General features: G+C 71.2%; 86 protein-coding genes. 57 read left to right on the top strand and 29 right to left on the bottom strand.

What is annotated here, in order from left to right; genetic code table 11:
• Positions 1 to 47: 47 nt before the first annotated feature.
• Together serA and ABD327_RS13745 are read right to left on the bottom strand one after the other, a co-directional pair.
• Positions 48 to 1637: a phosphoglycerate dehydrogenase gene (serA, locus tag ABD327_RS13750; RefSeq protein ID WP_344450733.1), complete on the bottom strand. Its 1590-nt coding sequence runs from the start codon at positions 1635 to 1637 to the stop codon at positions 48 to 50.
• Positions 1638 to 1728: 91 nt separating this feature from the next.
• Positions 1729 to 2499 carry a hypothetical protein gene (locus ABD327_RS13745; protein ID WP_344450732.1) on the bottom strand — a complete coding sequence of 257 codons (771 nt, stop codon included), beginning with the start codon at positions 2497 to 2499 and terminating at the stop codon, positions 1729 to 1731.
• Between the two features lie 131 nt (positions 2500 to 2630).
• Between ABD327_RS13745 and ABD327_RS13740 the strand changes: the two genes are divergently transcribed.
• The 5 genes from ABD327_RS13740 to ABD327_RS13720 all read left to right on the top strand — a co-directional run bounded on the left by ABD327_RS13740 (position 2631) and on the right by ABD327_RS13720 (position 8391).
• Complete coding sequence (locus ABD327_RS13740) at positions 2631 to 3206, top strand: PadR family transcriptional regulator (RefSeq protein ID WP_344450731.1); 576 nt, start codon at positions 2631 to 2633, stop codon at positions 3204 to 3206.
• Entirely contained in the window at positions 3184 to 3897 is a 714-nt protein-coding gene (locus ABD327_RS13735; protein WP_344450730.1) for an ABC transporter ATP-binding protein, read from the top strand. The genes ABD327_RS13740 and ABD327_RS13735 overlap by 23 nt, the downstream gene beginning before the upstream one ends.
• On the top strand, positions 3894 to 5867 hold the full coding sequence (locus ABD327_RS13730; RefSeq protein ID WP_344450729.1) for an FtsX-like permease family protein: 1974 nt from the start codon (positions 3894 to 3896) through the stop codon (positions 5865 to 5867). Before ABD327_RS13735 ends, ABD327_RS13730 begins: the two co-directional genes overlap by 4 nt.
• A 246-nt stretch (positions 5868 to 6113) precedes the next feature.
• Entirely contained in the window at positions 6114 to 7517 is a 1404-nt protein-coding gene (locus ABD327_RS13725) for a hypothetical protein (RefSeq protein ID WP_344450728.1), read from the top strand.
• 136 nt (positions 7518 to 7653) lie between these two features.
• Positions 7654 to 8391 carry a hypothetical protein gene (locus tag ABD327_RS13720; RefSeq protein WP_344450727.1) on the top strand — a complete coding sequence of 246 codons (738 nt, stop codon included), beginning with the start codon at positions 7654 to 7656 and terminating at the stop codon, positions 8389 to 8391.
• A 64-nt stretch (positions 8392 to 8455) separates the two neighbouring features.
• Here ABD327_RS13720 and ilvC read toward each other — a convergent pair whose 3' ends face one another.
• The 10 genes from ilvC to ABD327_RS13670 all read right to left on the bottom strand — a co-directional run bounded on the left by ilvC (position 8456) and on the right by ABD327_RS13670 (position 24200).
• Complete coding sequence (gene ilvC, locus ABD327_RS13715) at positions 8456 to 9439, bottom strand: ketol-acid reductoisomerase (protein WP_344450726.1); 984 nt, start codon at positions 9437 to 9439, stop codon at positions 8456 to 8458.
• A 35-nt stretch (positions 9440 to 9474) separates the two neighbouring features.
• Positions 9475 to 10005, bottom strand: a complete 531-nt coding sequence (gene ilvN, locus ABD327_RS13710) for an acetolactate synthase small subunit (protein WP_344450725.1) — start codon at positions 10003 to 10005, stop codon at positions 9475 to 9477.
• Positions 10005 to 11819, bottom strand: coding sequence for an acetolactate synthase large subunit (locus ABD327_RS13705; protein ID WP_344450724.1), 1815 nt, complete (start codon positions 11817 to 11819; stop codon positions 10005 to 10007). The genes ilvN and ABD327_RS13705 overlap by 1 nt, the downstream gene beginning before the upstream one ends.
• Positions 11820 to 11999: 180 nt before the next feature.
• The gene (locus tag ABD327_RS13700) at positions 12000 to 14666 is read right to left on the bottom strand and encodes a putative bifunctional diguanylate cyclase/phosphodiesterase (RefSeq protein ID WP_344450723.1); all 2667 of its coding nucleotides are present in this window, start codon (positions 14664 to 14666) and stop codon (positions 12000 to 12002) included.
• Positions 14667 to 15191: 525 nt separating this feature from the next.
• On the bottom strand, positions 15192 to 16724 hold the full coding sequence (gatB, locus tag ABD327_RS13695) for an Asp-tRNA(Asn)/Glu-tRNA(Gln) amidotransferase subunit GatB (RefSeq protein WP_344450977.1): 1533 nt from the start codon (positions 16722 to 16724) through the stop codon (positions 15192 to 15194).
• Positions 16685 to 18169 carry an Asp-tRNA(Asn)/Glu-tRNA(Gln) amidotransferase subunit GatA gene (gene gatA, locus ABD327_RS13690; RefSeq protein WP_344450722.1) on the bottom strand — a complete coding sequence of 495 codons (1485 nt, stop codon included), beginning with the start codon at positions 18167 to 18169 and terminating at the stop codon, positions 16685 to 16687. The genes gatB and gatA overlap by 40 nt, the downstream gene beginning before the upstream one ends.
• Positions 18169 to 18465, bottom strand: coding sequence for an Asp-tRNA(Asn)/Glu-tRNA(Gln) amidotransferase subunit GatC (gene gatC / locus ABD327_RS13685; protein ID WP_425547109.1), 297 nt, complete (start codon positions 18463 to 18465; stop codon positions 18169 to 18171). The genes gatA and gatC overlap by 1 nt, the downstream gene beginning before the upstream one ends.
• A gap of 200 nt (positions 18466 to 18665) precedes the next feature.
• Positions 18666 to 20729: a putative bifunctional diguanylate cyclase/phosphodiesterase gene (locus ABD327_RS13680; RefSeq protein WP_344450721.1), complete on the bottom strand. Its 2064-nt coding sequence runs from the start codon at positions 20727 to 20729 to the stop codon at positions 18666 to 18668.
• A gap of 177 nt (positions 20730 to 20906) precedes the next feature.
• Positions 20907 to 23063: an NAD-dependent DNA ligase LigA gene (gene ligA / locus ABD327_RS13675; protein WP_344450720.1), complete on the bottom strand. Its 2157-nt coding sequence runs from the start codon at positions 23061 to 23063 to the stop codon at positions 20907 to 20909.
• Between the two features lie 147 nt (positions 23064 to 23210).
• Positions 23211 to 24200: a methionine synthase gene (locus tag ABD327_RS13670; protein ID WP_344450719.1), complete on the bottom strand. Its 990-nt coding sequence runs from the start codon at positions 24198 to 24200 to the stop codon at positions 23211 to 23213.
• 44 nt (positions 24201 to 24244) lie between these two features.
• Between ABD327_RS13670 and ABD327_RS13665 the strand changes: the two genes are divergently transcribed.
• On the top strand, positions 24245 to 24811 hold the full coding sequence (locus ABD327_RS13665) for a hypothetical protein (RefSeq protein WP_344450718.1): 567 nt from the start codon (positions 24245 to 24247) through the stop codon (positions 24809 to 24811).
• 103 nt (positions 24812 to 24914) lie between these two features.
• A complete protein-coding gene (locus tag ABD327_RS13660) occupies positions 24915 to 25244 on the top strand; it encodes a SemiSWEET family sugar transporter (RefSeq protein WP_344450717.1) in 330 nt (109 codons plus the stop codon).
• On the opposite strand, the gene mnmA is transcribed toward ABD327_RS13660, so the two are convergent.
• A complete protein-coding gene (mnmA, locus tag ABD327_RS13655) occupies positions 25184 to 26251 on the bottom strand; it encodes a tRNA 2-thiouridine(34) synthase MnmA (RefSeq protein WP_344450716.1) in 1068 nt (355 codons plus the stop codon). The genes ABD327_RS13660 and mnmA overlap by 61 nt on opposite strands.
• Positions 26252 to 26319: 68 nt before the next feature.
• On the opposite strand from mnmA, the gene ABD327_RS13650 reads away from it, so the two are divergent.
• From ABD327_RS13650 to ABD327_RS13615, 8 genes are all read left to right on the top strand, one after another.
• On the top strand, positions 26320 to 27360 hold the full coding sequence (locus ABD327_RS13650; RefSeq protein WP_344450715.1) for a DUF695 domain-containing protein: 1041 nt from the start codon (positions 26320 to 26322) through the stop codon (positions 27358 to 27360).
• Positions 27361 to 27693: 333 nt separating this feature from the next.
• Positions 27694 to 28464, top strand: a complete 771-nt coding sequence (locus ABD327_RS13645) for an SCO2525 family SAM-dependent methyltransferase (RefSeq protein WP_344450714.1) — start codon at positions 27694 to 27696, stop codon at positions 28462 to 28464.
• A 3-nt stretch (positions 28465 to 28467) separates the two neighbouring features.
• The gene (locus ABD327_RS13640) at positions 28468 to 30330 is read left to right on the top strand and encodes an SCO2524 family protein (RefSeq protein ID WP_344450713.1); all 1863 of its coding nucleotides are present in this window, start codon (positions 28468 to 28470) and stop codon (positions 30328 to 30330) included.
• 1 nt (position 30331) lies between these two features.
• Positions 30332 to 31246 (top strand): SCO2523 family variant P-loop protein, encoded by a 915-nt coding sequence (locus tag ABD327_RS13635; RefSeq protein WP_344450712.1) that lies wholly within the window; start codon positions 30332 to 30334, stop codon positions 31244 to 31246.
• On the top strand, positions 31243 to 32211 hold the full coding sequence (locus ABD327_RS13630; protein ID WP_344450711.1) for an SCO2522 family protein: 969 nt from the start codon (positions 31243 to 31245) through the stop codon (positions 32209 to 32211). Before ABD327_RS13635 ends, ABD327_RS13630 begins: the two co-directional genes overlap by 4 nt.
• Complete coding sequence (locus ABD327_RS13625) at positions 32189 to 33226, top strand: SCO2521 family protein (RefSeq protein ID WP_344450710.1); 1038 nt, start codon at positions 32189 to 32191, stop codon at positions 33224 to 33226. Before ABD327_RS13630 ends, ABD327_RS13625 begins: the two co-directional genes overlap by 23 nt.
• The gene (locus tag ABD327_RS13620) at positions 33171 to 34205 is read left to right on the top strand and encodes a DUF6879 family protein (protein ID WP_344450709.1); all 1035 of its coding nucleotides are present in this window, start codon (positions 33171 to 33173) and stop codon (positions 34203 to 34205) included. Before ABD327_RS13625 ends, ABD327_RS13620 begins: the two co-directional genes overlap by 56 nt.
• A gap of 43 nt (positions 34206 to 34248) precedes the next feature.
• Positions 34249 to 35232, top strand: coding sequence for a hypothetical protein (locus tag ABD327_RS13615; RefSeq protein ID WP_344450708.1), 984 nt, complete (start codon positions 34249 to 34251; stop codon positions 35230 to 35232).
• Positions 35233 to 35278: 46 nt separating this feature from the next.
• Here ABD327_RS13615 and ABD327_RS13610 read toward each other — a convergent pair whose 3' ends face one another.
• Positions 35279 to 36436 (bottom strand): cysteine desulfurase family protein, encoded by a 1158-nt coding sequence (locus tag ABD327_RS13610; protein WP_344450707.1) that lies wholly within the window; start codon positions 36434 to 36436, stop codon positions 35279 to 35281.
• 91 nt (positions 36437 to 36527) lie between these two features.
• On the opposite strand from ABD327_RS13610, the gene ABD327_RS13605 reads away from it, so the two are divergent.
• Both ABD327_RS13605 and ABD327_RS13600 read left to right on the top strand, forming a co-directional pair.
• Positions 36528 to 37052, top strand: a complete 525-nt coding sequence (locus ABD327_RS13605; RefSeq protein ID WP_344450706.1) for a TetR/AcrR family transcriptional regulator — start codon at positions 36528 to 36530, stop codon at positions 37050 to 37052.
• Between the two features lie 78 nt (positions 37053 to 37130).
• Positions 37131 to 38327, top strand: coding sequence for an MFS transporter (locus tag ABD327_RS13600; protein ID WP_344450705.1), 1197 nt, complete (start codon positions 37131 to 37133; stop codon positions 38325 to 38327).
• 78 nt (positions 38328 to 38405) lie between these two features.
• Here the strand turns inward: ABD327_RS13600 and ABD327_RS13595 are convergent, their stop codons facing one another.
• From ABD327_RS13595 to ABD327_RS13575, 5 genes are all read right to left on the bottom strand, one after another.
• Positions 38406 to 39353, bottom strand: a complete 948-nt coding sequence (locus ABD327_RS13595; RefSeq protein WP_344450704.1) for an electron transfer flavoprotein subunit alpha/FixB family protein — start codon at positions 39351 to 39353, stop codon at positions 38406 to 38408.
• Between the two features lie 13 nt (positions 39354 to 39366).
• Positions 39367 to 40146, bottom strand: coding sequence for an electron transfer flavoprotein subunit beta/FixA family protein (locus tag ABD327_RS13590; RefSeq protein WP_344450703.1), 780 nt, complete (start codon positions 40144 to 40146; stop codon positions 39367 to 39369).
• Positions 40147 to 40348: 202 nt separating this feature from the next.
• On the bottom strand, positions 40349 to 42289 hold the full coding sequence (locus tag ABD327_RS13585; RefSeq protein ID WP_344450702.1) for a serine/threonine-protein kinase: 1941 nt from the start codon (positions 42287 to 42289) through the stop codon (positions 40349 to 40351).
• Between the two features lie 98 nt (positions 42290 to 42387).
• Entirely contained in the window at positions 42388 to 43320 is a 933-nt protein-coding gene (locus ABD327_RS13580; RefSeq protein ID WP_344450701.1) for an acyl-ACP desaturase, read from the bottom strand.
• A 184-nt stretch (positions 43321 to 43504) separates the two neighbouring features.
• The gene (locus ABD327_RS13575) at positions 43505 to 44272 is read right to left on the bottom strand and encodes an SDR family NAD(P)-dependent oxidoreductase (RefSeq protein WP_344450700.1); all 768 of its coding nucleotides are present in this window, start codon (positions 44270 to 44272) and stop codon (positions 43505 to 43507) included.
• Between the two features lie 90 nt (positions 44273 to 44362).
• On the opposite strand from ABD327_RS13575, the gene ABD327_RS13570 reads away from it, so the two are divergent.
• The 16 genes from ABD327_RS13570 (at position 44363) to ABD327_RS13495 (ending at position 62654) form a co-directional block, all read left to right on the top strand.
• Complete coding sequence (locus tag ABD327_RS13570) at positions 44363 to 47407, top strand: DEAD/DEAH box helicase (protein ID WP_344450699.1); 3045 nt, start codon at positions 44363 to 44365, stop codon at positions 47405 to 47407.
• Complete coding sequence (locus tag ABD327_RS13565; RefSeq protein ID WP_344450698.1) at positions 47404 to 48222, top strand: SWIM zinc finger family protein; 819 nt, start codon at positions 47404 to 47406, stop codon at positions 48220 to 48222. Before ABD327_RS13570 ends, ABD327_RS13565 begins: the two co-directional genes overlap by 4 nt.
• Before the next feature lie 103 nt (positions 48223 to 48325).
• Positions 48326 to 48868, top strand: a complete 543-nt coding sequence (locus ABD327_RS13560; RefSeq protein ID WP_344450697.1) for a SigE family RNA polymerase sigma factor — start codon at positions 48326 to 48328, stop codon at positions 48866 to 48868.
• A gap of 2 nt (positions 48869 to 48870) precedes the next feature.
• Positions 48871 to 49947 (top strand): hypothetical protein, encoded by a 1077-nt coding sequence (locus ABD327_RS13555; protein ID WP_344450696.1) that lies wholly within the window; start codon positions 48871 to 48873, stop codon positions 49945 to 49947.
• Positions 49948 to 50026: 79 nt separating this feature from the next.
• Positions 50027 to 50842: a hypothetical protein gene (locus ABD327_RS13550; protein WP_344450695.1), complete on the top strand. Its 816-nt coding sequence runs from the start codon at positions 50027 to 50029 to the stop codon at positions 50840 to 50842.
• A 103-nt stretch (positions 50843 to 50945) separates the two neighbouring features.
• Positions 50946 to 51722 carry a class I SAM-dependent methyltransferase gene (locus ABD327_RS13545; protein WP_344450694.1) on the top strand — a complete coding sequence of 259 codons (777 nt, stop codon included), beginning with the start codon at positions 50946 to 50948 and terminating at the stop codon, positions 51720 to 51722.
• A 26-nt stretch (positions 51723 to 51748) separates the two neighbouring features.
• Positions 51749 to 53041, top strand: a complete 1293-nt coding sequence (locus ABD327_RS13540; RefSeq protein ID WP_344450693.1) for a hypothetical protein — start codon at positions 51749 to 51751, stop codon at positions 53039 to 53041.
• A 281-nt stretch (positions 53042 to 53322) separates the two neighbouring features.
• The gene (locus tag ABD327_RS13535; RefSeq protein ID WP_344450692.1) at positions 53323 to 54207 is read left to right on the top strand and encodes a glycosyltransferase family 2 protein; all 885 of its coding nucleotides are present in this window, start codon (positions 53323 to 53325) and stop codon (positions 54205 to 54207) included.
• Positions 54208 to 54233: 26 nt separating this feature from the next.
• Positions 54234 to 55274 carry a GNAT family N-acetyltransferase gene (locus ABD327_RS13530; RefSeq protein ID WP_344450691.1) on the top strand — a complete coding sequence of 347 codons (1041 nt, stop codon included), beginning with the start codon at positions 54234 to 54236 and terminating at the stop codon, positions 55272 to 55274.
• Entirely contained in the window at positions 55271 to 56320 is a 1050-nt protein-coding gene (locus ABD327_RS13525) for a glycosyltransferase family 2 protein (RefSeq protein WP_344450690.1), read from the top strand. The genes ABD327_RS13530 and ABD327_RS13525 overlap by 4 nt, the downstream gene beginning before the upstream one ends.
• On the top strand, positions 56320 to 57084 hold the full coding sequence (locus ABD327_RS13520; protein WP_344450689.1) for a polysaccharide deacetylase family protein: 765 nt from the start codon (positions 56320 to 56322) through the stop codon (positions 57082 to 57084). Before ABD327_RS13525 ends, ABD327_RS13520 begins: the two co-directional genes overlap by 1 nt.
• A complete protein-coding gene (locus ABD327_RS13515) occupies positions 57077 to 58492 on the top strand; it encodes a lipopolysaccharide biosynthesis protein (protein WP_344450688.1) in 1416 nt (471 codons plus the stop codon). Before ABD327_RS13520 ends, ABD327_RS13515 begins: the two co-directional genes overlap by 8 nt.
• Positions 58489 to 60702, top strand: coding sequence for a hypothetical protein (locus tag ABD327_RS13510; RefSeq protein ID WP_344450687.1), 2214 nt, complete (start codon positions 58489 to 58491; stop codon positions 60700 to 60702). Before ABD327_RS13515 ends, ABD327_RS13510 begins: the two co-directional genes overlap by 4 nt.
• Positions 60699 to 61601: a glycosyltransferase family 2 protein gene (locus ABD327_RS13505; RefSeq protein WP_344450686.1), complete on the top strand. Its 903-nt coding sequence runs from the start codon at positions 60699 to 60701 to the stop codon at positions 61599 to 61601. Before ABD327_RS13510 ends, ABD327_RS13505 begins: the two co-directional genes overlap by 4 nt.
• Entirely contained in the window at positions 61598 to 61900 is a 303-nt protein-coding gene (locus ABD327_RS13500) for a hypothetical protein (protein WP_344450685.1), read from the top strand. Before ABD327_RS13505 ends, ABD327_RS13500 begins: the two co-directional genes overlap by 4 nt.
• A 118-nt stretch (positions 61901 to 62018) precedes the next feature.
• Positions 62019 to 62654: a hypothetical protein gene (locus ABD327_RS13495; protein WP_344450684.1), complete on the top strand. Its 636-nt coding sequence runs from the start codon at positions 62019 to 62021 to the stop codon at positions 62652 to 62654.
• An 86-nt stretch (positions 62655 to 62740) separates the two neighbouring features.
• Here ABD327_RS13495 and ABD327_RS13490 read toward each other — a convergent pair whose 3' ends face one another.
• Positions 62741 to 64165, bottom strand: coding sequence for a PucR family transcriptional regulator (locus tag ABD327_RS13490; RefSeq protein WP_344450683.1), 1425 nt, complete (start codon positions 64163 to 64165; stop codon positions 62741 to 62743).
• 111 nt (positions 64166 to 64276) lie between these two features.
• On the opposite strand from ABD327_RS13490, the gene uraD reads away from it, so the two are divergent.
• From uraD to ABD327_RS13430, 12 genes are all read left to right on the top strand, one after another.
• Positions 64277 to 64774 carry a 2-oxo-4-hydroxy-4-carboxy-5-ureidoimidazoline decarboxylase gene (gene uraD / locus ABD327_RS13485; protein WP_344450682.1) on the top strand — a complete coding sequence of 166 codons (498 nt, stop codon included), beginning with the start codon at positions 64277 to 64279 and terminating at the stop codon, positions 64772 to 64774.
• The gene (gene uraH / locus ABD327_RS13480) at positions 64771 to 65070 is read left to right on the top strand and encodes a hydroxyisourate hydrolase (protein WP_344450681.1); all 300 of its coding nucleotides are present in this window, start codon (positions 64771 to 64773) and stop codon (positions 65068 to 65070) included. The genes uraD and uraH overlap by 4 nt, the downstream gene beginning before the upstream one ends.
• Positions 65070 to 65930 carry a factor-independent urate hydroxylase gene (gene pucL, locus ABD327_RS13475; protein ID WP_344450680.1) on the top strand — a complete coding sequence of 287 codons (861 nt, stop codon included), beginning with the start codon at positions 65070 to 65072 and terminating at the stop codon, positions 65928 to 65930. Before uraH ends, pucL begins: the two co-directional genes overlap by 1 nt.
• Positions 65918 to 66769, top strand: a complete 852-nt coding sequence (locus ABD327_RS13470) for an FAD binding domain-containing protein (protein ID WP_344450679.1) — start codon at positions 65918 to 65920, stop codon at positions 66767 to 66769. The genes pucL and ABD327_RS13470 overlap by 13 nt, the downstream gene beginning before the upstream one ends.
• On the top strand, positions 66760 to 67230 hold the full coding sequence (locus ABD327_RS13465) for a (2Fe-2S)-binding protein (protein WP_344450678.1): 471 nt from the start codon (positions 66760 to 66762) through the stop codon (positions 67228 to 67230). The genes ABD327_RS13470 and ABD327_RS13465 overlap by 10 nt, the downstream gene beginning before the upstream one ends.
• The gene (locus ABD327_RS13460; RefSeq protein ID WP_344450677.1) at positions 67227 to 68579 is read left to right on the top strand and encodes an 8-oxoguanine deaminase; all 1353 of its coding nucleotides are present in this window, start codon (positions 67227 to 67229) and stop codon (positions 68577 to 68579) included. The genes ABD327_RS13465 and ABD327_RS13460 overlap by 4 nt, the downstream gene beginning before the upstream one ends.
• A gap of 1 nt (position 68580) precedes the next feature.
• On the top strand, positions 68581 to 70851 hold the full coding sequence (pucD, locus tag ABD327_RS13455; protein WP_344450676.1) for a xanthine dehydrogenase subunit D: 2271 nt from the start codon (positions 68581 to 68583) through the stop codon (positions 70849 to 70851).
• Positions 70845 to 71984, top strand: coding sequence for a DUF6986 family protein (locus ABD327_RS13450; protein WP_344450675.1), 1140 nt, complete (start codon positions 70845 to 70847; stop codon positions 71982 to 71984). Before pucD ends, ABD327_RS13450 begins: the two co-directional genes overlap by 7 nt.
• Positions 71981 to 73258 (top strand): allantoinase AllB, encoded by a 1278-nt coding sequence (gene allB / locus ABD327_RS13445; protein WP_344450674.1) that lies wholly within the window; start codon positions 71981 to 71983, stop codon positions 73256 to 73258. The genes ABD327_RS13450 and allB overlap by 4 nt, the downstream gene beginning before the upstream one ends.
• Entirely contained in the window at positions 73258 to 74238 is a 981-nt protein-coding gene (gene alc, locus ABD327_RS13440) for an allantoicase (RefSeq protein WP_344450673.1), read from the top strand. The genes allB and alc overlap by 1 nt, the downstream gene beginning before the upstream one ends.
• Before the next feature lie 192 nt (positions 74239 to 74430).
• The gene (locus ABD327_RS13435) at positions 74431 to 74979 is read left to right on the top strand and encodes a nucleotidyltransferase family protein (protein ID WP_344450672.1); all 549 of its coding nucleotides are present in this window, start codon (positions 74431 to 74433) and stop codon (positions 74977 to 74979) included.
• Positions 74972 to 76093, top strand: coding sequence for an XdhC family protein (locus ABD327_RS13430; protein ID WP_344450671.1), 1122 nt, complete (start codon positions 74972 to 74974; stop codon positions 76091 to 76093). Before ABD327_RS13435 ends, ABD327_RS13430 begins: the two co-directional genes overlap by 8 nt.
• Here ABD327_RS13430 and ABD327_RS13425 read toward each other — a convergent pair.
• On the bottom strand, positions 76090 to 77271 hold the full coding sequence (locus ABD327_RS13425; RefSeq protein ID WP_344450670.1) for an NAD(P)-binding domain-containing protein: 1182 nt from the start codon (positions 77269 to 77271) through the stop codon (positions 76090 to 76092). The two genes, ABD327_RS13430 and ABD327_RS13425, sit on opposite strands and share 4 nt — an antisense overlap.
• Positions 77272 to 77344: 73 nt before the next feature.
• On the opposite strand from ABD327_RS13425, the gene ABD327_RS13420 reads away from it, so the two are divergent.
• Positions 77345 to 78229, top strand: coding sequence for a LysR family transcriptional regulator (locus ABD327_RS13420; RefSeq protein ID WP_344450669.1), 885 nt, complete (start codon positions 77345 to 77347; stop codon positions 78227 to 78229).
• A gap of 71 nt (positions 78230 to 78300) precedes the next feature.
• Here the strand turns inward: ABD327_RS13420 and ABD327_RS13415 are convergent, their stop codons facing one another.
• On the bottom strand, positions 78301 to 79044 hold the full coding sequence (locus tag ABD327_RS13415; protein ID WP_344450668.1) for an SDR family NAD(P)-dependent oxidoreductase: 744 nt from the start codon (positions 79042 to 79044) through the stop codon (positions 78301 to 78303).
• A 44-nt stretch (positions 79045 to 79088) separates the two neighbouring features.
• Positions 79089 to 79481, bottom strand: a complete 393-nt coding sequence (locus ABD327_RS13410) for an SHOCT domain-containing protein (protein WP_344450667.1) — start codon at positions 79479 to 79481, stop codon at positions 79089 to 79091.
• 355 nt (positions 79482 to 79836) lie between these two features.
• On the opposite strand from ABD327_RS13410, the gene ABD327_RS13405 reads away from it, so the two are divergent.
• Positions 79837 to 81102, top strand: coding sequence for a YncE family protein (locus tag ABD327_RS13405; RefSeq protein ID WP_344450666.1), 1266 nt, complete (start codon positions 79837 to 79839; stop codon positions 81100 to 81102).
• 102 nt (positions 81103 to 81204) lie between these two features.
• Here ABD327_RS13405 and ABD327_RS13400 read toward each other — a convergent pair whose 3' ends face one another.
• On the bottom strand, positions 81205 to 81555 hold the full coding sequence (locus ABD327_RS13400) for a hypothetical protein (protein ID WP_344450665.1): 351 nt from the start codon (positions 81553 to 81555) through the stop codon (positions 81205 to 81207).
• Between the two features lie 258 nt (positions 81556 to 81813).
• On the opposite strand from ABD327_RS13400, the gene ABD327_RS13395 reads away from it, so the two are divergent.
• A complete protein-coding gene (locus ABD327_RS13395) occupies positions 81814 to 82641 on the top strand; it encodes a mycofactocin-coupled SDR family oxidoreductase (RefSeq protein ID WP_344450664.1) in 828 nt (275 codons plus the stop codon).
• Between the two features lie 107 nt (positions 82642 to 82748).
• Here ABD327_RS13395 and ABD327_RS13390 read toward each other — a convergent pair whose 3' ends face one another.
• Positions 82749 to 83330, bottom strand: coding sequence for an ATP-binding protein (locus tag ABD327_RS13390; RefSeq protein ID WP_344450663.1), 582 nt, complete (start codon positions 83328 to 83330; stop codon positions 82749 to 82751).
• Positions 83331 to 83441: 111 nt separating this feature from the next.
• Here ABD327_RS13390 and ABD327_RS13385 point away from each other — a divergent pair, with 111 nt between their 5' ends.
• Positions 83442 to 84251 carry a helix-turn-helix domain-containing protein gene (locus ABD327_RS13385; RefSeq protein WP_344450662.1) on the top strand — a complete coding sequence of 270 codons (810 nt, stop codon included), beginning with the start codon at positions 83442 to 83444 and terminating at the stop codon, positions 84249 to 84251.
• Positions 84248 to 84433, top strand: coding sequence for a DUF397 domain-containing protein (locus ABD327_RS13380; RefSeq protein ID WP_344450661.1), 186 nt, complete (start codon positions 84248 to 84250; stop codon positions 84431 to 84433). The genes ABD327_RS13385 and ABD327_RS13380 overlap by 4 nt, the downstream gene beginning before the upstream one ends.
• Before the next feature lie 201 nt (positions 84434 to 84634).
• Here the strand turns inward: ABD327_RS13380 and ABD327_RS13375 are convergent, their stop codons facing one another.
• Both ABD327_RS13375 and ABD327_RS13370 read right to left on the bottom strand, forming a co-directional pair.
• The gene (locus ABD327_RS13375) at positions 84635 to 85099 is read right to left on the bottom strand and encodes a hypothetical protein (protein WP_344450660.1); all 465 of its coding nucleotides are present in this window, start codon (positions 85097 to 85099) and stop codon (positions 84635 to 84637) included.
• A gap of 143 nt (positions 85100 to 85242) precedes the next feature.
• A complete protein-coding gene (locus tag ABD327_RS13370; protein WP_344450659.1) occupies positions 85243 to 86535 on the bottom strand; it encodes a M20 metallopeptidase family protein in 1293 nt (430 codons plus the stop codon).
• A gap of 387 nt (positions 86536 to 86922) precedes the next feature.
• On the opposite strand from ABD327_RS13370, the gene ABD327_RS13365 reads away from it, so the two are divergent.
• The 6 genes from ABD327_RS13365 to ABD327_RS13340 are packed head-to-tail and all read left to right on the top strand — an operon-like array spanning position 86923 to position 93133.
• On the top strand, positions 86923 to 88071 hold the full coding sequence (locus ABD327_RS13365) for an ROK family transcriptional regulator (RefSeq protein WP_344450658.1): 1149 nt from the start codon (positions 86923 to 86925) through the stop codon (positions 88069 to 88071).
• The gene (locus tag ABD327_RS13360) at positions 88068 to 89036 is read left to right on the top strand and encodes a glycoside hydrolase family protein (RefSeq protein WP_344450657.1); all 969 of its coding nucleotides are present in this window, start codon (positions 88068 to 88070) and stop codon (positions 89034 to 89036) included. Before ABD327_RS13365 ends, ABD327_RS13360 begins: the two co-directional genes overlap by 4 nt.
• Positions 89033 to 89839 carry an ABC transporter permease gene (locus ABD327_RS13355; RefSeq protein WP_344450656.1) on the top strand — a complete coding sequence of 269 codons (807 nt, stop codon included), beginning with the start codon at positions 89033 to 89035 and terminating at the stop codon, positions 89837 to 89839. The genes ABD327_RS13360 and ABD327_RS13355 overlap by 4 nt, the downstream gene beginning before the upstream one ends.
• Positions 89836 to 90621, top strand: coding sequence for an ABC transporter ATP-binding protein (locus ABD327_RS13350; RefSeq protein ID WP_344450655.1), 786 nt, complete (start codon positions 89836 to 89838; stop codon positions 90619 to 90621). The genes ABD327_RS13355 and ABD327_RS13350 overlap by 4 nt, the downstream gene beginning before the upstream one ends.
• Before the next feature lie 29 nt (positions 90622 to 90650).
• The gene (locus ABD327_RS13345; protein WP_344450654.1) at positions 90651 to 91649 is read left to right on the top strand and encodes an aliphatic sulfonate ABC transporter substrate-binding protein; all 999 of its coding nucleotides are present in this window, start codon (positions 90651 to 90653) and stop codon (positions 91647 to 91649) included.
• The gene (locus ABD327_RS13340) at positions 91646 to 93133 is read left to right on the top strand and encodes a sulfatase family protein (RefSeq protein WP_344450653.1); all 1488 of its coding nucleotides are present in this window, start codon (positions 91646 to 91648) and stop codon (positions 93131 to 93133) included. The genes ABD327_RS13345 and ABD327_RS13340 overlap by 4 nt, the downstream gene beginning before the upstream one ends.
• A 58-nt stretch (positions 93134 to 93191) precedes the next feature.
• On the opposite strand, the gene ABD327_RS13335 is transcribed toward ABD327_RS13340, so the two are convergent.
• Both ABD327_RS13335 and ABD327_RS13330 read right to left on the bottom strand, forming a co-directional pair.
• Entirely contained in the window at positions 93192 to 93551 is a 360-nt protein-coding gene (locus ABD327_RS13335) for a hypothetical protein (protein WP_344450652.1), read from the bottom strand.
• Between the two features lie 215 nt (positions 93552 to 93766).
• Complete coding sequence (locus ABD327_RS13330; protein WP_344450651.1) at positions 93767 to 94375, bottom strand: GNAT family N-acetyltransferase; 609 nt, start codon at positions 94373 to 94375, stop codon at positions 93767 to 93769.
• A gap of 223 nt (positions 94376 to 94598) precedes the next feature.
• Between ABD327_RS13330 and ABD327_RS13325 the strand changes: the two genes are divergently transcribed.
• Positions 94599 to 96062, top strand: a complete 1464-nt coding sequence (locus tag ABD327_RS13325; protein ID WP_344450650.1) for an MFS transporter — start codon at positions 94599 to 94601, stop codon at positions 96060 to 96062.
• The last annotated feature ends 91 nt before the right edge of the window (positions 96063 to 96153 follow it).

The raw sequence follows: 96153 nt of genomic DNA, 5'->3' as shown, positions 1-96153 counted from the left end.
TTCGTGTGCTGGCTTGTTCCAGCGTCCCCGCGAAAGGCGGGGACGCCTCAGTCGGCGAGCTCGATCTGGCGGACCAGGCCGGCGCCGATCTCGGTGCCGAGGGTCTCCAGGTCGTCCTGGGCGATCGCGGAGTCGACGGTCAGCACGGTCAGCGCCTTGCCGCCCTTGGCGTCGCGGCCGACCTGCATGCCCGCGATGTTGACGCCCCGGTCGCCCAGCAGCTTGCCGATGACGCCGATGACGCCCGGCTTGTCGACGTAGCCCAGGACCGCCATGTGCGGGGCGGGCGAGAGCTCCAGGTCGAAGCCGTTGATCTCGACGATGCGCTCCAGGTGGCGCGGGCCCGACAGGGTGCCGGAGACCGAGATGACCTCGCCGTCGGCCATCGTGCCCTTGACGGTGATGACGTTGCGCCAGGCCGGGGACTCCTCGCTGGTGGTCAGCGAGACCTCGATCCCGCGCTCGCCGGCGAGCAGCGGCGCGTTGACGAACGTCACCGACTCCTCGACGACCCCGCTGAAGACGCCCTTGAGCGCGGCCAGCTCCAGCACCTTGACGTCATGCGCGGTGATCTCGCCGCGGACGATCACGTCCAGGCGGACCGGGACGCCCTGGGCCAGCGAGGTGAAGATGCGGCCGAGCTTCTCGGTCAGCGGCAGGCCCGGCTTGAGGTCCTCGGCGACGGCGCCGCCCTGGACGTTGACGGCGTCCGGCACGAACTCGCCCGACAGGGCCAGCTTCACCGACTTGGCGACCTGGGTGCCGGCCTTCTCCTGGGCCTCGTGGGTGGAGGCGCCCAGGTGCGGGGTGGCCACCACGTTGTCGTGCTTGAACAGCGGGCTGTCGGTGCACGGCTCGGTGGAGAAGACGTCCAGGCCGGCGCCGGCGACGCGGCCGTCGGTCAGGGCCCGGTCGAGCGCGGCCTCGTCCACGATGCCGCCGCGGGCGGCGTTGACGATCCGCACCTCGGGCTTGACCAGGTTCAGCTCGCGGTCCCCGATGAGGCCGAGGGTCTCCTTGGTCTTGGGCAGGTGGACGGTGATGAAGTCCGCCTGCTGCAGCAGTTCGTCCAGGGAGACCAGCTTGACGCCGAGCTGGGCGGCGCGGGCGGCCTGGATGTAGGGGTCGTAGGCGATGATCTCCATGTCGAACCCGGCCAGCCGCTGGGCGACCAGGATGCCGATGCGGCCCAGGCCCAGCACGCCGACGGTCTTGCCCTGCAGCTCGACGCCGGTGTACTTGGAGCGCTTCCACTCGCCCTGCTTGAGCGCCGAGTGGCCCTGCGGAACGTTCCGCGCGGTGGCCAGCAGCAGCGCGATCGCGTGCTCGGCGGCGGTGACGATGTTGGAGGTCGGCGCGTTCACGACCATGACGCCGGCCTTGGTGGCCGCTTCGACGTCCACGTTGTCGAGGCCGACGCCGGCGCGGGCGACGACCCGCAGCCGCTTGGCGTGCTCGAACACCTCGGCGTCGGCCTTGGTGGCGGAACGGATGATCATGGCGTCGACGTCGGCGACCGCGGGGAGGAGGGCGGCACGATCGGCCCCGTCCACGTACCGGACTTCGAAGTCGTTCTCCAGGACGGCGATGCCGGCCGGGGACAGTTCTTCGGCGACGAGGACGACTGGCTTACTCAACGTGGGATTCCTTGGGGTGAGAGATCTCTGCAGGTTGGAGGCCGCCACGCCCTCGTGTCGCGCCCGCCACCGAGTCTATCCCCGCCGGGGCTCACGCCTGACGCCCACGCCAGAACTGCCACGAACGGCGGGGCCTCGGGACCTCCCCGGCCACCCTCTCGACACGCAGACCGCCGGCCAGTCCGACGCGGACGTCCTCGCGTTCGCCGGGGGCCCTGAAACCCTCCGGCCGGTGCGCGCCGAACGGCGTGGACCTGCGGAGTCCCAGCGTGCGGACCTCGACGTGGACCGCCCACGGCCCGCCCTCCGGCACCTCCAGCAGGGCCTCGAACGCCCCCTCGGAAGGAGCGTTCCCGAGGGGCTCGGTCTCGATCCGAATCTCGTCCCGGCCGTCCCGCATTATGAGGTGGATCTCCGGATTCTTGGCCTGAATCCGGGCGATCCTCGCCCATCCCCTCACCTTCAGCAGCCCTTTGGACCAGCCCAGGGACTCCAGGGAGTGCTCGACGCCGACCTCCGCGGTGATGTCCGCGTCCTGGCGGGGGACGCCGCGCAGGTAGGGGTAGACCGCGTAGATCCGGCCGCCGACGACGACCGCGCCCTCCCTGTGCCCGGCGGCCTCGTCGGCGATCAGCCGCTCCAGCTCCTCGAAGAGCTCGTTCTCGATGCAGAAGGCGCGCAGCCTGTCGCGTTCGGGGAGTTCCCTGCGGACGTCGGCGGTGAGCAGCTCGTCGAGCATGTCCTTGGTCGCCGTCGCCACCCGCCGCCGGACGGGCGGCTCCATCTGGAGGAAACGCTGGTCGTACACGCCCAGGATCTCTCGGGCCAGGCTGAGAGTGGGCTGGAGGGTGGGTGTGGTCACTGCTGAGGGCTCCCCGGGGACTTTCCGAATCCCTGCACCGTATTGCGGACGGGGCCCCCGGAGCAGCAGCGACACGGCCGTAAACCCGACGCGCTTGCCCGATGCATACTCGGTATGCATACTCAGTATGCATGTCCATCCGCCACAGCCTGCTGGCCCTGCTCTCCCGAGGGCCCCGCTACGGCTACCAGCTGCGCACCGAATTCGAGGCGGCGACCGGAAGCACCTGGCCGCTGAACATCGGCCAGGTCTACAGCACGCTCGGCCGCCTCGAACGCGACGAACTCGTCCTGCGCGGGGGCCAGGACGAGGAGGGCCGCTCGGTCTACTCGCTCACCGAGCGGGGCGCCGAGGAGGTCCGCCAGTGGTTCGCCACCCCTCTCACCCGAGCCGAGAGGCCCCGGGACGAACTGGCCGTCAAGCTCGCGCTCGCCCTCACCAGCCCCGGCGTCGACGTCCGCGCCGTGGTCCAGGCCCAGCGCGCCGCGACCCTGCGCTCCATGCGGGACCTCACGAAGCTCAAGACCACCGCGGAAGGCCCCGCCTGGCCGCTGGTCCTGGAATCGATGATCTTCCAGGCCGAGGCCGAGATCCGCTGGCTCGACCACTGCGAGACCACCCTGCTGCACACCGCTCCACCCGTCCCGGCGCATGACGCCGCACCCCCCATAGGCGAGGATTCCGATGAGCGTGCTCGAACTCGATGACGTCCACCGCGACCACGGCGGCGGAGCCGCTCTGGTCCGCGCCCTGCGCGGCCTGTCCCTGACCGTCCTGCCCGGCGAGTTCGTCGCCGTGATGGGGCCGTCCGGCTCCGGCAAGTCCACCCTGCTCAACCTCGCGGGCGGGCTGGTCACGCCCACCCGGGGCAGGGTCGTCGTCTCCGGAACCGACCTGACGGGCCTGGGCGCCACCGCGCGGGCCGCCCTGCGCCGCCGCTCCATCGGCTACGTCTTCCAGGAGCTGAACCTGATCCCCTCCCTCACCGCCGCCGAGAACGTCATGCTCCCCCGGGAACTCGACGGCGTCCGCACCCGCACGGCCCGCGCCGACGCCATGTCCGCGCTCTCCGAGGTGGGTCTCGTCGGCGAGGCGGGCCGCTTCCCCGAGGAGATGTCCGGAGGCCAGCGCCAGCGCGTCGCCATCGCCCGCGCCCTGGTGGGAGAGCGGCGGCTGATCCTGGCCGACGAGCCCGCCGGGGCCCTGGACTCCAACGGAGGCGAGGAGATCATGCGCGTGCTGCGGGCCCGCTGCGACGCGGGCACGGCCTGCCTGATGGTCACCCACGAGTCCCGGCACGCCGCCTGGGCCGACCGGGTGGTGTTCCTGCGCGACGGCCTGGCCGTCGACTCCACCGAACCCGCCCCCGGGCCCGAGATCCTCCTGGAGAAGCGATGAACGGCCTGCGTGCGACCCTGCGTCTCGCCTGGCGCGACGCCCTGAACTCCCGTCCCCGCTCCGCCCTGATCATCGCGATGATCGCCCTCCCGGTGGCGGCGTTCACCGCCCTTCCGCTGATCGCGGGCACGTCCATGATCGCGGGAGGGGGCCCGGAGGGGACCGCGGTGAACGCCCTGATCATCGCGATGGTGGTGCTGGAGACGGTCCTGCTGGCGGGTCCCGCGTTCGCCGTCGGGCTGCGCCGCCAGCACCGGCTCCTGGCGCTGGTCTCGGCCGCGGGCGGCTCCCCCGGCCAGCTGCGCGCCCTCGTGCTCTGCTCGGGCCTGCTGCTCGGCGGCCTCGCCGGACTGCTCGGCACGGCCTTCGGGTTCCTCTTCGGCTGGGCGGGACGGCTGGTGCTGACGGAGAACCGCCCCAAGGGGCGTGACCTGCCGCCCTGGGACGTGCCGTGGATCTGGATCGCCGCCATCGTCCTCACGGCCGTGCTGAGCGGCCTGGCCGCCGCCTACGTCCCGGCGCGCCAGGCGGCCCGAACCGACACCGCCGAGGTCATGGCCGGGCGCAGGAGCGTGCCGCCTCCCCGGCGCGGGCTGCCGGTCCTGGGGGCGGTCCTGATCGCCGCGGGCGTCGCGCTGGTCCCGCTGGGCCTGGACGCGCTGCGCGAGTTCAGCGCGGCGTTCGGCGCCGCGCTGATCATCATCGGCTTCGTCCTGCTCATCCCGGCCCTCATCGCGCTGACCGCCCGGTTCGCCGACCGGCTGCCGCTCCCGCTGCGCCTGGCGGTCCGCGACGCCGACCGCCACCGGGTGCGGACCGCGCCGGCCGTCTCGGCCATCATGGCGGTCACCGCAGCGCTGACCGCCCTGGCGATCGGCGGCGCCAGCGACTTCGCCCAGAAGAGGACGGAGTACGAGCCGAGCATGCCGGCGGGTCAGACGATCGTCCGTCCGCTGCGGTCGGAGGGCCTGGCTCAGCAGGTGGAGGCCGCCGTCGAACGGGCGGTCCCCGGCCACCGGACCGCCCGCGTCGACCGCCTGGTCTTCGGAGTCGACGAGGATCCGGAGGCCGGCACGGTGATGAGCCTGCGGTGCGGTGAGAACCCGTGCCACGCGAGCGGTGTCTGGCATCACCCCGGATCCGACGGCAGCGGACTGCTCGTCAGCGGTCCGGAAAGCATCCCCCTGGTGCTGGGCCGGGACGACCCCGGCGCCGCGGCCGCGCTGGCCGAGGGCAAGGTCGTCGTCTTCGTACCGGACGCGCTCTCCGACGGCCGGGTGACGCTCGACATCGCGGACTTCCCGGACTTCGAGAACTCCGCCCCCTCCGAGCGCACCGTACGCCTGCCCGCCGTGCGGGCCGAACCCCCGCCGCCCTCGGCGCACGCTCCGTTCGCGCTGATCCCCCCTCAGGCCGCCGAACACCTCGGCGCACGGGCCCTGCCCCTCGGCCTGATGATCGACGGCCCGCTCGATCCCGAACGGGGACGCCTGCTCTCCGGGGAACTCGAGAAGATCGGTCTCGATTTCAGCGTGTACACCGAGCGCGGGTTCAGCGAGTCGTTCGCCCTGCCCCTGCTGGTGCTCGGCGTCATCGCCGCCGTGCTGGTGCTCGCCGGGGCGCTGACCGCCACCGGGCTGGCCGCCGCCGACTCCCGCCCGGACCTGGCGACGCTCAACGCCGTCGGCGCGCGGCCCGTCACCCGGCGGCTGCTGCTCATGGCGCAGACGGGCTACATCGCGGTGCTCGGCTGCGGGCTGGGCCTGCTGGCGGGTGCCGGACCGGGAATCGCGGTGGCCTATCCGCTGACCAGCAGAACCGAGTACGGCGGCCCCCCGCACGGAGTCATCATCGACGTTCCGTGGCTGTTCCTGCTCGCCGTGCTGGTCGGCGTCCCCCTGGTGGCGTCCGCGGTGACCGCGCTCTCGGTGCGCGGAAGGCAGATCCTGCCCGAACGGTCCGCCGTCTGACCGAGGCGGCCGTCCGAACCGGGACCGCCCCGAGACCGGCCGTGGCCAAGGGCGACGAGCGACGCCGGCCCGCTCGTCGCCCTCCCCCGGCAACCGCTCCTCGGTACGCTCGTGGCCGTCCCGGTTCCTCGATGCCGCTCTCCTCTTTCCGGCTTTCCACCCCTGAAGGACGACCATGAACGTGCTCGGAGCTTCGCGCGGCGGACCGCGGCCGCGGAGCGGGTCCCGGCTCTCCCGGAAAACGGGATGAGCGGTCACCGCGCGGTCCTTCGCCTGGGACTGCCCGTGCTCGGCCTGGCCGGGGTCCTCGGCGGCGTGGCGGCGCTCTTCTCCAGCGCCGGTCCGATGGCGGAGGCCGGTGAGGTACTCGGCATGGTCGTCGGACTGCTCCTCCTCTTCCTCGGATTCGTCATGATCGTCCCTGCGGCTTTGGCCCTGGCCGGGAAGACCGCACGACGGCTGCCGCCCGCCCCGCGGCTGGCCGTCCTGGACGCCGCCCGCAACCCGGGCCGGACCGTCCCCGCCGTCGCGGCGATCCTCGCGGCGGCGGCGGGCTTCACCGCCGTCGCCATCGTCGGGATCAGCGAGATGCGGCATGACGAGCTGTACTCCCGCTTCTATCCGATGGGGACCACGATCGTCGGAGGGCTGACCGCCCGGCCCGCTCCCGAGGTCCGAGCGGTGATCGAGCGGGAGCTGCCGGGTGTTCCCATAGCGCAGGCCGACGGGTTCGACGAGTACCTGGAGAAGACCGACCAGAGTCTCCTCAGCCCCGTCGAGGGCGACACCCTGTGCATGGGCGGCCCGTGCAGGCTCAAGGGCTGGATGCACACCCAGGTTCTGGTCGCGGATCCGGAGACGGCCCGGATCCTGGTCGGAGACGCCCCCGCGGTCGCCTCGGCCCTGGCCGAGGGCAAGGTCGTGGTCTTCCTCCCGGGCGTCGTCCGGAACGGTCTGGCCCGCTTCGAGCTCACCCGGTTCCACGAAGAGGATCCGCCGGAAATCCTGCGGACCTTCGACCTCCCCGCCGTGCGGGCCACCACGGGCCTGCGCGGCGCCCCCTCCGCGATCTTCCCTCCGGAGGCGGCGGCCCGCACCGGGCTGGAGTCCGGCCCCAGCGCGCTGCTGATCGACGCCCCGATCAGCGAGGAGCAGTCCGGGAGACTGGACCGCGAGATGGCGCGGATCCCCTACAACGACTCTCACCGCTACACCGAGCGGGGTTCGGAGGAGTTCTCCACCGAGCTGCTCGTGTCCGGTGCCGCGGCCCTTCTGCTGGTGCTCGGCACGGCCCTGGCCGCGACCCGGCCGGCGGCCGCCGACGCCCGCCCCGACCTGGACGTCCTGGCCGCCGGGGGCGCGAAACCCGGCGTCCGGCGCCTGTTCCTGATGTCCCAGGCCGGCTTCGTTTGCCTCCTCGGCTGCGGCCTGGGCGTCCTGGCCGGCAGCGCCCCGGGCGTGGCCGTGGCCATCGCCGTCACCGACCTGCCTCCGGGCGAGGTCAAGGACGGGAGCGACGCCGGCCCGCTCGTCGCCCTCCCCTGGCAGCTGCTCCTCGGCACGCTCGTGGCCGTCCCGCTGCTGGCGTCCGCGGTGACCGCGCTGTCGGTCCGCGGCGGGCAGACCCTGCCCGAACGGGCCGCCACCTGATCCGCGAGCCTGTCCGAGACCGGCTCAACCGCCCGTGCGCCACCGCGCGCGGGCGGTTTCTGCGACCATGGCCTCCCGCCGGTTCGCCCTCCTCCTTGCACAGACCGCTCCCCCGGATCTGAGGATGTGCGTGCGTATGAGCAGTGGTGACGGTGCGGCGCGGAACACGCCACGGGGCAGAAAGCGGGCCGTGTTCGGCGCGGTCTGCGTCGTCTGCGGCCTGGCGGCGATCTTTGTCGGGTTCCTGCTGGAGGAGGCCGTCGCGTTCTTCTGTGTCCTCGGCGGCGTGATCGCGCCGGTCATCGGTTTCGGCCTGATGGCCCCGACCGCCGTGGATGCGGCCGAGAGAACCGTGGAACGGCTGCCGCGGCCTCTGCGTCCGCCCGCCTGGGATCACGGCCACGTGTACACCGTCTCGGCCGTCTCGGTGCTCCTCGTCGCCGTGTCGGGCTTCACCGCTCTGTGGATCGGCCTGGCCAGCGACCTGCGGGCCCGGAGGCTGGACCACGCGAGCTCCGGGTTCACGTACGCCTTCGACGACTCCGACGCCTTCTTCTTCGTGCAGTCGGGGGCCGTCGCGGCGGCACTGATCCTGGGCGTCGCTCTGTTCGCGGCCGGATCGGCGGCCCAGGCGGGCTTCATCTCCCTGCTGGGCTGCGGGCTGGGCGTCCTCGCCGGAGCCCCCGCCGGTGTCGTGTTCGCCTTCCTGCTGACCTTGCCGCCCGGCCCCGGCGGCGGGATCGAGCGCGACCCGCTCGTCGACGTCCCCTGGCTCCTCCTGCTCGGAGGCGGTCCGGCCGTGTCCCTGGCCGCCGTCCCGCTCAAGCGCGCCCTCGCCCGCGCGCGGAGCCGGGGATCCCGGAAGGCGCGGTGAGATGAGAAACCGCCCGCACATCCGGAAGGGCGTGCGGGCGGTCGCGGTCCTGCGGGGCGGAACGTCAGTCGTTCAGCCAGGCGAACATCGGGCGGAGCTTGCCGCCGACCTGCTCGATCGGGTGGGAGCCCAGGTCCTCGCGGTACTTGAGGTGGTTGGGCTGGCCCGCGTCGAACTCCTCGACGAGTTCCTTGACGAACTGGCCGGACTGGATCTCGGCCAGGATCTTCTTCATCTCGGCCTTGGTGTCGGCCGTGATGATGCGCGGGCCGCGGGTGTAGCCGCCGAACTCCGCGGTGTCGGACACCGACCAGTACATCTTCTGGATGCCGCCCTCGTAGATGAGGTCGACGATCAGCTTGAGCTCGTGGAGGCACTCGAAGTAGGCGACCTCGGGCTGGTAGCCGGCCTCGACCAGCACCTCGAAGCCGGTCTTGATCAGCTCGGCGGTGCCACCGCACAGGACGGCCTGCTCACCGAACAGGTCGGTCTCGGCCTCCTCCTTGAAGGTGGTCTTGATGCCGCCGGCGCGCAGGCCGCCGATGCCCTTGGCGTAGGACAGGGCCAGCGCCCAGGCGCTGCCGGACTCGTCCTTCTCCACCGCGACGATGACCGGCACGCCGCGGCCGGCCTCGAACTGGCGGCGGACCAGGTGGCCGGGGCCCTTGGGGGCGACCATCGCCACGTCGACGCCCGCCGGGGGCTCGATCAGGCCGAAGCGGATGTTCAGGCCGTGGCCGAAGAACAGCGCGTCGCCCTCGGCGAGCTCCGGCTTGATGTCGTTCTCGTAGATGCCGCGCTGCAGGTGGTCCGGCGCCAGGATCATGATCAGGTTGGCCTCGGCGGCGGCCTCGCGCGGGGTGACCACGCGCAGGCCGTCGGCCTCGGCCTTGGCCCGGGACTTGGAGCCCTCGGGGAGACCGACCCGGACGTCGACACCCGAGTCGCGCAGGGACAGGGCGTGCGCGTGTCCCTGGGAGCCGTAGCCGATCACGGCGACGCTGCGACCCTGGATGATGCTCAGGTCGGCGTCGTTGTCATAGAACATCTCAGCCATGGTGGGGCTGTCTGCCTTTCTGGTGGTTACGCGCTGCGCGATTCGAGCGCGCGCAGCGAACGGTCGGTGATCGAGCGGGCGCCGCGGCCGACCGCGATCGCACCCGACTGGACCAGTTCCTTGATGCCGTACGGCTCGAGGCAACGGTACAGCGCGTCGAGCTTGTCGCGGTTGCCGGTGGCCTCGATCGTCACCGCTTCGGGAGCCACGTCGACGACCTTCGCACGGAACAGCTGCACGACCTCCAGGACCTGCGAGCGCGTGTCGGGGCCGGCCGCGACCTTGATCAGGACCAGTTCCCGCTGCACCGAGGAGCCCCGGTCCAGCTCGACGATCTTGAGCACGTTGATCAGCTTGTTGAGCTGCTTGGTGACCTGCTCCAGCGGCAGCTCCTGCTGCACGTCGACGACGATCGTCATCCGGGAGATCTCCGGGTGCTCGGTCGGGCCGACGGCCAGCGAGTCGATGTTGAACCCGCGCCGGGCGAACAGGCCCGCTATGCGGACCAGGACCCCGGGCTTGTTCTCGACGAGAACGGAGAGAGTGTGGCGGCTCATCAGTCTTCGTGCTCCCACTTCGGCGCCAGGTCGCGCGCGTACTTGATGTCGTCGTTGCTGGACCCCGCGGCGACCATCGGCCAGACCATCGCGTCGTCGTGGACGACGAAGTCGATGACCACCGGGCGGTCGTCGATCTCCATCGCCTTCTCGATCGCCGCGTCGACCTCGGCCGCCGACTCCACCCGCATGCCCTCGCAGCCGTAGGCGTCGGCCAGCTTGACGAAGTCGGGGATGCGCTTGGAGTGCAGCTTGGTGTTGGAGTACCGGCCCTCGTAGAACAGGGTCTGCCACTGGCGGACCATGCCCAGGTTGCCGTTGTTGATCAGGGCGACCTTGATCGGGATTCCCTCGATCGCGCAGGTGACCAGCTCCTGGTTGGTCATCTGGAAGCAGCCGTCGCCGTCGATCGCCCAGACCGTCCTGTCCGGAGCGCCGACCTTGGCTCCCATCGCCGCCGGGACCGCGTAGCCCATGGTGCCCGCGCCGCCGGAGTTGATGAACGTGCCGGGGTTCTCGTAGGAGATGAACTGGGAGGCCCACATCTGGTGCTGGCCGACTCCCGCGCAGTACAGCGCCTCCGGACCGGCGATCTTCCCGAGCCGCTCGATGACGTACTGCGGGGCCAGCTCGCCGTTCTCCGGGGTGTCGTAGCCCAGCGCGTAGGTGCTCTTCCAGGCGTTGAGCTGCTGCCACCAGGCGGCGTAGTCGCCGACCCGGCCGGCCGCGTGCTCGGCCTGGACCGCGACGATCAGGTCCGCGATCACCTCGCGGGCGTCACCGACGATCGGGACGTCCGCCTGCCGGTTCTTGGAGATCTCCGCCGGGTCGATGTCGGCGTGGACGATCGCCGCGTGCGGCGCGAAGCTGCTCAGCTTGCCGGTGACCCGGTCGTCGAACCGGGCGCCCAGCGCGACGATCAGGTCGGACTTCTGCAGCGCGCCGACCGCGCCGACGGTGCCGTGCATGCCCGGCATGCCCATGTGCTGGGGGTGGCTGTCGGGGAAGGCTCCCAGTGCCATCAGCGTCGTGACGACCGGCGCGCCGGTCAGCTCGGCCAGGACCCGCAGCTCGGCCGCCGCGCGGGCCTTGATGACGCCGCCGCCGACGTACAGGACGGGCCGCTTCGCGGCGACGATCATCCGGGCGGCCTCGCGGACCTGCTTGGAGTGCGGCCGGGTGACCGGACGGTAGCCCGGCAGGCGCATCTCCTCGGGCCAGGCGAAGTCGAACGTCGCCTGCAGCGCGTCCTTGGCGACGTCCACCAGGACCGGGCCGGGGCGCCCCGTCCCCGCGATGTGGAAGGCCTCCAGGATCGTCCGGCCGATGTCGCGGGGGTCGGTCACCAGGAAGTTGTGCTTGGTGATCGGAAGCGTGATCCCGGAGATGTCCGCCTCCTGGAACGCGTCGGTCCCGATCGCGCCGGACGGCACCTGCCCGGTCACCGCGACCATCGGCACGGAGTCCATGTAGGCGTCCGCGATCGGCGTCACCAGGTTCGTCGCGCCCGGCCCGGAGGTCGCCATGCAGACGCCCACCCGGCCCGTGGCCTGGGCGTAGCCCTGCGCGGCGTGGCCTGCGCCCTGCTCGTGGCGCACCAGGATGTGGCGCAGCCGCTGCGAGTCGTACAGGGGGTCGTAGGCCGGAAGGATCGCCCCTCCCGGAATCCCGAACACCGTGTCGACGCCGACGTTCTCCAGGGCCCGGACCAGCGCCTGGGCCCCGGTCATCTGCTCGGTCATCTTGCTACTTCCTTGGAAGGGAGGGAGAGGGTCACTCGTAGTGCCGGCCTGAACACGACGTGATGAGGCCAACAAAAAACCCCTCGCGCCACCAATGGGCGGTCGAGGGGAGCGCGCAGGCCTCAGTGACTCGGTCAGGCCGCGCGCCTGCCAAGTACTACGAGAAGAAGGTTGCCGTTCTGCACGTGCCTACTTTTGCCGATGAAACACCCTCAGGTCAAATCCGTGTTGCCGAGATCTCACGGACTGAGATCAGCCCGCCTGCGCGCGCACCGGCTCGTTCTCCGGTCTGATCTTCGGCCTGATCTCCTCGTCGATGCGGTCGGCGGGCATCGGCCTGGCCACCAGGAAGCCCTGGCCCCGGACGCAGCCCATCTCCCGGAGCCGCTCCAGCTGGTCGGGGCACTCGATGCCCTCGGCCACCACGATCAGCCCCAGGTCCGAGCCGAGCCGCACGATCGTCCGGGTCAGCAGGGTGAGGGTGTCGTCGCGCCCCACCCCGGACACGAACGAGGGGTCGATCTTCAGCACGTCCACCGGGAGCTGGCCCAGGTAGGCCAGCGAGGCGTACCCGGTGCCGAAGTCGTCGATGGCCAGCCGGACCCCCAGGTCGCGCAGCGCCGACAGGCGCGCCAGATGCTGCTCGTCGCCCTGGAAGTGCTCGACCAGCACCTCCTCCTTCACCTCGAGGGTGAGCGCCTGCGGCGGCAGCCCGCTCTCGGAGAGCGCTCCGGCCACCGTCTCGGCGAACTTGGGCGCGGCGATCTGCCTGGCGGTGAGGTTCACCGACAGGCCGATCTGCCAGCCCTCGGCCCGCCAGCGGGCCACCTCGCGGCAGGCCTCGCCCAGCATCCAGGCGCCCAGCGGCACGATCAGCCCGGACTCCTCGGCAGCGCCGATGAACTCCTCCGGCGGTACCGCGACGTCCTCGCGCCGCCAGCGCAGCAGGGCCTCCAGGCCGGTCACCCGGCCGCCCTCCAGCTCCACCACGGGCTGGAACTCGACGGTGAACTCCCGCTCGGCCAGCGCCCGCTGGAGGTCGCTGCCGAGCTCCAGGCGCCGGACGACGGCGGCGTGCATCTGGGTGGCGAACACCTCGACCCGCCCGCCGCCCAGCTCCTTGGCTCGGGTCATGGCCAGGTCGCCGTTGCGGATCAGGGAGGCCGAGTCCGTCTCCTCGGGGGCCAGCACCTCGTCGGCGAAGGCGACCCCGACGCTGGCGGTGAGCACGATGCCGCGCTCGCCCACCCGGTAGGGCTCGGCCGAGAGCATCCGCAGCAGCCGCTCGGCCAGGTCCACCACGGCCTGGGCGTCGCCGGCCGTCTCCACCAGGACCGCGAACTCGTCGCCGCCCCAGCGCGCCACCGTGTCGTCGGCGGGCACGCAGGCCCGCAGCCGCCGCGCGGCCTGGGCCAGGACCTGGTCGCCCGCGGCGTGCCCGGCGGAGTCGTTCACCGCGGTGAAGCCGTCGAGGTCCACGAAGACCACGGCGGTGAAGGGGTCGCGGCGGCTCAGCACCTGCCGGGTCCGCTCCTCCAGGTAGGCGCGGTTGGGCAGGCCCGTCAGGCCGTCGTGGAAGGTCAGGTGGGTGACCTGGCGCTTGAGCGCCGCCTCCTCCGACAGGTCGCGGGTGGTGACCAGCAGCCTGCCGGGCGCGTAGCGGGAGAAGGTCGACTCCGTCGGCAGCCAGGTGCCGTCGGTGGTGCGCAGCCGGCAGTGCAGCCGCAGCGGCTCCCTGCGGCCGACGAAGCACTCGCCCAGCGCGGCCTCGACGGCGGGGCCGTCCTCGGGGTGCAGGAAGTCCTGGAGGGGGCGGCCCAGCAGGTCGTCCAGGGCGTGCGAGGAGCTCCACTGCTCGCCCGCGCTCATGTAGTGCACGGCGCCGCTCTCGTCGCAGATCAGGACGAGGTCGTCGACGCTCTCGGCCAGCGCCCGGAAGTGCTCCTCGGCCGAGCGGACCTCGCCGCGCAGCCGGTCGTTCTCGCGCAGCAGGTCGGTGAGGCGGGCGATGAGGACGAGCAGCGCCGACCCGGTGACGATCAGCACCACCGGCTCGACCGGCTCGCCGCCGGTGAGGGTGTGCCCGGCCACGAACATCGCCGAGGCCCCCGCCAGCAGCGCCGGGGCGATGCCGGGGCCGACCAGCCGTCCCCGCGGCTCGCCCCTGCGGGCGCCGCCGCCCAGCCAGGGGGCCGCGCCGAGCAGCAGCAGGCCGCCGAAGCGCAGCGCCTCGCCCGGGCCGCTAGTGCCGGCCGTGCCGCCGTCCAGCCACACCGCGGCGCTGACCACGTCCCCCGCGGTCAGCGCGAGCAGCGCCAGATAGGCGGTGACGGCGGTGGGGCGCTGCCTGCGCGCGGCGCCCAGCACGAACGGCAGCAGCGCGCAGATCAGCCCGATGCCCAGCAGCGGGTAGCGCAGTTCGAGGAGGAAGTGGGCGGGGGACTCCCCGCTCTCCCGGAACAGCCGTCCGAAGACGGCGTCCCAGCCGAGCACGAAGAGCGCGGCCCCGCACACGTAGGTGTCGGCCGCGTACGTCAGCCACTTGCGGGCGGTGCGCGGCAGCCGGGTCGGCGCCACGAAGCCCATCGCCATGGGAGCCAGCGCCGCGAGGTAGAACAGGTCGCCCAGGGACAGCGTCACCGTCGTGACGTCCAGGACGATGCGGGAGAGCGCGCTGGTCGCCGCGCCCACGCCCCAGCAGGCCGCGGCGGCGGCGAACCAGCGCCAGGAGTCGGTGCCGGGCCGGAGCCGGGAGGCGTACAGCAGGCTCGCGCAGGCGGCGGCGCCCGCCCCGGCGGCGAACCAGTCGTTGGTCCACTCCAGCAGGGCGCCCAGCAGATAGAGACCGGCCAGCAGGGACACGACGCCCAGCGGCAGGGCCTGCACCGGAATTCGGCGCCGCTCCTTCTCGCCTGTCATCGTCGCTCGTGCTCCTGGTTCGCAGAGCCTGTCGGCGAGGGCTCGTTCCCGGCCTTACCGGTGGGCTCAAAGCTGCCTGCGTCCACGTCCGGGCGCAGTGAGGTCGGGGATCTCGTCGTGCACCTCAATGTACGTTCCGTAGGTCACGGAGCGATTGAGGGTCAGCGCCCATCCGGCGACAAACTCTCACGGCCCGTAATCGCCCCTGGGCAGGGCGTACGAGAGATTGCCGATCTGTGATCGGACCGACAGCGCAGTGCAGCCGCAGGGACAGCTTCTGGTCACTGTCGGCGACGGCCCCTCGTCACTCGGGACCGCCTCGCCAACACCCGTCCCAGACTCCCCTGGGATGACGGGCGACCCCGGCTACGACGGGCCCGGCACCGGACCGGACGCTCCTGCGAGGCCGGTACGTCCGACGGCCGGAACGGCCGGATCCCCCGGTACGTCCGACGGCCGGATCCCCCGGTACGGCGGACGGCCGCCGCCCGGCACCCCGGGGGATGACGGACGGCGGTGACGGCGTCAGGCCTGGCCCAGGCGCTCCAGGATGATCTCGCGGGCGCGGGCGGCGTCGGCCTGGCCCCGGCTGGCCTTCATGACGGCGCCGACGAGGGCGCCGGCGGCGGCGACCTTGCCGTCGCGGACCTTCTGCGCCGTGTCGGCGTTGTCGGCGATCACCTTGTCGACGATGGCGACCAGCTCGCCCTCGTCGGAGACGACCTTGAGGCCGCGCGCCGCGACGACCTCGTCGGGGGCGCCCTCGCCGGCCAGCACGCCCTCGAAGACCTTGCGGGCGAGCTTGTCGTTGAGCTCGCCGGCGTCGACGAGCGCCTGGATGCGGGCGACCTGCCCCGCGGTGATCGGCAGCGCGGACAGCTCGACGCCCTGGGTGGTGGCGGTGCGCGACAGCTCGTTCATCCACCACTTGCGGGCGGCGCCGGGCGAGGCCCCGGCCGCGATGGTCTCCTCGATGAGGTCGAGGGCGCCCGCGTTGACCACGTCGCGGAACTCCTCGTCCGACAGGGACCAGGCCTGCTTGATCCGGACGCGGCGCGCGGCCGGCAGCTCGGGGAGGGCCTGGCGGATCTCCTCGACCCACGAGCGGGCCGGGGCGACCGGCACGAGGTCCGGCTCGGGGAAGTAGCGGTAGTCCTGCGCGTCCGACTTGGACCGGCCGGGGCTGGTGGTCCCGGTGTTCTCGTGGAAGTGCCGGGTCTCCTGGAGGATCGTGCCCCCGGCGTCGAGGATCGCGGCCTGCCGCTCGATCTCGTGCCGGACCGAGCGCTCCACGCTGCGCAGCGAGTTGACGTTCTTGGTCTCGGTGCGGGTGCCCCACTCGGAGGCGTCCTTGAGCATGAGCGAGACGTTGACGTCGCAGCGCATGGAGCCCTCCTCCATGCGCACGTCCGAGGCGCCCAGCGCGCGCACGAGCTCGCGCAGCTCGGTGGCGTAGGCCTTGGCGACCAGGGGGGCCTTCTCCTCGGTGGCCTCGATCGGCTTGGTGACGATCTCGATCAGCGGGATGCCGGCCCGGTTGTAGTCCACCAGGGAGTGCGACGCGCCGTGGATGCGTCCGGTCGCGCCGCCCACGTGGGTGGACTTGCCGGTGTCCTCCTCCAGGTGGGCGCGCTCGATGCCGATCCGGTACGTCTCGCCCTCGACCTCGACGTCCAGGTACCCGTCGAAGCAGATCGGCTCGTCGTACTGGGAGATCTGGAAGTCCTTCGGCATGTCCGGATAGAAGTAGTTCTTCCGGGCGAAGCGGCACCACTCGGCGATCGAGCAGTTCAGCGCCAGGCCGATCCGGATCGCGTACTCGATGGCCTTCTCGTTGACCACCGGGAGCGAACCGGGCATGCCCAGGCAGACCGGGCAGACGTGGGTGTTGGGCGCCCCGCCGAACTCCGTGGGGCAGCCGCAGAACATCTTGGAGGCCGTGCCCAGCTCGATGTGGGTCTCGATGCCCAGCACCGGCGAGTACTTGGCCAGGGCCTCGTCAAAGGGGATGAGAGTGGTCACAGCGCGGGAGCCTTTCCGAGCAGGGGGCCGCCCCAGCGGTCCTCCAGTGCCTTCTCGACCGCGGCGCCCACCCGGTAGCAGCGGTCGTCGGCCAGGACCGGGGCCATGATCTGCAGGCCGACCGGCAGTCCGTCCTCGTCGGCCAGGCCGCACGGGACGGAGATGGCCGCGTTGCCCGCCATGTTCGACGGGATGGTGCACAGGTCGGCCAGGTACATGGCCATCGGGTCGTCGGCGCGCTCCCCGATCGGGAACGCGGTCGTCGGGGTGGTCGGCGAGACGAGCACGTCGACCTGGCCGAAAGCCGCCTCGAAGTCCCGGGCGATCAGCGTGCGCACCTGCTGGGCCTTGCCGTAGTAGGCGTCGTAGTAGCCCGACGACAGGGCGTAGGTGCCCAGGATGATGCGGCGCTTGACCTCGGGCCCGAACCCGGCGGCGCGGGTGAGGGCCATGACCTCCTCGGCCGAGCGGGTGCCGTCGTCGCCGACCCGCAGGCCGTAGCGCATCGCGTCGAACCGGGCCAGGTTGGAGGAGGCCTCGGACGGGGCGATGAGGTAGTAGGACGACAGGGCGTAGTCGAACGACGGGCAGGAGACCTCGACGACCTTGGCGCCGAGGGACTCCAGCAGCTCCACCGTCTCGTTGAAGCGGGCCAGGACGCCCGGCTGGTAGCCGTCGCCGCCGAACTCCTTGACGACGCCGACGCGCAGCCCGGCCACGTCGGCCTGGCGGGCGGCCTCGACGACCGGCGGGACCGGCTGCGAGATCGAGGTGGAGTCCCGCGGGTCGTGGCCGGAGAACGCCTCGTGCAGCAGGGCCGCGTCCAGGACGTTGCGGGCGAACGGGCCGGGGGTGTCCAGCGAGGAGGCGAACGCCACCAGGCCGAAGCGGGACGAGCCGCCGTAGGTCGGCTTCATGCCGACCAGGCCGGTGACCGCGGCGGGCTGGCGGATCGAGCCGCCGGTGTCGGTGCCGGTGGCCAGGGGCGCCTCGTAGGCGGCCACGGCCGCCGAGGAGCCGCCGGACGAGCCGCCGGGGATGCGGGAGAGGTCCCACGGGTTGCTGGTGGGGCCGTAGGCGCTGTTCTCGGTGGAGGAGCCCATCGCGAACTCGTCCATGTTGGTCTTGCCCAGGATCACCAGGCCCGCCTCGCGGAGGCGCGTGGTGACCGTCGCGTCGTACGGAGGCACCCAGCCTTCGAGGATCTTGGAGGCGCAGGTGGTGGGCATGTCCCTGGTGGTGAACACGTCCTTGTGGGCGATCGGCACGCCCGCCAGGGGCCCGAGCTCCTCGCCGGCGGCGCGCCGGGCGTCGACGGCCCGGGCCTGCTCCAGCGCGCCCTCGGCGGCCACGTGCAGGAAGGCGTTGACCTTCCCCTCGACCTGCTCGATGCGCTCCAGGTGCGCCTGGGCGACCTCGACTGCGGTGGTCTCGCCGGCGGCGATGAGCCCGCCCAGCTCGGCTGCGGTCTTGAAGATCATCAGTCCTCCTCCTCCAGGATCCGCGGCACCCGGAAGCGCTCGTCCTCGGCGGCCGGGGCCCCCGAGAGCGCCTCGGCGCTGCTCAGCGTCGGCTGTACCTCGTCGGGCCGGAAGACATTGGTGATCGGCAGGGCGTGGGTGGTCGGCGGGATGTCCTCCGCCGCCACCTCCTGCACCCGCGCGACCGCGGACACGATCGCGTCCAGCTGGACGGCGAAGTGGTCGAGCTCTTCCTCGCCGAGGGCCAGCCGGGACAACCGAGCGAGGTGCGCGACCTCGTCACGGGTGATGGACATAGGGATAGCCGTTTCGGAGTGATCGACTGGGATTCGACTCCATCCTATGGCCAACCCGCCTTCCACCCGACCTCTCGTCCCCAGGGCGACGCCCGCCTGACGACGCGCCGCCCGCGGCCGAACGCACGCTGACACGCGCTGAACGACCCACAGGGCGGCGCCCGAGGCGACGCCCGGAGGGGCCGTCGCGAGCGGGTGCCTCAGGTGACGGGCTCGGGGGCGCGGCGCGTCCCGCCGCGCATCCACTCGGTGGCGGCGGCGCTCTCCATGGGGCGGCCGAAGTGCCAGCCCTGGCCCATGTCGCAGCCCATCTCCAGCAGGCCCTCCGCCACCTCGGCGTCCTCCACGCCCTCGGCCACCGAGTGCAGGCCCAGGGTGCGGGCCAGCTCCACGATCGAACGGACGATCACCGCGTCCTCCGCCGACTCGGTCAGCCGCCGGACGAAGGAGGCGTCGATCTTGACCTCCCTGACCGGCAGGCGCTTGAGCCGCACCAGCGAGGAGTAGCCGGTGCCGAAGTCGTCGAGGCTGAGCGGGATGCCCAGGGCGGCCAGGGTCCGCACGGTCTCGGAGGCGTAGGCGGACTCGTTCATGAGGATCCGCTCGGTGATCTCCAGCCCGAAGGCGTCGGGCGGCAGGTCGCGCTCCAGCAGCTCGGCGGTGATCGTCTCGGCGAGCTGCCCGTCCAGCAGGTCGCGCCCGGAGACGTTGACGGTCACCGGGACGCGCAGCCCGGACCGCCACCACGCGTGCGACTGGGCCAGCGCCTCGCGCACCACGTAGTGGGTGATCGACTTCATGAGGTACGTCTGCTCGGCCAGCGGCAGGAACTCCTCGGGCCCGATCAGCCCGCGTTCGGGGTGCCGCCAGCGCAGCAGCCCCTCCATCCCGGCCAGCCGCCCGTCGTCCAGCCGGATCTTGGGCTGGTAGTGCAGTTCCAGCTCCCGCCGGTCGATGCCCCTGCGCAGGTCGCCGAGCAGGCCCAGGCGGGCCGGGGAGTTGCGGTCGCTGGCCGGGCTGTAGATCTCCACGCCCGAACGGCCCTCCTTGGCCACGTACATGGCCACGTCGGCGCGCTGCAGCAGCAGTTCGAAGTCGGGGGCGTGGTCGGGGCAGAGCGCGATGCCGACGCTGCCCTCCAGGTCGAAGGTCATGCCGTCCAGGCGCACCGGCTCGCTCAGCGCCGCGCGCAGGCGCACCGCCACCTCGCGGGCGGCGTGGACGTCCCGGACCGACGGCAGCAGCACCGCGAACTCGTCGCCGCCGAGCCGGGCCACCAGGTCGCCGGGGCGGACGCTGTGCGTCAGCCGGTGGGCGATGATCTGCAGCAGCCGGTCGCCGGTGGCGTGGCCCAGGGTGTCGTTGACCTCCTTGAAGCGGTCCAAATCGATGAGGAAGAGCCCGACCTTGCGGGTGCGGTCCCCCCGGTCGCCCTTCTGCCGGGCGGCGGCGAGCGCCTCCTCCGAGCGGGCGATGAGCAGTTTGCGGTTGGGCAGGCCGGTGAGCCCGTCGTGCAGCGCCTGGTACTCCCGGCGGACCGAGGCCGAGGCGGTGAGGTAGACGGCGGTGAAGGGCAGCACGATCAGCGGGACGAAGGCCGGAGAGCGGTCCATCGCCACCACCAGGATCGGCGCCAGCCCGAGCAGCGCGAGGTGGGCCAGCAGCTGGTAGCCCAGGTCCCAGCGCAGCACCCGCTGCAGGGAGATCCGCTCGTGCAGCGCCACCGCGCCGGCGACCAGGACGTCGTTGGCGGCGAAGTAGGCCATCCCGGCCAGCATCACCGGGGCCAGGTCGGCGCCGTCGGGCACCCAGACGTGGTCGGGGTCGGCGGAGATGCCGAAGCCCCACAGGACCGCGCCCGCCGCCGTCTGCGCCAGCGCGTACTGGGCGACGTTGAAGGCGGTGCGGTGCGCGGACTGGCGGCGGAAGACGCCGCGGATCACCAGCGCGACGGAGTGCAGCGCGATCGCCAGCGGGAGTCCCGCGTACAGCAGGGCGGCGAACGTGAAGGTGATCGAGATGGTGGCGCAGTTGTCCTCGTTGGAGCCCGGGGTGATGATCGGTTTGAGCTCGCCGAAGACGATGAAGGCGGCCAGCAGCCAGAACACCGGGTTGGCCAGGCCCGCTTCGAGATCGCAGGAGGTCAGCCCGGAGAGCGCCGCGGCCAGCACGACGGCCCCGACCGCGGTGACCGCGGTCAGGTAGGTCCACAGTGGTGAACCGGTCCGGGGGCGGGTGTCCCGGGTGTTGTTCGGGTCCTTCATCAGCTTCCTCAGTGGCACACCGGATTGAGGCTTCAAACAGGTGCTCATGAGGAGGGTAAGGCTTTCCCTCTGCTTTATGAAACCGGATGCGTACGTTCTGTTACAGAATGAGAGTCGAAGATGTCTCCCAAAGAGGGATATCTCCGCCGCTTCCTACACTTCACAGAGTGCACCTGCTCACTCCGGGTTCAGCGTTACACCTCTGGCCACATCCGGCCCCTGCTCCAGCAGCACCCGGAAACCCGCCTCGTCCAGGATCGGAACGCCCAGTTCGACTGCCTTGTCGTGCTTGGACCCGGCGTTCTCGCCCACCACCACGAACGAGGTCTTCTTCGACACCGAGCCCGCGGCGCGCCCCCCGAGGGCCTGGATGGCCTCCTTGGCCGAGTCGCGGCTGAAGCCCTCCAGCGAGCCCGTCACCACGACGCTCAGGCCCGCCAGCGGGCGGGGGCTGTCCTCGGCGGCGGCGTCCTCCAGCCGGACGCCCGCCTCCTTCCACTTGCGGACGATCTCGCGGTGCCAGTCCACCTGCCACCAGTCGATGATCGATCTGGCGATCGTGGGCCCGACGCCGTCGACGGCCGTCAGCTCCTCCTCGGTGGCCTCGAAGATCCGGTCGAGGGAGCGCATCTCGCGGGCGAGGTCCTGGGCCGCGCGCGGCCCCACGTGCCGGATGGACAGCGCCACCAGCCACCGCCACAGCGGCTGCTCGGTCTTGGCCTTCTCCAGCTCGGCCAGCAGGGTCTCGACGACCTTCTTGGGGGTGCCGTTGGTGTTGGCGAAGAAGGTGACGACCTTCTCCTCCCCCGTCTTGGGGTCGATCTTCGGCGTGCCCGAGTCGGCGTCCAGCACCATGCTGCGGATCGGCAGGAGCTGCTCGACCGTCAGGTGCAGCAGGTCGCCCTCGTCCTTGACCGGGGCGTCCACCGGTTCCAGCGGCTGGGTGAGCGCGGTGGCCGCGACGTAGCCGAGCGCCTCGATGTCCAGCACCCTGCGGCTGCCCAGGAAGTAGATGCGCTCGCGCAGCTGCCCCGGGCAGAACCGGGTGTTGGGGCAGCGGATGTCCTTGTCGCCCTCCTTGGCGTAGGCCAGCTCGGTGTGGCACTCCGGGCAGCGCTCGGGCATCCGGAACTCGCGCTCGGTGCCGTCGCGCAGCTCCACGACCGGCCCGACGATCTCCGGGATGACGTCGCCGGCCTTGCGGAGCACCACGGTGTCGCCGATGCGCACGCCCTTGCGCACCACCTCGAAGGCGTTGTGCAGGGTGGCCCGCTCGACCGTGGACCCGGCCACCGAGACCGGCTCCATCACCCCCCATGGGGTGACCCTGCCGGTGCGCCCGACGCCGACCCTGATGTCGAGCAGCTTCGTGCGCACCTCCTCCGGCGGGTACTTGAAGGCGATCGCCCAGCGCGGGGCGCGGCTGGTGGAGCCCAGGCGGCGCTGGAGGGCGCGGTCGTTGACCTTCACCACCACGCCGTCGATCTCGTAGGCGGGGTCGTGCCGGTGCTCGCCGTAGTAGGCGATGTACTCCTTGACGCCCTCGATGTCGGGCACCACCCGGTACAGCCCGCTGACCGGCAGCCCCCAGGTCTGGAACAGCTCGTAGGTCTCGCTCTGGCTCGCCGGGACCCGCGGGCCGCCCTCCCAGGCGCCGTAACCGTGGACGATCATGTCCAGCGGGCGCTGCCGGGTGATCCGGGGGTCCTTCTGGCGCAGCGCGCCCGCCGCGGTGTTGCGGGGGTTGCGGAAGGACTCCTCGCCGTCGGCGGCCCGCTTCTCGTTGATCTTCTCGAAGGTCTCGACCGTCATGAAGACCTCGCCGCGGATCTCCACCCGATCGGGCACGTCGTCGCCGGCGAGCCGCGTGGGGATCGAGGCGATCGTCCTGATGTTGTTGGTGACGTCCTCGCCCTGGACACCGTCTCCGCGGGTCACCCCGCGCACCAGCTCGCCCCGCTCGTAGGTCAGCGCGATCGCCAGCCCGTCGATCTTCAGCTCGCACAGGTAGCCGCCGTCCGGGACGCCGCCGATCCCCGCCTCCAGGCGTTCGGCCCAGACGCCGAGCTCGTCGAAGTCCATCGCGTTGTCCAGGCTCTGCATCCGCTCCAGATGCCGCACCGTCGCGAAGTCCGTGACGATCTCGCTGCCGACCGTCTGCGTCGGCGAGTCCGGGGTCACCAGCTCGGGGTAGGCGTCCTCGATCTCCTGCAGCTCGCGCAGTCTCAGGTCGTACTCGATGTCGCTGAGCACCGGCTGGTCGAGGACGTAGTAGCGGTAGTTGGCGTCCCTCAGCTCACGTACCAGCTCGGCATGCCGCTCCACGCTGCTCAAGTCTTCCGACCTCCCGATCCGCTCCGGCCCGACCTGCTCACTTGGGGGGCGACCCCCAGACCCCGCAGAGGGGAACACCCGATCCTCGCTTCGCCGCGGTCGGCTGTTCCCTCCATCTTCCCGTGAGGCACCGACACTTCCGCGCCTTCACTCGGGGTTTTCGGACAGCGATCTCGCCGCGTTGACGCAGTGCTCCAGCGCTTGTCGGGCATACCGCGGCGAAGCGCCCGCCAGCCCGCAGGCGGGGGTGACCACGACCTGCCGCGCCAGGGAGTCCGGGCGGATTCCCAGCCTCCGCCACAGCTCCCGGACCGGCTGGACGGACCGCCCGGGATCGGGCAGCGGGGCGTCCACCCCGGGGATCACCCCGAAGAAGAAGGCCACTCCGTCCTCGATGGCCTCTCCGATGACCTCGTCGCCCTTGACGGGAATGGCGGAGGGCTCCACCGAAAGGCCTCTCGCACCCGCCCCCAGAAGCACCTTGAACGGGACGTCCCGGGCGCAGCAGTGCACGATCGGGAAGGCGTCCGCCGCGGCCAGGACCTTGCGCAGCCCCTCCTGCACGACCGGCGCGGCCACCGAGCGCAGGGTGCGGAAGCCGCTGGCCGTCGGGATCCTCGCGGCCAGGACGGCGGGCAGCGACGGCTCGTCCACCTGGAGCAGGATCTCCGCCCTCGGAAGCCGCCGCCGCACCTCGGCCACGTGCTCCCGGACGCCGTCGGCAAGCGAATCCACGAGGTCGCGGACGGCTCCGGCGTCGCGCAGCACCCGCTCCCCCGCCGGCAGCTCGATCGAGGCGGCCAGCGTCCAGGGGCCGCAGACCTGGAGTTTGACCGGCCCCTCGGGATCCCGTTCCTCCAGGAGGTCCAGGTCCCGCTTCAGATAGTCGTGGGCGCGCCGCATGTCGACGCCGGGGCGGTCGGCGAAGCGCCACCCGGACGGCTGCAGGTGCACCGGCAGCTCCACCAGGAACGCCGCGCCGCGGCCGACCATGTCGGCGCCCGGACCTCGTCCGGGCAGTTCGGGTAGATGGGGCAGGGGCAGCTCTCCGAACACGTTCCCGACCGTCCCGGCCGCGTCCGTTCCCGGATACGACCCGACACCCGTCGCGCTCGCCTCAGACCAGGGAAAACTCACAGGCCCATTCTGCCGGGCTCCGGCGGTGCCCTATCCTGCGCGCCATGCGCGCACGCCCGGTGATCGCGGCCTGTCTCGTCCTGACGACGGCCTGCGGCGGGTACTCCCCTCCGGGCCCTCTCGCGCTGCGCGAGCTGCCCCGGCCCGACATATGCCGGGATCTCCCCGAGAAGATCGTTGCCAGGGCGATGGGGGCCTCCCCCGCGACGTGCGCGACCGACGTCCAGAAGGACACCCATGGCGCGCGCTTCCAGAGCGTCGCGAAGAAGAAGGCGGTCGCTCTCGTCGTGTCGTACCAGCGCCGGTACTCCTTGAAGACGGGGCTGGACATGTGGGAGGTCCACGGGTTCGTGGAGGGCGAGAAGTCGCTCCTCGTCGGAGTCGGCGAAGGGGCGCTCTTCGATCCCGCCACGGACTCCATGCTGGCCGTCTCGGAGCACCTGCTCGTCATCGTGGGCGTCCAGTCCACCGCCGGGGTGCCCGACGAGGGGCTCGCCGACCGGCTGCTGCCCGTGCTGGAGATCGCCCTGGAGCGGGGAGAGAAGGCCCTCGTCACGCCCTCGCCCCGGAGCGGCCCGCCCGGCGCCCGCGGTGATCGTCCGGCTTCCTAAGTGATTTCCAGGAGATTATCAATATTTCTCCAGACAAGAGAGTGTGATCCGGGTTACTCTCGTGGAACGGTCCCGCAAGGTGTGAAGGGGTTCCACAAGAGTGATGACCATCATCGGTCTGGTCGCGGGCGCGCTCACCACCGGCTGCTGGCTGCCGCAGTTGCTGCGAACCTGGCGGACCCGGTCCACGGACGACTTCTCCTGGGTCTACCTGGCCCTGCTGACCTGCGGCGTGAGCATGTGGCTCGCCTACGGGCTGGCCCGGCGCGACCCGGTGATCACCATCGCGAACGCCCTCACCCTGCTGGCCCTGCTGACCATCGCCGGGTTCAAGGCCCATCCGCAGGGCGCCGGCCCGGCCGCTCCGCGGGCTCAGGCCACCGGCACGGCGGAGGAGATCGTCGCCGACCCCAGCACGGTGTCGCCCTCGTAGAGCACCGCGGCCTGGCCCGGGGCCACGCCCTGGGCGGGGGTCAGCAGCCGCAGCCGCAGCACGCCGTTCTCGATCACCGGCTCGCAGTCGTGCACGGCCCCGTGGGCCCGCAACTGCACCTGGCAGCGCTCCGGCAGCCCGCCTTCCAGGCCGACCAGCCGCTCCCCCGTGATCACGTCGACGTCCAGCGCCTCGCGGGGCCCGACCCGCACGGTGTTGGTGACCGGGGAGATGTCCAGCACGTACCGCGGCTTGCCGTCCGGGGCGGGCGTGCCGATCCTCAACCCCTTGCGCTGGCCCACGGTGAACCCGTACGCGCCCTCGTGCTCCCCGACGACCTGGCCGCCCTCGTCGACGATCGGGCCCTTCTCCGTGCCGAGACGGGAGGCCAGGAACGCCCGGGTGTCGCCGTCGGCGATGAAGCAGATGTCGTGGCTGTCGGGCTTGTCGGCGACCTGGAGACCTCGTCGCCCGGCCTCCTCGCGGATGGCGGCCTTGGTGGTGTCCCCCAGCGGGAAGAGCGCGTGCCTCAGCTGCTCGCGGGTGCACACCGCCAGCACGTACGACTGGTCCTTGCCCTCGTCCACGCCGCGCCGCAGCACCCCGTCCTCGACCTGGGCGTAGTGGCCGGTGCAGACGGCGTCGAAGCCCAGCGCCAGCGCCCGGTCCAGCAGCGCGGCGAACTTGATCTTCTCGTTGCAGCGCAGGCACGGGTTGGGCGTGCGGCCCGCCGCGTACTCGGCCACGAAGTCCTCGACCACGTCGTGGTCGAACCGCTCGGCCATGTCCCACACGTAGAAGGGGATGCCGATCACGTCGGCGGCCCGGCGGGCGTCCCGGGAGTCCTCGACGGTGCAGCAGCCCCGCGCGCCCGTCCGGTAGGACTGCGGGTTGGCGGACAGCGCCATGTGCACGCCGGTCACGTCATGGCCCGCCTCGGCCACCCGGGCGGCGGCCACGGCCGAGTCGACGCCGCCCGACATGGCGGCAAGCACGCGAAGAGTCATGGTCCCGCCAGGATATCCGGCGGCGCCTCCCCTCGGGGCCGCTCGAAGGCCGTAGCATGGTCGGCGATATGGGCATCTTCAAGCGATCGCGCGGTGGCGCGTCTGCGGCCGCGGCCATAGGCGCTTTCTGGGAGCAGTGGCCCGGACTTCGGGACTCCGTAGAGGGCTCCGTCCAGGGCTCCGGAGGCGAGGGCGCCGGCGGGACGGTTCCCGACGAGGTCCGGGAGCGGCTCGACGAGCTCGTCCGGGCCGTCCACCCGGAGCTGACCTGGGAGCTCGACGCGGAACGGCGCGTCCTCACGCTCACCGGCGGCGGCCTCGCCGAAGCGCGCGGCGCGGCCGAGCGCTGGCGCAAGAAGCGCCCCAAGCGCGACCCGTGGACGTTCCACGCCGCCCGCCAGCCCGACCCCGGGCGCCTCGAGGGCAGGCTCGCGCTCGGCGACCACGACTTCGACCTCTCCTACGTGAAGTTCGGCATGCGGGTCGACCAGGCCCGCGCCCGCGTGGACATCTCCGCCTACCACCCCGACTTCCTGTTCGTGGACGACGAGACCCGGCTCAAGGTCGCCTTCCGGGTGCTGGACTGGGCCCTGGGCGAGGACGACGTCGCCCGCTGGATCGGCGAGGTCACCATCGCGGTCGAGCCCCCCATCGACTCCCTGCCCCCCTCCCTCCTCGCCTCGGTCGTGGAGCAGATAGCCGAACCTTTTAAGGAGGGGGCGTGGCTCACGGGCGAGGGCCGCACCCCCCGAGGCCACCCCGCCCAGCTCGCGGTCCGCTTCCCCCTGCACCGCCAGGACCACCCCCTGTGCGAGGTCCACGTGGCCGTCTCCCTCCCCTACGCCCACAGCAACCCCGACCTCCTGCCGGTCGGCTCCTCCGCCTCGGCGCTCCGCGAGGCCGAGAAGCGCCTGGACTCCCTCCCCGGCACCGTCCTCGCCCTCCGCGAGACCGGTGACGGCCGCCGCGTCTTCCACCTCTACGCCGACCCCGACTCCGGCGCCCTGGCCGAACTCGACCAGTTCGCCGCCTCCTGGCCCGAGGGCCGCGCCAAGGTCGAATCCCAGCCCGACCCCTCCTGGCAGGCCCTGGCCCCGTACCGCCACTGACGTTTCCTCGGTTTTTTCGGGGAAGAGACGTGCTATTTGTCGACTTCACGCATCGACTGTCGCCGAACTCCCGAATCCCGGAGCGGAACGGGATCGCATGGACGCTTTCCACAGGCGCTGCGCCCGGTCCGTCGATCCCGTGAGAGGTCGGGACAAGGGATCCGTCGCACTTTCCGCGGCGTCCAAGTTATGTGAGAATGATCGGTACGGAAACGGTGCCCACGTCAAGAGAAGCCAGGTCGATGTCGATATGGACTTGAGACAGCCGAAAACACCCTTTCGGGCCAGTCCGATAATGCCGCGCGGCTCCTCGTGATGAGTTACGATCCGTCCATGACACCACCCGGCCCGGGCAGGAACTCGAACTTCGACTGGAACGAGTTCAACCCGGAATCCTACCTCGAGCACAATTATGCCGAGGCCAGGAAAGACGATATCCGATTCGTTTCGACCATCGGCGACTTCTTTCTCGGGCGGCTGGGCGGGAGCGACGCGCTCCGGGGTGTCGACGTGGGGACCGGGACCAATCTCTATCCCGCCCTGGCCATGCTCCCCTTCTGCCGGGACATCACGCTCATCGAGCGCTCCGAGGCCAATCTGAAGTGGCTGGAGCGGGAGGTCCTCGACTACTCCCGGGTCTGGGATCCCTTCTGGCGGGAACTGGCCGCGAAAGAGCGCTATCCCGAGGTGGCCGACCCGGCGGGCGCCCTCAGGACCAAGGCCGTGGTCGAGTCCGGCAGCATCTTCACCCTTCCCCGTAACAAATGGGAAATAGGAACGATGTTCTTCGTCGCGGAATCCATCTCCGCCGACGTGGAGGAGTTCCGTGAGGGACTGCGCTGTTTCATCGGCAGCCTCGTTCCCGGAGCGCCGTTCGCGGCCGGCTTCATGGAGCAATCCCAGGGGTACAAGGTCGACGGGCGCCTCTTCCCCGCGGTCTCCATCACCGACGAGGACATTCGGAAGTGTCTGAAGGGCCTCGTCGAGGACGACCTCCAGTTCACCTTCGAGAGCGTCGGGGACCACCCCCTGCGCCACGGGTACACCGGAATGATCCTGGCCTGCGGACGGAAACGGCGGGCCGAGACCGGAACGGGGGTCTGACGGATGAGAATTCAGCCGCGCCAGCAGATCATCGACATCTGGACGGCGCTCGTGCGGTCGGCGATGCAGGACGGCAAGTGGTCCTGGGGCGGCAGGGTGCAGCCCAACTCCATCAGCGACGCCGAGCAGTTGCTCTGCATCATGTACCCGGCCTCGGTCCTGCCCTACTTCAAGGTCGACCTGCCGGACGAGACCTCCGAGGACGTCGCGCTCCCGCTGGCCGGGCTGGGCAACGACGTCATCCCCCAGATGATCGTCGACCTCATCTCCGAGTACCTGGAGGCCTACACCGGCGAGGACGGGACCCCGCTGTTCGGCGGGGGAAGCTACTTCCACAGCGCGGAGGAGGGCAAGGACCCCACCTCGGCCCAGTTGGCGCTCAACGTGGTGGACTCCTTCTCCATGTCCGTCTCGCTGATGCTCTCCACCATCGGCTTCCTGAGGACCTTCCGCAGCGTGGTCCGCGACCCCGGCCGGGTCGTCCGGCTGGAGTCGCTGGAGCAGCAGGCCAGCAAGCGGCTCACCGCGGCGATGGTGGGGCTGCTGCGCAGCTTCACGGTCAACGCGTTCCTGCCGGACTCCCCGCAGGGCCTCAATCTGCTGCGCAGCGTCAACCAGGCCGACGCCTCCAAGACGCAGGTGGCCGACGACCTCCACTACGCCCTGCGCGAGGTCCGGGCCTCGGTTCGCGACTTCACCATCGGCTCGGGGCAGACCGGCAAGCTGGAGAACACCCGGCTGCTCTTCGAGGTGGGCTGGAGCTGGGGAGTGGTCAAGGACGCCCCGCCGATCGACACCCCGGCGGACGTCGGCCGCCAGCCCGAGGGATACGCCCAGGACGCGCCCTTCCTGTACTTCACGGTCAACGCCCTCGACGGAATCGCCGACCTCTTCTCGCCCCGCACCGTCGTGCTGCGCCTGCTGGACGAGGAGCAGCAACGGCTCGCGCAGGCGCTGCGCCTGCGCTGGCAGCTCACCCAGAACTACTGGTCCGCCATCGCGACCTTCGGCGACCGCCGCTGGCCGCTGGAGGACATCCCCTGGCGGACGACCGACGGCGAGGAGTCGGACTACTACAGCCTCCTGATCACCTCCATGGTCGTGCAGGAGCTGGAGAGCTCCCAGGCCCCCGACGACCGGATCCGGCGGCTCAGTGCAGTCCTGGAGGAGCTCGCCCAGCGCGGCCGCATCACCCGCCGCGCCACCACCGGCGACTGGGGGGTGCGCTTCCACTCCCCCGGCACCAGGATCGGCCTGGTCGGCACCGAGAAGGCGGGCGGCCCCCCGCTGCTCTGGCAGGTCTACGACTACTCTGCCGTCCTGCTCAAGCGCACCCTCCAGCTGGCCGAACTCGCGCGCAACGTCAGCCTGCAGGACAAGCTCATCGCGCTCACCGACCAGGTATGGGACCACCTGCTGCTCAGGCAGATCAGCTCAGGCCCGAGCCAGGGACTGTGGGATCAGCCCGGGAACGTCTACCCCCAGCTGGAGCCCGACGAGAGCGGCGACCTGCCGTCCTGGTACCTGACCGAGCGCATCATCGAGTGCATGGTGGTGGCGACCGAACTGCTCTCCGCGTCGACCCTGCAGAGCCCCCGGTTGTTCGACTACGCCCGCGACCTGCTCAACGAGGCCGATCGCCTGTACGACTACGAGGTGCTCAAGGGGCTCGCCGCCGAGGGCGGAGGGCTCCGGTCGGAGCTGGAGAGGGCGCGCAGGAATCTGATCAGGGCCCGCGAGCTGCTCTCCGACCGCCCGGGCACCTCCGTGGCGATCGCCATGGAGGTACTGCGCTTCCTCGACCAGCAGGAACTCGCGCGCAAGGACGCGGACCGGCACACCATCGCCGACCGGGGAGTCCTCTGACGTGCTGATCATCGCCACTTCCGACAAGGGGGGCACCGGCCGTTCGGTCACCACCTGCAACGTGGCCTACCGGCAGGCGCTGCACGGCAGCGACGTCTGCTACCTGGACTTCGACTTCGGGTCCCCCACCTCGGGCGCGATCTTCAACGTGGAGAACGTCACGCACGGCACCCCGGACGGGGGGCTGCACTCCTACCTCCAGGGAGCGCGGGCCGAACCGCACCGGGTGGACGTCTGGACGGAGTCCGAACGGTCCGGGCAGCTGGCCCGCCCGCCCGGGGCGGGGCGGCTGGTCCTGCTCCCCGGCGACCTGAGCGGCGGGGAGTTCTCCATGAACGCCGAGGTGGTCGACCGCTGCGTGAAACTGCTCATCCGGCTGCAGGAGGAGTTCGACCTGGTGCTGATGGACCTCAGCGCGGGCCGGTCCCACGCGGCCGAGATGGTGCTCACCGCCACCGCCCTTCCCCAGATCAGGGAGATGGGGGTGCGCTGGCTGGTCTACCACCGCTGGACGCGCCAGCATGTCAGCTCGGCCGCGAGCCTGGTCTACGGCAAGCGCGGGCTGCTGGCGGCCGGAGCCGAGCGCGGGCACGACCGCGACGAACTCCTGGACCGGATCCGGTTCGTGCGCACCGCGTTCGTCGACCCGTCCGGGCCCGGCGTCGCGGCGCTGCGCTCCACCCAGGAGACCTGGCTGCGCCGTATCAACGAGGACCTCAAGGAGCGGGCCAGACTGGCCGGCCTGGGACGCAGCATGGCGATCGCGACGGTGCCGCTCGACCCGGTCCTGCAGTGGCGGGAGCAGCTGATCTCCGACGAGGACGTCTGGAACGGCATCGCCAACCAGCAGACCGTCGACGCCTTCGAGGAGCTGGCCGGAGCCGTCCTCGGCGAGAAGGAGTGGACCCGGCTGTGAAGGTTCCGGAGACCGACTTCGAGGTGGTCACCGCCCGGCCCAGGATCGCCTCGGTCCCGCTGTCCCACCTGTCGGTCGAACTCGGCCATCTGTACATGGAGGACTTCGGCCGGGGTCCCGGGACGCTCATCGAGCACTTCACACGCGTCCGGCCGCTCTTCGAGGACCTCCGGAACCGGGCCTCGGTCCGATGGGGCGGACGGCCTCGGATCAGCACCTGCTTCCTGGTCGACGACTACTTCAGCCAGTTGCGCGAGCCCGCCGACCTGATCCCCGAACTGCTCGCGGCGGCGGCCGAGGCCGGCGTCACCATCGACTACCTCGCCCGGGAGTCCGGTTGCGCGCACACCGGCGCGCTCTCCCCGGCCGAGATCGTCCTGGGGCGGCTGGTCTCCGATCCTCCGCCCGGCACCGACGGCTCCCGGCCCCCGACCCTGGAGACCGGCTGGCTGTCCAACGGCGAGCGCGAACACCTCGGCGACATCAACGAGGCGATGACCGGTCTGCGGACCTGGAGCCCGCCCCGCGAGAACGGCGCCCGGATGCACTCCGTCTACGTGGACGTCGAACTGTGGCACGAGCACACCGGGAAACGGGTCTGGTCCTGCGCCTATCTGGCCGCCGTCTGGCAGTTGCTGCGGCTGGGGGTGCTGCGCGACCAGGGCAGGCCGCTGGTGAGTCCCGAGCCGTGGGACGAGGGCAGGGCCTACCCCCGCGAGTGGTCCGACCTTCCCCCGGTGGTCAAGGTCAATCCGCGGGCGCAGCCGTTCTGCGCCTTCCGCACCCACACCTTCCTGGACACGCGCTTCCTCCCGACGGAGGCCGCGGTCCGGGTGATCCTCGACCAGATCTCGCTCGATCCGGCGGTGCGCGAGCTCACCGAGCGCCGTGCCCGGGAGGAGAAGATCGAGTTGCCCCCCGAACTCGTGACGAGGATCTCTCATGCCTTCTCGGACGAACTCTGAGTCTCCGCGCCTGACCATCGGCACCGTCCGGACCGGACTGCTGCGGCACTCCTCGGCGGTTTCCCAGGAGCTGGCGACCCGGTTGCTGCGGCTGGTGCCCAGCGAACACGTGGCGCGGTCGGAACGCCCCCGCGCCTACGCCGTCTCGCCGGAGTTGCTGACGGGGGTCGACTGCCTCCTTCCGTCGCGCAACGGCTCGCGGGTCCGGGGCGTCGGGACGCTGGCCTCCCGGGCGACGATCACCGGAGGCCGGGTCCTGCAGTCCTCCGCACACACGACCGTCGTGCGGGCCGAACGCTCCTACCGGCAGCCCTGGTCCCATTACCTGGCGCGTCCCGGAGTGGTCGAAGCCATCGGAAGGCTCAATGTCAAAGACGTCGCCGACGGATTCACCACAGATGATCGGGGCTTCCGGGGAATCGAAACCACAATCATCGCCGACCGGGCGATGGACCTGGTGCAGGCCTCTCCGCTACTCGACGGAAAACGGCCGTTCGCCGCCCTTCGGACCACGCTGCATTGGGCTTTCGAAACGCCCGCTCCCGAAGGTCCGGCCGAATCCGGCCGCCTCGCGTTCGTCATCGTGAACGACGAACTGCGTACGCTGAGGCTGACCGCGACCGCGTCCCCACTGGAGACGGTCCTGGACTTCTGCGAAGACCTCGCGCTCCATGACTGGCTGCTCAGCACCCTGCTCACCCTGATCGACCGGGCCGGTTTCGGCCAGGACGACTGGACCCGCGTGACGAGTCGCGTCCGGCCCACCGTCGACCACCTTCTTCATCTCTGGTGGCCGGGAGCCCGGGTCCCCGAAGGCTTTATGCCATTCTGGGACAGCCTTGACAAGAGTCTGGGATTCAGGCAACAGTGGGAAATGTCCGTAAATCGTATACGTGACCAACTGGCCTTGGGGACACTACTGACCATGTTGAGTTCCCTGGAAAGCGGAACCGAAAAGCATGAGTCACCCCTCACGCGCTCCACAGCGTTTCGAACTCCCGCGGATTCTCCTTAAAATCCTGGTCGCCCTGTTCAGCGGCGGCATCGCTTTTCTGTTCACGGCGCTGGCCACCTCCAAGAACCAGGAGGACGGCCTCCTCTGGGAACTGATCATCGCGATCTTCATCGGTGGCGTCGTGCTGGTCGTCCAGTTCATCATGGAGTTCGACGACCAGGTCAGGGCCATGCAGGCTCGCCAGACCGAGCACCACCGCCATCTGGACCGCCTGGTGCAGCGCAAGTTCTCCCAGGTGAACGAGGCCACGGAGCTGTTCAGCCTGGTCGAGGCGTCCGCGCTGAGCTCCGAGCTGATCCTCCAGTTCGTCCGCTACGCGGCCGAGATCAGGCGGTCCTCCTCCCCGATCATCCACAAGTTCGCCGAAGGCGAGATCAACCGGATGTCGGGGTTCCTCAAGGGGCTCCGCGACGGGGACACCGTGTCCTACCCGGGCGAGGACCAGGACTGGCTGCTGACCCTGACCCAGAACGTGCAGCGCTCCCTGGACGCCACCAGCCTGAGCACGGTCGACGCCGGCGCCACCGGCTTCGACGGGGGCTTCTGGCGGACCGATCCGGGCCAGCGCTACCTGGACCTCCAGAAGGAGTGCGTGGACCGGGGGATCCAGATCCGGCGGGTGTTCATCATCGACCGCAGTGAACTGGCCGAGGACCTGCACTTCCTGGAGATGTACCGGTTGCAGAAGGAGGCCGGCATCCAGGTCAAGATGCTCGACCCCACCGCCGCCGTGGTCGCGGGCATCCGGCGGAGCGCCATGCTCGACTTCATCCTCTTCGACGGGGAGATCAGCTACGAGATGACGCCCGCGGCCCGGCTCTCCGAGGACGAGCACCCGACCATCGTCCACACCCGTCTGGTGCTCCACGAGCAGCAGATCAGGGAGCGGATCCGGAACTTCAACATGCTCTGGGCGGCGGCCCGGGAGATCGATCTTCGAAACGAGCACGACGAGACCGCCCCGGGTTACAGGGCTTGAGGCCGAGTGGCTCCTCCCCCATGAAAGGCATCGGCGAAAAGCGATGAACGCCTCCCATGAAGGACCGCGCGGCTCCGGCGTCCCCCCGATATTCCGCAAGGTCCTGATCGCGCTCATCGGCGGCGGCATCGCCTATCTGATCACCCAGCTGGCTCCCGACTCCGGCGGCGACGGGGGCAGGGCCCTGTGGGAGTTGACGATAGCGATCTTCATCGCCGGGGTCACCCTCGTCGTCCAGTTCATCGCCGGACTCGACGACCGGGTGATCGGGCTGGAGTCCCGGCAGGCCGAGCACCACCGCGGCGTGAAGGGACTGGTCGACCAGAAGTTCTCCGAGATCAACGAGGCCACCGAGCTGTTCGGCCTGGTCGAGGGCTCCGCCCTGCAGACGGAGCAGACCATCCAGTTGATCCGCCATTCCACGAAGATCAAGGAGACCACCTCCTCCCTCGTCCGCCACCTCGCCGAGGCCGAGATCAACAGGATGTCGCTCTTCCTGAAGGAGCTCAGCGACGGCAGCACCGTCTCCTACGACGGCGAGGACCGGGACTGGCTGCTCGCGCTCGCCCTGAACACCCGGAGGACCCTGGACGCCACCAGCCTGAGCATGGTGGACGCGGGCAACTCCGGCTTCGACGGCGGCTTCTGGCTGACCGACATGGGACAGCGCTACCTGGACCTGCAGCAGGAGATCACCCGGCGGGGAGGCGTGGTCCGGCGGGTGTTCATAGAAAGCGGCGACCTCATCGACGATCCCTCCTTCCTCGAGGTCTGCCAGGTTCAGAAGGAGGCGGGGATCAGGGTTCGGCTCATCGACCCGGACAAGAGCGCGAACATCCCCCACAGCGCGCTGTTCGGCTTCATCGTCTTCGACGGGGAGATCAGCTACGAGGTGACTCCCGCGGCCCGGTTCCGCAACAACGAACAGCCCACCATCGTCAGCACCCAGCTGGTCCTCCAGCCGGCCCGGGTCAGGGAGCGGATCCGGCACTTCGAGGCCCTGTGGGAAGCGGCCACCGAAGTCTGAGCGCGCCGGGAACCGGCGTACACCGGTGACGCGCGGATGAGCCGCCTCAGGTGAGGCCGGCGCGGCGGGCGCGTTCGACGGCGGGGGGGAGGGCCTCGATGAGGGGGGTGAGGTCCTCGGGGGTGGAGGTGTGGCCGAGGGAGAAGCGGAGGCTGCCGCGGGCCTGCTCGGAGGCCAGGCCCATGGCCAGGAGGACGTGGCTGGGCTGGGCCACGCCGGCGGAGCAGGCGGAGCCGGTGGAGCAGGCTATGCCCTGGGCGTCCAGGAGCATGAGGAGGGCGTCGCCCTCGCAGCCGGGGAAGGCGAAGTGGGCGTTGCCGGGCAGGCGGTCCACGGGGTCGCCGTTGAGGACGGCGTCGGGGACGGCGGCGCGGACCCGGGCGATCAGGTCGTCGCGCAGGGCCGCCAGGCGGCGGGCGGACTCCTCCCGGCGGGACGTCGCCGCCTCCACCGCGGCGGCGAAGCCCGCGATGGCGGGGGTGTCGAGGGTGCCGGAGCGGACGTCGCGCTCCTGACCGCCGCCGTGCAGGACGGGGGTGGGATCGACGCCCTTGGCCAGCAGGAGGGCGCCCACGCCCAGAGGGCCGCCCAGCTTGTGGGCGCTGATCGTCAGGGCGTCGGGGGCGGGGCCTCCGCCGCCGTCGAGGCGGACGTCCAGGACGCCGGCGGCCTGCACCGCGTCGGAATGGAAGGGCACGCCCCCGGCGCGGGCGAGCTCGGCGAGCTCGGCGACCGGCTGGATCGTGCCGACCTCGTTGTTGGCCCACATCACGGTGACCAGGGCGGTGTCGTCGGTGAGGGCCTCGGCGAGGGTCTCGGGGGCGATGCGGCCGTGCCGGTCCGGGGGCAGCAGCACCACCTCGGCGCCCTCGTGCTCGGCGAGCCAGTGCACGGCGTCCAGCACGGCGTGGTGCTCGACGGCGCTCGCGACGACGCGGTTGCGGCCCTGCGCGCGGCCCCGCCAGTACAGGCCCTTGACGGCGAGGTTGTCGGCCTCGGTGCCGCCGCTGGTGAAGATCACCTCGGACGGGCGGGCGCCGAACGCGGCGGCGATGATCTCGCGGGACTCCTCGACGACCCGGCGGGCGTGGCGGCCGGGGGCGTGCAGCGACGAGGGGTTGCCCACCCGGCCGAGCTGCCCGGTCATCGCGGCGATCGCCTCGGGGAGCATGGGCGTCGTCGCCGCATGGTCGAGATACGGCACGGCGCTCCCTCCTTCAGAGTCGACTCATCCTACTCGCTGTCCGGGGAAGCCGTTTGCGACTGTACCGTCCGGACGGTACAGTTGATTCGCCATGAAACGTGAAGCCCTTCTCGACGCCGCCGAGGCCGTGCTGCTGGAGCACGGCACCCAGGCGTTGACGCTGACCGCCGTGGCCGAGCGCGCCGGGGTCAGCAAGGGCGGGCTGCTGTACCACTTCCCCACCAAGGAAGCGCTGATCACGGCCCTGGTCTCCCGGGTGATCGCCGAGTTCGACGCCCTCGTCGAGGAGTACGAGCGGCAGCCCGGGGCCTCCTTCACCCGCGCCTTCGTCGAGGCCACCTTCGCGATCGTCGCCGTCCCCGACGGGGAGCGCACCGGGCGGCGCTGGGCGGCGATCACCGCCGCGACCACCACGCCCGAACTGGCCGCCCCGCTGCGCGAGGCCATGGACCGCTGGCACCACCGGGACGAGGCCGAGGACGCCGATCCGGTGGCCGCGACGGTCGTCCGCCTGGCCGCCGAGGGCCTGTGGGAGGTCGTGGCCCACGGGTCCGGCCGGTTCTCGCCCGAGCAGTACACCGCGCTGCGGCGACGGCTGCTCGACCTCCTCGGCTGACACTCCCCCCTCACCACCGACACCCGCGGACGCGCCCGTTCCCGCGCGCCCATCCCCCTTCGTGCAAGGAGATCCACCATGCTGTCCCGCGCCCGCCTGGGCACGTTCCTGACCTTCGCCGTCGCCGGCCTGATGTCCGGCGTGTGGGTGGTGCGCATGCCCGCCCTGAAGGAACGGTTCGCCCTGGACGCGGGCGGCGTCGGCGTCGTCCTGCTGGTGTGGGGCATCGCGGCGGTCCTCACCATGCAGGGCCTGCGCGGGGTCATCGCCCGGGTCGGGAGCCGCGCGTCCCTGCGGGTCGCCGCCCCGCTGACGGCGGTCTCGCTCGCGCTGGTCGCCTTCGCCCCCTCCCATCCGCTCCTGCTGGCGGGCGTCGCCTTGTTCGGCATGGCCTTCGGCGTGACGGACGTGGCGATGAACGCCCAGGCGTCGGTGGTCGAGCGGGCCCACGGCCGTCCGCTGATGAGCGGGATGCACGCGGGCTGGTGCGTGGGCGCGATGAGCGGCGGCCTGCTGGGCTCGGGCACCGCCGCGCTCGGCTGGTCGTTCACGTCGTCGGTGCTCGCCGCGGCCCTCGTGTCGCTTCCCCTGACGCTGATGCTGGGCCGCGCCTACCTGCCCGACCCCCAGGCCCTTCCGGAGGCTTCCGAGGGCCGCAGGAGGCGCCTGCCGCTGCTCGTCTACCTGCTGGGGGCCCTGACGTTCCTGGCGTTCATGACCGAGGGCGCGATCGCCGACTGGAGCGGCCTGTTCCTGCACGACGACCTGGGCGCGAGCGAGGCCCTCGCCGCGCTGGGCTACCCGTTGTTCGAGGCGGCGATGCTCTGCGGCCGGATCTTCGGCGACCGGCTGCGCGTCCTGCTGGGCACCCGCGTGCTGCTCGCCGCGTCGGGCGCGGGCACCGCCGCCGGCATGGCGGTGGTGCTGCTGGCGCCCGGCCTCCCGGTGGCGCTGGCCGGCTTCTTCCTCACCGGCCTGGCGGTCTGCACGATCGTCCCGACGATGCTCTCGCTGGCCGGCACGGCCGCTCCCGGCCGCTCCTCCGCCGCCGTGGCCCAGGTCGGCGCGATGGGTTACGGCGGCCTGCTGCTGGGCCCCGTCGTCGTCAGCGCCGTCGCCGAGGCCTCCTCGATCCGGGCCGGCCTGTGGCTGGTGGTCGCCCTGTCCGCCGTCATCGCGGTCTCCGCCCGCTTCCTCCCGCTCCGCCGGTCCGCCGACCTCGCTGCGGCCCCGCTCCCGGAGCGCCGCGCCGAGCACGAACCCCTCGCCGCCTGACCCCAGGCCCTCGGGGCCCGGAGACGGGGAACGCCCCCGAGCGGTGCGCTCGGGGGCGTTCGGAGGAAGCGGCAAGGACTACTTGCGCTTGGTGATCTCCTCGGTCAGCTGCGGGACGATCTGGAACAGATCGCCCACGACGCCGAAGTCGACGAGCTCGAAGATCGGAGCCTCGGGGTCCTTGTTGATGGCCACGATGGTCTTCGAGGTCTGCATGCCGGCCCGGTGCTGGATCGCGCCGGAGATGCCCGCCGCGACGTACAGCTGCGGGGAGACCGTCTTACCGGTCTGCCCGACCTGGAACTGGTGCGGGTACCAGCCGGCGTCGGTCGCGGCGCGGGAGGCGCCGACGGCCGCGCCGAGGGTGTCGGCCAGGCCCTCGATGACCTTGAAGTTCTCCGCGCCGCCGACACCGCGGCCGCCGGAGACGACGACCGAGGCCTCGGTGAGGTCGGGGCGCTCGCCCTTCTCCTGCACCACGCGGTCGGTGATCTTCGCGCCCTTGGCGGCGTCGGACAGCGCCACGGACACCTGCTCGACGGCCGGAGCGCCGGGAGCGGCCTCCAGCGCGATCGCGTTCGGGCGGACCGCGATGACCGGGGTGCCCTTGACGACCTTGGCGTGCGAGATGATCGAGCCGCCGAAGACGGAGTGCTCGGCGACCAGGTCGGGGGTCACGCCCACGACGTCGGTCAGCACACCGGAGTCCAGGCGCACCGCCAGGCGGCCCGCGATCTCCTTGCCCTCGCCGGTGGCGGCGACCAGGACGGCGGCGGCGCCGTTGCCGGCGAGCTGCTGGAGCAGCTCGACCGTGGGAGCCGCCACGTACTGGGTGAGCTCGGCGTCGGCCGCGACGTACACCTTGGCCGGGCCGTACTCGGCGATCTTGTCGGCGGCGGCCTCGTAGCCCGGGCCGACCCAGACGGCGGAAGCCTCACCCAGGCTGCGCGCCAGGGTCAGCAGCTCGAACGATACCTTCTTGACCTCGCCTTCGGCGTGGTCGATGAGGACGAGAATCTCTGCCATGTCCCTATCCCCCTTACACGAACTTCTTGCTGGCGAGGAAGTCGGCGATCTTCACGCCGCCGTCACCCTCGTCGGTGACGATCTGGCCCTTGGCGCGGGCCGGGGCGTCGGCGTGGTCGACCACGGCCGAGTAGGCGTTGGCGACGCCGACCTTGTCGGCCTCGATCCCGGCGTCCGCGACGGACAGGGACTCGACCGGCTTCTTCTTGGCCGCCATGATGCCCTTGAAGGACGGGTAGCGCGGCTCGTTGATCTTCTCGACCACCGAGACGACCGCCGGCAGCGAGGCCTCGACCTTGTTGAAACCGGTGTCGGTCTGGCGCTGCGCGGTGATCGCGGTGCCGTCGATCTCCACCTTGTTGACCATGGTGACCTGCGGCCAGCCGAGGCGCTCGGCCAGCATCGCGGCCATCACGCCGGTGCGGGCGTCGGTGGACTCCGAGCCGAGGATCACCAGGTCGGCGCCGGCGCGGGTGATGAGCTGCTGCAGCGCGTAGGAGGTCTGCAGCGCGTCCGAGCCGACGAGCGCGTCGTCGACCAGGTGGACGGCCTTGTCCGCGCCCATCGCCAGAGCCTTGCGGATCGACTCGGTGGCCTTGTCCGGACCCATGGTCAGGACGGTCACCTCACCGCCGTGCGCCTCCTTGATGAGCAGCGCCTCCTCGATGGCGTACTCGCAGAGCTCGTTGATGACGCCGTCCGCAGCAGCGCGGTCGAGGGTGTGGTCATCGGACTTCAACTTACGCGGGCTCTCCGTGTCGGGAACCTGCTTCACGCATACGACGATGTTCATGGCCGCTGGCCGACCTCCCTGCATTCATCTCTCAGGCTGATGCTGGTCTCAGGCTGATGCTGGCTTACAGCCTGCCAAACACCCGAACGGGGTTCCGATCCGGGGCCGGGTCAAGCCGTACCCGAATGTTACTCGCCGGTAGCACGGTATTGAACCGCGGGTGCTCGCAGGCAGGCTGTTTGGATACCCCGGGTGAGGCGGATCACCCGCCGAAACGGCTGATCCATCCCCTGACCGTGCTCCGTGCGTCGTCCAGCCATTCCGCGAACCCGTCCAGCGCCCCGAGATCGGGGTTCTGGTCGAGGAGGAGGAGCAGCAGGACCGCCACACCCGAACCCACGCACAGTACCGCGATCATCGCCGCCTCCTGACGCGGCAGCAGGGCGCCCCAGATCCGGGCCGCCTGCCGCCGGGGCGCGGTGCCTCCCGGACCGAAGAGCTGGAGGAGGACCGCCAGCAGCGCTCCGAAGGTCAGCGACTCGGCCGCCGGACGTCCGCCGCCCACCAGGACCAGCGCCAGCACCAGGCCCGCGCCCAGCGCGATCGGGACGACCATCGCCGTGGTCATCAGCGCGCCCGGCAACTGCAGCGGAGAGCGCAGCAGCGTCCCCACGAAGTCGCTCGTCCGCTCGCCCCGCCTGACCCGGCGGGACTCCAGGCCCTTGGCCGCCTTGTCCCCAGCACGCAGCACGAGCACCGTGACCAGCACGACGCCCAGCCCGGTGACGGGGGTGGCCCAGGTGAGCCCGAGGGCGGCGGCCAGCAGCAGGAGGCTGAGCACCTTGTACAGGCCGTAGGGCTTGCGCGCCTCCGCCTGCCGGTCGGAACGTGTGCTCTCCGGGGTTCCCGGTGCGGCCTGGGGCCCGCGCTGGAGGTCCTGCTGCGGGTGCGGCTGGGACCAGGGCAGGCGTCCGGACGCCACCCGCCGGTCGTCGTGCGCCGTCGGGGCGTCCGCGGGCGGGCCCGCGTACAGGCCGCCGCCTTGGGACGGCCCGTAGGGCGAGTGCCGGTCGGCGTAGGGCGGCGGGTCGTTCACCGTCGCGTGCGGGTGGGTGCCGGTGCCCCGCCTCGGCGGGTAGAGGTCCTGGTACGGGTCCGGCGGAGGGGCCACCGGGGGGAGCATCCCCATGAAGTCGCTCGGCTGCTGCATCGGCCGCGGCGCCTGGCCGGAGCCCCCCTGCACCCTCGGCATCTGCTGCACGTCGCGGGGCGGGGCGGGCTGGAAGGACCGGTGCGGCGAGGGCCCGTCGGCGAGCGTGCCGTGGTCGATCACCGTCATCTCGAGGTCGATCCGCCCGCACAGGTGGGCCAGGTCCCTGGCGGTGGGCCGCTCCGCCGGGTGCTGCGCCATCGCCGAGCGCAGCACGGGCAGCAGCGGCGCGGGCACCCCGGCCAGGTCCGGCTGGCCCTGGAGGATCTTGGAGAAGATCTGCTCGAAGGTGCCGCCGCCGAACGGGGGCCGTCCGGTGGCCGCGTAGATGATCGTGCCCGCCCAGGCGTGGACGTCGGCGGGAGCGCGGTAGTCGTCGCCGTTGAGGATCTCGGGCGACAGGTAGCCGGGGGTGCCGATGACCATGCCGGCCGAGGTGAGCCTGGTGGCGTCCACCGACTGGGCGATGCCGAAGTCGATGAGGACGGGGTCGCCGTTCCCGGCGAACATGACGTTGCCGGGCTTGAGGTCGCGGTGCACGATGCCGGCCGCGTGGATCGCCGCGAGCGCCTCGGCCAGCCCCTCGGCGAGCCGCTTGAGGGCGTCGCCGCCCAGCGGGCCCTCCTCGGTCACCATCTGCTCCAGGGTGGACCCCGGCACGTACTGGGTGACGATGTAGGGCGGGTCCGCGGTGACGTCGGCGTCGACGATCTGGGCGACGAAGGGGCTGCGCACCCGGCGCATGGTGTCGACCTCGCGGGCCAGCCTGCGCAGGGCGGTGGCGTCGCCGGTGCCGCCGCGCAGCAGTTTGACCGCCACCGACCGGCCCGCCGGGTCGATGCCGCGGCGCACGACGCCCATGCCGCCCTCGCCTAGTACCTCGGCGAGTCGGTACGGACCGATGCTCTCCCCGGACGTGGCGCTACCCCAATCCTGATATTTCGTCGCCGCCAACCCTACCCCCGAACCTCGTGGGGGACGTGGCAAGACCACGACCCCGGTCCCGTCATTGAGACGCGGGAACCGGGGTCGTTGGTTTCGTTCTGGAGGAAATTATCCTGATTTGCCGGGAATGAGACTCTCTACCGGCCTCAGGCGCGGGCGGCGATCCGGGCGCGTCGGGCCTCTCGGCGCTCCTCGAACTTGGTCGCGGCGGCGTCCAGGTTCGCCAGGAACTCCGACAGCTCGATGCGGGCCTTCTCGCCCTCGTCGCTGAGACCCTCCAGCTCGAAGACGCCCCACTTGCGCAGCACCGGCATCAGCACGTCGTCGTGGTGCAGGCGCAGGTCGTAGATGCCGGCGTTGGCGATGGCCACGGACTTGCGCAGGAAGCCGTCGATCGTGTAGCCGGGCATCTGGAAGCCCTTGACCACCTCGGTGATCGCCTTCATGGCCTCGTTCGGGAAGGCCTCGAAGGCCGCGCCGAGGAGGTTCCGGTAGAAGATCATGTGCAGGTTCTCGTCGGCGGCCACGCGCTGCATCATCTGCTCGCACAGCTCGTCGCCGGACGCCTTGCCGGTGTTGCGGTGCGACACCCGGGTGGCCAGCTCCTGGAAGGAGACGTAGGCCAGGCCGTGCAGGACCTTGTCGTCGTGGTCCGGCGCGTAGCCGATCTCCATGTGCTGCATCCGGGCCCGCTCCAGCAGCACCGGGTCGATGGCCCGGGTGACGGTCAGGAAGTCGCGGATGACGATGCCGTGCCGGTTCTCCTCGGCGGTCCAGCGGTGCACCCACTGGCCCCAGGCGCCCTCGTGGCCCATGATGCGGGCGATGGCGGCGTGGTAGCCGGGCAGGTTGTCCTCGGTCAGGAGGTTGACCAGCAGCGCCTCGCGGGACTCCGGCGAGACCTTGGAGTCCTCGGGGACCCAGTCCTCACCGCCCAGGAAGGCGAAGTCTCGGCCCTGGCCCCACGGCACGTACTCGTGCGGGAACCACTCCTTGGCTATCGACAGATGGCGGTTGAGTTCCCTCTCGGCCACGTGGTCGAGTTCGTGGAGCACCTGAATGTCAATAGCTTCCGGCATACCAAGACCTTTCCGGATTCACGGGATCGGCGTGTTCACAGAGCACTTCATGAGAGGGACACCACGGGGTGTCCATGCGACGCCGCTCCCCATGGTAGGGGCCGGAGACAAGCCTGGATATGCGCAAGTGCTACAAGTGATCCGAGCATGGTTTGGGGAGAGCTCACAAGAAGCGGAGCTTTTTCTATGCATCCGGACGCGCATGCGTCTGGACCGCCCGGCTCCAGACCGCGCTCGAGACGGTGCGCAGCACCCCCCGGGGAGCCAGCTTCATCGCGGGCAGCAGCGCCTTGTACTGCGTGCCGGGGACGCACATGGCGCGACCTCTCCGGACGGCGTCCAGGCCGGCCCGCGCGACGGCGTCACGTCTCATCCACATCAGGCCGGTCGGCTGGTCGTCCTCCGTGCGGGTGAACCCGGGGCACAGCGCCGTCACGTGCACGCCGGCGGGCTTCAGCTCGGCGTGCAGGCTCTCGGTGAAGGAGAGGACGAACGCCTTGGTGGCCCCGTAGACGGAGCTTCCCGGCGAGGGCGCGTAGGCGGCGACGGACGCGACGTTCAGGATCCCGCCCCTCCCCCGCTCCACCATGGACGGCGCCGCCGCGTGCGTCAGCCGCATCAGCGCCGTCACGTTGAGGCCCACCTCCTTGGACTGGTCGGCCAGCGGAATCTCGTGGAAGGCGCCGAAGGCCCCGTAACCGGCGTTGTTCACCAGCAGGTCCACGACGGAGGCCCGTTCGGCCACCCGCTCCAGATCGGCCGGTTCGGTCAGGTCTGCGGCCAGCGCCTCCGCGCGCACCCCGAACCGGTCCGACAGCTCTCCGGCGAGCCGTTCCAGCAGGTCCCCGCGCCGGGCCACCAGCACGAGGTCCGTCCCCTCCTCCGCCAGGGAGCGCGCGAAGCTCTCGCCGATCCCGCTGGAGGCTCCTGTCACCACTGCGTTACGCCACATGGCCCTGCACCTTAGGAGACGGCCGGGGAGTGTCGGGGGCTGCTGGTAGCTTCGAAGGCCCGATCCGGTCCTGGGAAAGCGGAATCTCGCATGCTCGTCGCGCACGCCACCTGGCACGGAGGCGCGCTGTGCCTGTGGGCCGAACACGACGGGCCGCGATCGGCGGCCAAACCCGGCGGCCACCCGTTCGCCACCCGCGACTTCACCGGCACGTCGTACGAGCCGCTGCTGCGCGGCGCCGCCCGGGTCGTCCTGGAGCTGCTGCTGCCCGGCACCGGGGAGCGCCCGCTGCCCTCCGGCGAGCTGGGGCCCGAACCGTTCGACGGCGTGCCGGTGCTCTCGCCGTGGAAGGTCCCCGCGCTGGTGCTGGAGCCGTTCCAGGCGATGGAGCTGCTGCGGACGGCCGAGGAGCGGGCCGACGTGGTGCCGGGCACGGACCTGAGATTCCTCGGCGTGGTCGCCGCCGACGCCGCCGCGCTGGCCGCCGCCGGGCGGGTGCTGCCCGCGCTGCGCGAGGAGGACGGCGACCTGCTGGCCTGCTGGCGCCCGGTGCTCGACCCCACCCGGTTCGCCCGCCTCGCCGAGGCGATGCCGCCCGCCTGCCGGGCCGTCGCCCCGGGGCGGCCCGCGGCCGAGGTGCTCGCCGAGGCCCTGGACGGGCTGGCCGACACCGCGGTGCGCGGCACGGTGCCGCACCCGCTGCTGCCGCCGCGCACCGGGAAGACGCCCGAACGCGTCCCGCTGGCCGAGCGCTGGCTGGAGGCGCTCACCGGCCCGAGCCCCCTGGTCGTCCGCGAGCCCGGCGACGACCCCGCCGAACTGCGCGCCGAACTCGACGCCTGGCACCGGGCGGCCCGGCCCGCCCACGGGCCGCTGAAGCTGACCTTCCGGCTGGTCGAGCCGAAGGCCCCCGAACCGGAGCCCGGCGAGGCAGGCTCCCCGGAGAGCCCGGAGCCGCCTCAGGTACCGCTCTCCGAGCAGCCCTGGCGGGTGGAGTTCCTGCTCCAGGGCACCGACGACCCGAGCCTGCTGGTCCCGGCCGCGCAGATCTGGAGCGGCGACACCCTGCTGGAGGGCGCGGAGGAGACCCTCCTGACCGGGCTCGGCCGCGCGCTGAGGCTCTTCCCCGAACTGAGCCGGGCCCTGGACGTCGCCACCCCCGCCGAGCTCGTCCTCGACACCGCGGGCGCGTTCCGCTTCCTGCGGACCGCCGCGCCGCTGCTGGCCGCCGCGGACTTCGGGGTGCTGCTGCCCACCTGGGCCGGGCGCTCCAGGCTCGGCCTGAAACTCCGGACCGACGAGCAGGAGGGCGAGGAGCAGGGCGCCGCGACGGGCTCGGGGTTCGGCCTGGGCGACCTGGTGGACTTCCGCTGGGAGCTGGCCGTCGGCGAGGAGACCCTCGAGGAGGACGACCTCGCGGAACTGGCCCGGCTGAAGGCCCCGCTGGTGCGGCTGCGCGGCCAGTGGGTGGAGCTCGACGAGGAGCAGCTGGAGACCGCCCTGGAGTTCCTGCGCCAGGGCGGCTCCGGGACGATGACCGCGGGCCAGGCCGTCCGGGCCGTCATCCACGCGGGCGAGAGAACGCTGCCGCTGGTCGCGGTGGAGGCGCACGGCGCGCTGGGCGACCTCCTGTCGGGCGAGGCCGACCGGCGCATCGCCCCCGTCCCCACCCCCGCCGGCATCGAGGCGACCCTGCGCCCCTACCAGGAGCGCGGCCTGGCCTGGCTGGGCTTCATGGAGGGCCTCGGCCTGGGCGCCCTGCTCGCCGACGACATGGGCCTGGGCAAGACCCTGACCGTGCTGGCCCACCTCGTCCAGGCGGGAGCCGGCGCCTCTGACGGCACGCGTGGTGGGGGCGGGCCGACGCTGGCGGTGGTGCCGATGTCGCTGGTGGGGAACTGGCAGCGGGAGGCGGCGAGGTTCGCGCCGAAGCTGCGCCTGTACGTCCACCACGGGGCCAAGCGCCGCAGGGACGCGGAACTCGTCCGGGCCGCGAACGGCGCGGACCTCGTGCTCACCACCTACGGAACGGCCACGCGCGACGCGGAGCAGCTGGCGAAGGTGTCCTGGGCGCGGGTGGTGTGCGACGAGGCGCAGGCGTTGAAGAACAGCGCCACGCGGCAGGCGAAGGCGGTGCGCTCCATCCCCGCGCGGAGCCGGATCGCGATGACGGGCACCCCGGTGGAGAACCACCTCACCGAGCTCTGGTCGATCATGGAGTTCGCCAATCCGGGGCTGCTGGGGCCCAGGCAGGCCTTCCGCGAGCGGTTCGCCGTGCCGATCGAGGCCGAGGGCGACGAGCGGGCCGCGGCCGCGCTCAAGCGCGCGACCCAGCCGTTCGTCCTGCGCCGGCTGAAGACCGACCGGAGCATCATCACGGACCTGCCCGAGAAGCAGGAGATGAAGGTCTACTGCAACCTCACCGTGGAGCAGGCCTCCCTGTACCAGGCGACGGTCGAGGACATGCTCGAGCAGATCGCCGAGGCGGACGCCAAGCAGCGGCGCGGGCTCGTCCTGGCGACGATGGCGAAGCTGAAGCAGGTCTGCGACCATCCGGCGCTGCTGCTGAAGGACGGCTCCCGGCTGCAGGGCCGGTCGGGCAAGCTGGAGGAGCTGGAACGGTTGTGCGCCGAGATCCTCGAGAGCGGCGAGAAGGTCCTGGTGTTCACCCAGTACGCGGAGTTCGGCTCGATGCTCCAGCCGTACCTGGAGGCCCGGCTCGACCGTCCCGTCCTGTGGCTGCACGGCGGCACCACCAAGGAGCAGCGCGACGAGCTGGTCGCGCGGTTCCAGGGCGAGGACGCCCCGTCGGTGTTCCTGCTGTCGCTGAAGGCCGCGGGCACCGGCCTGACGCTGACCGCCGCCAACCACGTCGTGCACTTCGACCGCTGGTGGAACCCCGCCGTCGAGGACCAGGCCACCGACCGGGCGTTCCGCATCGGGCAGACCCGCGACGTGCAGGTCCGCAAGTTCGTCTGCGTCGGCACCATGGAGGAGCGGGTCGACGAGATGATCGAACGCAAGAAGGCCCTCGCGGAGTCGATCGTCGGGACCGGCGAGGAGTGGCTGACCGGCCTGTCCGTCGCCGAGCTGCGCGACGTGCTGCGACTGGCCCCGGACGCGGTGAGCTCATGACGGACCACGACGGCTATTTCGAGACGGCCAAGCCGATCCGGGTTCGGGGCGGGCCCTCCTCCCCCCTGCTTCGGGAGCCCGTGGGCTGGTGGGCGCGCCGCTTCATCGGCGCGCTGGAGTCCTTCCTCGACCCCGAGCGGCTGCGCCGGGGCCGCGCCTACGCCGAGCAAGGCAGGGTGCTGCGCCTGGACGTCCGCCCGTACGAGGTGACGGCGTTCGTCGGCGAGGGCGCCGACGAGCCGCACGAGGTGACGCTCGGGCTCACCGCGATCGAGGGCTGGGACGAGATCGAGGGCGAGCTGGCCCGCCGCGCGGTGTTCCGGGCCCGCCTGCTGGCCGGGGAGATCCCGCAGGATCTGGAGCGGGTCTTCGGCGACTGCGGGGTCGGGCTGTTCCCCGAGGCCGCCGAGGAGCTGCACCAGATGTGCGGCTGCTCGGACTGGGTCGACCCGTGCGTCCACGCCGCCGCCGCGCTGCACTTCCTGGCCCGCGCGTTCGACGACGACCCCTTCCTCGCCCTGGCCTGGAACGGGCGGACCCGCGAGCAGCTGCTCACCGCGCTGCGCCGCCGCCCCGTCGAGAGCGGGCTGCCCCCGGTCGTGGAGACCCCGCTGCGCGCCGAGGGGTTCTGGGCTCCGCCGTCCGGGCTCGCCGCGCTGAAGGACCGCTCCGCGCACCCGCCCGCCCCGCCCGGCCTGCTGCTCCGGCTGCTCGACCCGCCCGCCGTCAAGATCAGGCGCCGCTCCCTGACGGACGTGCTGGAACCCGCCTACGAGGCCCTGGCGCGAAGGGACGGCGACGACTCTCCCGAGTGAATTCCCGATTCGCGCGCAACGTCCCGGAGGGCCCGGCGGGTAGTCGTCCGCAGAGCCCGGCCGCATCCCCCGGAGCCGGGCTCGGAACGAGGGAGACCAGCCGATGGCGAAGCCGCCTGATCCGGTGGTCGGGTCCGACCGCCCGGAGTTCGGGACGTACGCGGCGGAGCGGTCACCGAGACTGCTGCGCACCGCGTTCCTGCTGTGCCGCGACTGGGGCACCGCCGAGGACCTGGTGCAGACCGCGCTGACCAAGGCGTGGCTGGCCTGGCCGAGGGTGGGCGACGACCCGGACCCGTACGTGTACCGGATCCTGGTCAACACCCACCACTCCTGGTGGCGGCGGCGCTGGCGGGGCGAGGTCCCCACCGGCGACCTGCCCGAGCTCCCGCTTCCCGAAGGCCGAGGGGTAGAGGACAGGGACGTGCTGTGGAAGGCCCTCGGCGGGCTCGGCCGGCGCGAGCGCGCCGCGATCGTGCTCCGGTATTTCTGCGACCTGGAACATGCCGCGATCGCCCGGATCCTCGGCTGCTCACCGGTCACGGTCCGCAGCCAGATCAGCCGGGCGCTGGCCAAGCTCCGCGTCGACCCGACGCTCCGCGACCACTTCCCGTCTCCGGCCGAGTTCCAGAACCAGGGGGTCTGACCATGCCCTTCACCGAAAAGGACCTGCGGGCCATGCTTGAGGACAACAGTTCCGACCTTCCCCCGACCGGCGATCTCGCGGCCTCCGCCCAGGAGCGCGGCCGCCGTGTCCGCCGCCGCCGTCAGGCCGCGGGCGCGGTGGCCGCCGCCGCCCTCGTCGCCGTCGGCATCGCCGTCGTCCCGTCCTTGGGCTCCTCCGACGGACCCCAAGAGCAGCTGGCGGCCGTCGCGTCCCCCACTACCCCGGCGGCCCGCCCCGACGTCGACCTGTCGCTGCTGAAGAAGAGGGAGGTCCCGTTCATGCTCACGACTGGAATCGGAAACGTGGAGGTCGTCGACTCTCCCGACTCAAGAGATTCCAAGCGATGGGTGCAGACGGCCGGGAACAAGTTCGTCTCCGTCACCGACCTGCGCCTGCAAGGACTCGTCGGAACGATCGAGGGCTTCGAGCTGGGGACCGAATCCGCCTTCAGCGGGAAAGAACGCAGCATCCTCATGAAGGTCCGTCCCGATTCCCTGGTCAACGGCTCGGCCGGACTCGAGGAACTGGGTCTCCGCAAGGGGGAGGCCGCGGGCTTCACGGTGGGTTTCGCCGATCCCGCCTCCTACCCGATCGCCGAGCTCAACCAGGCGGTTCCAGCAGGTACCCGGGTCATTCTCTACGAATGGTCGCCGGGCGCGGGCTTCTCTCCCATCGGCCCAAGGCAGGTCCGTCAAACTCGGAGCGCCGTCCTGGAGGACGCTGACGGCACCGTGGTCGGAGGCCCCTATACCAAGGGAAGGGGACTTCAGCCCGGTATCTGGCAGAAGGTGAAGACCTTCGACGCGTTGCTGGAACTCAGCGAGCGCATTGAATACACCTGTGCTCTCGTCGTCGTGGAGAACCCTCAGAAGACGACGCAGAAAGATCTCCGCGGGTTCGACCACGAGATGAAGCGCTGCTTCCGCATCCGTACGCCCTCACCGGAGAACGCGGACCCCACCGCCCCTCCGAAGGTCTCGCCCAGCGCGCCGACGCCCTCTCCCACCTCGCCGGAGGACCCGGCCGCCACGCCGACGCCTTCTCCCACCCTCTCGTAGCCTTCGGCTGCTAGGTTGTCCGGATCTCCCACCCTGGACAAAAGGCCGTTGAATGCTGCGCAGGTTCTTCGCTCTGCTGATGGTTCTCGCGTTGAGCGCGTGCGGTGTGAGCAGCGCGTCCGAGCTGCCCTCCGAGAAGGGCGGCGATCCGGGGCCGGAGGGGGTGGACGTGTCGGTCTTCCGTGACGCGCTGGCCAACGGGCGGTTCGCGGAGTTCGAAAACTTCCAGCCGGATCGGGCGCTGCTCGCGGCGGGGCAGTCGCGGATTTTGCTGCTGGGGACGGTCCGGGGGTTCCGGCTGACGCCCCGGACGGGGTCCGTGGTGATGAGCGCGCGGGTGGAGGAGACGCTCAAGGGCGCCGGCCTGGTCCCCGGGCGGCGGCTGCGGATCGACCTCGGCCGCAGGGACAACGCCCCGGACTCCGCCCGTCGTGCGAACAGGGGCACGGTCGCGCGCTACCGCGCGGCCGTGCCCGAGGGTTCCCGCTTCCTGGTGCAGCTGTTCCCCCGCGAGGGCGTGCACGCGGGCGCGGGCGGCAGTTTCAAGCCGTACGGTCCCACCGCCCTGGTCTTCGAGGGCCAGGACGGCATCGTCGGCGCCTACGCCGACCTTCCGGAGACCTGGACGGAGCAGCGCAGCCTCACCGGCCTGCGCGACGAGATCTTCCACCGCCTCCGTTCGGACGGCACGGTCTGCGCTCCCCGCCTCGTGTACCCGCAGGAGGTCGGAGACCCGCTGCGCCTGACCTTCGAGGACTGCCTGCGCCGCGAGGAGCGCACCCTCGACCGCAAGATCCGCAAGGCCTGCCAGGGCATCACCAGACTCCGCCCCCGGGTGCGCCTCTCCTCGCCGGAGACCGACCTGGACTGCCTCAAGGTGAACATCGAAGGCTGAAGCCCCGGCCGCGGGGACCGCCGCGTGCTTCCCGCCTTACCCCGGAGAGCCAAAATGATCTCTCCCCGGGTCCGGCCGATCGCTCTGTGCCTACGATGGCGAGATGAGTGCGAGCCAGTTCCAGGAATACCGGTATCCGGACCCCGGCGACCGGCTCACGGCCACGTTCATCCTCCGGAGCGAACTGGAGGAGGCCGAGTGGGCGCGGCAGGAGTCACAGGTCCTGGACCTGCTCAGCGAGCCGTGGAGACGGCTGGACCCGCCCGCGCGGCTGCTGGACTTCGGATCCGGTCTCGGTCGGCTGACCCTGCGGTTCGCCGGCGGGTTCGACCGGGTCGTCTCGGTGGAACCCGACGCGGACCGGGCGGCCGGGCAACGGGAGGCCGTGGCGGCCAGTCCCCACGGAAGCCGCGTCGAGATCCGCTCGGAGGTGTCGAGTGAGGCGGACCGGACGTACGACGCGGTGCTGTGCAGCCACGTCATCCAGCACGTGACGGCCGACGCGGCCTTGGCCGTCCTGAACGAGCTGGCCCGTCTGCTGCGGCCCGGCGGCCACCTGCTGCTGACCACGACGCTGGCGCCGGACGGCGAGGACCGCTACGCGATCAAGGAGAACGGCCGCGGAGGGTTCTCCGAGCGGGATGTCGGCCCCGAGGAATTCGACGCCGCCTGTCGAGTGAACCGAACCGGGCTTTTGCCCGTCCATTTCTATGGCTATCCGGGTCTGGTCGCCGATTTGGAGCGACGGGGGCTGGACGTCGTCAGCGGCTACGGATTCCACGGGGTCCACGGAGTCGTCGGGCCGCTGGCGATACGACCGGAGCGCACGTCGGAATTCGACGCGTGCCGCGACCTGGCGGTGCTCGCCGTCAGGAGATAGCACGCCCTGGATCCAGGAGTCCGCTGATGCACACCCCCCGGCTGAATCGGCGCTTCGCCCCCCGCCGCGTCTCGTTCTCCTCGACCGTGGTCTACCGGCCGCCGGACCAGCGGTTCGAGGCCTTGGCCGGGAAGGTGGCCTCGGCGCTGGAGTCCAATGAGGGAGGGGCCGCGGAGCAGGACTTCGCGGCCGTCCGCAGCGCGGTCCTGGCTCAGATGCCGACCGCGGGGACGGCGCGGTACTGGCTGCCGATCCAGGTGCGGCGGGGCATGGGGCGGGGCGCCCGGCGTTCGTCGCGGGAAGACGAACTCATTTACCAGATACTGGCGAATGGAGAACTGTCGAGCTTCGTATCCGTTTCCGAGGACTACACCTGTATTTCGGTCACGATCAATATCCATATGGAATCGGTTTCGGTCGACGGTGTCATCGCACTCGGCCACAGCTCGAACGGGCGAAGGTGCACCCAGGTCATCCCGCTGACCATCGGAAGCGACGAACACGAGGTCCACTGCCTCCACGAGGCGCACGCGCGGATCGCCCACGAGCTCGGTCTGGACATGCCGGGATCCACGGCGAACCACTTCAGATGCGTCGAGATCCGCGAGGTCGGATCGCGCACACGGGCCATGGACGTGCTGAACCGCTACCCCTGCGAGCTGTACGGCATGCTGTACGCCGACGAGGGCTGGCGGCACGTGGGCCTCGACACCGCGCGCGCCGCGCTGGCCGAGGCGTGGGGCACCCGGCGCTTCATCCGTGCCATGGCCAGTGGCGACGCCTGCCTGATGGTCAACCTGCGGTCGGCGGAGTACTCGCGGTCCCAGCACCGGTACTTCACCTCCTTCTTCGAGTCCGGACCCGCCTATTTCCAGCACGAGTACCGGTTGGCGGCGCTGGAGCACGGCCCGTTCCTGGCGATAGAGCTGGCCACGTACCGCAAGTGCATCGTCGACGAACTGGACGGCCGGTTCGGGAAGGACTCGTCCGGGGAGAGCGCGTCGGACCGGGGCCCGCGGGTCCTCAGCGGCGTCCGCGCCCGCTCGTACCGGCGCTCGCGGCACCGCTCCCTGGCCGAGGGCATGCGGCGGCTGCAGATGCATCCTTCGACCGCGCTCAGCTCTCTGGACACCATGGTCGAGAAGGCCTGCGGGCTTCCGGCGCGCGAGGAGTACCTCGGCCGGCTCCTGAGGGCTTACGAGGCGGAGGAGCAGATCAACTACACGTATCGCGCCAACGGCCTGATCGCCGCCCTCACCTGGATCAACGTCCTCATCGCGCTCATCGCCGCCGTCGCCACCGTCGCCATCCGCTTCTGACCCCGGCGGGGGAAATCTTCAGCAATAGGACAATTACCTTACCTCTTGACCCTTTCCGGCCATCGATTCTTCTGATTCCCGCCACTCCTTCCCCTGAGCAGGAATAAGTCGCTGATCTTGTGGGAAAGCCTCCTAAGGCCACACCTGATCAGCTCATATATCCCTCATGTCCAATACGTCACACCATGCTCAATACCTGGCTGATCGAATCCTCTCCGGACCCGTAGAATATCCGCGGTCTCCGGGCAGATGATTCCCAGAGATGTCTGAACATCATGCGGGTGGCCTACATCAAAGAAGGCAGACACCCACATCCCACGGGGGCCCTGATGAACACCCAGCAATCCCTCGGGTCGGCGGCGCTCACCCGGCCGTCGCGCCGCAACCGGCTGGAACTGTCCAGGCGGCGTACCCAATGGCCGACGGTGACGGCCGTGATCCCCACCCTCAACGAAGCCGACAACCTCCGATGGCTCCTGCCCCGCCTGGCCTCGGTCGACGAGGTCGTCATCGTCGACGGCGAGTCCACCGACGGCACCGTCGAGGTGGTCAGGCTGCTGCGGCCCGACGCGGTCATCATCGTGGAACCCCCTACGGGGAAGGGGAGCGCGATGCGGACCGGCATGGCCGCGGCGACCAGCGAGGTCATCGTCATGCTCGACGCGGACGGATCCATGGACCCAGCCGAGTTCGACAGCTTCCTGTCCCTGCTGTGCCGGGGCTTCGAGTTCGTCAAGGGCTCGCGCTACAGCTGCGGGGGCGGCTCGGACGACCTGACCTGGCTGCGCGACAAGGGCAACCTCTGGCTGACCCGGACGGCCAACGTGCTGTATGGCCAGAAATGGACAGACCTCTGCTATGGGTATGTCGCGATGCGGCGAAATGTCGTAGAGAAACTGCAACTGAAATCCACCGGTTTCGAGATCGAGACCGAGATCTGCGTCAACGCCGTTCGCGCCGGACTCAAGGTGGCCGAAGTCGCCAGCCACGAATCGCACCGCCGTTTCGGCGAATCCAACCTCAACACCTTCCGCGACGGATGGCGGGTGCTGAAGACCATGATCCGGCTGCGTTTCGCCGGAAGGATCGACGACTCGCAGACCCAACCCCAGCAACCCTTCGAGCCCGTACCTGTCGGCCACCTGGCGGCGGCGAGGATCAAATGAGGACGCACGTCGTTCGTCCCGAGGAATTGGGCGAAACGGAAATCCAGCGCTGGCGCAGGCTCCAGGAGGCCGACCCGGCGCTGGGCAACCCCTTCCTGGCTCCCGAGTTCACCCTCGGCACGGCCCGCTTCCGCCGGGATGTGCGGGTGGGCGTCGTCGAGGACGGCTCGGGGATCGTCGCCTTCTTCCCCCACGAACGGCGTCCGGGCGGGGTGGGCCACCCCGTGGGCTTCGGACTGACCGACCTGCAGGGCATCGTGGCCGACCCCGGCCTCGACCTCCCCGCCCGGGAGCTCCTGCGCGCCTGCCGCCTGGGCGTCTGGGACTTCGACCACCTCATCGCGGGGCAGCGCATGTTCGCCCCGTACCACCAGGTCGTCCGGATCGAGCCGATCATGGACCTGAGCGGCGGGTTCGCCGCCTGGGAGGCCGAGGCCAGGTCGCTGGCGCCCAAGACGCACAAGACCATCCGCTACAAGGAGCGCAAGCTCGGCCGCGACGTCGGCGAGGTGAGCTACGAGTTCGCCAGCGCCGACCCGGCCGAGCTGACCAGGCTGATGCGCTGGAAGTCGGCGCAGTACCGGCGCACCGGCCGCACCGACCGCTTCACCCGGCCGTGGATCGTCGGGCTGCTGCGGCACTTCCACGAGACGGGCTTCGGCGTGCTCAGCGTGCTCAAGGCCGGGGACCGCACCGTCTCCCTGCACCTGGGGCTGCGTTCCGGGACGGCGATGGCCGGCTGGTTCCCCGCCTACGACACCGACTTCTCCCGCTACTCCCCCGGCATGGTCGGCCACCTCGCGCTGGCCGAGGGCTGCGCCGAGGACGGCCTCACCGAGATCTGGATGGGGCGCGGGGGCAAGGAGTTCAAGGAGTGGCTCAAGAGCCGGGAGGTGCCGATCGCCGAGGGCAGGGTGGCCCGCGCGACGCCCGGCGCCGCCTGGCACTGGATGCGGCACGTGCCGCTGAACCGGATGCGCGACGCCGCGCTGAACGACCCCCGGCTCTACTCCTACGCCGACCGGGCCCTCAAGGGCTACGCCAGGGCGCGGAGGCGCACGTCATGAGCGAGACCTCCATCTCCGTGGTGATCTGCGCGTTCACCGACCGGCGCTGGGACGACGTCCACGCGGCGGTGGAGTCCGTGCGGCGGCAGACCCTCCCGGCGCACGAGATCATCCTCTCGGTCGACCACAACCCGGAGCTCCACGCCCGGCTGAAGGAGTCGCTGCCCGACGTGCGGGTGGTCGAGAACGCCGAGGACCGCGGCCTGTCCGGGGGCAAGAACACCGGGGTCTCCCACGCCTCGGGCGACGTGGTCGCCTTCCTGGACGACGACGCCGTCGCCGCGCCCGGCTGGCTCGCCGCGTTCGCCGCCGCCTACGGCGACAAGCGGGTCATCGGGGTCGGCGGGCGGACGGTCTCGCTGTGGCCCGGCTCGCCGGGCTCGGCGGAGCTGCTGGAGGTCCTGCGCGAAGGAAGGCTCCTGCGGATCCAGGACGTTGACCCCCATCCTCGCCCAGATTCCGCAGAAGCCTTCACCGTTCCAACGGGGGTGCGCCCCCGATGGTTCCCCGAAGAGTTCGAATGGACGGTGGGGGGTACCTACCGGGGCATGGTCCCGGGCCCGGTGCGCAACGTCCTGGGCGGCAACGCCTCCTTCCGGCGGGAGGCGTTCGCCGTCGCGGGCGGCTTCTCCTCCGACATCGGCCGCACCCACGCCGTCGACCGGCCGCTGGGCTGCGAGGAGACGGAGTTCTGCATCCGGCTCGGGCAGCGCGCGCCCGGCAGCGTGCAGCTCTTCGAGCCCGGCGCGGTGATCTGGCACCGGGTCCCGGCCGAGCGCGCCCGCTTCCGCTACTACCGCGAGCGCTGCTACGCCGAGGGCCTGTCCAAAGCGCTGGTCGCGCGGAGCGTGGGTTCGAGGGACGGCCTGTCCAACGAGCGGGCGCACGCGTTCAAGACCCTGCCCAAGGGCGTGTTCCGGGGGCTGGGCGAGACCTTCCGGGGGGACGCCGGCGGCCTCGGGCGCGCCTCGGCGATCACGGCGGGCCTGGGCTACACCGCGGCCGGCTACCTCGTGGGCCGCCGCGCCTCGCGTAAGGAGCGCTGATGGCGGCGGTACCGATCCTCATGTACCACTCCGTCCGCGACGACCCGCCGCCGGACACCGCCGCGCTGTCGGTGAGCCCCGGCGCGTTCGCCGACCAGATGGCCCTGCTGAAGGAGAAGGGGTTCACGCCCGTCCGCCTGTCGGGGCCCGTCGAGGACGTGCCCAAGCCGATCTGCATCACCTTCGACGACGGTTACGCCGACTTCCACTCCGAGGCGATGCCCGTCCTGGCCTCCTTCGGCTACCCGGCCACGGTGTTCGTCACCACGGGCTGGCTGGACGACGCCGGGCCGGACGCCGCCGGACGCCCCTTGGACGCGATGCTGCGCTGGGGGCACGTCCGGGAGGCCGCCGAGGAGGGGATCGAGATCGGCGCGCACAGCCACAGCCACCCGCAGCTCGACCAGCTCGAGGACGGGGCGCTGCGCGACGAGCTGGTCCGCAGCCGCCTGCTCCTGGAGGACGGGATCCAGCGGCCCGTCACCACCATGGCCTACCCGTACGGCTACTCCAGCGCGCGGGTTCGCCGGGCCGTGGCGCAGGCCGGCTACGCCACCGCGTACGTGGTGTCCAACGACGTCGCCTCGCACCGCTCGGGCTACGCCGTCCCCCGCCTGACGGTCCAGCGCTCCACCTCTCTGGCCTCCTTCGAGCGGATCGCCGAGGGCGCCCACCGGTTCTACCGCGAGAAGGCCCTCACCAAGGGGTACGCGGTCGTGCGCAGGTCCAGGTACCTGTACCGGCAGGCGATGCGCCGTGACTGATCCCGACGTGCTGGGGACGGGCCCGCAGGACGTCTCCGGCCTGCTGGGCGCGCGCGCGGGCGAAGGCGCCCGAGCGGGCAGGCTGGAACGCCTCCGCGGCGAGCTCGACAATCCGCTGTTCCGCAACGCCTACGCGCTGATGCTCAACGGCGGGCTCACCGGCGTGCTGGGGCTGGGCTTCTGGATCGCCGCCCGGCACTTCCACAGCCACGACGACTTCGGCCGCAACGCCGCCGTCATCCAGGCGATCATGTACATCGGCGGCCTCACCACCCTGAGCTACGTGCTCATGCGTTTTCTTCCGCAGGCGGGCCGCTCCTCCCGGCGGCTGATCACGGCCACCTACCTGTTCGGCGCGGTGCTGGCGGCACTGGTCGGAGTGTTCTTCCTGGCGTCGCTCGCCTGGTGGGACAGCCCCAACTTCGACCACCTCACGCGGCCCGAGCACGCGCTCCCGTTCCTGGTCTTCGTCGTCGCCTGGAACATCTTCACCCTGCAGGACTCCTCGCTGACGGGGCTGCGCCGCGCACCCTGGGTGCCGGTCAAGAACACCGCCTACGGGCTGGTGAAGTTCCTCTTCCTCGCGCTCCTGGCCTGGACCTTCGCGCCCTCCGACGGCATCCTGCTGGCGACGATGCTGCCGGTGCTGCTGCTGGTCGTCCCGGTCGACGTCGTCGTCTTCCGGCGGCTGCTGCCCGAGCACATCGCGCTCACCCGCCGCCTGCACCGCACCCCGACCCCGCGCGAGGTCGGCAAGTACCTGCAGGGCGACTTCGTGGGCACCGTCGCCTCCCACTCGGCGATCAACTTCATCCCGCTGCTGGTGGCGGCGAAGGTCACCGAGTCGACCAACGGCTACTTCGCGATGGCCTGGATCTTCGGGCTGATGCTGGACCTGCTGGCGCTGAACATGGCGATGTCCCTGACCGTCGAGGGATCCTTCGACACCACGAACCTGGCGCGGACCTGCCGCGACGCGCTGCGCCGCACCCTGATGCTGCTGGTGCCGGTCTCGCTGCTGATGGCGCTGGTCGCCCCTTACGTGCTGGGACTGCCCTTCCTGTTCGGGCACGGCTTCCGCCACCACGCCGGGCTGGTGCTCACCCTGCTGGCGCTGTCCACCCTGCCCAAGGCGCTGATCGAGCTGTACGTGGGGGTGCTGCGGGTGCGCTCCCGCACCCGGCTGGTGGCGCTGATCCAGGTGCTGCGCTTCGCCGGCGTGCTCACCGGGGTGGTGCTCTTCGTGAACGACCACACCCTGGAGGCGGTCGGCTGGTCGGTCCTGATCGTGCAGAGCACGGTGGCGCTGGCCGTCCTGCCCGCGCTCCTGCGGGTCGTCCGGCCCGCCCCCTCGGTGCCCGCCCCGGCGCGCGGCGACGGCGACCTCTTCGAGGAAGGTGAGAGGTGAGCGTGACACTGCGTCCGGCGCCGGGGGTGCAGACGGCTCCGGAGGACCCGATCGCCAGGCTGCCCGTGGTCGTCCTCGGGTTGTGCGTGGCGCTCGGCGCGGTGCTCTTCTGGGTGCCGCTGCGCGGGGTGGACCTGGACTCCGTCGACGGGTACGGGCTGATCGGCGTGCTGCCGGTGCCGACCCTGCTCGGCGCGGCCGTGCTCGCCCTGACGTTCGTCGCCACCCTGTCGCTGCGCCGCCCCGCCCCGGTGCTGCTCGGCGCCCAGATCGTGGTGACCGTGGTGGCGCTGCACACGCTCGCCCAGGTCCTGGAGCCGGTCGCCCGGTTCCCGACGGTCTGGCAGCACGCCGGGTTCATCGAGTACATCACCCGGACCGGCACCGTCGGCATCAGCCTGGACGCGCGGTTCAGCTGGGCGGCGTTCTTCGGGATGATCGGCTTCCTGACCGAGGCCGTCGGCATGGGCTCCCTGGACCCGGTGCTCAAGTGGGCGCCGGTCACGATCCAGCTGCTGTACCTGCTGCCGATGGCGATGATCGTCCGGGTCATGAAGGCCAACTGGCGGGCCAAGTGGTTCGCGGTGTGGCTGTTCCCGGTGGCCAACTGGGTCGGCCAGGACTACCTGTCGCCGCAGGCGTTCGGGTACCTCGTCTACCTCTTCTTCCTGGCGATCCTGCTCACCTGGTTCCGGCCGAAGGTGCTGCGCACGCGGCGGGCCGGGAAGCGCGGGACGGGCAGGGAGCCGGGGCGCCTCTACCTGTTCCTGTTCGGCCCGAAGATCCCCGGCGAGGAGCCCGTCCGCGTCGTCGGCACCCGGGAGCGCTCCTTCCTGGTGGTGCTGCTGGTCGTGCTGCTCGTGGTCGGCACCGCCAGCCACCAGCTCACCCCGTACCTGCTCATCGCCTCGGCGGCGGCGCTGGCGCTGGTCGGACGCAACGAACTGCGCGCGCTGGCGGTCATCGGCGGGGTGGTCTACCTCGGCTGGATCTCCTTCATGGCCTACGGCTACTGGGGGCCCGACCCGGCGGGCACCCTGTTCGCCGGGGGCGGCAACCCGCTGCAGACGTTCCTGGAGAGCACCACCGGCCGGATCTCGCCCAGCGAGCAGCTCGGCCGGATCCAGACCGCCCGGATCCTGCTGGTGCTGGCCCTCATGGCGCTGACCGCGATCGGGTTCCTGCGCAGGCGCCTGCGCGGCATCGACGACCGGGTCGCGTTCGTGCTGCTGGTCGTCCCGCTCAGCTCGTTCGGGCTGCAGTCCTACGGCGGCGAGATCGCGCTGCGCACCTACCTGTTCATGCTGCCCGGCGCGGTGTTCCTGGCCGCCTACGCCTTCTACCCCGACCCCAAGCCGGTGCCGGTGGTCAGGTCGGTGCCGCGGCGGCAGCGGATCCGGCGCCGGCTCCCGGCCCTGGTCGCCGGTTCGTTCGCGCTGCTGCTGATGGGCGGGTTCCTGACGGTCCGCTACGGCAACGAGGCGTTCGAGCAGGTGCGGGCGGGCGAGCTCAAGGCCCTCGACGCCATGATCACCGATTCGAAGGGCCGTCCCGTCACCCTGGTCTGGGTGAGCGGCGAGATCGTCACGGTGCCCGAGGCGGCCAGCCAGACCCCGCAGGGCCCGTGGGGCTACCGGTACTTCGAGCTGTTCCACTGGCTGCGGGTCGAGTTCGCCCAGGAGCCCTGGGCCAGCAACCTCATCAAGCAGCCTCCGGTGGCGCTCACCACCGCCGAGCAGCGCAGCCGCAGGCCCACCGTCGAGGAGGTGCTGGCGCAGATGAAGAGCCAGCCCGGCACCTACCTGTACCAATCACGCACCAACGACGTCTACCAGACGCTGAACTTCGGGCTGGCCCCCGACTGGGGCGAGCGGCTCATGCGGGAGATAGGCGCCTCGCCCGAGTTCACCGAGGTCTTCCGCGACAAGGACGCCTCCGTCTACAAGCTGGCCAAGCCGGGTCCGGCGCCCGATCCCGACCCGCCGCCCGCCCAGCTCACCATCGGGGTGAGCAACTGGACCCCCGCCGGCCTGATCTACCTCCCGGTTCTCATCTGCGTCCTGGCCGCACGGGAGCTGCGCCGCATCCGGCTCTCTCCCGACCAGTACGCGCGGCTCCGGCCGTACACGGTGGTCGCGGTGCCGCTGTTCCTCGGCTTCGTGGCCATCGTGGTGGAACGCTTCCTCACCCTCAAAGGACCCCTGCCTTGAGCGACCGCCCCTCGGTGAGCGTGGTGATCCCGACCCGGGACCGCCCCGACCTGCTGCGCGAGACCCTGGCCTCGATCCGCGGCCAGGACTACCCGGGCGAGCTGCGCTGCCTCGTGGTGTTCGACCGCAGCGAGCCCGACCCGTCGCTGGCGTCCGGTGATCCGCTGCGGCCGGTGGAGGTGCTGCGCAACGAGCGCACGCCCGGCGCGGCCGGGGCCCGCAACACCGGGTTGCTGGCCGCCTCCACCGACCTGGTGGGCTTCTGCGACGACACCGACCTGTTCCTGGAGGGCAAGGTCTCCGCGCAGGTGGCCGTGCTGGAGGAGGAGCCGCGGACGGAGGTCGTCTGCTGCGGGCTGCGCCTGTTCGGGCCGGGCATCGACGAGATCGACCGGCGGGTGCCGCGGCCCGTGGTGACGCGGGAGGAGCTGCTGCGCGGCCACAAGCCGCAGCTGCACCCGTCCGCGCTGCTGCTGCGTCGTTCGACGGGGCTCCTGTTCGACGAGGAGATCCCCGGCAGCTACGGCGAGGACTACGAGTTCCTGCTGCGCGCGGCGGAGCGGGCGCCGATCCGGCAGATCCCGCTGCACGGCCTGGGGCTGCGCTGGCACCGCGAGTCGTACTTCTCGGTGCTGGAGAACGCGGCGCTCATCTCCCAGGCGGTCCGGTGGCTGCTCGGCAGGTACGACTTCCCGCGCAGCGGCTACGCGCACTGGGGAGGCAAGATCGCCTTCGCCGAGGCGGTCCGGGGCAGGCGCGGCCCGGCGCTGCGCTGGATCGGCCGTACGATGCGCGCCCGGCCCCTGGACGCGCGGGCGCTGCTGGCGCTGGCGGTCGTCGCGGGTGTCCCGGCGACGTTCGTCATGCGGAGCCTGAACAGGATCGGACGTGGGATTTGAACGCGCTGCTGATACCCCTGATGTTCGCGGTGCCCGCGGTGTGCATCGCCTGGCTGCTGCCCGGCCTCGACCCGCTGGGCCGGGCGATGGTGGGGGTCGCCGGGTCGTTGTGCCTCTTCCTGCTGACGGCGCAGACGATGCTCGTCCTGAAGGTGTGGTCGCCGCTGGGCGGGACCGCGGCGGTGGGCGCGCTCTGCCTGTTCATGGTGCTGCTCGCCCTGGTGCGCAGGGCCAGGCGGCCGGTCGTGATCCCGGCGGCCAGAGAGCATGAAGATGAGGACTGGCTCTTTGACGAATGAAAGCCGCATGAAGTTCGGAACAAGTTCTCTTTGGTAGGTGTCGACCCGTTCGACCGTTCTTCTTAGTAGGGTCCGTCCGAGTTGCAGATGTTTTTGTCGAGACCCATGGGGAGTAACGGTGTTCGAGAAGACGGCGAAAGTCGCCCTGACCGCGCTGGTGGCCGCCGGCATGTCGGCGGCGGTGGCGGTGCCCGCGGAGGCCGCGCCGAAGAAGGCCGCCAAGTGCCACCTCGGCCTGTGGAAGACCACGGGCCTGAAGGCCAACATCTCCGGCAAGACGCCGGAGGGGTTCAAACAGGACGTCGACTACAAGGGCATGGCCGGGATCAAGCTCAAGATCTCGCCCCAGCGCATCGTCTACGACTTCACCGGCTCCAAGAAGGAGACCATCAAGGGGATCGGCGCGGACGGCAAGCCGATGGAGGCCTGGGAGCAGCTCACCGGCGTCCTGTACCTGCCCTCCAAGGTCACCAGTGACAAGAAGGGCCTGAAGGGGAAGATCGTCACCCGCAACAAGAAGGCCTCCGGTCCCGCGACCGGCATGGGGATGACCATCAAGCCCAAGAAGGCCTCCTGGGGCGACCCCTGGAAGGTCGCCGCCCACGCCAAGATCGGCCACTTCGACACCCCCGTGGTCAAGGCGGCCAAGTTCGCCTGCAACCCCAAGAAGAAGACGCTGCGCGTCGTCGACGTGCGCAAGTGGGCGACCTTCACCGAGACGGTGGACATGCGCTTCAAGCTCGTCCGCCGCTGACGGGCGATCCGGGAGCACCTCTCCCCCCGAGGCTCCTCCAGGGCGTCTCCGGTCCCGCCGGAGGCGTCCTTCCTCGTTTCCGAAGGTCAGCGGCGCAGCCGGAGGGCCAGGTGGAAGTCGACGCGGTCCTCGAAGCGGTCCAGGTCACGGCCGGTCAGCTCCGAGATGCGCTTGATGCGGTAGCGCAGGGTGTTGACGTGGACGTGCATGACGCTCGCGCAGCGCGTCCAGGAGCCGTCGCAGGCCAGGAAGGCCTCCAGGGTGCGCAGCAGCTCGGAGTTGTGGCGGTGGTCGTAGACGGCCAGGGGCTCCAGGAGGCGGTCGGCGAACGCGCGGCGCGCGGAGGCGGGGACCCCGGCCAGCAGCAGGTCGTGTGAGGCCAGCTCGTCGCAGCCGACCACCCGGGAGCGGCCGGGCCGGTCCAGGGCGTAGGCGTGCGCGTGCCGGGCCTCGGTGAACGCGGTCGCCAGCCCCGGCGCCTCGGCCGCCCGGCTGATCCCGGCGGTCAGGCGGGTGACGGCGGCGAGCCGGTGCGCGGACTCGCGCAGGGTGGCCGGCAGCCCGGGGCGTTCGGGCACCACGGCGACCGCGCGGCCGTCCCACTCCGCCACGGCCCCCTCGAGCAGTTCCTCCAGCAGCGGCACCGCCGTCCCCGACGGCAGCGAGGCGACCAGCACCACGTGCCGGGCCGCGGGGTCGAGGCCGCAGGCGCGCATCGCCGGGAGCGGGGGCTCCTCTGCGGCCAGGACTCCGGCGAGCTGGGCGGCCAGCCGCCGTTCGACCTGCCGGGCGCTCTCCAGCCGGGCCAGGTCGAGGGAGGCCAGGGAGGCCAGCTCGTCGGCCGCCTCCGCGGTGGTGGCGGCCACGAACCTGCCGCCCAGCCGGGGCACGCCCGGCAGCGTCTCCAGGTGGAACAGCCGTCCGCCCGCCCGGACGGGCTCGGGCGCGCCGTCCGCCGCCAGGAACGCGGCGGCCAGCCTCCGCGCCTCCGGCAGCGGCCCTCCGGCCAGCACCCCGCCGGTGGAGCCGACGACCCAGGCGTTGCCCGCGGGCCAGATCGAGGCCAGGCTCGCGCCCGCCGTCAGCGCCGCGACCATGCCGCGCCGGCGGCTGCGGGCCGCCAGCGCGTCGGCCTCCCGCTCGGTCCACAGCACCGAGGTGATCCGGTCGGTGATCTCCCGGAAGGAGGTGTCGGCGGGCACCGCGAACAGCGGGACCGCGTACCGCTCGCAGGCCTCGACCAGGTCGTCCGGGACGCCGCCCAGCAGGCCCTCCCCCGCGCCCAGCGCGGCGACCCCCGCCTTGGCGAGGCACTCCACGAAGACCTCGGAGTCGGCGGGGCCGCGCCGCCACACCAGCCCGGTGAGCACCAGCTCCCCGCCCGACAGGTACCTGCCGGGATCGAGCAGGTCGGTGGTGAAGGCCGTCTGCAGCGGACGGTCGAGCGCGTTCCCCCCGACCAGGACGGGAAGCCGGCCTCCGGAGTGCTCCAGAACGTCCCTGAGCCGCATCGCCTCTCCCCTGCCGCTTGTAGTGGCCTCCAAACAACGTAGTCAGCCCGTGTTTCAACTTCGGTGCTTCGCACGTTTCGGCGGTGCTACCTCAGGAGATTGACTCTTTTCATGGAGATGGCCCGGTTCGACGTGTTGAGCGGCCCTGAGGCGGAGAAGGAGCTGCTGACCTGCTGCGCCGTCCCGAAGTGGGCGCGGAAGGTGGTGTCCGGGCGCCCTTATCCGGATCTCGGGGCCCTGCTGGAGGCGGGCTCCGAGGCGCTGGCGGCGCTCTCCTGGGACGAGGTCCTGGCGGCGCTCTCGGCGCATCCGCGCATCGGGGAGCGGGCCGCCGGGGCGTCCCGTGAGGCGGCCTGGTCCCGGCAGGAGCAGTCCGGCGCCGGGGACGCCGACGACGCCCTCCGCGAAGCCCTGACGGCCGCCAACCTCGCGTACGAGGAGCGTTTCGGGCATGTCTTCCTGATCTGCGCGACCGGCCTGTCCGGGGCGGAGATGCTCGCCGCGGCCCGGGCCCGGCTGGAGCACGGCGAGGAGGCCGAGCGGGGCGTCGTCCGGACGGAACTGGGGAAGATCGTCGAGATCAGGATGCGGAAGCTGGTGGAGTCGTGAGCCTTTCCACGCACGTCCTGGACACCACGCTGGGCCGTCCCGCCTCCGGGGTGCCGGTGGCGCTGGAGCGCCTCGGAGACGGCGGCTGGACCGAGGTCGCGTCCGCGCTGACGGACGCCGACGGGCGGATCTCCGGCTGGAACCCGGGGCCGGGACGCCACCGGCTGCGGTTCGACGTGCCGTCCTCGTTCTTCCCCGAGGTCACGATCGTCTTCGACATCGCGGACGAGAAAGAGCACTTCCACATCCCCTTGCTGCTCAGCAACTACGGCTACACCACCTACCGGGGGTCCTGATGAAGTTCAGCCTTGGCGCGAACCGCTACGGGAAGGCGGAGTGCCGCCTGGTCCGGGTCGTGCGCGACGGCGGCCGCCACGAGATCACCGATCTCAACGTCAGCACGTCCCTTTCGGGAGACCTGGAGGAGACCCACCTGACGGGCGACAACTCCGCCGTGCTGCCGACGGACTCCCAGAAGAACACCGTCTACGCCTTCGCGCGGGAGTTCGGGGTCCCTTCCATCGAGGAGTTCGCGCTGCGCCTCGGGGGCCATTTCGTCTCCTCCCAGGAGGCCGTCCACACCGCCAACGTGCGGATGGAGCAGTACGGCTGGAACAGGCTGGGCGACCACTCCTTCTCCCGCGCCGGGGACGAGGTGCGTACGGCGGGCGTGACGGTCACTTCGGACAGCGCGTGGGTGACGGGCGGACTCACCGGCCTGACGGTGATGAACACGACCGACTCGGAGTTCCACGGCTTCCCGCGCGACGCCTACACGACGCTGCCGGAGACGCACGACCGGATCCTCGCGACGGCCGTGGACGCGAAGTGGCGGTTCTCGACGCTGGACGTCCCGTGGAACGCCGCGTACGCCATGATCCGCGAGGCGCTGATCTCCGGTTTCGTCGAGACGTACAGCCTCTCCCTCCAGCAGACGCTCTTCGCGATGGGCTCGCGGGTCCTGGAGAAGGTGCCGGAGGTCGCGGAGGTCAGGCTCGCGCTGCCCAACAAGCACCACTTCCCCGTCGACCTGTCGCCGTTCGGGATGGACAACCCGAACGAGATATTCCTCGCCGCCGACCGCCCCTACGGGCTGATCGAGGGGACCGTCGTCCGGGACGACGCCCCGGAGGAGGGCCTGGCATGGAGTTCCTGAGCCCCTCCACCTGGGCCGAGGCGCTGGCCGCCAAGGCGGACCGGCCCGACGCGACGCCGATCGCGGGCGGCACGGACGTCATGGTGGAGCTGAACTTCCGCAAGCGCCGCCCTTCGACCCTGCTGGACCTCACCAGGATCAGCGGACTGGACTCCTGGTCGGAGCGGGACGGCCGGATCCGGATCGGGGCCGGCCTCTCCTACACCCGGATCATGGAAGAGCTCGGCGGCCGGCTGCCCGGCCTGGCGGCGGCGGCCCGGACGATCGGGTCTCCGCAGATCCGCAACCGGGGCACGCTCGGGGGCAACCTGGGCTCGGCCTCCCCCGCCGGGGACGGGCACCCGCCGCTGCTGGCCTGCGGCGCCGAGGTCGAACTGGCCTCGGTACGGGGAGTGCGGACGGTCCCGGCTGCGGAGTTCTTCACCGGGCCCAAGCGCAGCGTCCTGGCCGAGGACGAGCTGATCGCGGCGGTGCACGTCGCGCCCGCCGAGGGGCCCCAGCAGTTCTCCAAGATCGGGACGAGGAACGCGATGGTGATCGCGGTCAGCTCGTTCGCGCTGGCGCTGCACCCGTCGCGGCAGGCGGTGGGGACGGGCGTCGGGTCGGCCGGGCCGACGCCGCTGCGGGCCCCTGAGGCCGAGGAGTTCGCGGCCTCGGAGCTACCGTGGGAGAGCCGGTCCGCGCTGGATCCGGAGGTGGCGCGCCGGTTCGGGGAGCTGGTCGCCGCGGCGGCCTCACCGATCGACGACGTCCGGGGCGGCGCCGCCTACCGGCGTCACGCCCTGTCCGTGATGGCACGGCGCACACTGACCTGGGCCTGGAGCGACCTATGCGGGTGAACTGCAAGATCAACGGCGTGGACCGGACCGCCGACGACGTCTGGGAGGGCGAGAGCCTGCTGTACCTGCTGCGCGAGCGGCTGGGCCTGCCGGGCAGCAAGAACGCCTGCGAGCAGGGCGAGTGCGGCTCCTGCACGGTCTACCTGGACGGGACGCCCGTCTGCGCCTGCCTGGTGGCCGCCGGGCAGGCCGCCGGGCGGGAGGTCGTGACGGTCGAGGGGCTGGGCTCGGAGGACGAGCTCGATCCCGTCCAGGAGGCGTTCCTGCGGTCGGGCGCCGTCCAGTGCGGGTTCTGCACGCCGGGACTGATCGTCTCGGTGCACGACCTGCTGGAGCGCAATCCGGCGCCGTCGGACCCGGAGATCCGGGAGGCCCTGGCGGGCAACCTGTGCCGGTGCACCGGCTACGAGAAGATCATGGACGCGGTCCGGCTCGCCTCGGCCTCCCGGGAGGAGAAGTGAACGTCCTCATCGAAGGGTGCGCCGTCGCCACCGTCGACGCCTCGGGCACCGAGCACGCCTCGGGGCACGTGCTCGTCGAGGACGGGCTGATCACCTCGGTGGGGGCGGGGCCCTCCCCCCGCCGGCCGGAGACCGTCATCGACGGGACGGGCTGCCTGGCCACGCCCGGCCTGGTGAACACCCACCACCACCTCTACCAGCACGCCACCCGGGGCCACGCCCAGCAGCAGCACCTGTTCGGCTGGCTGGTGGAGCTGTACCCGACGTGGGGGCGGCTCGACGCCGACCTCGTCCACGCCACGACCGGGGCCGGCCTGGCGTCGCTGGCGCTGTCGGGGTGCACGACGAGCACCGACCACCACTACGTCTTCCCGCGTGACGGCGGGGACGTCTTCGGCGCGCAGGTGGACGCCGCCGAGGGGGTCGGGCTGCGGTTCCATCCGTGCCGGGGGTCGATGGACCTGGGGGTGTCCCAGGGCGGGCTGCCGCCGGACAACATCGTCGAGACCACCGAGGGCGCGCTGGCCGCGACGGCCGAGGCCGTCGAGCGCTTCCACGACCCGTCCCCCGCCTCGATGCTGCGGGTCGCCGTCGCGCCGTGCTCGCCGTTCTCCGTCACCGAGGACCTGATGCGCGAGGCCGCCGTCCTCGCCCGCCACCACGGCGTCCGCCTGCACACCCACCTCGCCGAGACGGTCGAGGAGGAGGAGTTCTGCCGGGAGCGGTTCACCTGCACGCCCGTCGAGTACGCCGAGCGGCTCGGCTGGCTGGGGCCGGACGTCTGGTTCGCGCACACCGTCCACCTGGACGAGAAGTCCGTGGCGGCGCTCGGCGCGTCCGGCACCGGGGTGGCGCACTGCCCCAGCTCCAACGCCCGGCTGGGGGCGGGCATCGCGCCCGTCCGGGACCTGCTGGACGCCGGGGCCCCGGTCGGGCTGGGCGTGGACGGCGCGGCCTCCCAGGAGACGGGGCAGCTCGCGCCCGAACTGCGGCAGGCGCTGTACGCCGCCCGGCTGCGCGGCGGCCCGGCCGCGCTCACGGCCCGGGAGTCCCTGGCGCTGGGCACCATCGGCGGGGCCCGCTGCCTGGGCCGCCAGGACGAACTCGGCTCACTGGAGGCCGGCAAGCTCGGCGACGTCGCGCTGTGGCGGCTGGACGGGATCGGGCACGCCGGGATCGCCGACCCGGTCGCGGCCCTGGTCTTCGGGCCGCCCGCGCCGCTGGAGGCCCTGCTCGTCGGGGGGAACCCGGTGGTCGGGAAGGGGTCGCTGCTCACCGCCGACGAGACCGCGCTGGCGCGGGAGCTGACCCGGGTGAGCCGGAAGATCCGCGAGAGGTCGGGAGGCTGAGATGAGCACCACCACGCATCTGGGGCTGGCGGCGACGGTCGCGGACGGGATCGGGGCCAGCCCTCAGCGGCCCGACGGGCGGCTGAAGGTGACCGGGGAGTTCGCGTTCTCCTCCGACCTGTGGGCCGACGACATGGTGTGGGGCGCGACGCTGCGCAGCCCGCACCCGAGGGCGAGGATCGTCTCGGTGAACGTGGGGCCCGCCCTGGCGGTGCCCGGCGTGCTCGCGGCGCTCACCCACGAGGACGTGCCGGGGAGCAAGCGGTACGGGCTGGAGCACGCCGACCAGCCGGTGCTGGCCTTCGACGAGGTGCGCTACCAGGGGGAGCCGGTCGCCGTGGTGGCGGCCGACCATCCGGAGATCGCCGCGCGGGCCGCTTCGCTGATCGAGGTGGAGTACGAGGTCCTGCCTCCCATCGTCGATCCCGAGACGGCCGTGCTCCCGGACTCCGCCCAGGTGCACGCGGACCGCCCCAACCTGCTGCGTCACGTGCCGATCCGCAAGGGGGATCCGGACGTGCGGGCCGACGTCGTGGTCAGCGGCGTCTACGACGTGGGGATGCAGGACCAGGCGTTCCTGGGGCCGGAATCGGGGCTGGCGATCCCGGCCGAGGACGGCGGAGTCGACCTGTACGTGGCCACGCAGTGGCTCCACGTCGACCAGTCACAGGTCGCCGCGTCGCTCGGGCTGCCTCCGGAGAAGGTCCGCTTCACCCTGGCGGGCGTGGGAGGCGCGTTCGGCGGGCGCGAGGACCTCTCGATGCAGATCCACGCCTGCATGCTGGCGCTGCGTACCGGACGCCCGGTGAAGATGGTCTACGGGCGTGAGGAGTCGTTCTTCGGGCACGTCCACCGGCACCCGGCGCGCATGTGGTACGAGCACGGGGCCGACCGGGACGGGCGCCTCGTCTACGTGAAGGCGCGGATCCTGCTGGACGGCGGCGCGTACGCGTCGAGTTCCGGGGCGGTCGTCGCCAACGCCTCGACGCTGGGGATCGGGCCTTACGACGTGCCGAACGTCGTCATGGACGGAGAGGTCGTCTACACGAACAACCCCCCGTGCGGGGCCATGCGCGGGTTCGGGGCGGTGCAGGCGTGCTTCGGGTACGAGTCGCAGATGGACAGGCTCGCCGAGGCCGTCGGGATCGACCCGGTGGAGATCCGGGTGCGCAACGCGTTGAAGACCGGAGACCGAATGCCGACCGGGCAGGTCGTCGAGGGGCCCGCCCCGGTGGCCGAGCTCATGCGGCTGGTGCAGGAGAAGCCCCCCGCTCCGGCGAAGTCGGACTTCCTGCCGGGCGGGACGGCCAACACGACCCGGGGCGAGGGCGTCGTGCGGGGCGTCGGCTACGGGATCGGGATCAAGAACGTCGCCTTCTCCGAGGGGTTCGACGACTACTCGACGGCGCGGGTGCGGCTGGAACTGGTCGGCGGGCGGCCCGCCGTGCTCATCCACACGGCGGCGGCCGAGGTCGGGCAGGGGCTCGTGACGGTGCTCGCGCAGATCGCGCGGACCGAGCTGGGCGTCTCCCAGGTGACGATCGCCCCCGCTGACACCAACGTCGGGAGCGCCGGTTCCACCTCGGCGTCACGGCAGACGTACATGACGGGCGGGGCGACGAAGGCGGCGTGCGAGTCCGTCCGGGAGCGGCTGTTCGCGCGGCTGGACCGTCCGGGGCTGCGTTTGGCCGACGAGGAGGTGCTGGACCCGGACGGGGAGATCGTCACGAGCCTGGGCGAGCTGCTCGGGGACGAGGCGATCGAGGCGACCGTCGAGTGGCGGCACCGCCCCACGTCCTCACTCGACCCCGAGACGGGGCAGGGGAACGCGCACGTCCAGTACGCGTTCGCGGCGCACCGGGCCACCGTCGACGTGGACGTGGAGCTGGGCCTGGTGCGGGTGGTGGAGATCGTCACGGCCCAGGACGTCGGCAGGGCGATCAATCCGAAGGCCGTCGAGGGCCAGATCCACGGCGGGACGGCCCAGGGGCTGGGGCTGGCTCTGATGGAGGAGATCCAGGTCAAGGACGGTAACGTGCGAAATCCATCCTTCACCGACTATCTACTGCCGACGATCATGGACATGCCGCCGATGAGGCTCGACATCCTCGAACTCGCCGACCCGCACTCCCCCTACGGGCTGCGCGGCGTCGGGGAGCCGCCCAACATCTCCTCCATCCCGGCGGTCGTGGCGGCGGTCCGGGCGGCGACGGGCGCGGCCCTCACCCGGGTTCCGGTGCGGCCGGAGCACATCACGGAGGCCGTGTGCTGACTCCGTCCTTCTACGACGAGCTGGACCGGAGGCTGGCCCCCACCGACGCCGAACTGGCGTCCCTGTACCCCGGAGAGCGTCCGGGACGGCAGCCCGTGCACACGGTGTACGTCCCGGCGGATCGGATCTCCCCGGACCTTCCCGAGCGGTGGGGGGCCGAGGCGCTGGCCTCCCTGGACGTCCACGGGGCGCCTTACGCGCCTGAACTGGACGCGCGGGTGCGGGCCAAGCTGCGTGACGAGCCGATCGAGGACCTGCGGATCGACTTCGAGGACGGTTACGGACGGCGTGACGACGCCACCGAGGACGCACACGCACGGGCCGCCGCGAAGCTGATCGCCGCCGGTTCCACGCCTTTCGTGGGCGTGCGCGTCAAGTGCATGGAGCATGACGTGCGCCGTCGCGGGGTGCGAACGCTGGACGTGCTGCTGGACGAACTCGGGTACGTGCCGGAGAACTTCGTCGTAACGCTGCCGAAGGTCACCGCTGTGGCGCAGGTGGAGGCGATGGTCGCGCTCTGCGAAGCGCTGGAACCCTCTGTACGGGCGCTGCGCTTCGAGATCCAGATCGAGACGCCGCAGTCGGTGCTCGGGCCGGACGGGACGGCGCTGGTCGCCCGGATGATCCACGCTTCGGAAGGGCGCTGCACCGGGCTGCACTACGGGACGTACGACTACTCGGCCTCGTGCGGGATCGCGGCCGCCTACCAGGCGATGGACCACCCGGTGGCCGACCACGCGAAGGCCGTCATGCAGGTCGCGGCGGCGGGCACGGGAGTGCGGCTGAGCGACGGCTCGACCAACGTCCTGCCCGTCGGCGACCACGTACACGAGGCCTGGGCGCTGCACCTTCGGCTCGTCCGGAGGTCGCTGGAGCGGGGCTTCTACCAGGGATGGGACCTGCATCCGGCGCAGTTGCCGACCAGGTTCGCCGCCACGTACGCCTTCTACCGGGAAGGCGCGGCCCTGGCGGCCACACGGCTGCGGGCGTACCTGGACCGGACGGACAGCGGATTCCTGGACGAGCCCGCGACGGCCCGCGCGCTGGCCGGATTCCTGCGGCGCGGGCTGGAATGCGGAGCGCTCGAGGCGTCTTCGCTCGGGTTGGACGTCTCCCGGCTGGAGGGATTGTGACGGTACTGCGTTCACGTCGGGTGTTCCTGCCGGACGGGGTGCGCCCGGCCTCGGTGGAGTTCCACGACGGGCGGATCACGGCGGTGGGGGCGTACGAGACGGACGGCGTGGACCTGGGCTCGTCGGCGCTCCTGCCGGGGCTCGTGGACAGCCACGTGCATGTGAACGAGCCGGGCAGGACGGAGTGGGAGGGGTTCGCCAGCGCCACCCGCGCGGCGGCCGCCGGAGGCGTGACGACGATCGTCGACATGCCGTTGAACTCGATCCCGCCGACCGTGGACGTCGAGGCGCTGGAGGTCAAGCGGAAGGCGGCCTCCGGGCAGTGCCACGTGGACGTCGGCTTCTGGGGCGGGGCCGTCCCGGGGAACGCCTCCTCGCTGCCCGCACTGCACGAAGCCGGAGTGTTCGGGTTCAAGAGCTTCCTGATCGACTCCGGAGTGGAGGAGTTCCCGCCGCTGGACGCGGCCGGGCTGGAGACGGCCATGCGCACGGTGGACGCGCTGTTCATCGTGCACGCGGAGGACCCCTCCCTGGTCGGGGAGTCTTCCCCCCTGTACCCCGACTTCGTGGCGTCACGGCCGCCCGCCGCCGAGGCGCGGGCGGTGGAGACGGTCATCGAACTGGCCCGCAGGACCGGGGCCCGAGCGCACATCCTGCACCTGGCGGCCGCCGACGCACTGCCCGCGCTGGCCGCGGCGCAGCGTGACGGGGTGCGGATCACGGCTGAGACGTGCCCGCACTACCTGACGCTGCGGGCAGAAGACGTCCCCTCGCTGGCGACCGAGTACAAGTGCTGCCCGCCGATCCGTGGAGGAGAACACCAGGACGCCTTGTGGCAGGCGCTGACGGACGGCGTCATCACGTGCGTAGTGTCCGACCACTCACCTTGCACGGCGGACTTGAAGGCGGGTGACTTCGCCACGGCGTGGGGCGGTATCGCGTCCGTCCAGCTGGGGCTGCCGGCCGTCTGGACTGAAGCCCACCGGCGCGACATCCCCTTGGAGGACGTCGTCCGCTGGATGAGCGCGGCGCCCGCCGACCTCGTGGGGCTGCCGTACAAGGGCAGGATCGAGGTGGGAGCAGACGCCGACCTCGTCGCTTTCGCCCCCGACGAGCCGTTCACCGTGGACGCCGCCCGGCTGCACCACCGCAACCCGGTCACCCCGTACCACGGGCGCACCCTGCGGGGCGTCGTCCGTCAGACGTGGCTGCGCGGCCGTCCAGTGGACGGCGTCACGCCCGCCGGCCGGTTGCTCGAACGGAAGAAGAAGTGATGTTCACCGACCTGATCGATCTGGCCTCCCGCTCCCTCGGCGGCACCGTCATGTACGCCAATGACGAGTTCTTCGCCGAACGCGAGAACCTGATCAACCCCTTCGAACCCGGCTACAGCGCCGCCACGTTCGGCCACAAGGGGCAGGTCTACGACGGCTGGGAGACGCGCCGCCGCCGTGAACCCGGCCACGACCACGCCCTCCTCCGGCTGGGGGCCTCCGGCCTGGTGCACGGCGTCGTCGTCGACACCGCTCACTTCAAGGGCAACTACCCGCCGGAAGGCTCCGTCGAGGGCTGCTTCCTGCCCGGCTACCCCTCGGTGGACGAGCTGGAGAAGGCCGAATGGTTTCCCCTTGTCCCCCGTTCGGCGCTGGAAGGCGACACCCGGAACCACTTCGAAGTCGCCTCGCGCCGTCTCGTGACGCACGTCCGTCTGTCCATCTATCCGGACGGCGGAGTCGCCCGTCTGCGCGTCCACGGTGAGGCCGTCGTCGATCCGGGGCTCCTCCCCGACGTCTTCGACCTGGCCGCCGCCGAGTTCGGCGGCACCGTCACCGACTGGAGCGACCGCTTCTACGGCTCCCCCGCCAAGCTCCTGCTCCCCGGCCTGGCCGCCAACATGGGCGAAGGCTGGGAGACCAAGCGCCGCCGCGACTCCGGCAACGACTGGGTCGAGATCGCACTCGCGGCCCCGGGCCTCCCCCAGCTCGTCGAACTGGACACCTCCCACTTCAAGGGCAACAGCCCGGGCACGGCCCGCGTCACCGCCTCCGACGGGCGCGAGCTCCTCCCCGAGACCCCTCTCCAGCCCGACACACGCCACCGCTTCCGGGTCACCGCCGACAAGCCCGTCAAGGCCGTCCGGCTGGACATCCACCCGGACGGCGGGATGGCCCGCTTCCGCCTCTACGGCTCCCTGAAACCCAAGACCCGCACGGCGCTCGCCGAGCGCTGGGCTCGCTTCCAAGAGCCGTCATGAGCCGTTCCCGCAGCGTCCTCTCAGCGCTGCCGACCGAAAAGGCCGGTGGAAGAAGGGTGCTGCGGAGACCTGTAGCCGAGTCTCCGGGAGTCCTCATGAGTTGTTCCCGCGGCGCCTACCCACCGCTGCCAGCCGGGTAGACCGGTGGGAGACGAGCGCTGCGGGACCCGCAGCCGAGCCGAGGGAGTACGTGTGAGCGTCTGCGGGTTGTTGCTGGCCGCCGGAGGCGGGCGGCGTTACGGGATGCCCAAAGCGCTCGCACCCACGCCCGGAAGTCCCGGGGAACTGCTCGTGGAGCGCGGCGTACGGACGCTGACGGAGGCCGGGTGCTCGCCCGTCGTGGTCGTGCTGGGGGCCGGGGCGGAGAAGGTGCCGGAGCTGCCGGGGACACGGGTGGTGGTCAACCCGGGCTGGGCGAGCGGGATGGGGTCGTCGTTGCGGGTGGGGCTCGCGGAGGCCGAGGGGGACGCGGTGGTGGTGCTGCTGGTGGACATGCCCGGCGTGACGGCCGAGGCGGTGCGGCGGGTGAGCGCGGGGGCGGGCTCCTCGTCCCTGCGGGCGGCCACGTATCGCGGGAAGCGAGGACACCCGGTGCTGCTCGGCCGGGCGCACTGGGACGGGGTGGCGGAACTCGCCGTGGGGGACGTGGGAGCGCGGCCCTACTTCAAGGCCCACACGCCCGAACCGGTGCCGTGCGAGGACGTCGCGGACGGCCGGGACCTGGACGTGCCCGATGCGTGACGTCCTGGACGAACTGATGGAGCAGTGGTCGCGGGGACGCCCCGTGGGGCTGGCGACCGTGGTGGAGACGTGGAAATCGGCTCCCCGTCCGGCCGGGGCGTCCATGCTCGTCTCGTCCTCGGGCGAGGCGCTGGGGAGCGTGTCCGGCGGATGCGTCGAAGGCGCCGTCTACGAGGTGGCCTCGGAGGCCGCTTCCGACGCCTCCTTCACGCCTGTGCTGGAGCGCTACGGGGTCAGCGACGACGACGCGTTCGCGGTCGGGTTGACCTGCGGGGGGACGATCCACGTGTACGTCGAGCGCGTGACTCCCGAGACGTTCCCGGAGCTCGGGGAGGTCGCGGAGGCGATCCGCACCGGGGTGCCGGTGGCCGTCGTGACGTGTGTGGATCCCGCCGACACCGAGAGGTTCGGCCGTCGCATGGTCGTCTTCGGCGACCGCACGTCCGGCTCCTTCGGCTCGGACCGGCTGGACGAGGCCGTCACCGACGACGCCCGGGGGATGCTCGCCTCGGGAACCACCGGGACGCTCCGCTACGGGCATGACGGGGAGCGCCGGAAGGACGAACTGACGCTGGCGGTGGCCTCCTACGCGCCCAAGCCGCGCATGATCGTCTTCGGGGCCATCGACTTCGCCGCCGCGCTGGCCCGTACGGGCTCCTTCCTGGGCTTCCACGTGACGGTCTGCGACGCGCGTCCCGTCTTCGCGACCCGCCGCCGGTTCCCCGACGCGGACGAGGTGGTCGTCGACTGGCCTCACCGCTACCTGAAGGCGGAGGCCGAAGCGGGCCGTATAGACGAGCGCACCGTGCTGTGCGTGCTCACCCACGACCCCAAGTTCGACGTGCCCCTGCTGGAGGTCGCCCTCCGCCTTCCCGTCGCCTACGTCGGCGCGATGGGCTCGCGCCGCACACACGAAGACCGGCTGTCACGTCTTCGTGAAGCCGGCCTTCGACCCGGTGAACTGGCCCGCCTGCGCTCCCCCATCGGGCTGGACCTGGGCGCCCGCACGCCGGAGGAGACGGCCGTCAGCATCGCCGCCGAGATCATCGCCGTCCGCTGGTCCGGCACCGGAGAGGCGCTCACCGGCGTCGAGGGCCCCATCCACCGCGGTTAACGCACTGAGGCGGTGAGCTCGACCTCCAGCAGAGCGCCGGGAACGAAGAGCCGTGACACCTCGACGGTCGTGCTCGCGGGCGGGTCTTTCAGGAAGTAGCGGCTGCGGACGGCGCCGTACTCGCGGAGGCGGGATAGGTCCGTGGTGAAGGTGCGGATGTGGGTGACGTCCTCGAAGGCGCAGCCCTGATCGGCGAGGACGCGTCCCAGGAGGACCATCACGCGTTCGGACTGCGCGGTCATGTCGTCCGGGCCGACGAGTTCGCCGCCGTCGTCCAGCGCGACCTGTCCGGAGACGAACAGCAGGTCTCCCGCGCGGGTGGCGTGCGAGTAGAAGCCGTTGGTGGCGGGGACGGTCGGCGGGTTGATCGTTTCGACGCGGCTCGCCCGCACCGGTCCGGCGGAGAGCGCTCTGAGGTCGGAGTCCCCCCGGCCCGCGGCGACCTCGTCACGGAGCCGGGCGTGCGCGGCGGCGGCAAGCGTGCCCGCGGCGGGGCGTGCCAGGGCGAGGTCCTTGGCCGCGAGGCCCAGCGCGTAGCCCGTTTCACAGGGGGCGGTCGCGGCGCGGCGAGCGAAGGCGCCCATCGGCGTGCCCTCCAGGACTTCCAGCAGCAGTTCGCGTTCGACGCCGAGTGAGCGGCCCAGCTCCAGGGTCTCGGCGAGCAGCACGGTGCCGGGGACGACGGCGCTCATCACCGCCGTCTTCAGCGCGGCTCCCGCGCCCGGGGCGCCGACTTCCCGCACCGTGCCGAACGTCTCCAGCACCGGGCGCACCCGGGTGAGGTCCTGCTCGAAGCCGGCTGCCAGGACCGTCAGCCGCCCCGTCCGCGCGGGCTCCACGCTGCCGAGGACCGGGGCGTCCACCAGCCCGACCCCCTTCGGCAGCAGGCCGCGCAACCCGCCCACCGCCTCCGGCCCGATCGTCGACATCTCGACCACGACCGTCCCCGGCTCCAGCCCTGGAAGAGCGGCGGTCAACGTCTCCTCGACGGCGGCCCCGTCCCGCAGCATCGTCACGACGATCCCGGCTCCGGCGACCGCCTCGGCGGGACCGGCCGCCGTGACGGCCCCCGCCACGTCACGGGCCGTCCGGTTCCACACGGTCACCTCGTGGCCCGCCGCGACGAGCCGTTCCGCCATCGGGACGCCCATGCGCCCCAGTCCCATGAATGCGATCACGTCCACGACGGTAGGCATCACGGAGGCATTCCACCAGCGACTACATTTCATGGAACCCATGCGAGGGAGGAATATGTTCGACACCGACGCCCTGCGGCTGCTCGTCACGGTCGCCCGCACCGGATCCTTCACAGCAGCGGCGGCCGAGCTGAACTACACCCAGTCCGCCGTCTCCCGCCGCATCGCCACCCTGGAACGCGAAGCCGGCGGCCCCCTCCTGGAACGGCTCCCCCGGGGCGTGCGCCTCACCCCGGCAGGGCGGGTCCTGCACCGCCACGCCGAAGCCGTCCTGGACCACCTGGCCAGGGCCGAAGCCGACCTCGCGGCCCTCCACGGCGGCTACGGCGGCACCCTCCACGTCGGCGCCTTCGCCACGGCGAACGTCTCCCTGCTCCCCACCGCCCTGCGCCTCTTCCACGAGACCCGCCCCGGCGTCGAGGTCACCCCCGTGGAAGGCCCGTCCCGCCGCCTCATGCGCCTCGTGGCGGACGGCTCCCTGGACCTGGCGATCGTCAGCGACTACCCCGCCGGCCTGGCCCCCCTGGACGGCGTGACGCTCGTCCCCCTGCTGGAGGACGCCCTGCACGTCGCCCTTCCCCCCGCCCACCCCCTGGCCGGCGAACCGGACCTGGACCTCCGGGACCTGCGCGAGGAGACCTGGATCCAGCACGGCCCGCCCGGCCGCCCCACCCTCCTCACCGACGCCTGCTCCCGCGCCGGCTTCGCCCCCCGCAAGATCATCCGCATAGCCGAGTGGACCGGAAAGTTCGGCTACGTCCAGGCCGGCCTGGGCGTCACCCTCGTCCCCTCCCTGGCCCTCCAGGCCGTCCCCGCCACCCTGAGCCTGCACCCCCTGAACACCCTGACCCGCTCCGTCCACCTGGCCCTGCCGGCCACTCCCCTCCCCGCGGCCGCCGAGCTGAAGGCCCACCTCGTGCGAGCCGCCGAACGCGCCTGACCCGGAGGCCCGGGCCCGGCCGAACGGGGACTCCCACCGCCGCCCGGAAGCCCGGCCCCCGGCCGTTCAGGTCAGCGCATGGTGGAGCCTCCGTCGACGCTGAGGACCTGGCCGGTGATCCAGGAGGCGTCGTCGGACAGGAGGAAGGCGACGGACGCGGCGATGTCCGCCGGATCGCCGAGCCTGGGGAGGCGCTGGCCGCGCAGGACGGCGTTGCGGAACTTCTCGGGGAGGGAGTTCTTGAGCTGTTCGGTCAGCACCACGCCGGGGGCTATGGAGTTCGCGCGGACGCCCTCCTTGCCCCAGCGGGAGGCGACGTGGCGCATCAGCGCGTTGACGCCCGACTTGGCGACGCCGTAGCCGACCCGTTCGGGCTCCCCGGCGAAGGCGGCGCCTGAGGACGTGTAGACGATCGCGCCGCCGCCCGCTTCGAGGAGGCGGGGGACGGCGTGGCGGGTCAGCAGGAGGTAGCCCCTGAGGCCGACTTCCAGGGTGCGGTCGAATGCCTCCAGGTCGATGTCCACGGCGTCGGTGTCGCGGGCGAGGACCCCCATGTCGGCGGCGTTGGCGTGCAGCCCGTCGAGCCGCCCGTACTCCTCGACGGCCCGTTCGACCAGCGCGGCGACCGACGCCTCGTCCGCCTGGTCGTAGTGGACGGCGAGACCGCCGATCTCTCCGGCGACCTTCTCGGCGTTGCCCGTCACCAGGTCGCCGACGACGACCCGTGCCCCTTCGGAGGCCAGGCGCCGTGCGGCCGCCTCGCCGATTCCGCCGCCGCCGCCGGCGACGATGACCACTCTGTCGTGAAAGCGCATGGGCGCAGAATAGAACACGTTCTACTTCTGGTCACGGGGAGAGCTCAGCTCAGCACCCGCACCTTCGCCTGCTGGAACTCCTCGTCGGTGATCACGCCCTTGCTCCTGAGGTCGGAGAGCTTGGCCAGTTCGTCGGCCTTGCTGTGGGGATGCGTTTCCGCGGCGTCCCGGACGTAGGCCTTGAACTGTTCATCCTGCTGCTGGACCAGCTGCATCTCGCGGTGGCTCATGCCCCCGCCTCGGACGATGAGGTAGATGAAGACGCCCAGGAAGGGCAGCAGGAGGATGACCACCAGCCAGGCCGTCTTGCCCCAGCCCCCGAGGTCATGACTGCGGAAGATGTCGGTGATGATCCGGAAGAGCAGGAAGAACCACAGGATCCAGATGAAGAACACCATGATGGTCCAGAAGAGGTTCAGCAGCGGGTAATCGTCCATGCCCCGGTTCCTTTCTGTCGGGTCGACCGGACCGCGCACGCCCGACGCGGAAGGCGCGTGCCTGCGGATGGCGACCTCGAAAGAATCCCCGCTCAGCTGGACAAATACATTCATTCTTGTTTAACGAGACACCCTGGGTACACAGCCCGACACCTTGTTCTCGCAAAGCCTCGCAGCCCGGAATCGTCATCTTCTGAGTACTTAAGGGAGTTTTTTCTCCCCACGGCGTCTTGTGGCGGCCACCGTGTCGATCTACCGTCCAGTGACTCATTCGACCACCGCGTATCAGCATCCCGGAATAACCGGACGCGGGCCCCGCCCCGCGGGCCTCCCCACCCCCCAGGAGGAGAAGAACATGCGTGTTCCGTCTTTCCCGCGCCCCCGCGGATCCCTGCTGGCCGGCGCCGTCCTGACGGCCGCCGCCCTGACCGGCGCCACCGTCCCCGCCGTCGCGGCGCCCCTCTCCGCGCCCGCGCTGCAAGACGTGATGTTCGTCGGCAACAACTGGGAAGGCACCGCCGACGTCATCAAATCCAGCGGCGACTTCGCCAAGATAGGCCGGATCAACGTCATCCCCGACAAGGAAGAACGACTCCGCGAGATCTACCTCAACCCCCTCAAGCTCATCTTCTTCCTGGGTATTCGGGAGACAGTCGGCGAAGGGCACGACCAGTACGTGGACGACATGTACTCCACGCCCGACGGCGGCGCCCTGGTCGCCTCCCGGCCCAGCTTCGCCGACGTCGTCTCCATCGACGTCGCCACCGGGCAGGTCAAGTGGCGTTTCCCCGTCTCCGGGTTCCGCGCCGACCACATGGCCGTCTCCCCCGACGGCACCCGGGTGGCGGTGTCGGCGTCCACCTCGAACACGGTGCACGTTCTGGACATCAACACCGGAGCCCAGGTCGGCTCCTTCAAGACCGGTGACAAGCCGCACGAGAACGTCTACACCGACGGCGGCAGGTACCTGTGGAACATGTCCATCGGCGAGGTCAACAACGACTCCGACGAACCGTGGCAGGACTTCCTGAAGGGCGACCGCAAGATCACCGTCGTGGACACCACGACGTTCAAGGTCGTCAGGACCATCGACATGCGCCAGCGCCTGGACGCCTTCGGCCGCAAGGACCTGTCCGACTCGGTCCGCCCCGTCGCCTTCACCCCCGACGAGTCCAAGCTGTACTTCCAGGTGTCGTTCTTCAACGGCTTCCTCGAGTACGACGTCGCCACCGACAAGATCCTCCGGGTGAAGACGCTGCCGAAGAACCCGAACACCAGCGACGACCGCAAGACCTACGTCAACGACTCCCGCCACCACGGCATGTCCATGAGCCCCGACGGCACGAAGCTGTGCATCGCCGGCACCATGGACGACTACGCCACCGTCGTCGACCGCGTCTCCCTCACCGAGGGCCCGCTGGTGCCCGCCGCCAAGCCCTACTGGGCCACGGTCAGCGGCGACGGCAAGGCCTGCGTCATCTCCGAGAGCAACGCCGACCAGGTCACCGCGATCAGTTTCGCCACCGGCCAGAAGATCGTCTCCGTGCCGGTCGGCGACCACCCGCAGCGCGTCCGCGTCGCCCGCGTCCCCGCCGGCTGGACCTCTCCGTCCGGCGGCTGACCCCGCCCGGGCGGGAGAGGGAGCCGCCGGCGGCGACCTGCGCGAACGCCCCGCCCTGCCCGATGCCACGGAACCCGGCATCGGGCAGGGCGGGGCGGGGCGTCAGGGAGTCTCGCGGAGCTCGGTGCCGCCGCCCGTGACGGTGCCGACGCAGCTGAGGGACACGGAGGTGTGCGGGCCCGCGTCGACCCACTCGGTGTACTTCGTGCTGAGGACCGGAATGCCGCGGCTGCTGGTCAGGCATTTCATCATGCCCCGGTACTGGCCGGTCCCCGAGGCGCAGTTCCTCGTCACGACGGTCCTCAGAGTGCCGTTGGGGGTCACGCTGCGGTCCGCCTTCACGGTGCAGTCGGCGGGAAGGGCGGAGGCGGGGGAAGCGGTCCCGATCACGGCGACCGGGAGGACGAGGGCGGTGGCCGCGAGCACCGCGGCGGCCTTGACGCGAGAGCGCATGGTCTGTCTCCTTTTCAGCCGCCTCGAACGGCCCGGCGGGCCGGATCACGATTCCGGGCGGCTTCGCCATGATCAGCCGGATCGTGTCCCTGGCGCCTGAGCCGGGTGTCCCTTTCGAGGTCCCTGAAAACCGGTCCGTGTCCCGGGTCACGGCCTGGCGGGACAGATGATCTTTTCGCTGGAGAGATGTAGCTTTCTTTCGGGAGATTCTCCATTTGTGCGAGAAGATCACCTCAAAGATCGATTGAAGGAGCCAAAATGGGACGAGTGGCAGGCAAGGTCGCGTTCATCACGGGCGCGGCGCGCGGGCAGGGCCGTCGACACGCGGTGCGGCTCGCCGAGGAGGGCGCCGACATCATCGCGGTCGACACCACCTCGCCCGTCGACAGCGTCCCCTACCCGCTGGCGAGCGCCGACGACCTCGCCGAGACGGCCCGCCAGGTCGAGGCCCTCGGCCAGCGCGTCGTCACCGCGGACGCCGACGTCCGCGACCTCGCCGCCCTCGAGCGCGCCGTCGAGCGGGGCGTCTCGGAGCTCGGCCGCCTCGACATCGTCCTGGCCAACGCCGGCATCTCCACCTTCGCGCCCGTGCTGGAGATGAGCGAGCAGACCTGGCAGGACATGATCGACGTCAATCTCACCGGCGTCTGGAAGACCGTCAGGGCCGCGGTGCCCCGCATCGTCGCCGGCGGCCGCGGCGGCTCGGTCGTCATCACCAGCTCGCTCGCCGGGCTCAGCCCCCTGAAGAACGTCGGCCACTACGCGTCGGCGAAGGGCGGCCTCGTCATGCTCATGAAGGTGATGGCCAAGGAGCTCGCCTCCCACAACATCCGGGTCAACACCGTCCACCCCACCGTCGTCGCCACCGACATGGTCCTCAACGACGCCACCTACCGGCTCTTCCGCCCGGACCTCGAGAGCCCGGGCCGCAAGGACTTCGAAGAGGCGTCCGCCTCCCTCAACGCCCTGCCCGTCGGCGTGCTCGAAGCCGACGACGTCTCCAACGCCGTCCTCTACTTCGTCTCCGACGACAGCCGCGGCGTCACCGGCACCACCCACCTCATCGACGCCGGCGGATCCCTCTGAACCGCAACCCGACGACCCGCACCCCCGCGGCCCGTACCTCCAGGTCCGGCGGCTGAAACCGCTCGGGCGGGGGAGGGCCGCGCCCCTCCCCCGCCCCGGCGGTTCCCTCACCGCTCCCCTTCGAGCCGGACCAGCAGCTCCCCCACCCTCCCCACCGCGTCCGCGACGAGCAGTTCCCGCGTCCGCCGCAGGACCCCGTGCGCGTCGAGCGCCTCCCGCATCGCCTCCGCCAGCAGCCCGACCCCCACCTCCACCGGGATCACCGCCCCCGGGAACTTCGAGAACCGCGCCCACGCCGTCTTCCCGCCCCGCACCTCGTCGGGCTCGACCCCGCACCCGGCCGAGAGCGCCGCCACGATCCCCCACCCCCGCCCGCTCTCGTCCAACTCCCCCGCGTCCCTCGGCTCCGGCATCCGCCCGGAGGAGTCCCACACCTCGACCCGCACGCCCCCGAGCAGCTCGACGACGCTCACCTCCACCGCCGCCACCCCCGCGTGCGCGAAGACATTCGTGACCAGCTCGGACACCACGACCCGCCCGTCCTCCACGAGCCGCTCCAGTCCCCACTCCCGCAGCGCCGAGACGACGACCCACCGCGCCTTCCTCGCCGCCGTTTCATCGGCGGTGAACACCTCACACCACCGATTCAGCTCCCCGCCGTCCCCGCCCATCCCGACTCGCGCCCCCATCACCCTCCCCCTCACCGGTTCCGGCCTACCGATGACGAGTCTGACGAGGCGCCCTTAGCCTCACCTGTATCCACGGGAGAAAGACACACTAGATACAGCTGGGAGTGAGCGTTGAGTGTCGCCGAGTCACTGGATCCAAGATCGTCCATCCATACCTGGATATCCGTCTACCTGCGTGAACAGCGCCTGAAGCGCGGACTCTCCTACGCCCAGACCGCCCTCATCATGAAGTGCGGCCGCTCTACTGTTTCTAATATCGAGGCGGCCCGTCTCAAGCTCACCATGGACCAGGCCGTACGCCTCGACCGCGCCTGGGACCTGGGTCAGCAGCTCCAGATCATGCTCCACTTCGCCCGCACCTCCCACGATCCGGAATGGTGGCGCAGCTACACCGAATACGAGGCCCAAGCGGAGATCATCAAGCTGTTCAAGTGCACGGCGGTTCCCGGCCTGCTCCAGACCAGGGACTACGCCCATGCGCTCCTCGTCGCCGGACGGGCTCACGATCCCGGAGCGGCCGCCGAGAAGCGGGTGGCCAGGCAGGCCATCCTGCACGAAGAGCAGCCGCCCGACGTCTTCGTCCTGCTGGCCGAAAGCGTCTTCGACTGCCATGTCGGAGGCGCGGAGACCATGCGGAAGCAGCTGACCCACCTCTTGGAGATGGACCGGCTGCTTCATGTGACGATCCGCCTCGTCCCCCGAGGGACGGAAGCCCACGTCGGCTTGGACGGCTCGTTCAACATCGTCAGTACGCCCACCGGCACCATCGGCTACGTGGAGGCGGTCAACGGCGGCAGGCTCATGACGGATCCAGGCGAGGTCCGCGATCTGGGGATACGGTACGACCGGATAAGTGCCCTCGCGTTCCCTAGGTCCACAACGCTGGAATTCCTTCAGAGAACAATGGAGAGCTTCCAATGAAAAGCCCCCAGTGGCGCAAGAGCAGCTACAGCATGACCTCAGCCGAAAGCGACTGCGTGGAACTTGCCGGTCTCCCCACCGGCATCGGCGTCCGCGACTCCAAACGCCCCCACACGGGCCACCTCTCCCTCGACCGAGACCGCTTCGCCGGCCTCCTCCGCAGGCTGAAAGAGATGCCGTGACGGTTCAGCCTGTCTGACGAGAAGTATCCGGAGCGTCGACGGCACGTCAAACCAGTGCGTGAGCTCACCGCGCTCCCCACGGGCATCGGCGTCCGCGACTCCGAACGTTCCCGCGCAGGCCGTCTCTTCCTCAGCCGCCACCGCTTCTCCGCCTTCCTCCACGGACCGCGAAGACGACGCCCTGAGCAGGTGACCCCGCTGTCACCCGGGGGCGAGGACGTGGCCGATCGTCACCCCGTCCGATCCGGGCTCGGCCCGGAACACCCGTGCCCCGGCGGGGCGGGTCACCTTGAGCCGGTCGGCGGTGGTCCAGGCGACGGTGACGTGGGGGCCTCCCTTGGTTCCAGGGGGAACCGGTTCGTGGCCGTGGTCGACGACGAGGACGTTGCCGGGTTCCTCCGGGCGCTCGTCTGCGGGCAGCACCGACACGTGGGTCGCGGCGCTCGAGGTGGCGCCGCAGTCGTAGTCGTGGACGAACGCCCGCCGCTCCCCGTCCGGAGACGGAGCCTGGGACACGACGCGGACGACGCAGCCGGAGCTCAGCAGGCGTCCGGCCCGGTGGTACAGGCCGACGGCCGCCGCGACGCAGAGCAGCGGCACGATCACCGCGACGACCCGCCGCCGCGGGAACCGGCCATGAGGCCTCGGTCCAGCACTCGGCGCCAAGTCGTCCTCCCCTCCTCTTCGGATGCCGTGGAACGGCCACCGGTTCGGGCCGGCCCGCCTGAAGGACGGGTGTGAAGTCTCTGAGAGGTCTTCCGGCGGCGGTCGCCGGGACCTGTGAGCCGGGCGGGGCCGTCGGCTTCCGGTCAGTTCGCCGACATGCGGTCGGCCAGCCAGCCCGCCATCGCGCGGACGCCGACGCCGATGGCGCGCTCGTCCGGGACGAAACCGCCGAGGTGGGGGTAGCTCTCGGTGATGTCGGCGTCGGGGGCGCGGACGCCGAGGAACGTGTAGGTGCCGGGCAGCCGGTCCAGGAACAGCGAGTAGTCCTCACCGCTGAACGGGATCGCGGCGTGCATCGTCGTGACGGCGTCCGGGCCGAGAGTGCGGCGCAGGTGCCGTTCCAGGGCCCTGGCCTCCCTCTCCGGGCAGACCATGGCGGGGAACGGGTCGGCGGGGAAGCTCACCTCGTGGCCGGGGTGCTGCCCGGCGAGGCGCTGGATCTCGTCGCGGACCTCGACGTACCGCTCCTCGGGCCAGCACCGGTAGGACGCCTCCACCTTGACCCGGCCTTCGGCGTCGGCCTCTCCCGTCCGGGCGCGGACGAAGACGAACCGGGCCAGCGGCCCGTCAGGGGTCTGGACGTCGCGGATCAGCCGCTCGAAGTCCGCGGACGTCTCGGGGGACGTCACCGTGCCGAGCCCGTTGATCGCGGCCGCGAGCCGCTGTGCCCGCTCCGCCGCGTCGGGCCCCCGCAGGACGACTGCGGCGCGATCCTGGCCCGGCAGCCCAGTGCCGGGGGTGACGGCGAACTGACCGACGGGGAACGGGCCGCAGTGCAGGGCGTGGATCTCCCGGGGCCGGTACCTCTCCAGCACGCCGTCGTCGAGCATCGCACGGGCGCCCGACAGGGTCTCCTCGGCGGGTTGGAAGAAGAGGACCAGCCTGCCGTCGAGCCTGTGCCGCAACCGCGCCAGGACCTGCGCGACTCCGACTCCCACCGTGGTGTGCAGGTCGTGCCCGCACAGGTGCGCGGCTTCGGTGCCGCCACCGACCTGGTCTTTCGCCGGCACCGCGTCCATGTCCGCGCGGTACGCGACCGTCCGGCCGGGACGTGCGCCTTCGAGGACGCCGACGACTCCGTGCCCGCCGACCCCTCCGGCCACGGTGAGGCCCGCTGCGCGGAGCCGGCTCGCCACCGTGTCGGCGGTGCGGCGCTCCTCCCCCGCGAGCTCGGGGCGGTGGTGAATGCGACGGCGCAGCGCGACCAGTTCGAGGTCGAACCGCGCCGCTACGGCGTCTATCTCCTTCTGATTCACCGGCCCGCCGCCTCCGGCGAGGGCGGGGGCGGCGGAGGCCAGGACGGCTCCCGCGCCGGTCATCACGGTGCCGCCGAGCAGGGCTCGACGGGTGAGGGCGTGCTTCTTCGGCTGCGGCACTTCTTCTCCAGTGGTGGGGGGCGGCTGCTGCGATCGGGCGAGTACGTGTGATCCAGAAGCTACGAAGCGGCCTGTAGGGCGGTCCACACGCCGGAGAGCCATCCGCGGGCTCACCCACAGGTCTCATCTCGGATCGGGAGCCTCGACCGGCCCGGCGGAGATCATCCGGGTGGGCGGCCCGGACCGCCGCGGGCGGTGCGGCACGCCGAGGGACGGTTTCAGAGGACTCCTCCCGTTTCCGAAGCGGCATGATCCACCTGGTTCCTGTGGCACAGCTCACCAGATTTCCTACTAATCAAGTTTGTAAATAGGACTTGTCTAGGGCTAGCCTCCTCTTCCATCAGGGAGTATTTTCTCCGGAGGTCAGGCAAAAGTGAGGCGGTGGCGATGCCCGGTCCCGAGCCAGGGGTGCTGGAGCTGGTCCGGCGCGGGCACGAGGAGCGCGTGCTGCGGCTGCTGGGCGAGCACGGGGCGCTGAGCCGGGGGCGGCTGGGCACGCTGTCGGGGCTGTCGCGATCGACGCTCTCGGACATCGTGGGGGCCCTGCAAGCGCGCGGCGCCGTGGTGGCGACCACCCCCGACGCCACGCGGCGGGGGCCCGGGCGGCCCGCCGAGGTGCTCACGCTCAACCCGCTGGCGGGGCAGACCGTCGGGCTGGACTTCGGGCACCAGCGGGTGCACGTCGCGGTGGCGAACGCCGCCCAGGAGATCGTCGGCACGGCGACCCGCGGGTACGCCCGGACCACCTCCTGGGGCCGGCGGCTGGAGCTGGCCGTCGCCCTCGTCGACTCCCTGCGCGCCGACCTCGGCGCGCTGCAGGGCATCGGCGTCGGGGTGACCGGCGCCGGGGACTCCCGGAAGCGCGAGAGCGAACTCGTCGTCGAGCGCCTGACCGAGCGGTGGGGCGTGCCCGTCCTCGTCGACAACAACACCCGGCTGGCCGCGCTCGCCGAGGTGCTGCGCGGCGCCGGGAACGGCTGCTCCGACGTGGTGTACGTCCGGCTGTCGCACGGCATCGGCGGAGGCGTCGTCGTCGGAGGGCGGCTGCTGCGCGGGGCGCGCGGCACCGCGGGCGAGATCGGGCACGTCCCGGTCGGCTCCGTGGACGCCGACGGACTGCCCTGCCCGTGCGGCGGCCGGGGGTGCCTGGAGACCTACGCCTCCATCCCCGCGATCCTGCGCGCCGCCGGGCAGCCGGACCTTCCCGAGGCGCTCGCCGCGCGAGAGGCCGGGGACCCCGCCGCCCGCGCCGCCTTCGACCGGGCCGGACGCGCCCTCGGCATCGCGCTCGCCGGGGTCTGCGCGACCCTCAGCCCCGAACGGATCATCGTCGCCGGGGAGGTCGCGCCCGCCGTCCTCGAGTCCGCCGAGGCCGCTCTCCACCTCCACCTGTCCCCCGCGCTCCACCACGGACTGCGGCTGCACCCGGCGAGCCTCGGCGACGAGGTCGGCGCGCTCGGCGCCCTCGCCCTCGTCTCCCACGAGTCGCCGCTGCTCAGCGGCTACCCCGACCCCGTCAGAAAGGACCGCGCATGACCACCGCCACGCTGCCCACGTTCGACCCCGAGCAGGGCGCCACCGTACTGACGCCCGAGCGCGACGAACCCGGTTACTGGGTGGGCTGCGCCAGCGTGCTGGCCGAGGAGGGCCGCTACCTGCTGACCTACCGGCAGCGCCGCCCGCGCGGCGAGGCCGCCACCGAGCGCGGCTGGCGCTGCGCCGTCGCGGTCAGCGAGAACGGCGTCGACTTCCAGGACGTGTGGAGCGTCGAGAAGGGCGAGCTCGGCACCTCGTCCATGGAGCGGTTCTGCCTGCACCGCCGCGCCGACGGCGTCTACCAGCTCTACATCAGCTACGTGGACCCCGCCGACAACCGGTGGCGCATCGACGTGGTCGAGGCCGCCTCCCCCGAGGCCTTCGACGTCGCGGCCCGCCGCCCCGTCTTCACCGCGGCCGGCACCGGCACCGAGGGCGTCAAGGACCCGCGGGTCGTGCGGACCTCCGACGGCCGGCTGGTCATGCTGATCAGCGCCGCCGAGGGCACCTTCTCCGAGGACGAGCGCGGCGCCGCGCACGGCACCGCCGACATCTACAACACCGGCCTGTCCCGCTCGGTGTCCGCGCTGGCGGTCAGCCCCGACGACGGCGCCACCTGGGAGTGGAAGGGCGTCGTCCTGCGCCCCGGCGACGGCTGGGACAGCTGGGCCGCGCGCCTCAACAGCGTGATCGAGACCCCCGAGGGCTTCTACGGCTTCTACGACGGCGAGTCCGACCACACCCGCAACTACGAGGAGAAGACCGGTTTCGTCTTCTCCAAGGACCTCCTCTCCTGGGAGCGGCTCACCCCGGACGGCCCCGCCGTCGTCGCGCCGTCGGGCACCGGCTCCGTCCGCTACGTCGACGTCGTCCCCGAGGGCGGCGCCCTGCGCCTGTACTACGAGATCACCCGTGCCGACGGCGCCCACGAGCTGCGCACCCTCACGATCGGAGCACCCGTGTGAGCGTCACCGCGCCGCCCGTGACGAAGGAGCCGCCGAAGGCCGCGGCCCGCGCGGCCCGTCCGCGCCGGACGCTGCTGCCGCTCAACGTCGTCTCGATCGCCCTGGGCATCGGCCTCTGGTGGATCCTGTCGGTCAACGGGTTCCAGTTCCCGACCCCGCCGGAGGTCGTCTCCCGGGGCTGGGAGCTGCTGGCCGACGGAACGCTCCAGGGCGACGTCCTGGCGTCCCTCAAGCGGGTCCTCGCCGGCTTCTTCCTCGGCTCGGCCGCCGCGGTCGTCGTCGGGTTCCTGATGGGCTGGTACACCGTCGCCCGGGGCCTGTTCGAGCCGTGGATCCAGTTCTTCCGGACCATCCCGCCGCTGGCGATGCTGCCGCTGGTGCTGGTGATGCTGGGCATCGGCGAGACCCCGAAGATCTTCGTCATCTTCCTCGCCGCCTTCCTGTCCTGCGTCATCTCCACCTACCAGGGCGTCGTCGACGTCGACAAGACGATGATCAACGCGGCCCGGGTGCTCGGCGCGAAGGACGCGGCGATCTTCCTGCGGGTGGTCGTCCCCGCGTCCACGCCGTTCATCCTGGTCGGCATGCGCGTCGGCCTCGGCTCGGCCTGGGCGACGCTGGTGGCGTCCGAACTGCTCGCCGCCCAGCAGGGCCTGGGCTACCGGATGCAGAACGCCCAGCTCTACTACGACCTTCCGACGATCTTCGTGGGCGTGATCTCGATCGGCGTCCTCGGCCTGCTCATGGACAAGCTCCTGCAGCTGGCCGGCGGCAGACTCACCCGCTGGCAGGAGACCCGTTGAGCGCGCCCAAGATCCTCGTCCGGGACGTCGTCAAGGTCTTCCCGCCCGCCGGGAGGGACCGCGAGGGCTTCACCGCCCTCGGAGGCGTGTCCCTGGAGATCGCCGACCACGAGTTCGTGACGGTCGTCGGACCGTCGGGCTGCGGCAAGAGCACCCTGCTGAACATCCTCGCCGGGCTGGAGACCCCCACCGGCGGCGAGGCGCTCGTCGACGGGAAGGCCGTCGACGGGCCCGGCCCCGAACGCGGCGTCATCTTCCAGCAGTACGCGCTGTTCCCGTGGCTGACGGTCCGCGAGAACGTCGAGTTCGGGATGCGCTCCACCGGCGTGCCCAAGAAGGAGCGCCGCGAGCGCGCCGAGCACTTCATCCGGCTGGTCGGCCTGGAGCGGTTCGCGGACGCGCTGCCCAAGACGCTGTCCGGCGGCATGAAGCAGCGCTGCGCGATCGCCCGCGCCTACGCGGTGAACCCCTCGATCCTGCTCATGGACGAGCCGTTCGGCGCCCTCGACGCCCTCACCCGCGTCCGGCTCCAGGAGCAGCTGCTGCAGACCTGGAGCAGCGACCGGCGCACCGTCCTGTTCATCACCCACGACGTCGACGAGGCGGTGTTCCTCGCCAACCGCGTCATCGTGATGGCGGCGCGGCCCGGCCGGATCCACGAGGTCGTCGACGTCGACCTGCCCTACCCGCGGACCGAGGACGTCCGGCTCAGCCCCGAGTTCCGCGAGCTGCGCAACCGCGTCTGGCAGTCCGTGTACCACCAAGACCACAAGCGAACCTGACCCTCCCCTCCCCAGAAGGAACGATCCACATGAAGCTCAGCAGAAGGTCCTTCGGCTTCGCCGCGGCCGCCCTGGTCCTGTCCGTCGGCCTCGGCGCCTGCTCCTCCGGCGAGGAGGGCGGCGACGACGCGGCGACCAAGGTGAACTTCGGCTACATCGCCGACTACAACGGGGCCTCCCTGCTGGCCGTCGCCGACGACCAGGGCCTGTGGAAGAAGCACGGCCTGACGGCCGAGAAGAAGGTCTTCACCAACGGCCCGCTGCAGATCCAGGCCCTGGGCACCGGCGACCTGGACTTCGGCTACATCGGCCCGGGCGCCATGTGGCTGCCCGCCACCGGCAAGGCCAAGATCGTCGCCGTCAACTCGCTCGGCAACGCCGACCGCGTCATCGCCCAGCCCGGCATCACCTCGATCGAGCAGCTCAAGGGCAAGAAGGTCGCCGTGCCCGAGGGCACCTCCGGCGACATGATCCTCACCCTGGCGCTGCAGAAGGCCGGGCTGGACAAGAAGGACGTCGAGGTCGTCCCGCTGGAGGCCGCCGCGATCGTCTCTGCCTTCTCCTCCAAGCAGGTCGACGCCGCCGGGTTCTGGTACCCCGGCATCGCGACGATCAAGCAGCAGGTCCCCGACCTGGTCGAGCTCGCCAAGAACGAGGACTTCTCCGACACGGTGTCGTTCCCGACCGCGTTCGTCGCGGGCAACGACGTCGTCGACAAGGAGAAGAACAAGGCCGAGAAGGTCACGGCCGTCCTGCGCGAGGCGATCCAGTACCGCTACGACAACCCCGACAAGACCGTCGAGCTGACCGCCAAGCTGCTGAAGATGCCCGCCGAGCAGGTCAAGGCCGACTCGGAGAACTCCCAGGCCCTGCCGCTGAGCGACCTCGACAAGTACACCACCGACGGCACCATCGTGAAGTGGCTGAACGGCATGAACGACTACTTCCTCGGCGCCGGCAAGATCACCGAGAAGACCGACCCGGCCACCTACTACACCGGTGACCTCTTCACCTCGGCGGGCAAGTGACACAGCGCGCCAACGTCCTCTTCCTGATGACCGACCAGCACCGGGTGGACACGCTCGGCGCCTACGGGAACAGGCTGGCGGCGACGCCCGTCCTCGACGAACTGTCGAGGACGGGCACCCGGTTCGACCGCTGGTACACCCCGACGGCCATCTGCACGCCCGCGCGGGCCAGCCTGCTCACCGGGCAGGCCCCGTTCCGGCACAAGCTGCTGGCCAACCACGAGCGCAACGTCGGCTACATCGAGGACCTCCCCGCCGAGCAGTTCACCTTCCCGCAGGCGCTGCGCGCGGCGGGCTACAACTGCGGGCTGATCGGCAAGTGGCACGCCGGGCACCACCGGAACGCCGCGGACTTCGGGTTCGACGGGCCGGACCTTCCCGGCTGGCACAACCCCGTCGACCACCCCGACTACCTGGCCTACCTCGCCGAGCGGGACCTGCCGCCGTACGAGATCAGCGGCCACATCCGGGGCTCCCTGCCCAACGGCGGGCCGGGCAACCTGCTCGCCGCACGGCTGCACCAGCCCGTCGAGGCGACGTTCGAGCACTACCTGGCGACCCGCGCCATCGAGCAACTGGAGCGCTACGCCGAGGCCGCTCAGGACGGCACGCCGTTCTTCCTGCAACTGAACTTCTTCGGCCCGCACCTGCCCTACATCCTGCCCGACACCTATTTCGACATGTTCGACCCCGAGCAGGTCGAGCTGCCGAAGTCGATCGCGGAGACCTTCCACGGCAAACCGCCCGTCCAGCGCAACTACAGCACGCACTGGGCGTTCGACACCATGCCGATCGAGGTCACCCGCAAGCTCATCGCGGTCTACTGGGGCTACGTCGCGCTGATCGACGCCGAGATCGGCCGCGTCATGGAGGCGATGGACCGGCTAGGCCTCACCGACGAGACGGCCGTCTTCTTCACCAGCGACCACGGCGAGTTCACCGGCGCGCACCGCCTGCACGACAAGGGCCCGGCGATGTACGAGGACATCTACCGCACCGCCGGCCTGCTCCGCGTGCCCGGACAGCCCGAGGGCGTCGTCCGGGACGAGTTCGTCAGCCTCCTGGACTGCACCGCGACGATCCTGGAACTGGCGGGCCTCGACCCGTCCCCCGCCGTCGACTCGCGCAGCCTCCTCCCGCTGACCACGGGCGAGCCGGCGGAGTGGCAGGAGGACATCGTCTGCGAGTTCCACGGCCACCACTTCCCGTACGCCCAGCGGATGCTCCGGGAAGAGCGGTACAAACTCGTCGTCAACCCGGACTCCGTGAACGAGCTGTACGACCTGCTCACCGACCCGGACGAACTGCTGAACGTCTACGAGCACCCGGAGACGGCCCCGGTCCGCAAACGCATGACCGCCCGCCTCTACAACCTGCTCCGCGACCGCGGCGACAACTTCCACCACTGGATGACCACGATGTACGACATCGGCGAGGTCACCTACGACCCCACCCTCAGCGGCCTCGACAAGGACACCTACTGACGGTCCGACCGGCGGGAGGGGATCCGCGGGAACCCCTCCCGCCCGGCCCGGCAGGGGCTCAGCGGTCCCAGGGCGCCGCCTCGCCCATCTTCGCGTAGTAGCGGGCGAGGTGCCCCTTGACGCGGGGCACGTCCTCGGACGGAATGTCGGCGCCGCCGCGGGCGCCTTGCATGACGCCGCCCGCCGCCATGACACCGCGCGGAACCGCCTTGAGGCGGTCGTCGACCACGTCGGCGATGAGCAGCTTGTAACTGGTGAAATTGTCCGGCTCATCGCCGTCGTACCAGACGTGGGCGTCCCGGTAGGCGGCGTTCGGCGAGTCCTCCGCCCCGGCCCACCGGCGAACCCTCCGCTCCGCGGCGGCCCCGTCCCACTCGCGGTCGCGATCCGCCAGCGGGAGATCCTGAAATCTGGTCACCGTCACGATCTCCCCCTTTTCAACGGGTTCCTTTTCCCTCGAGTCCCCCGTGCCCGGCACGGTGCGCGGAAAACAAGCGGTTCCCTCGGAAGAAGAACGGGACGTTCCGGCCTCGACACCGGACCGGTCTTCGGGTGTCATCGCCTGATGGGCGTCGCGTGGATCGCCGAGCAGGTCGACTGCTTCGCCGGCGACGACGGGCGGCCGGCGGAGTACTACCGCGGCAGCGGCTTCACCGGGGCCGACGCGTTCACGGTCGTCGTCCGCGACGCCTTCCACTGCCCGGCGGTCAGCCGGTAGAGCACGTGGAGGCGCAGCGCGTGCCCTTCGGGCACGAAGGGGTGCTCGAAGTCTTCGTTCTCATCGCGGATCATGCCGATCCGCCGCATCACCGCCTGGGAGCGGACGTTCCCGACGGCGGTGAACGAGACGATCTCGTCCAGGCCGGCTTCGGTGAACCCGTACTCCAGCACGGCCTTCGCCGCCTCACTGGCGTACCCGCGCCCCCAGCTCCCGCGCCCCAGCCGCCACCCGATCTCCACCGCGGGCGTGAAGTGGGAGTCGAACCTCGTCCGAGCGATCCCGGTGAACCCGACGAACTCGCCGCTTTCGGCGACCTCCAGCGCCCAGAACCCGAAGCCGTCCTCCGCCATGCGGCTCTCGATCCGGTCGGCTATCGCGTCGCTCTCCTCCCGCGTCAGCACCGACGGGAAATGCTCCATGACCTCGGGGTCGGCGTTCAGCTCCGCGAACGGGCCCCGGTCCTCCTCCCGCCACCGCCGCACCAGCAGCCGCTCGGTCCTCAGCACCAGTCCTTCATCCATGCCCACGACCGTACAGCCGCGCGGTCCGGCCCAACCGATCGGTTTCCGCAAGGGCGCTGTTCCGTTCGTGTCGGATCGGACCTGCGCTTCCCCGTCCTCGTTCTCCGCTTCTGCTGCGGGTAGCGCACGTCACAGGCTTATGCGCTATGCACATTCTGTGCACTGGCCACATGATGTGTACGGCGAAGGAACATCGCCGCCCCTGAAGCATGAGGAGACGCACGTGGACGCATCCCCGCCTGAGGAACGTGCGGGAGGGATCGTCACCGTGCTCGCCGCGGCGGGGATCGTCGCGGCGCTCATGCAGACCATCGTGGTGCCGTTCATCGGCGAGATGCCGCGGATACTGGGGACCACGGCCTCCAACGCGTCCTGGGTCGTCACCGCCACGCTGCTGGCGGGGGCGGTGTTCATCCCGGTGACGGGGCGGCTCGGCGACCTGTACGGCAAGCAGCGCATGCTGCTGGTCTGCACCGTGCCGCTCATCCTGGGATCGGTCGTCTGCGCGCTCGCCGACTCCGTGATCCCGATGATCGTCGGGCGGGGGCTGCAGGGCATGGGCATGGGGATCGTGTCGCTGGGCATCAGCGCGCTGCGCGACCTGCTGCCGCCGCGCAGGCTCGGGCCCTCGATCGCGCTGATGAGCTCGTCGATGGGAGTCGGCGGGGCGCTCGGGATGCCGCTCGCGGCGGCGGTCGCCGAATACGCGAGCTGGCGGGTGCTGTTCTGGGGCTCGGCCGTGCTGAGCCTGCTGATCACCCTGCTGATCTGGCGGCGGGTGCCGCCCACGCCCCCGCAGACCACCGGGCGGCTCGACCTCGTCGGCGCGGTGGGGCTCGGCGTCGGGCTGGTGTGCCTGCTGCTCGGCGTGTCCAAGGGGGCCGACTGGGGGTGGGGCAGCGGCACCATCCTCGGACTGCTCGTGACGGCGGTCGTCGTCCTGCTCGTGTGGGGCTGGTGGGAACTGCGCTCCGGCGACCCGCTCGTGGACCTGCGCGTCACCGCAAGGCCGCAGGTGCTGCTGACCAACGTGGCGTCGATCCTCGTCGGATTCGCGATGTACGCGCAGTCCCTGATCGTGATGCAGCTGCTGCAGCTCCCCGAGGCCACCGGATACGGGCTCGGCCAGTCGATGCTCGCCGCCGGGCTGTGGATGGCCCCCGGCGGCCTGATGATGATGGCGGTCTCACCGCTGGGCGCGAAGCTGTCCGCCGCCCGCGGTCCCAAGACCACGCTGCTCGCAGGCAGCCTCGTCATCGCCCTCGGGTACGGCTCGTCGATGGTCCTGCTGGGTTCGACGTGGGGCATGCTGATCATCGTCGCCATCGTCAACGGCGGCGTCGGCCTGGCCTACGGGGCGATGCCCGCCCTCATCATGGGCGCGGTGCCCCGGTCCGAGACGGCCGCGGCCAACGGCTTCAACACCCTGATGCGCTCCATCGGCACCACCGTGTCGGCCGCCGTCATCGGCGTCGTCCTGTCCCAGCTCACCATCCGGATGGGCGAGTACACCCTCCCGTCCGAGAACGGCTTCCGCGTCGGCATGCTGATCGGCTGCGCCGCCGCGTTCCTCGGCGCGCTGGTCACCCTGGCCCTCCCGTCGGGCCGCCCCGGCTCCCCCACCGGGCCCGCCGCCTCCGACGGGCCCGGCGAACCGGCCGAACAGCCCGTCAAAGCCCTCACCTGACCCGCCTTCTCCGCGTTCAACTCTTTCCGCCCACTGTGGTCTCGGCGAAAAGGCTCGGTGGCGGGCAGGGGGAATCTCTCTTCACGAGATT

This window comes from Actinocorallia aurantiaca, assembly GCF_039533685.1.
In the GTDB taxonomy this organism is placed as follows: Bacteria; Actinomycetota; Actinomycetes; order Streptosporangiales; family Streptosporangiaceae; genus Actinocorallia; species Actinocorallia aurantiaca.
This window is presented reverse-complemented; position numbering and strand designations above follow the sequence as displayed.

Bases quoted from the DNA above. Each gene is read 5' to 3' on its own strand.
- ABD327_RS13740 (WP_344450731.1), top strand. From the start codon at position 2,631: ATGTCCATCCGCCACAGCCTGCTGGCCCTGCTCTCCCGAGGGCCCCGC.
- ABD327_RS13735 (WP_344450730.1), top strand. From the start codon at position 3,184: ATGAGCGTGCTCGAACTCGATGACGTCCACCGCGACCACGGCGGCGGA.
- ABD327_RS13730 (WP_344450729.1), top strand. From the start codon at position 3,894: ATGAACGGCCTGCGTGCGACCCTGCGTCTCGCCTGGCGCGACGCCCTG.
- ABD327_RS13725 (WP_344450728.1), top strand. From the start codon at position 6,114: ATGAGCGGTCACCGCGCGGTCCTTCGCCTGGGACTGCCCGTGCTCGGC.
- ABD327_RS13720 (WP_344450727.1), top strand. From the start codon at position 7,654: ATGAGCAGTGGTGACGGTGCGGCGCGGAACACGCCACGGGGCAGAAAG.
- ilvC (WP_344450726.1), bottom strand. From the start codon at position 9,439: ATGTTCTATGACAACGACGCCGACCTGAGCATCATCCAGGGTCGCAGC.
- ilvN (WP_344450725.1), bottom strand. From the start codon at position 10,005: ATGAGCCGCCACACTCTCTCCGTTCTCGTCGAGAACAAGCCCGGGGTC.
- ABD327_RS13700 (WP_344450723.1), bottom strand. From the start codon at position 14,666: ATGACAGGCGAGAAGGAGCGGCGCCGAATTCCGGTGCAGGCCCTGCCG.
- gatA (WP_344450722.1), bottom strand. From the start codon at position 18,169: ATGATCTTCAAGACCGCAGCCGAGCTGGGCGGGCTCATCGCCGCCGGC.
- gatC (WP_425547109.1), bottom strand. From the start codon at position 18,465: ATGTCCATCACCCGTGACGAGGTCGCGCACCTCGCTCGGTTGTCCCGG.
- ABD327_RS13680 (WP_344450721.1), bottom strand. From the start codon at position 20,729: ATGAAGGACCCGAACAACACCCGGGACACCCGCCCCCGGACCGGTTCA.
- ABD327_RS13665 (WP_344450718.1), top strand. From the start codon at position 24,245: ATGCGCGCACGCCCGGTGATCGCGGCCTGTCTCGTCCTGACGACGGCC.
- ABD327_RS13660 (WP_344450717.1), top strand. From the start codon at position 24,915: ATGACCATCATCGGTCTGGTCGCGGGCGCGCTCACCACCGGCTGCTGG.
- mnmA (WP_344450716.1), bottom strand. From the start codon at position 26,251: ATGACTCTTCGCGTGCTTGCCGCCATGTCGGGCGGCGTCGACTCGGCC.
- ABD327_RS13650 (WP_344450715.1), top strand. From the start codon at position 26,320: ATGGGCATCTTCAAGCGATCGCGCGGTGGCGCGTCTGCGGCCGCGGCC.
- ABD327_RS13645 (WP_344450714.1), top strand. From the start codon at position 27,694: ATGACACCACCCGGCCCGGGCAGGAACTCGAACTTCGACTGGAACGAG.
- ABD327_RS13640 (WP_344450713.1), top strand. From the start codon at position 28,468: ATGAGAATTCAGCCGCGCCAGCAGATCATCGACATCTGGACGGCGCTC.
- ABD327_RS13625 (WP_344450710.1), top strand. From the start codon at position 32,189: ATGCCTTCTCGGACGAACTCTGAGTCTCCGCGCCTGACCATCGGCACC.
- ABD327_RS13620 (WP_344450709.1), top strand. From the start codon at position 33,171: ATGAGTCACCCCTCACGCGCTCCACAGCGTTTCGAACTCCCGCGGATT.
- ABD327_RS13615 (WP_344450708.1), top strand. From the start codon at position 34,249: ATGAACGCCTCCCATGAAGGACCGCGCGGCTCCGGCGTCCCCCCGATA.
- ABD327_RS13605 (WP_344450706.1), top strand. From the start codon at position 36,528: ATGAAACGTGAAGCCCTTCTCGACGCCGCCGAGGCCGTGCTGCTGGAG.
- ABD327_RS13600 (WP_344450705.1), top strand. From the start codon at position 37,131: ATGCTGTCCCGCGCCCGCCTGGGCACGTTCCTGACCTTCGCCGTCGCC.
- ABD327_RS13595 (WP_344450704.1), bottom strand. From the start codon at position 39,353: ATGGCAGAGATTCTCGTCCTCATCGACCACGCCGAAGGCGAGGTCAAG.
- ABD327_RS13590 (WP_344450703.1), bottom strand. From the start codon at position 40,146: ATGAACATCGTCGTATGCGTGAAGCAGGTTCCCGACACGGAGAGCCCG.
- ABD327_RS13580 (WP_344450701.1), bottom strand. From the start codon at position 43,320: ATGCCGGAAGCTATTGACATTCAGGTGCTCCACGAACTCGACCACGTG.
- ABD327_RS13575 (WP_344450700.1), bottom strand. From the start codon at position 44,272: ATGTGGCGTAACGCAGTGGTGACAGGAGCCTCCAGCGGGATCGGCGAG.
- ABD327_RS13570 (WP_344450699.1), top strand. From the start codon at position 44,363: ATGCTCGTCGCGCACGCCACCTGGCACGGAGGCGCGCTGTGCCTGTGG.
- ABD327_RS13565 (WP_344450698.1), top strand. From the start codon at position 47,404: ATGACGGACCACGACGGCTATTTCGAGACGGCCAAGCCGATCCGGGTT.
- ABD327_RS13560 (WP_344450697.1), top strand. From the start codon at position 48,326: ATGGCGAAGCCGCCTGATCCGGTGGTCGGGTCCGACCGCCCGGAGTTC.
- ABD327_RS13555 (WP_344450696.1), top strand. From the start codon at position 48,871: ATGCCCTTCACCGAAAAGGACCTGCGGGCCATGCTTGAGGACAACAGT.
- ABD327_RS13550 (WP_344450695.1), top strand. From the start codon at position 50,027: ATGGTTCTCGCGTTGAGCGCGTGCGGTGTGAGCAGCGCGTCCGAGCTG.
- ABD327_RS13545 (WP_344450694.1), top strand. From the start codon at position 50,946: ATGAGTGCGAGCCAGTTCCAGGAATACCGGTATCCGGACCCCGGCGAC.
- ABD327_RS13540 (WP_344450693.1), top strand. From the start codon at position 51,749: ATGCACACCCCCCGGCTGAATCGGCGCTTCGCCCCCCGCCGCGTCTCG.
- ABD327_RS13525 (WP_344450690.1), top strand. From the start codon at position 55,271: ATGAGCGAGACCTCCATCTCCGTGGTGATCTGCGCGTTCACCGACCGG.
- ABD327_RS13520 (WP_344450689.1), top strand. From the start codon at position 56,320: ATGGCGGCGGTACCGATCCTCATGTACCACTCCGTCCGCGACGACCCG.
- ABD327_RS13490 (WP_344450683.1), bottom strand. From the start codon at position 64,165: ATGCGGCTCAGGGACGTTCTGGAGCACTCCGGAGGCCGGCTTCCCGTC.
- uraD (WP_344450682.1), top strand. From the start codon at position 64,277: ATGGAGATGGCCCGGTTCGACGTGTTGAGCGGCCCTGAGGCGGAGAAG.
- pucL (WP_344450680.1), top strand. From the start codon at position 65,070: ATGAAGTTCAGCCTTGGCGCGAACCGCTACGGGAAGGCGGAGTGCCGC.
- ABD327_RS13470 (WP_344450679.1), top strand. From the start codon at position 65,918: ATGGAGTTCCTGAGCCCCTCCACCTGGGCCGAGGCGCTGGCCGCCAAG.
- ABD327_RS13465 (WP_344450678.1), top strand. From the start codon at position 66,760: ATGCGGGTGAACTGCAAGATCAACGGCGTGGACCGGACCGCCGACGAC.
- pucD (WP_344450676.1), top strand. From the start codon at position 68,581: ATGAGCACCACCACGCATCTGGGGCTGGCGGCGACGGTCGCGGACGGG.
- alc (WP_344450673.1), top strand. From the start codon at position 73,258: ATGTTCACCGACCTGATCGATCTGGCCTCCCGCTCCCTCGGCGGCACC.
- ABD327_RS13430 (WP_344450671.1), top strand. From the start codon at position 74,972: ATGCGTGACGTCCTGGACGAACTGATGGAGCAGTGGTCGCGGGGACGC.
- ABD327_RS13420 (WP_344450669.1), top strand. From the start codon at position 77,345: ATGTTCGACACCGACGCCCTGCGGCTGCTCGTCACGGTCGCCCGCACC.
- ABD327_RS13415 (WP_344450668.1), bottom strand. From the start codon at position 79,044: ATGCGCTTTCACGACAGAGTGGTCATCGTCGCCGGCGGCGGCGGCGGA.
- ABD327_RS13410 (WP_344450667.1), bottom strand. From the start codon at position 79,481: ATGGACGATTACCCGCTGCTGAACCTCTTCTGGACCATCATGGTGTTC.
- ABD327_RS13405 (WP_344450666.1), top strand. From the start codon at position 79,837: ATGCGTGTTCCGTCTTTCCCGCGCCCCCGCGGATCCCTGCTGGCCGGC.
- ABD327_RS13400 (WP_344450665.1), bottom strand. From the start codon at position 81,555: ATGCGCTCTCGCGTCAAGGCCGCCGCGGTGCTCGCGGCCACCGCCCTC.
- ABD327_RS13395 (WP_344450664.1), top strand. From the start codon at position 81,814: ATGGGACGAGTGGCAGGCAAGGTCGCGTTCATCACGGGCGCGGCGCGC.
- ABD327_RS13390 (WP_344450663.1), bottom strand. From the start codon at position 83,330: ATGGGGGCGCGAGTCGGGATGGGCGGGGACGGCGGGGAGCTGAATCGG.
- ABD327_RS13380 (WP_344450661.1), top strand. From the start codon at position 84,248: ATGAAAAGCCCCCAGTGGCGCAAGAGCAGCTACAGCATGACCTCAGCC.
- ABD327_RS13365 (WP_344450658.1), top strand. From the start codon at position 86,923: ATGCCCGGTCCCGAGCCAGGGGTGCTGGAGCTGGTCCGGCGCGGGCAC.
- ABD327_RS13360 (WP_344450657.1), top strand. From the start codon at position 88,068: ATGACCACCGCCACGCTGCCCACGTTCGACCCCGAGCAGGGCGCCACC.
- ABD327_RS13345 (WP_344450654.1), top strand. From the start codon at position 90,651: ATGAAGCTCAGCAGAAGGTCCTTCGGCTTCGCCGCGGCCGCCCTGGTC.
- ABD327_RS13330 (WP_344450651.1), bottom strand. From the start codon at position 94,375: ATGGATGAAGGACTGGTGCTGAGGACCGAGCGGCTGCTGGTGCGGCGG.